Here is a 115,343-nt window from a genome sequence, read left to right as displayed (position 1 = left end):
ACTGTATTTTCATTTCACGCTGTAAAAAATATTACGACTGCCGAAGGTGGTGCAATTTGCTTAAACCTTCCAAAACCCTTCGACAATCAAAAGGAATATAATTATTTAAGATGCTTTTCTTTAAATGGGCAAACTAAAGACGCTTTTACCAAGTCTAAAGCTGGCGGTTGGAAATACGATATTATATACCCCGGTATGAAAATTAACATGCCAGATGTCCTAGCTGCAATTGGCGTGGCGCAGTTACCAGAATACTTTTCAAATATATTGGAAAAGCGTGAACACATTTACAGCTATTATCAAGACTATTTTAAAACAAAATCATGGGCCATTTTACCAAATTATAAAAGCAACGATAAAGTCTCATCCTGCCACCTTTATACCTTACGAATTAAAGATATTACTGAAGAGCAACGCGATGCAATTATTGATTTTATTTCAAAGGAAGGCGTTAGTGTTAATGTGCATTTTCAACCGCTTCCAATGTTAACATTATTTAAAGAAATGGGATATAATATTGCGGATTTCCCGATTGCTTACGCTAATTTCAGGTCAGAAATATCATTACCAATTTATCCACAACTAACTGAACAAGAACTCAAATACATTGTAGATACCGTTAATAACGCAGTAGAATCCTGTTTATGCTAAAAAGACTCTTTGATATTATTTTTTCTTTATTGGGCTTAATATTATTGCTACCTTTACTATCACTAATAGCACTTATTGTAAAGCTAGAATCCAAAGGACCTGTGTTTTACAGACAAGTTCGGGTAGGTAAAGATAATTCAGATTTTAAAATTTTTAAATTCAGAACCATGTTTACTGGTTCAGACAAAAAAGGCCTATTAACAGTCGGCAACAACGATCCACGTGTAACAAAAACAGGTCTCTTTTTAAGAAAGCATAAACTTGACGAATTGCCACAACTAATAAATGTTTTTATTGGGAACATGAGTTTTGTTGGTCCACGACCTGAAGTACGGCGTTATGTTAATCATTATTCAACTAATGATATGCAAATACTATCTGTAAAACCAGGAATTACAGACTACGCTTCTATTGTTTTTCGCGATGAAGCAGAATTATTGAAAGCTGCAGAAAATCCGGAAGATTTTTATATTAATACTATATTACCTCAAAAAATAGCATTGAATAGAAAGTATATCATTAGCGCAAGCTTGTTGGTGGACTTTAAAATTATTATTAAAACCATTCAAACTATTTTAAGCTAATGCAAACACAAAACGGCTATTTAGTTATTTCATTGGATTTTGAGCTCTTTTGGGGCTTATTTGACGTAAAAGAATCATCAGATTACGAGACTAATTTACGGAATGTACATCAAGTAATTCCAAAACTTTTAGCTTTGGCAGATGTTTACAATATTACTTTAACCTTTGCAACCGTTGGTTTTTTGTTTACACAAAATAAACAAGAATTATTAATGGCGCTTCCAACAGAAAAACCAACCTATTTTAAAAATCGTTTTAACCCATACTGTTTAATAGATGACATTGGAGAGTGTGAAACTGATGATCCGTTGCATTACGCTCACTCCTTAATTGAATTAATTCGTGACAATGGTAATCATGAAATTGCAAGTCACACTTTTAGTCATTTTTACACGAATGAAAAGGGCCAAACACCACAACAATTTGAAGCCGATATCGTTGCTGCTATTACTATTGCTAAACAAAAAAATACTAAAATCAATAGCATTGTGTTCCCTAGAAATCAAATTAACGCTACATATTTAAAAATTTGTGCAAAACATGGCTTTATAAGCTATCGCGGTATAGAAAAACACTGGATGTTTAATACCCATGACACCGAAAAACTGGACCAACCTTTTCGTAAGGCGTTTCGATTGCTAGACGCTTATTTGAACATATCTGGGTACAACACAAATTCTTTGAGTTCTTTACGTAATTGCCATGGCATCGTCAATATTCCCTCTAGTAAATTTTTTAGACCTTATAACAAAACGCTTGAAATATTGGAGCCTTTTCGTATTTCTAGAATAAAAAAAGGACTTTCACAAGCTGCAAAAAAAAATGAAATATATCATCTATGGTGGCATCCGCATAATTTCGGAGTTTATATGGATGAAAATTTCAATAATCTTGAAACCATTTTTAAACATTTCAAAACCTTACAAGAAACATATAACTTTCAAAGTGTTTCCATGTCAGAATTAGCAGACCTATATTTTGCTACAGAATCGCAATAAAATATTTATGTTTATTTCCATAAACTAAAAATCGCATCTTGTTATCAGTCTTATCAATGGATTTATACAATTCAACCCCTATTAATTCTTCAGGTTTTTGATATAAACCATCAAACACAATACGCTTTAGAAATGGGTAACTTCCCTCCTCCTTATCCAATGACGTGATTTCAAATTCATTCATATTAAAATCGTCTTTCAACTCTAGAATTTTGTATGATAGTTGTTGACTATTTTTTGAACCCAATTTCTTAATAGCGAATCGCAATTTAGCTACAAATAAATTAAAATTCTTATCTCTTAAATATTGTTTTAACTCAAAGTATTTAATCAATAAGCACCCGTTTAGTCTTGAAGAAATACTTGAAGCATCATATAATATATGACAATTATACAAATAGTTAGTGTTCGTCCATTTTGTTTTATATTCATACTCTCCTTTCGAAAAATCTAAAGTTTGAATATTATTTTTTATACTCCATTCAATAAATTTACTAATTTCAATATGTCCAACATTAAATTTATAAAAATCCGCGTTAAATGCTTTTACAGCCCCTACCAAAGTGTTTTCACCTACAAAAGCCAACGACATAGAAATAGGCTTTCCTGAAACCTCTATACTGATAATCATTGCTTTTTTCTCTCGAAGCATATTGTAAACCAATTCTTGATAAAATGGCCATTCATGACTTAAATTCGTTTCAATTTTTAAATCTCCATACCGAATTTCTAAAAGTTTTTTAAAACCAACCATCATGATTTCATAAGCACCCAAATCTGTCTTTCCATAATAAAACTTATAATCCACGTCAAAACAGCTTTCAAATTTTTTCAGAGTGCTTCGGAATTTATTTCTAGATTTGGAGTTTAAAGTGTTTTGTATATAATCATTAAAACTGGACACGCCTTTCAAATCAGCTAAAAACCCTTTATACTGTCGGACTTTGCGAACTTTTAAGCTAGATTTTTTTGGTGATTTACTATCATCGCAATAATCGGGAACATCATAAATAACAATAGTTTTGTTTTTAAAATCCTGTTGCAAATAATCAATCTCGTAAGTAATGCCATTAGTCATGTTTCTGCCTGCATTAATATAATACGGCAAAAATGGATGTTTAATAAATGACAAGTTTTTTATAAACTCAAATTTTTTTACGATTTGCTTTTTTGCAAAATATTTCAGCCAGGTTTTCTGATATGTTTTTGATGTAAACGGACTAGCTTTCATCTTTTACAATTTTTAAAATTGAATTTTCTCCAATTGCCAAAAGCGAATCATTTTTATATAAACAAACTTTAAAATTTCTTGCTGGCTCTGGATTTAAATATAAATAATCATATAAAGCCTTACGTTGAGAAGTGTATTTATAAAGATCAATATCAATAAGTTGAGAGTAATTATCTAATAATTTTTTGTCTGAAACTATTTCAACTTTATGGGTATTAATTAAAACAGCTTTATTCGTATTGCCATCAAGCAACCAATGATTAAAGCTATGAACTTTAGAACTATAATTACGTTCTCTGCACTCGCGTTTGAACCTGAAATATTTTTCTAATAATCCAGCAGTTAATCGGCATTTTAAAGATTTAGAATCATAAAGAATATGATAATAAGTTTGATAACGATCATCGCTCCATCGCTTTTTATAGTCGAAATCACCTTGCGTATAATCGAAGATTGCAATTTCATTTTTAAAACTCCATTCTAGCATTTTCAAAATGGTGGTATGTCCAATATTGTATTTATAAAAATCAATATCAAAAACGGTTAATGCTTCAACCAAAATCGCATCAAAATGATAACTAAAAGTTATTCCTATCGGTTTGCCGTCCGTGTAAATAACAAACAAAGATGCTGTACCTTCATTAATCATCTTAAAGGCTAATTCTGTGTAAAAGGCCCATATAACTGGGTTTAATTCACCACATGGCTCACCTTTATTAGCGTAGCGTTTTTCAAAAAGCTTATAAAAATTCTCAAATACAAAATCAAAATCTGCTCTGGAAATCGCACCATGATGCATGGAATATTCAACTTTGAAATTAGATTCTAAGCGCTTTATATTTCGTCTTAACTTAGAACGTGTATTAGATTTGTAAATGGTATTTAAATATACATCTATAGACTCATAATTACTAACACGGGTTATATAACCCTCATACTGAAAGACTTTTTTGAGTTTTAAATGGGAGGTTTTCGCTGGTTCTTGAAGCTCTTGATACGAAGGAATATCTCGAATTAAAAACACCTTGTTTTTATAATCTAAATTAGCATTATCAATGCGGTAGGTTAATCCGTTGGTCAGTTTATTTCCGAGATTAACAAAACAAGGCACTAACTGATGTTTATAAAACGAAATTGGTTTTACAAAACTAAAGGTGATTTCGTTTTTACTAGTATTAAAATGCTTCCGCCAGACATCTTTAAATGTTTCTGAAGAAAAAGGATTTTTAGTCATATTAAAAGGTTCAATATCATGTATAAAATTAGATTTTTAAATGAATAAACATCTGAATGACAGGATATTTTAGATGAATTTGAAAAAAAACTATATAAACGGTATGTTTTTTAAGATGATTCCCGTAATTATTGCAATATTTACCATAGAAAAACGCGGTTGGTATAAACTTTAAGAAGAAAATCAAGAACATTATTAATGATAAGGCAACACAACTTAACTATAATCTAGCTGTTTTATTATAGATTATGAAATAAAACGTGGGATTAAAACAAAACGTTAAATTTAAACGTAGATATCAGCTATTTAACGTATTTATTTGACGGAAACTATTTAAAAATAGATATTTACGATGAGAGAAAATACATCTGAAGTAAAACATAAAATCTGGCTTTCATCTCCACACATGAGTGGTTTTGAAGAAAAATATATAAATGATGCTTTTGCTTCTAATTGGGTTGCACCTTTGGGACCAAATGTTGATGGCTTTGAGAAAGATTTAGAATGCTATCTTAAAAACCAATCGTTTGTAGCAACTTTAAGTTCAGGAACCGCGGCGATACATTTAGCCTTAAAATTGTTAAATGTTACGCATGGTGATGAAGTGCTTTGTCAAACCAAAACATTTGTAGCGTCTGTAAATCCGGTTATTTACGTGGGCGCAACACCCGTTTTTATTGATAGTGAAACTGAAACTTGGAACATGTGTCCAGTTTTATTAGAAAAAGCGATTTTAGACCGCATTAAACAAGGAAAAAAACCAAAGGCAATTATTGCCATTAATTTATACGGAATGCCATATAACGTTTCAAAAATACATGCCATTGCCAATAAGCATGATATTGCCATTATTGAGGATAGCGCTGAAGCCCTGGGTAGTCATTATAAAAATCGCGCCTGTGGAACATTTGGTGATTTTTCAATTTTATCCTTTAACGGAAATAAAATAATTACCACCTCTACTGGAGGCGCTTTAGTTTGCCGCGATAACAATACGAAAAAGCGTGCTATTTTTTTAGCCACACAAGCTAAAGATCCCGGAATTGACTATAATCACTCGGAAGTAGGATACAATTATAGAATGTCTAATATTTTGGCGGGTATTGGTCGTGGGCAAATGCAAGTTTTAGAGGATCGTGTGCAATCCAGAAGGAAAAATTATGATTATTATAAACATGCTTTAAAAAATATTGATGATATAGAATTTTTAAACGAGCCAGAACATTTTTTTTCAAATAGATGGCTAACTACCGTCTTATTTAAAACTAAAACGATGCGCGATTTTATTTTAAACGCCTTGTTAGAAGAAAATATTGAAGCCAGACCATCTTGGAAGCCGATGCACCAGCAAGCGCTTTATAAAAATTACCCGAACTACTTAAATGGCGTATCAGACAGCTTATTTGATCGTGGATTATGCTTACCTAGTGGTTCAAATTTATCAACCCTGGAATTAGACCGTATTATAGATATTATAAATAAATATTTTGGATAAAATATATAGCTTATTGCAAAAATTATCGAACCGCTATGCCTCTAAGTGGCTGGTGCTACTATTCGATTCATGCATTATTGCTTTTACATTTTTTGTAGCGTATTTAATTCGATATAATTTTGTCTTGGATTTTGATTTTTCTATGTTTTTAAAGCAAATTCCGTTTGTGGTTCTTGCTGGTATTATAAGTTTTATATTAGTAAACTCCCATAAAGGCGTTGTTAGATTTACAGGCTTTAAAGACGTTGTTAACATTATAATTGGAATCAATATTTTAGCAACTATTCTTATTGTTACTACCTATATAAGTCGGAAATATAATTATAATAATGTTTTTGATATCGCAGGCTCCATTATCTACATCCACCTATTATTAAACATGTTTTTTCTAATTGGGGCCAAATTCTCGATAAAAGCGATATACCGCACTTTAATTACTGAAAATGAATCCGAAAATGATAATAAAAGTATTGTATTAATTTACGGGGCTGGCGATTCAGGAATAATAACCTACAACGCGATAAGTAATGATGCCAAAAACGATATAGATGTATTTGGTTTTGTAGATGATAATGAGCGTAAATCTGGGAAAAAGATAAATCTTCTAAACGTATATCACCCCTCGAATATCACTAAAGAATTTATAGATAAACACCATATCGATTCAGTTATTATATCGATTCAAAATATTGAAGCGACTAGATTACTCCAAATTACTAGTAAGTTATTCGCCTTAAATTTAAAGGTCAAAATAGTTCCTGCTGTTAAAACATGGATTGATGGCGATTTAAGCATCGGGCAAATTAAAGATATTAATATTGAAGATTTACTAGGTCGTGAACCCATAAATATTAATAACCCCATTTTAATTGACGAGTATAGCAATCGTGTTATTTTAATTACCGGTGCGGCAGGCTCTATAGGAAGTGAACTTGTACGAAAACTATGCGTTTTCAATTTTAGTAAATTGATACTTATAGATAGTGCCGAATCACCATTATATGATTTACAACAGGAGTTATCACGAAAAGGCATTCAAAACGTCGTACCAATTATTGCAGATATAAGAAATAATGTGCGTTTAGATTCTATATTTAATTGCCACAAACCTGAAATAATATTTCATGCCGCCGCTTATAAACACGTACCTTTAATGGAACAAAATCCTTACGAAGCGGTCAGCGTAAATGTTCGAGGTACCAAAAACGTCCTGTATTTATCAAAAAAACATAGTGTCGATAAATTTATACTTATTTCAACTGATAAAGCCGTAAACCCCACCAATGTTATGGGTGCAACAAAACGTATTGCGGAAATGCTAATTTGCTGTCAGCAAAACTCAACAGCTAAAACCAAGTTCATTATCACGCGTTTCGGCAATGTATTAGGATCTAATGGCTCCGTAATCCCTTTGTTTAAAAAGCAAATTGAAGCTGGCGGACCGTTGACGGTAACACATAAAGACATTATTCGTTATTTTATGACTATTCCAGAAGCTAGTCTTCTAGTTTTAGAAGCCGCCGCCATGGGGTTAGGCCATGAAATTTTTGTTTTCGACATGGGAAAACCTATTAAAATTCATGATTTGGCTATGAATATGATTACCCTCTCAGGATTAAAGTTTCCTTCGGAAATAGATATAAAATTTATCGGATTAAGACCTGGTGAAAAAATATTTGAAGAACTTCTCATTGAAGGTGAACATACCAAACCCACCTACAACGATAAAATAATGATTGCGAAATGCAAACCCGTTAGTGTAGAAGTCACAAAAACACTTATAGAAGAACTTTGCTTATTAAGTTCTACATCTCAAAACATTGAAATTGTTTCAAAAATAAAAGATATTGTAGCTGAATATAGTCCGAATAATTCAACTTATGATGTTTTAAACTAAACCAATCACCTATGATTAACTTTAAAAACACCCTTCAAAAAATAAGTTTGCTTATTGCTTCTGTTTTAGCGTCATCATGTGCAACAAGCAAAGAGATTATCTATTTTCAAGATGAGCCAATTAGCGCAGAACAGAATGCCGTTATGAACGCGGAAATCACTTACAAGCCCAACGATTTAATATTTATTAGTATTGGTGGCGATGCCGATGCGGTGGCGCCTTTTAACTTACCTGCAGTTTCCTATAGTACATCATCACTTTCTGCCAATGCAGATTTGAAAATGCCAACCTATTTAATAGATAAAAACGGCAATATTGAGTACCCTGTTTTAGGAAGCGTTAAACTGGGTGGTTTAACAAGAGAACAAGCAACTATGTTCTTGAAAAATCAAATCGGCGCTTATGTAAAGGATCCCGTTATAAATATTCGGTTACTAAATTTTACCATAACCGTTTTAGGTGAAGTTAAAAACCCAGGTACGTTTACAATTGAAAATGAACGTGTTTCATTAACCCAAGCTTTAGGTATGGCGGGCGATTTAACTATATATGGAAAACGTGATAATGTATTTTTAATTAGAGAGCAAGGGAATAAAAAGGTTTATACCAAATTTGATTTAACAAAAATAAGTACCATTACATCACCCAATTACTATTTAGAACAAAATGACGTATTGGTTATCGAGCCTAATCCCGCCAAAATTAGATCGGCTTCTTACAACCAAAATAATGGCGTAATTATTTCCGCAGTGGGAACATTAGCAACCATTATAGCCATATTTCTAGTAAAATAAATCTTTTATAAGTATTACTACATGAAACAACAGACGTATTTTAAAGATTTAATTGAGCCTTACCTTCACAGGTGGAAATTTATACTTTTATGTGTGATAGCTGCCTTAACATTGGCATTTGTATACTTACGCTATGCCAGTAATGAATACCAAGCCAAGGCAACCATTAAAATTAAGGACGATAAATCTCAGGGGAAATTACCGGAAATATCGAATCTTCAAAATTACGGACTCTTCAGCAATGATCAGAACAATGTATTGGATGAAATTGAAATTATTAAATCCAGAAACCTCATTGCTAGCGTTGTAAAAGATTTAAAGTTTAATATCCAGTTTTTTGTGGAGGGTCGTATAAAAGCGCACGAAGTTTATACCAATCCACCCTTAAACATCAACTTTAGCGCACCTGACTCTCTTCTATATACTATTGATACCACTTTTAATATTCGAATTAACTCTACAAAAGATTTTATTTTCAAAGGGGCTTCAGGTTACAATAAAGCTTTGAAAAATAACACACAAAAACACAGCGATGTTGAAGGTGTACTTTACGATTTTGGAAAAAGCATAGCAACAAGTTTTGGCGAAATCATTATTACGCCCAATATGGGCCAATACGCCACGAAAATTGGTTCCAATATCACTATTAGAATCCAGCCAATAAATGCCGTTACTAGTAATTATAAAACCAAACTTCAAATTCAAACTACCGAATTATCGAGCGTTATAAAATTGACAATAAATGATAATGTTGGTGAAAAAGCAGAACTATTTTTAGATAAGCTGATAGATAAATATAACGAGGATGTTATAAATGATAAGAATATGGTTGTTGAAGCCACTTCCAGCTTTATAAACGATCGCTTAACTGGTGTGTCTCGCGAACTAGGTATTGTTGATTTAACGGCGGAAGACATTCAACAGACAAATAAATTAACCAATCTCTCCACCCAGTCCACAATTTTCCTTCAAACTGAAAAAGAAAATGAAGCGAAAATAACAGAAACTGGTATGCAACTTCAACTCATTGATTACATGAGATCTCATTTATCAGACAATCAAAACGTTAGTGATTTATTGCCTCTAAACATGGGCATTCAAGATGGTGCTATTGAACAAGTAGCAAGTAGACATAACAGTTTGGTTCAGGAACGAGATCGCATTCTAAAGAATTCTAGTGAAATTAACCCAACGGTGGTTAATTTAACGACTCAAATTAATCAACTAAAAACAGATTTAGCTCAGAGTTTAAATAGTAAAAAAACTACAAGTCAAATAACTTACAATAGTTTAGTAGCGGAAAACTCCCGAATTAACTCACAAATCTATTCGGCACCTCAAAAAGAACGTCAATTTAAAGATATAAAACGCCAACAAGACATTAAGGAATCTTTATATCTATACCTTTTACAAAAACGAGAGGAATCTGCTATAACCCACGGTGTTTCATCTCCGAACGCTAAAATTGTCGACAAAGCATATGCTTCTGGAAAACCAGTAGCACCGAAGTGGGTTATTACTATTTTGGCGGCTTTAATTTTAGGCTTGAGTTTGCCAATAGGAATGATTTACCTACTCACACTGATTGACACCAAGGTCCACACCGCGCAAGATATTAAGAAAACTATAAACGTACCTTTTATTGGAGCTATTCCAAAAGCTAAAAAACGTACACGACTCATAAATAAATTTGATTACTCGCCAAAAGCAGAAGCTTTCAGAATGGTACGTACCAATATTGAATTCATGCTTAAGAGTGTTGAAAAACAATCCAAAGTTATTTTTGTTACATCAACTACCAGCAAAGAAGGGAAATCTCATACAGCCATTAATTTAGCGTTATCATTATCTTATACAGAGAAGAAAGTTTTGCTTATAGAAACGGACATTCGGGTACCTAAAGCCACTAATTATTTGAATATAAAAAACGACAATGGCCTAACCAATTATATTAGCGATCCTAGTTTACAACTTCAAGATGTTATTGTAAACTTAAAAGACAACGATTATTTAGAGGTTATTCCTTCTGGTGTTATTCCTCCAAATCCCGCAGAGCTTCTTATGAGCAAGCGTATGCAAGAACTATTTGATACAGTGAATGATAAGTACGATTATATAATTGTAGATACGGCTGCCGTTGGCCTAGTTACTGACACACTTTTAATTAGTCAACATGCCGATTTATTTATTTACGTAGTACGCGCCAATTATCTTGATAAGAGACGTTTGCAAATTGCTGAAACTATGTATCAAGAAAAACGTTTACCTAATATGACAATCCTGTTAAATAGCGTTGATTACAAAAAAGGAAATGATTATGGCTATGGATACGGTAAAAACCCTAATAAAAAGAAATGGTGGCAGCGCAATTAGTAGAATTATTTAACGCCTTTTCTTCTAAATTTCTCTTTATTTATAAGCATTAATTCGCGTCCTGTTTGCCCAGCAACCGAGGTGTTTTCTTCTGCTCGTCTAATTAGGTATGGCATCACATCTTTAACAGGTCCAAATGGCACGTATTTAGCCACATTGTAACCTTTATCCGCTAGGTTGAAACTTATATTATCACTCATGCCGTATAATTGCCCAAACCACACGCGATTATCGGTGATTTTAATTTCTTTCTCGCGCATTAAATCCATAACCATATAACTACTTAATTCGTTATGAGTTCCAACAAAAATGGATATGTCAGATAAGTTATCCAGAATATATTTTGCAGATGCATTGAAGTTTTCATCTGTTGCTAACTTACTTTCACAAATCGGCGTTGGATAATCTTTTTCCAAAGCGCGCTCATGTTCAATTTCCATATAAGCACCACGAACAATTTTATAACCTAAATAAAAACCTTCCTTTTTACCCAGTTCGTGCTGACTTTTTAAGAAATCCATTCTATCATGACGATACATTTGCAAGGTATTATATACAATTGTTGTACTCTTATTGTACTTCCGCATCATTTCGGTCACCAAATTATCAACTGCATCCTGAATCCAACTATGTTCGGCGTCAATTAATATTTCAACATCTTTTTCCAATCCTAACTTACAAACGGCATCATATCTTGCTACCACTCGACTCCATTCCTCCTGCTCCGTTTCAGTTAACGTTTTACCTTCATTTATTTTATGATATAAACCAAAACGACCAAAACCTGTAGGTTTAAAAACAGCAATGGGCATGGCATTTCTATCATCCGAAAAACGAATAATCTTTAGAGTTTTTTCCATAGCACCATCAAAATGTGCTTCTGTTTCTTTCCCTTCTACCGAATAATCTAAAACAGAACTAACACCTTTTGTATACATGGCATCAATAACTTCCAAACAATCATCCTCGTTTACACCACCACAAAAATGATCGAAAACAGTTGCACGAATGATACCTTCTACAGGTAAATGGGCTTTTATGGCAAAAGTAGTAAGTGCGGTTCCTATCTTAACCAACGTCGCATTTGATATCATATTGAATAAAAAGCGTGCGCGATTTAACTCTCTATTACTTTTTAGCTGAAAAGCAATTTTTGTATTATCAAATATTCTTGAGTCCTCCATATCTGTTGAAAAATTATACAAATATAATTATCATTCATTGACTTTTTTGTAAAAAAACACCTTATTTTAGCTTTTATTTCTTGCACTAATTCCTATGAAATCTATTCAAACCGAAAACTACTCAATTCACTTTAATTCAAACTGTTATAGCGCGTTAAATACGCATTTAAAAGCGATAAATTATTCTATCCTATTTATATTGGTTGATGAAAACACGCATAATTTCTGCTTGCCACAGTTTATAGAGCAGATAGAAACGTCTTGCACCATTGAAATTATAGAAATTGAGGCGGGCGAAGAACACAAAACTATAGAAACTTGTGTTGGCGTTTGGAATGCGCTTTCTGAATTAGGAGCAGATAGAAAAAGTTTAATAATTAATTTAGGCGGCGGCGTTGTTACGGATTTAGGCGGCTTTGTAGCTTCTACATTTAAACGCGGCTTAAATTATATTAATGTACCAACCTCCTTATTAGCTATGGTTGATGCTTCTGTAGGCGGTAAAACCGGTGTAGACTTAGGACACTTAAAAAATCAAATTGGGGTTATTAATCCAGGTGAAATGGTATTGATAGACACCAACTTTCTTGAAACCTTACCAGAAAATCAATTACGTTCTGGCTTAGCTGAAATGCTTAAGCACGGCTTGATATATAGTCGGGATTATTGGAATAAATTTTCAACGGATGCCATTTCAGATTATGATAATTTAATATATGAATCAGTAATCATAAAAAACAGCATCGTAACGAAAGATCCTTTAGAACAAAATTTACGTAAAACACTAAATTACGGACATACTTTAGGCCATGCTATAGAATCATATTTTTTAAGCCACCCTGAAAAGGAAGCCTTGCTTCATGGCGAAGCTATTGCCGTTGGAATGATTTTAGCAACTTATATTTCAACAGAATTATCTGATTTTCCGAAATCTGAAAACGAAGCCATAAAAAAAGTAATAAAACGCGTTTTTGGAGAAGTTACTTTTAGTCCAACTGACTATGACGCTATTATTGAGCTTCTAAAATACGATAAGAAAAATGAGCATGGTAATATTAATTTCGTTCTCCTAGAAAACATGGGGAAACCAATAATTGATTGTCAAGTAAGCAACGAACTTATTATAAAAGCATTCGAATACTACAGAGCCTAAAAAACTATAAATAGCGCTCTTTAATAATGTCTATATGATGTTTTTCATGGCCAACTAATATAAAGCCAATAGCCCTAACGGACATATCCGCACCACTAGCCTCACCTATTTGTTCCAGCATTTTTTTTGAAAAACTACTAAATAAAGCAATTGTCGATTCCCGCAAATCCATATAATCATTAATTAATTGGTCACGCGTTCGTCTATTAGCAACACTTGACAATACGTAGTCATCTTGCTCAAATCCCGGTAGAGGCGTTTTATCTTGTCTTGCAAAACGCAAAGCTCGGTATATAAAAATATGTTCTGTATCAATAAGATGCTGAATAATCTCCTTAATAGTCCATTTTCCGTCAGAATAGCGATATTCTAACTTGTTTTCAGGAATAGATCGAAAGAAAGCTGCTGTATTTTCCATGCCCTGACCCAATCCACTTAATAAACTAGACGTACCAGCCTTTTTAATGTAATTAGCATAAAAAGGACTAAACTCTGAAGAAGGAACCTCACTAACAAACATAATTCTATATTTTAAAGTATTAAAAAAAGCGCTTTCCAAAGAAAGCGCTCATCTCTTTTAAGCTTGAAAAAAGCTTACATGTTTTTAAAAATTGAATGCATTAAACGTTTCTTATCGTTTAAGCTTTCTTCCAATGAAATCATAGTTTCTGTACGATACACACCTTCAATATCATCAATCATAAAAATAACATCCTTCGCGTGTTCTGTGTTTTTAGCACGAATTTTACAAAAAACGTTAAACTTACCGGTCGTTATATGTGCAACGGTTACATAAGGAATTTCATTTATACGTTCTAGTACAAACTTTGTTTGAGATGTTTTTTGAAGAAACACACCTACATATGCAATAAACGCATATCCTAATTTCTTATAGTCTAGAGTTAATGAAGATCCTTTAATAATTCCAGCCTCTTCCATTTTCTTTACACGTACATGAACTGTTCCAGCCGAAATAACTAATTGTTTTGCTATATCCGTGAAAGGAACACGGGTATTATCGATCAACATTTCTAGTATTTGATGATCGACATCATCTAATTTAAATTTTGCCATTATATTAATTTCTTTAAATAAAAGACAAAAATAAGACAATAAATTTAAATTATATATATCAAAAACTCTATTTAGGCCAGTATTAATGAATATTTAGCATTATTTAACATAACTGAATATGTTTGATTACCAACGCTCAACATCGAACCATTCATATTTAACACATTAGCCCCACAACCATCATATTCCTTATGTCCGAAAAAACCATCTAGTTTCTCTAATTTTACAATTTCAGGTATAAACTGTATGCTATTACCTACTAATTCCTCTTTATATTGTACGCCTACGTCTATCAAATGTCCGTCATGTTCAACATTCCTAATAATTACATCCAAAAAACATTTGCCATTTTGTGGAATCATCAAGTATTCCTCATAGCCTTTCCCTTCCAATTCGGTTTCAGATATCGTATATAAAGCTATCATAAGTGCATAACCAATAAGTTCGCGAGTTACCTCTCTCTTGTAGTCGCCAGGATAATGACCAGCTTCAAACAAAACCGTAGGCACACCTAAACTTTGAAAAGCATCTCCCACACAATTATGATTAAAACCGTCATTATATAAAGCAACTTGATTGGGTATTACTTTTTGTAATTTCAAATTCATTGCAACTATAAGTTCCATAGCTATTTTACGGGTTTTAGTGAAGCTTCGCGACTCATCTTCCGCAGGTGACAAGAATGATAAAATAGCCGACTTGGAGGTTTCTCCAACACTAAAAATAGTACGCTGCCCATGCAGGTTAAAACAAAAATCTGGTTTGAATTTTAAGAAACAGTCCTTTAATAAACGACTTTCAGGTTGCGACAATGCTTGAGCATCACGATTTAAATCGATTTGATTCGCATTTAAGCGTGTATAAACCTGTGCACCATCTGGATTTAAAATAGGAATAATACATAATGTACAGGCTTCTAAGATGGATGGATTACGCTGTAAATAGTTTATAAGATCGAAAAGCGCTTTAGTAGTTGTAGATTCATTTCCGTGCATTTGCGACCACATCAATACACGTTTTTTTCCGCTACCTAGAGTTATACAGTAAATAGATTGATGTTTAACTGAAGTACCTTCTATAGTAACCTGAACATTTTTCGGCAGCTTTTCTAGCAAGGGCTCTATCATAGAGTTTGTAATATAACGGCCTTCTAAATGTAATTCTTTATAGGTATTGAAAGGTGTTTCTAAAGTACTACTATACATATGTAAATTTGTTACGTTACAAAGGTAAACAAATACTAATTTACATTTGTAAACAGAATTTCAAGTTGTTTTGTATAGTATTGTATACAGTACAATATGTCATTTAATAAGCTTAATAAGCTAAAAAACTTCAACATTATAAAATGTATGTATTTAACATTATATCAAAGAGTTACACAGGTCTACTTAAAGCTAAAATACACATATAAATATGTTTTTTAGACTTTTTTGATGGGTTTAATGTAAATAATCTTTACATTTGTAACATTAATTTACATAAGTAACAGTTTACAATGATAAACAGCAATGAGTTTTCCAAACGACTAGAAAAAGTCATTAAATTTTTCGATGAAAGTGCCTCTTCTTTCGCGGAAAAAATTGGTGTACAGCGCTCAAGTATTTCTCATATATTATCGGGTAGAAATAAGCCAAGCTTAGATTTTGTTTTAAAAATTATTGATGCCTTTCCTGAAGTCGAATTGTATTGGCTGCTAAATGGTAAAGGAGTATTTCCAAAATTAGAAGATGCTCCTATTCAAAACTTAAAGTCAGAAGCAAAATTTCAAACACCGCTAAAAGATTCTTCAGAAAAAGTATCTGTTGAGAATACATCATCTCAAATTCCTGAAAGTTTAAGTCAGCTTTCTACAGATAATAATAAAGACATTGAGCGTATTGTTATTTTCTTTAAAGACGGCACCTTTAAAAATTTCAATAATTAAAAATTGTTAATTTTATTTTTTTAATAATTCATTCTTAAGTTCGATGGCAATACCGTAATGTTTCTTAATTTTGTTTAAAACACCAACTATTCAAATCATCCATTATGAAACTCTTACTTTGCCTCTTGTTTGTACTTTTTGTAAGCTGCTACCAAATAGAGCGCCAATGCACCGATTACCAAACAGGAACTTTTAGTAGTGAAATTACTATTAACGACTCCACCTATAATTCCGTATTTACCAGAACGAAGGACATACAGATAGAAACCTATCAAGGACATGTTGATTCGACGACAGTACGTTGGATAAATGATTGTGAAGTGGTTTTTAGAACCATTAACCCTAAAAACATGCAGGAGCAGAAGGATATTCATTTGAAGATTTTAACAACCACCGATTCCACTTACACCTTTGAATATTCCTATGTTGGAGAAAAAACAAAACAAAAAGGATCGGCCAAACGCATAAACTAATATGTTAGATTTCTTATTGACCAGCGATGCCATCATGGCACTTTTAACGTTAACATTCCTTGAAATAATTCTAGGTATTGATAATATTGTTTTTATATCTATCGCTGCTAATAAGTTACCTGAAAGCCAACGGAATAAGGCTACTAATATAGGTTTGATAGCTGCCATGTTACAAAGAATTGTTCTCTTATTTTTTGTGAGTTTTCTAGTAGGTTTATCAGAACCCTTTTACACTTTTGATAGCAGCTGGCTTCAGATAGGAATAAGCTGGCAAGCGATAATTTTATTTGGTGGCGGCTTATTTTTAATATATAAAAGTACATCGGAAATTCGCGAAAAAGTAGAAGACCCCTCTCATGATGAGAATGAAGTAAAAGGCAGGAAAATTAAATCGTTAAAGCAAGCAATTGTTCAAATTATGATTATCGATTTTATTTTTTCCATAGACTCTATTCTTACAGCCGTGGGAATGACAAATGGTTTGCATGAAAATCATAATTACAATTTAGTACTAATGATTATTGCTGTGGTTATATCTATTGGAATTATGATAGGTTTTGCTAATCCCATTAGAAAATTTATTGACTCGCATCCCAGTGTTCAATTATTAGGTTTAGCCTTTTTAATATTAATTGGCTTCATGCTTATTACAGAAGCCGCACATTTATCGGGAGCTAAATTTTTCGGAAATGCAGTTGGTGCTATTCCAAAAGGTTATTTGTATTTTGCCATTACCTTTTCTTTATTTGTAGAGTTTTTAAACTTCCGAATAGCCAAAAAGAAAAAAAATAAATAACAGTATAAACGAAGATTTACAAGCGCCTTATTTTATCGTTGTAAATCGTCGTTTTTAGTTTAAAATTGAAATCTATGAAAAAAATAAATCCAAAAGCTTTATACCTTATTTCTACAGGATTAATATTAGCCTCTATTTTCTTTAAAGATAAAACACCTACCATTTATTACGCATGTATAATTGGCGGTGTTTTAGCTTTTTTATTAGGAGCATCGTCCCATTTTAGAAAGTAATATATATTTTTAGAAAAGTGTAGACTGACTATTATCCTCTTTTCCTGAATCTTCACTTGTCTCATCGGAGCTTTCAGAATTCACTTCAGTTTCATCAACCACATCTAATTCTTCGGCAGGAATTTCTTCTGGCGCTTCATAAGGCAATGATTCCAACAAGTCAATTTGCTTCACCTTATCTTTGGTAAGTTGATTTCCTAAAGCTGTAATTCCTTTCACGGAAATGAATTCTTCTAAATTCACTTCTAAATTATCTTTTCGGTCCTTTCCGCGCTCTTTTACAAATTCAACATCGGCCATAGGCTTCCAATCGGTGGAAACGATTTCTAATTGTGAGTTTTCATGATCAGAAATAAACAATTCCTCACGACTTTCATTTTCAACTAAGAAGCGCTTGACATAATACCGTTCTTTTTCGCCATCAAAATAAATAGCTGATATTGGTTTTTTAGGAATCCACTTCTCCATAACAATCATATCATTATCGAAATGTGTGGTGACTTCTGGTACAATAGTTTTTATAAAACCGGTTTGCGTTATTATTAAAATCCTGTCTTCACCTCTAAATTCTCCAACTAATTCACCCCGCCCATCAACGTTTAAACGTTTTACGTTATTATCAAACCAAATTTTGCGTGGTTTTAATGTCGAGACCCCTCTTTCTTTCAGCTCTACTTTTTTAATGGCATGTTTAGTAACGACGTTTCCTTTAGAACCGCGCCCTTTTATAATAATATCAGCAAAATCAATATCCCATTTTAGTTTTTTAACGCTGCCAACCTGACGCAAATAAACCGTTACAACTTCGGCCTCGCCATTCGGATTGGCTGAAAAATACCAAAGTTTGGAGCTTTTGGAACCATTGGTCATATCATACTCCTTATCGCGCGTCATGGAAGTAACCGCAAAACGTTTTATATAAGACGGTCCATTTTTACCATCGCGATACATCATATTATAAATGGTGCGTTTATCTTTCTTTTTGAATACATCCACGTGAATAATATCCTTACCAATAAAGATTTTTGAATCCACTTTAGTGACCATCATTTTACCATCGTTGGTAAAAACAATAATATCATCAATATCAGAACAGTCACAAACATATTCATCCTTTTTAAGAGATGTTCCAATAAAGCCCTCTTCTCTATTTACGTATAATTTTGTATTTCTAATAACAACTTTTGTAGCATCTACATCCTCAAAAGCACGAATTTCTGTTTTGCGTTCTTTTCCTGCACCATATTCCTTTTTAAGACGTTCAAAATATGCAATAGCGTAGGCAATTAAATTCGCTAAATGATGTTTAACTTCTGCTATCTGATCTTCTAAAGCATCAATTTTTTGTTGCGCTTTATCAATATCGAATTTAGAAATACGTTTAATACGAATTTCTGTTAATCTTACAATATCATCTTCAGTAATGGGACGTTTTAAATGTTTTATATGTGGTTGCAACCCTTTATCGATCGCTTTTATAACACCTTCCCAAGTTTCTTCCTCTTCAATATCACGATAGATACGGTTTTCAATAAAAATCCGCTCTAAAGATGCAAAATGCCATTGTTCCTCAAATTCACCCAAACGGATTTCTAATTCTCTTTTTAGAAGCTGAACAGTATTATCGGTTGAACGGCGCAACATTTCGGAAACACCTACAAATAGCGGCTTATTATCTTCAATGACGCATCCTAAAGGGGAAATTGACGATTCACAACTCGTAAAAGCATATAAGGCATCAATGGTTTTATCTGGCGAAATACCGCCTGGTAAATGAACCAATATCTCCACATTAGCAGCGGTGTTGTCTTCAATTTTCTTAATTTTAATTTTGCCTTTGTCATTGGCTTTTAAAATCGAATCAATTAGCGAAGATGTATTCGTTCCAAATGGAATTTCATTTATAACGAGCGTATTTTTATCGAATTGGGAAATTTTAGCACGAACACGAACACGACCACCACGAAGACCATCTTTATAATCAGAAACATCAGCAATTCCAGCCGTTGGAAAATCTGGATATATGGTAAAACTTTTACCATTTAAATGTTTAATGGAAGCTTCAATCAACTCTATAAAGTTATGAGGTAAAATTTTTGTAGATAAACCTACGGCAATACCTTCACCTCCTTGTGCTAACAAAAGCGGAAACATAACAGGTAAATTTACCGGTTCTTTCCGACGCCCATCATAACTTGCTTGCCATTCTGTAATTTTTGGATTAAAAACAACCTCTAAACCAAATTTGGAAATACGCGCTTCAATATAACGAGCAGCTGCGGCGCTATCGCCTGTAAGAATATTACCCCAGTTTCCTTGCGTATCAATTAACAAATCCTTTTGTCCAATTTGTACCATAGCATCCGCAATACTGGCATCACCGTGTGGGTGATATTGCATGGTATGTCCAACAATATTGGCTACTTTATTGTAACGGCCGTCATCCAAATCCTTCATGGAATGCATGATTCGTCTTTGAACTGGTTTAAAACCATCTTCAATAGCAGGAACCGCTCGCTCTAAAATTACATAGGATGCATAATCTAAAAACCAATCTTTATACATACCAGTAATTCTGGTAATGGTTTCTTTAGTTTCCTCTGGTTCTGGTAGGTTTTCGTTGATTTCGTCGCTCATTAACTCTATTCTTTACTATTGTTTTTTATCATTTTAATTAAAGAATGACGTATAAATTTACGTTTCTTTTGTGTTACTAAAGTGATATTAAAACGTTCTTTATTGATATGATGGTCCTTTTTATTCCCTATAAAAAGCACCAATTCTTTATAAATGATATAATTATTCATTTTAAAATCAACTAATCTTGATTTTTTAAATGTTACCGTATGTTCTCTATAATTAAAATATTCAGAGATTAACAGTCCTTTGTTTTTAACTGTTACTTTTAGACCATCACTATCATATTCAAAATATTTTGAAATAAAATGAACTAGAAAAAATAAGGCAATAAAAATAAACCAAATAATGAAAGTTGAAGTAAATGAATTATTTTCAATATCTCCAAAAGTATTAAATAGTATTAGTAAAAAGACTGCAAACATTATTAGTACAAAATATACTGATATAATAATGTTTTTTACTTTATAATTACTCGTTCTCATTTCACTTCTTCAACAATATCCAATTCAACTTTTAAATTGTTAATAATGAATTCTTGTCTATCCGGCGTATTTTTCCCCATATAGAAACTTAATAAATCTTCGATGGACATATTATCGTCAAGCATAACAGGGTCTAAACGAATATTATCACCAATAAAATGCTGAAATTCATCTGGAGAAATTTCACCAAGTCCTTTAAATCGGGTAATTTCAGGTTTCGGCTTAAGTTCTTCTAGTGCATTTCTTCTTTCTTCTTCAGAATAACAATAAATAGTTTTTTTCTTATTTCGAACACGAAACAAAGGTGTTTGCAAAATATACAAATGACCTTCTTTTATCAATTCCGGAAAAAATTGTAAGAAAAACGTAATTAATAACAAGCGAATATGCATTCCATCCACATCGGCATCCGTTGCAATTACGACGTTGTTGTAACGTAAATCCTCTATGGATTCTTCTATATTTAAAGCAGCTTGGAGTAAATTGAATTCTTCGTTTTCATAAACAATTTTCTTACTTAATCCGTAACTGTTTAATGGTTTCCCTTTTAAACTAAAAACAGCTTGTGTATTTACATCTCTTGATTTAGTAATACTTCCAGAAGCTGAATCACCCTCGGTAATAAATAAGGTGGATTCTAAATTTCTAGCATGTTTAATATCGCCAAAGTGAACACGGCAATCGCGTAATTTTTTGTTATGAAGACTCGCTTTTTTAGCACGATCTTTCGCTAACTTTCTAATTCCTGACAATTCCTTACGCTCGCGTTCCGCTTGTAAAATTTTACGCTGAATCTTATCGGCCGTTTCAGGATTCTTGTGAAGAAAATTATCTAAATTATTTTTTAAGAAATCGTTTATATAGGTTCTCACGGTAGGCAATTCACCTCCCATGTCTGTGGACCCTAACTTGGTTTTCGTCTGACTTTCAAAAATAGGTTCCATAACCTTAATTGAAACAGCGGAAACAACAGACTTCCGAATATCGGATGCGTCAAAATTCTTATTGTAAAATTCACGAATAGTTTTTACCAACGCTTCTCGGAAAGCTAATAAATGCGTTCCTCCCTGTGTGGTGTTTTGTCCGTTAACAAACGAATGATATTCTTCGCTATATTGGGTTTTACTATGTGTTAATGCAACTTCAATATCTTCGCCTTTTAAGTGAATAATTGGATACAAGATATCGTTAGCATTGGAGTTATCTGCTAATAAATCCTTCAATCCGTTTTCACTAAAGTATTTCTCGCCATTAAAAACGATAGTTAAACCTGTGTTTAGGTATACATAGTTTTTAAGCATTTTAATGATATACTCATTGCGATATTTGTACTTCTTAAAAATTGCCTCATCTGGAACAAATGAAACTTTAGTCCCTTTGCGGCGCGACGTATCGTCTAGTAAATCCTGGTCGGTAAGATTTCCTTGTGAAAACTCTGCCGAAGCTGATTTATTATCTCGAGTAGATTCAACCCTAAAAAAGCTAGATAGTGCATTTACCGCTTTGGTACCAACCCCGTTTAATCCAACCGACTTTTTAAAAGCTTTACTATCGTATTTTCCACCAGTATTCATTTTAGAAACTACATCAACTACTTTCCCTAATGGAATTCCACGACCATAATCGCGAACAGTAACTTTGTTTCCTTGAATAGAAATCTCAATAGTTTTTCCAGCTCCCATGACGTACTCATCAATGGAGTTATCCAGTACTTCTTTAATTAGAATGTAAATTCCATCATCTGCCGAAGAGCCATCCCCCAATTTTCCAATATACATACCAGGACGCATACGAATATGCTCTTTCCAGTCCAGCGAACGGATGTTATCTTCGGTATATTTGGTTTCTTGGGACATAAAATGGTGGTTTAGGATATGTGGCTAATATAAGGTTTCGATTGAAAAAATGAAACCCCAAACATGTAAAGTAATTAACAATAAAAATGACATGTTGTTGAGAACGTTAACTTATTTGTAAATATCAGATAATTTTAAAAAAATAATAATTTACAGTTATTAATTAACTAGCCATTAAAGATTTCAATAATAATATTTTATCGAATTTGTCCAAAATTCCACAAGGCGATTGAATTAAGATTTATTCCTCATTCTTGATTTCCTTCTTCGAAAATAAAATGTTCTTGAATATGGATTTAAAATTCCTAAAACGCTTTCAACTATAAGTGATTATAATGAATCAAATAGGATTATTTTTAAAGTTCACTATAATATATTGTGAATTACGCATATAATCAAATCATTCATCTTCAAGGTTTTTTTAAAAATACATTTTACATGAAAATGCTTTTTGTACCAACATTTTAAGAATGTAACATAAAAATTAACATGTCATGATGTCTCAAAACAGTCTAGATCTATTTAGATGATGTGAAAATGGATTAAGCGTATTGCAATTAAATCAGTTTAATTTCTATATCTCAATATTATAGGAAAACCGGATTTTAATTTCCGTAATCCTCTAAATGGCATTAGATAAGTTTACGCCTAATAAAGAAACTTATATCTTTGATTTTAAAACTAAAAATTATTCTAATGCTTTTAAATCAATACTATTTCACTGATTTTTAATGGCCATTTAATCTTGAGATTTTCCTGCGAGAAACGCAAAATACAGCAATGGAGCAATAATGATGACTGCAGAAATAATTAAGGCCGTTATGAGTACAATTTTAAACACATATACCAATAAAACAAATGCTACAATAGCAATCAATATAAAAATTAGAAGTTTTTTACCCATGACTATTTTTGAATTTTGTAGTTAAATATAATTCTTTTTTATGAAGCTTCTATAAAATATATAAACTTAATCTTGAAATTAAATTAAATAAGAAATGAAAATCAAGCATGTATTTTATACGCTCTTGCCACTTCCCATTGCAATGTTTAAAGTTTATGGATTTCAGAAGGCTCCCAACATAATAATTGCTTAAAATTATTTATAGTCTAAAAAGGTTTCATTCACTTTTCAACTAGCTTCAAATCATACAACTTTACTCCTAAACAATAAATTACACATTAAATAAGAAGTGCATCACATCGCCATCTTTAACGATATAATTCTTCCCTTCCACGCGCATTTTTCCTGCTTCTTTTACTTTAGCTTCGCTACCAAAGTGTACAAAATCATCGTACGCAATGACCTCGGCACGAATAAAGCCTTTTTCAAAATCAGTATGGATTACACCGGCTGCTTGCGGAGCGGTTGCACCAACATCAACTGTCCATGCGCGAACTTCTTTAACACCTGCGGTAAAATAGGTTTGTAGATTCAATAATTTATAAGCTGAACGAATTAATTTTGCTGCACCCGGCTCTTCTAAACCTATATCAGATAAAAACATTTGGCGCTCTTCGTAGTCGTCTAACTCATTAATATCTGCTTCTGTTCCAACTGCTAATACTAAAACTTCAGCATTTTCGTCTTTTACAGCTTCGCGAACGAGATCCACATAGGCGTTTCCTGAAGTTGCTGAAGCCTCGTCCACATTACAAACATACATAACTGGTTTGTCTGTAATAAATTGACTTGGTTTTACAAAATCTATATCTTCATCTTCCGAAAACTCCAAAGCACGAACCGAAATACCAGATTCTAAACCTGATTTAATTTTTAATAAAACAGCTTCTTCTTTTTGAGCTTCTTTATTTCCTGTTTTCGCAGCACGTTTAACTTTTTCTAGTTTTTTATCAACGGTTTCCAGGTCTTTTAGCTGCAATTCTATATCAATAGTTTCTTTATCGCGGATAGGATTTATGTTTCCATCAACATGAATAATATTATCGTCATCAAAGCAACGCAAAACGTGCAAAATAGCATCCGTTTCACGTATATTAGCTAGGAATTGATTTCCAAGACCTTCTCCTTTACTCGCTCCTTTTACTAAACCAGCAATATCAACAATCTCAACAGTAGCAGGCAAAACACGTTCAGGATTCACCAAGGTCTCCAACTTTTCAAGTCTTGGATCTGGCACGTTTACCACACCAATATTTGGTTCTATGGTACAAAACGGAAAGTTAGCACTTTGCGCTTTAGCATTTGATAAACAATTGAATAGAGTCGACTTCCCGACGTTTGGTAATCCTACGATGCCTGCTTTCATATAAATTCCCCACGAAAGTGGGCTCTCTTTTAATTAATATTCTTTGCCGTTTTTGAAATTCTTCTTTATAAAAAAAATTAAGGTAGGCTGTTTTTTCCAGCGGCAAAGGTAACGAAATACTTGTTTAATTTGAATAGGGTTTTGAAATTTGTTTAAAGCAAAGATTTGTAGTACTAATTATTGATTTTGTTCGCGCTATCCATATGGACGTTTAATTTTTTAGCAACAAAAAACCCCAAGCTTTCACTTGAGGTTCCTTATACTATAGTGCTAGCCACTAGTTTCTTTATTATTCATTATGCATCTGGATGCATAAAACGTTGTTTCCCGAGTAATTCCTCATCAGTTTCTACATGCGCATCATCAGGCACACAACAGTCTACCGGACAAACTGCCGCACATTGTGGTTCTTCATGGAAACCTTGACATTCTGTACATTTATCTGGAACAATGTAGTAAACTTCATCACTAATAGCTTCTTGAGATTCATCAGCATCCACTTCTTTACCGTCTGGTAACACAACCTTTCCGTTTAAACTGGTACCATCTTTATAGCGCCAATCATCAGCACCTTCATAAATTGCATTATTTGGACATTCTGGTTCACAGGCACCACAATTAATACATTCGTCTGTTATTATAATTGCCATGGTTATATATGTTTTTTAATCTTCCGATTTTATTCTTATTAAAGGCTTTCTTTATAACTCCTATAATTTATCGGAATTAAAACCTTTTGTTGCTCGTTTGCTTTGCGTAAATTTGCAATTGCAAAAATAAAGCCAAAACCATTCATAACCAAATCATACATGGATTTACAGAAAAGAATTAATGCCTTTGTTGAATTAGGAAAGTTTCTCGGACAATTTTCAACAGATCCCTTTGAAAAAAATGATTCTGTTTTGCATAACGATATGTTTTTTGAAGGCTTTAAACATCAAATCAAATTAGCGCAAGAACATAACGCTTGGTTTAATAAAGAGAATCTTATTTTTGCTTTTAATGGTTGGTCTAAATCATTGACTGAAAGCAATATTAATAATTGGTTAGAAAACTATAGCTTTAATGAATTTACTCCCAAAAAAGTAGCCATTATTATGGCAGGCAATATTCCTTTAGTAGGTTTCCATGATTTTTTATCAGTTTTAATATCTGGTCATGATGTTGTGGTTAAACAATCCAGCAATGATAAACAGCTTTTGCCGTTTTTAGCAAAATATGTGGAGAGCGTAGAGCCAGAATTCAAAGGAAAAATAACGTTTACAATCGAAAAACTCGATAAATTTGATGCCGTTATCGCCACAGGAAGCGATAATACAGGACGATATTTTGAATATTATTTTAGAAACAAACCGTCTATTATTAGAAAAAACAGAAACTCGCTTGCTGTGCTTTCTGGAGAAGAGACCCTAGAAGAATTGGAAGCGCTTTCTGAAGATATTTTTAGATATTATGGTTTAGGCTGTAGAAACGTTTCCAAGTTACTAGTTCCAAAAGGTTATGATTTTCAGAACTTTTTTAAAGCTATGTATAAATGGCATCCAATAATTCACCAAAATAAATACGCAAATAATTACGACTATAATAAAGCTGTTTATTTAATGAGCGAATTTGAAATGCTGGAAAATGGTTTTCTAATGATAAAAGAAGACAGTAGTTACTCCTCGCCTATTGCAACCATGTTTTATGAATATTATGAAAACTCAAATGCATTAAAAGAAAAACTTAAGGCAGATTCAGACAAGATTCAATGTGTGGTTTCCAAAGGATTATTAGCGGATGAAATTCCTTTCGGACAAACCCAAAACCCACAACTTTGGGATTATGCTGATAACGTAGATACTATTGCGTTTTTGTTAAAAATTAGTTGATAAGTTCTTGAGTTATCAACTCGTATTTTATTAGAATTTAGCACCTTTGCAAGTAATTAAAGATAAAAAAATATTTCCAATTTTAGCTTGAATGATTTTAAGACGAAAGAAGGAAGTAACAAACTATATTTTCCATGAAAAGACATAATTTTAGTGCAGGTCCTTGCATTTTACCAAAAGAAGTGATGCTAAAAGCATCGGAAGCCGTATTAGATTTTGATAACGGTTTATCCATACTCGAAATTTCACATAGAAGTAAATCTTTTGTAGATATTATGGAGAAATCTCGTTCTTTGGCTCTAGAGTTATTAGGTCTAGAAGGCAAAGGCTATAAAGCATTATTTCTTCAAGGTGGTGCTAGCACCCAATTTTTAATGGTCGCATTAAATCTTCTCGAAAAGCGTGCTGCTTATTTAAATACAGGAACTTGGAGCGATAAAGCTATTCAAGAAGCACGAATTTATGGTGAAGTTCTCGAAGTGGCCTCTTCTAAAGATGCTAACTTTAACACTATACCAAAAGGCTATACTGTTCCTTCGGACTACGATTATTTTCACTGTACTTCCAACAATACTATTTTTGGAACGCAAATGAAATCGTTTCCAAAATGTAATATTCCAATGGTTTGCGATATGAGTAGCGATATTTTTTCACGTAAATTAGATTATAGTCAGTTCGATTTAATCTATGCAGGTGCTCAAAAAAACATAGGCCCAGCTGGAGCAACATTAGTAGTTGTTCGCGAGGATATTTTAGGAAAAGTATCTCGTAAAATCCCTTCAATTATGGATTATAAAATGCAAATAAGCAAAGACAGCATGTTTAATACGCCGCCAGTGTTTTCAATTTATACATCTATGTTGAATATGGAATGGCTAAAAGATTTGGGTGGTATTTCAGCTATTGAAAAAGAAAACAACAAAAAAGCACAACTTATATATAGTGAAATCGATTTAAATCCACTTTTCAACGGTTATGCTAAAAATGAAGATCGTTCTAAAATGAATGCAACTTTTACGCTAACGAATCAAAAACTAAAAGAAACTTTTGAAACCATGTTAGACGAGGAAGGAATAAATGGCTTGAATGGCCATAGATCTGTTGGTGGTTATCGCGCGTCTATGTACAACGCCATGCCTTTAGAGAGTGTTGGGGTTTTAGTGGATATAATGAGTGATTTGGAACGTAAAGCTTAAATCCAGACAGAAAATTTTAAATAAACATAAGTAGATAAAGATTCCCATTTAATGGGAATGAAAAAACACATTTCTTTGATGAAAATATTAGCAAACGATGGAATTTCAAAAAGTGGTATAGAAGTATTAGCACAAGCTGGTTTTGAAGTTTTAACAACAACAGTAGCACAAGAGCAATTAGCAAATTATATTAACAAGCATAATATTGATGTCTTGTTGGTGCGTAGTGCAACATCGGTTCGTAAAGAATTAATAGATAGCTGCCCAAGTTTAAAAATAATTGGTCGAGGTGGTGTTGGCATGGATAATATTGATGTGGAATATGCTAGAAGTAAGGATATTCATGTTATAAACACACCGGAGGCCTCTTCACAATCCGTAGCTGAGCTCGTTTTTGCTCATCTTTTTGGTGGTGTACGTTTTTTATATGACTCTAATCGAAATATGCCATTGGATGGCGATTCGCAATTCAAATCTTTAAAGAAAAACTACGCTAAAGGTGTAGAACTTCGTGGTAAAACTCTTGGTATTATTGGCTTTGGTCGTATTGGCCGTGACGTTGCTAAAATAGCTTTAGGTATTGGCATGAAAGTTATTGCTAGTGATAAGTTTGTTGGAAAAGCAGATATAAAAGTGGAGTTTTATAATGGCCAGTTTATAAATGTAGAAATCCTAACGGAGCCGACAGATGAGATTTTAAAGAAGGCAGATTTTATAACGTTACATGTGCCTTTGCAGAGTGAATATGTTATTTCTGAAAAAGAATTTAGCCTTATGAAAGATGGTGTGGGTATAATAAATGCGGCTCGTGGTGGTGTAATTGATGAAGTTGCTTTGGTAAATGCCATGGAATCTGGCAAAGTAGCATTTGCCGGTTTAGATACTTTTGAACAAGAACCAACCCCTGCTATTCAAGTTTTAATGAATGGACAAATGTCATTAACGCCTCATATTGGTGCTGCCACAAATGAAGCGCAAGATAGAATTGGAACAGAACTGGCTGTACAAATTATCAGTATTCTTAAAGTAGAAAAATCGTAAATTTTCATTAACTTGAATACTGAATAATTAAAAAACACAAAATCATGACAGGAATATTAGATTTATTAAATGGTGACATGGGCAAAACCATCATTAATGGTGTTGCAGGGACCTCTAAACAATCGGAAGGTAAAACACAAGAGGTTTTAACCATGGCTTTACCGGTATTGATGCAAGCTATGAAACGCAATGCAGATTCACCTCAAGGTGCTGAAGGTTTAATGGGCGCGCTAAAAAACAGCAAACACGATGGTAGTATATTAGATAATCTTGGTGGTTTGTTTTCTGGTGGTGTAGATGATTCCGTAACAAACGAAGGTGATAAAATATTAAATCATGTTTTAGGAAATAAAAAAGGAAATGTAGAAAAAGCTATTGGCCTAAAGGCTGGTATCGATGCTGGATCTGTTGCTCAAATTCTTAAAGTAGCAGCACCAATTTTAATGGGTGTTTTAGGAAAACAAACACGCGAAAAAGGTGTCGATAGCTCTTCTGGTATGGGAGACCTACTAGGTGGCTTATTGGGCGGTAACTCTAGCGGCCAGGAACAGAGCTTTTTAGAGTCTATTTTAGATGCCGATGGTGATGGCAGCATTATGGACGATGTTGCAAATATGGTTTTAAATAGCGGTAAAAAGAAAGGCGGCATTGGCGGTATGCTAGGCGGACTTTTTGGAAAATAAACACATAAAATTCATTTATAATAAAAGTCAGGCGTTTACGTCTGGCTTTTTTTGGTTAAATATATTATTCAAAGTAAAGGAACTCCTAAAGATTTTCGTATTTTTAAGAAAACTTGCATCATGAAAACACTATATAGCCTGCTCATTGTCATCGGTTTATTTGTTAGCTGCAAATCATCGAAAACCGTTATTAATAATTCTGAAACAGATACTGCCCAGAAACAAGACACGATTAAAATATCAAATGATGATCTGGAATATGAAGTCATTATTATTGAAAGCGGATTTGACTTTTGGATGGCCAGTCGTGCAAAACCAAGAAGTTACTATTCTCAATCTTATTTGGAAACTAAAAATAGCTTTTATGTAAGCGAATGGAATAATCGCGTGCGCTCTTCACGTTTTTCTCCAAACCTATATGAAACGACTATAGATTATAGTCAAGGTATCGATTATGGCCTTGAAGTCAACTATTTATTATACCATTATTTTGTGTTTTTTCAGGAAAAGTATAAACAACAATTATCCTCGCATATTCCTCGATTTTAAAGTATCTTTGCAGACAAATTTGCGGAATGAAAAAATTTAAAGAAAATTGGGAGATTCAACATAACTGGCAGCTACTTTTTCCGGCTCTTGGAATTATTGGATTAATATACTCCTGCTTTAGATTAGCCAGTCTCCTACCGTTTTCTGAAAACATACTTATTCAAACACTTTTGACCATTATTCTATTCTTTCTACTTTTAAAAATTACTTTGTGGTTTTTTAAAAAGCTGGAAAATCGTTGGGTTGTGACTTATAAATGGGAAATGATACGCATATTTATAGTGTTTGCTATTACAGGAAGCTCGTCCATATTTATAGGTAGACCACTTATAAAATTAATCGGAATTACTAAAGAAAACTTAAATCCATTACTATATTGGATTTTATTCGCTATAATTGGGCTCGTTTTCTATCAAATTCTTTTAGTAACTTATGGTTGGCTATTTGGCCAGTTTAAGTTTTTCTGGGAATTTGAAAAGAAAATGCTCCGACGATTCGGATTAAGCAGATTTTTAGATTAGTGCAAAAAATTAAACAACATATTATTTTTAAAGGGTTTACGATGATTTTAATCGTCGCAATCCTATTACCTGCAGCCGTAAAAGTAGCACATCTTTTTGAAGATCACGTTCATGAAGTTTGTCTTAATAAAAGCACTACCCACTTTCACACATTAGATATAGATTGTGAATTCTATAAATTTAAATTGGCGAATCACTTTTTTCAAATTCCTGAAAACTTTCAAGTTTTAGAATTAGTAGAAAACCATGATGATATTGTCTCACAATACTTCTTTTTAAGTACTTTTCAAAGACTTCATTTCTCTCTTCGCGGTCCCCCTGTATTTAGTTAATATATCCGTTTTATTTAAAAACATTAACTATTTACACATTATACATGAAAACAATAATAAATTTGTTGTTTTTGTCCATGGTATCATTTGCTTTAGGACAAAACAACATTCAAGGTGTCGTTACAGATACTAATATGGGCGACAGCCTACCATACGTAAACCTTTATTTCCCACAATTAGAAAAAGGAACAACAACGGATGAGAATGGAAAATTCTCTTTCCATAATCTACCTTCAGGGACCTATACTTTAGTGTATTCCTTTATTGGTTATGAAACCAAATCTTTTAATTTGGTTATTCCAACCACTGAAGCTTTAGTACTTGAATTAGCAAGTTCAGCTATTGAAATGGAAGCCGTCATAATCTCCACCCCTTTCCATAAGCTTCAAAGCGACAACGTAATGAAGATAGAGCGTAAATCCATAAAGGAATTAAAAGCTTCTGGTGCGGTTACTTTAGGCGAAGGTATTTCTAATATAGCTGGTGTTGAAGGCGTAAGTACTGGTATAGGTATAACCAAACCTGTAATACGCGGATTAAGTTCTAATCGTGTTCTAGTTTATACCCAAGGTGTCCGATTAGAAAATCAGCAGTTTGGTGACGAACATGGTCTTGGATTGAGTGATGCTGGCGTAGAAAGTGTAGAAGTTATCAAAGGTCCAGCCTCTTTACTATATGGTAGTGATGCTTTAGGTGGCGTTTTGTATATTAATCCAGAACGTTTTGCCAGTTCAAATTCAGTTAATGCCGATTTAGGAGGAACTTATTATTCCAATACTGAAGGTTACAGTACAAGTGCTGGATATAAGGCATCTGGCGATGATTTTAAAATGTTATTTAGAGGAAGTGTTAGCGAGCATGCTGATTATAAAACATCGGATTACCGTGTAACCAATACCCGATTTAAAGAACAAGATTTCAAAGCTGGTTTAGGCTATCAAACCACGAATTTTAAAACGGATTTCCGATATAATGTCAATCAGTCAAAATTAGGTATTCCCGGTGAAATTGGTGAGCAATCTACCAATAAGACTCCATTATTACCATATCAAGAGCTTTCTAATCATATTTTTAGTTCGCGATCGACTCTATTTTTTAATAACTCGAAATTAGAATTTAATTTAGGTTACATATATAATAGCCGCAAAGAATTTGAAGACGAACACGATCATGATCATGGAGGCCACGACCACGATGATCATGATGAGGACGATGAACATGGCGAGCTGCACCCTGCGCTTCAAATGAAACTAAAAACGGCTAATTACGATATTAAATATCATTTACCAGTTATGGGTAAGTTTGAGACTATTGTTGGTGTTCAAGGTATGAATCAAGCAAACACAAATTATGGTGAAGAAATATTAATTCCCGACGCTATTACTAACGATTTTGGTGTTTTAGCTATGTCACATATTCACTTTGAAACATTTGATATCCAGTTAGGTGCACGTTACGACAACCGTTGGATAGAAATTGATGATAATTTAAGCAAATCCTTCAATAGTTTTAATGGTGCATTTGGAGTAAAAACAGATCTAGCTAAAAATATTACAGCACGATTAAATTTAGCAACAGGCTTTAGAGCTCCAAATTTAGCCGAATTAACTTCAGACGGTGTGCACCACGGTACAAATAGATATGAAATTGGAAATATCGAGTTAAATAATGAACAGAATTTCCAAGCAGATTTAGCGTTAGAATATAAAAACGAACATATTGAGTTTTTTGTGAATGGATTTTATAATCATATCAATGATTACATCTTTTTATCGCCAGATGGTAGTGATATAAATGACCAACCAGTTTATAATTATATTCAAGATGATGCAGCGCTTTATGGCGGTGAAGTTGGCTTACACTTTCACCCACACCCTTTAGATTGGTTGCATTATGAAAGTAGCTTTGAAACTGTAACAGGTAAACAAAGTTCAGGAAGCTATTTACCGCTTATTCCTGCAAACAGCTTGAGTAATACAATTCGCATGGAGTTTGATACTAAAGGAACCATAGAAACCTACGCTTTTATTAAACTAAAGACTGTTTTTAAGCAGGGAAAAATTAGTGCTTTCGAAACATCAACAAATGGCTATAATTTATTGAGTGCTGGTTTTGGTGGTAATGTACAAGTGTTTAATAACGATTTAGCTATCACTATTTCTGGAACCAATTTAACTAATAAAACATATGTAAATCATCTATCGCGTTTAAAACCGGATGGGATTTATAATATGGGACGAAATTTTAGTGTAGGGCTCACCTATTCATTATAATTTCCACTTCTAAGCAATCGCTACGGATACTAAAAAAATAAACCTGAACAATATTCTAATTGTTCAGGTTTATTAATTTAATAATTCTATTTTTCTTCTCTAACAAATTGCAATGGTTTGGTTTCTTTCGAAAAATAAAAGGTGTAAAACCACATTATTGAAAATGATGGTATAATATCCACAAACGGTAAGGCTTCTTCAACAAAACTAAAAACTGCCGCTATTTTCCCTTTTCTACCCGCATACATTCTCGTCATTAAATAAGCTGATAATGGCGCCCATACAAAATCGAATGGTGGGAATATAAAGGACACATAGCCCAAAGCATCAAATAACAAACCCAGTCCTAATTTTTTAGACTTATTTAAGTTTTTTAATTTCATATATTACTGTTTATTTTATCAATAGAAAGCAAATTTTATTCCAAAACGTTATTATCTGTAAAATTTATTCTTTTAAAGAATTTGCTATTTCTTCTGTTAGCGCGATTTAGATTATAAAAAGTAAATAGATTTTAACGTTTAATTATGATTATTTTTTCAATTAGGAATTTAGATTTGTAAAAAATGTAACATTCGCTATATAGTTCTGTCTATTAAGAGACTTTTAATTAAAAAATGATGAAAAACAAGTTATTTCTTCTCACTTTCTCACTGTGGTGCTTTTACACTCTAGCGCAAGAGAAGAAAGCTTTAAATATTACGAGAACCGCAACACCACCAAAAATTGATGGGATATTAAATGATGAAGCTTGGATAAATGCGGAAGAAGCTAAAGATTTTATTCAATTCAGGCCAGAAATGGGCATTACAGAAACACCTGAAACCCGTACGGTTGTAAAAATAACCTATGACGATTACGCTATATATGTAGCTGCTTATTTATACGATAATCCTAAAAAAATTATGCGGCAATTAACAAGCCGTGATAATTTTGGAGAATCAGATTTTTTCGGGTTTATCTTAAATCCCAATAATGATGGACAAAATAACACCGAATTTTTTGTATTTAGTTCTGGAACGCAAGCAGATGCTATTGAATCGCCAGGAATTGGTGAAGATTTTAGCTGGAATGCTGTTTGGGATAGTGCTGTAAAAATTGTAGATGATGGCTGGATAGTTGAAATGAAAATCCCATATCGTACACTTCGCTTTTCAAATCAGGTAGCACCTACTTGGGGATTACAAATGCATAGACATATTCATAGAGATCGATCGCAATACACTTGGAACCCTATTGATGTTACAAAAGGAAGTTTCGGTATTTATAATGGAGAACTCAAAGGACTTACAAACTTAAATCCACCTACGCGACTCACTTTGTACCCTTTTATTTCTGGTGTAGTGAATTCTTTTGAAGGAGAAACGGAAACACAGTTTAATGCCGGAATGGATTTAAAGTATGGTATTACTGAAAACTTTACATTGGACGCTACGCTTATTCCAGATTTTAGTCAAGCTGGTTTTGATAGCGTAGAACTCAATTTAGGGCCTTTTGAACAAACATTTTCTGAACAACGTCAATTTTTCACGGAAGGCGTCGATCTTTTCACCAAAGGTGATCTGTTCTTCTCACGTCGCGTAGGAAGCAGACCTTCTAGTTCTATAACTTTAAATACAAATGAAGAGATTCACCATTTTCCAGAACAAGTTAAAGTAATAAATGCTATCAAAGTTTCTGGTAGAACGAAAAATGGTTTAGGTATTGGTGTTTTTAATGCTATTACGGGAAAAACAAAAGCGAAAATCAGGAATACAGAAACGAATACGACACGAAATGAATTGGTGGAACCTTTGGCTAATTATAATATTTTAGTTGTCGATCAGCAGTTTAATCAAAATTCATCTGTGAGTTTAATTAATACCAACGTAACTAGAAGTGGTCATTTTCGCGATGCCAATGTTACTGGAGTTTTAGCCGATTTAACGACTAAGAAAAACACCTATAATCTAGAAGCGGAAATAAAAATGAGTAACGTTAACCTAAAATCTGGTACTGAAACAGGATATAGTTATGAGTTAGGGTTCTCCAAAGTTTTTGGGAATTGGCAATACTGGATTGGTCATGAATATGCTGATGATAAGTATGACATTAACGATTTAGGTCAACAAGACCGGAATAATTTTAGCAATTTTGGAGTAGAAGGCTCTTACAGAATTTTTGAGCCAACAGGAATTTTTAATACTTATAATTTTAATGGTTGGATTGACTATAACCGATTATCAAATCCTAATACATATACAGGAAACAGATTAGGCCTTGCCTTTTCGGGTCAACTAAAAAGTCTTCACGGTTTTGGTGGCGATATTAGTATTAAACCAGGCAAACAATACGATTATTTTGAACCACGCGAAGCGGGTCGCTATTTTATTTCTGAAAATCAATTAGAAGGAAATATATGGTTTTCTTCCAGTTATAATAAAAAATTCGCCATTGACGTCAACATTGGCGGTAAGACGTATTTTGAAGACGATAGAGAAACCAACAATATTAAATTTAATATTAGTCCACGTGTACGTTTAAACGATAAAATGATGCTTATATATTCGTTTGATTACGATAAAATAAATGGCAATCGCGGATATGCAGGTACTTTAACAAACGAAATTGTTTTTGGTAATCGCGACCGTAAAACAATAATTAATAGTATAACTGCATCCCAAAATTTTAATCCATTTCATTCGCTAAATCTCACATTTAGAAACTATTGGAGTACAGTTTTATATGATGATAACATCTATTTACTACAAGAAAATGGTCGATTACTTGAAACCGATACTACCTTCGGAAATGCCGGATTAGATGATCCAAACATTAATTTTAGTACTTGGAATCTAGATTTGAGTTATTCTTGGCAATTTGCGCCTGGAAGTTTTATAACCGCTTTATACAGAAACAACTTGTTTAATTACGATTCTGAAGCCGAGCTAAATTTCACTAATAACTTTGACCGGCTATTCACTCAACCTATTCAAAATTCCTTTTCATTAAAGATTCAATATTTTATTGATTACAATAATCTGAAAAAAATATTCCATAAGAAATCAAACGCATCATTGTAGGACGTTATAGAAAGTATTACATTGCTTGTTCATTTTACGACAATGATTTCAGCAAAAAACATACATAAATATTACGACGATCTCCACGTATTAAATGGAGTAGATTTAAACATCAAAGCGGGTGAAATCGTTTCTATTGTTGGTGCCTCAGGTGCTGGTAAAACAACGCTTTTACAAATTTTAGGAACTTTAGATAAACCGTCTAAAAAAGAAGCTTTTACCTTTACCATAAATGGAACGGATATTAATAGTTTGTCTGAAAGAGGTTTGGCTAAATTCCGAAATGAAGAAATTGGATTTATTTTTCAGTTTCACCAATTATTACCGGAGTTTTCAGCCATAGAAAACGTTTGTATTCCTGCATTTATAAAGAAAACTAGTAAAGCTGTTGCCGAAAAACGTGCAAAAGAATTATTAGATTTTTTAGGTTTAAAAGATCGATATCACCATAAACCTAATGAGCTTTCTGGAGGTGAACAACAACGTGTTGCTGTAGCCAGAGCTTTAATAAACAATCCGAAGATACTTTTTGCAGATGAACCGTCTGGAAACCTGGATAGCGAATCGGCTGAAAATCTTCATAATCTATTCTTCCAACTTCGAGATGAGTTTGGACAAACCTTTGTTATTGTAACTCATAATGAAGAATTAGCCAATATGGCCGATCGAAAATTAACTATGGTAGATGGCCGTATTGTGAGTGGTGAATAATGTTTATATCTTGACATTTTGCATCTCTCATAGCTTGGTTACAGGCTCTAATTTGCCTATCCAACCGAAATCTGCTTATGGTGAAGTGGAATAACTAACGGTTTTTTACTGTGATGTAAAACGTGATTATTTGATTTGTATATTTAAAACAGAATTTTTCAATCTAAAGTTTTCAGCTTTTATTAATTCAACTCCTACTATACTTTCAGACGAAATATTCTGATTCTTATTTTCAATTAAATATCCATTAACATAAACATCATTTTTCTCATTTAGTCCAAAAAAGAGATTTAACTCTTTTTGCGATTTGAGTTTAATTTGGTGCTTGATTTTTGCTATGATAATTCCTGCGCTTTTTTTGTTTTCGATAAACAGGAAAGTAGAACTTAATTTTCTTTCTTTAAAAATACTAAGTTCTAAAATATTGTCAGAAGCCACTTTATTCAATAAATCAATACTTCCAATTATAGTATCATTTATTATTAAAATTGGCTTTTCAGCTTTCATTATGCTTATTTTAGAATTTTGATTTTGAGCATAAGTTGAAAATCCTATAATTAGGAGTAAAAACAACATTAATATTGATTTCATTCGGTTTTTCTTTAATGTTTTAGAACGGTTACGTATATGGAAATTTGCGTGCTTGTGTGCGATGATTTTCCGAAGGTAAATCAGAAGCTAGCAAGCACAGCAATTAACATTGGTTAAGCTAAAAATAACAATTTTTTATATACAATACTGGCAATAGTTATTTTAGCTTTATAATTTTCAAAGTTCTTTCAAGGCTTTGGTCAGAATAATTTGATATTAATTTTGTTCTTACAGAATCCTTTGTCATTTTTAGAATCTCAACTGTATAAATACTATTCAATTCCTCTTTTTCAGGTTCTCCTTTGTGATTTCGATGATTTTTTAATTCGTATTTATAATCAGTTATCCATTCGACGTCAGAGTAATAATTAAATCCGTTAGATTTTTCAATTTGAGTATTTCCTTTTCTTTCGATTATTGTTGTTCCTGTTTCAGATTTTAACTCAAACGTTCCATTTTTAAATAAGAACATTCTAATTGTGCGCTACAATTTTGGAAAATCAGTAATGTTAAAATCAGATAGATTGGGTTTTTCATAATTATTGCCAACATATTATCTCGCGAAAAAAAGAGGGCTTATTTCTCCAAACACTTCTTGAAAGTGCACTAATAAACAAGGTATTAAATCCCTTAAATCTGTAGTTTTATAAAACACAATTTTCAAAAAAGACTGTTTCAAGCACACAAATTACTTTAAACTATAAGGGTATAGCATATTGTGAATTTATTTCTTCTTATAAACATAATCATCATCCCAATTTTTAACTTTAGGTTCTCCCAGCTTTCCAACGGATTTAGCAACAATCATGGAAACAGCTGCATCTCCCGTAATATTTACTGTCGTTCGACACATATCTAGCGGTCTATCTACTGCGAAAATTAAAGCCAATCCAGCTTCTGGAATACCTGCTTGAGCTAAAACTATAACAAGCATAACCATACCGGCTCCAGGAACTGCGGCACTGCCTATAGAGGCCAATGTGGCTGTTGCAATAATTCCTAATTGCACGCCAAAGCTTAAGTCCATACCAAATGCTTGCGCAATAAAAACGGCGGCAACAGCTTGATATAAACTAGTACCATCCATATTTATCGTTGCTCCAATAGGTAAAACAAAACTTGTTACTTCTTCTTCAACTCCTAAATGTTCTTCAACACGCTCCATAGTTACCGGTAAAGTGGCGGCACTACTACTGGTTGAAAAACCTAATAATTGGGCAGGTGCAATACCATTAAAGAAAAATTTCGGCGTTTTTTTAGTGACGACATAAACCAGTAATGCATAAAACAACATCATAAGTCCTAAACCTAATAGCACACAGAATGCATACCATCCTAAAGCCTTAAATAAATCCGCGCTCGGTGCTTCTACTACCAAAGCTGCTAGTAAAGCAAACACACCGTAAGGTGCCGCTAACATAATAAGGTCTATTAACTTAAGAATTACTTCATTAAAACTATCAAAAAACTCTTTGACGGGAGCCGATTTTTTTTCAGGAATTAATATGAGTCCTATTCCAAATAATATAGCGAAGAAAATTACCTGTAACATATTACCGTTATCACTAGCTGCTTGAAAAATGTTACTCGGAACTAAATCTTCTAAAGCTTGCAGCGGTCCAGCATTTTTTTGCTTTTCAGCATCTGCAATTTTTCCATCCGCATCGCCTTTATAGCTCTCCACAAGCTCATTACGGGTTTCTTCGGAAATAGATTTACCTGGCTTAATGACATTTACAACCGTTAAGCCAATGGAAACAGCTATTAAAGTGGTTAGGATATAAAGACCAATTGTACGCCCTCCCATTTGGGATAATTTAGAGATATCCTTTAAATCGGAAACACCTTTAATTAACGACCCTAATATTAATGGTACCGCAATAAGTTTTAGCATATTTATGAAAATAGTACCAAATGGTTTCACCCAATCCGTTACTATTTGACTTCCTGATTCGAAATTAGCCATAATTAAGGCGAATCCAACACCTAAAATCATTCCTAACATAATCTGCCAATGTAATGCGAGTTTTCTCATATATATTTTTCTATATCGTTATGTAATGATCTATTTATTAGTATTATTTAAAAGGTAATAATCCGCTAGAACTAGTGCAGCCATTGCTTCTACAATAGGCACAGCTCTAGGAACAACACACGGGTCGTGGCGTCCTTTTCCTTGCATATCTACTAGTTCGCCTCTAGAATTTAATGCCTCCTGCTTTTGTATAACCGTTGCAACAGGCTTAAAAGCGACACGGAAATAAATATCCATACCATTACTAATTCCACCTTGAATACCGCCTGATAAATTCGTTTTTGTTGAACCATCGGCATTGAATAAATCGTTATGCTCTGTTCCTGTCATTTTTGCTCCACAGAAACCGCTGCCATATTCAAAACCTTTTACGGCATTTATGGACAACATCGCTTTTCCTAATTCGGCATGAAGTTTATCAAAAACAGGTTCCCCTAAACCAGCGGGTACGTTTTGCAACACACAGGTTATGGTTCCCCCAATAGTATTTCCTTGCTTTTTAATGGCTTTAATCCGATCGATCATGCGTTCGGCAGTTTCGGGATCGGGACATCGGATAACATTTGATTCTATTTGACTAAAGTCTAAATCTTGATAGGGTTTCTCCAGAAAAATATCGCCTACAGATGATGTATAGGCATGAATTTTAACCGATTTTAAAAACTGTTTTGCCAACGCTCCAGCAACAACGCGAGAAGCTGTTTCTCTGGCTGAACTGCGCCCACCACCACGATAGTCGCGAATACCATATTTTTTTTCGTAGGTATAATCAGCGTGGCTTGGTCTGTAAACGTCTTTTATATGGGAATAATCTTTAGATTTCTGATTCGCATTTTGAATGGAAAACCCAATAGGTGTTCCCGTTGTTTTACCTTCAAATATTCCTGATAAAAACTCTACTGTATCCGGCTCCTTCCGCTGCGTTACAATTTCGGATTGTCCTGGTTTACGTCTGTTTAATTCCGCTTGTATAGCATCAAAATCGACTTCTAATCCTGAAGGACAACCATCAATAATGCCGCCAATGGCAACTCCATGCGATTCGCCAAAAGTGGTGAGTTTAAATAAATTTCCGAAGGAATTTCCTGCCATAGAATCAATTTTATCGCTAATGTAAATGTATTATCACAGAAACAAAAATGGATTTATAATTAACATTCATGTTTCTTAAGTTTTTTTTCGCCCTTAATTTAATAATACATTAAGCATAAGGTGTTTACAGTAAAGCATTTTTTAATATACTAATAGGGTGAAAAGCATCTCTATTCGTACCATCCTTAATTTGATGTCGGCAACTGGTACCGTTAGCCGCAATAAAGGTTTCCTCTGAAGCTTTTCTCACGGCCGGAAAAAGTGTCTGCTCTCCTATTTGCATACTAATATCGTAATGTTCTTTTTCATAACCAAAACTCCCTGCCATTCCACAACAACCACTTGGAATTATGGTAACGCGATAGTTTTCAGGAAGATTTAATATATCAAAACTGTTTTTTTGATTGCTCAATGCCTTTTGATGACAATGTCCATGAAATTTAATAGTTTTAGCTTCCGTAGTAAATTGCTCTGCCTTAATATGTCCTAAAACGATTTCTTGCTGAAGAAATTCCTCTATTAAAAAACAGTTTTTAGAGAGTGTTTTAGCTGCTTCCTTATCATCAGCTAATTTAATGTATTCATCCCGAAAAGTTAAAATGGCTGATGGCTCGATTCCGATTAAAGGCGTTTTATCTGAAATTACTTCAGAAAATATTGATACGTTCTTATTGGCCACTTTTTTTGCTTCTTCTAAAAAACCTTTAGACAAAAATGCACGTCCCGATTCTTCATGGTTTACAAACTTTATTCGATAATTTAAAGCTTGTAATAGCATTAAAGCATCCTGACCTATTTCTGAATCCAAGTGATTGGTGAATTCATCAACAAATAAGTAAATAGTTTTAATATATTTATTTCCACTATTTCCATTTACAGAATCTGAAATATGCGTAATCAAACTTTTACTGGATATTAAAGGTAAAGTTCTTTTAGACGCAATACCCAATGATTTTTTAATTATTGAGCTCGTAAATCCATTAGAAAACATAAAGTTAGTTAGACTAGGAAATTGACTACTAAAGCCATTCAGCTTGTTATTGTAAGCGAATAATTTAGTTCGCAAACTGCTGCCATTTTCTTTTTGGTATTGGTATTCAAATTCTGCTTTTAAACTCGCTACATCTACACTACTTGGACATTCGCTTGCACAAGCTTTACAGCTAACACATAAATCGAAAACATCCTTTAATTCTTTATGATTAAACTTATTTGCTTTTTCAGAGGTTGTTAGAAACTCACGTAAGGCATTTGCTCGAGCTCGTGTTGTGTCTTTTTCATCTCTGGTGGCTCTGTAGCTCGGACACATAGTTCCGCCAAATTCTGGTAATTTCCTACAGTCGCCTGAACCGTTGCACTTTTCAGCCTCACGTAAAATCCCCAACGATGCAGAGAAATCTAAAATTGTTTCAATTTCCGGTTCTTCCCGTCCTGGTTGGTAACGCAGATTTTCATCCATTGGAAAAGCATCCACTATTTTTCCTGGATTGAATATATTATGAGGATCAAAAGCTTTCTTTACCTGTTTTATAATGGCATAATTAGCGTCTCCTATCATGAGTGGAATAAATTCAGCTCTTACTATACCATCGCCATGCTCTCCGCTCATAGAACCTCTATACTTCTTGACTAAATGGGCAACATCCGTCGTGATTTTTCTAAATAAAATAATATCTTCTTTTTGCTTTAAATTTAAAATTGGTCGTAAATGCAATTCGCCAGCACCAGCATGGGCATAATAAACAGCCTTTTGGTTATAGCTTGTCATCAATTTAGTGAAATCGGTAATATAGTTTGACAAATCAGATAAAGCTACCGCTGTGTCTTCAATACATGCAGCAGATTTTTTATCGCCTATTAAGTTCCCTAACAATCCCAATCCAGCTTTCCGCAATTCCATAGCTTTATTTATAGCTTCACCTTTAAGTATAACCTGCGCATAGCTTAATTGTAAACTTGAAACCGCCACTTCTAATTTTTCTATTTGAGAAATCAAATCAAGCTTCGTATTAGAACGCACTTCGCACATAAGAATCGCTTCGGGATCACCTTCAACAAACTGCCTGTTTTCTTGTTGTGTTTTATTATGCTTGGTTAAATCTAATATAGTCTTATCCATCATTTCACAGGTATGCAAATCATGTTGCATAACTGTTTCAACGGACTTTAAACAAGATTCAATAGAATTAAAATGTAAACAAATAAGCGCGGATTCAGTTGGCGGTAAATCATCCAATTGAAGTGTTATTTCTGTTGTAAAAGCTAATGTGCCTTCGCTACCTGATAATAGCTGACACATATTGAATGGTTTCTCCGAGTTCTTAAACACATCAGAATCTATTAATTTATCAATGGCATAACCTGTATTTCGCCGGTGTATTTCTGGCTTTGGAAATTCTTCTAAAATATGCGCTTGTACGGTTTTTGATTTCAACTCATTATAAACCGAATTATATATACGCCCTTCAAAATTTGGTTCTTCAGTCTTTTTATAAAACTCTTTGGAAGATATTTCTGTAAAATAGGCTTCGCTCCCATCACTTAATATAGTTCGAAGTGCTTTAACTTTATCACGAGTTACACCATATTGAATAGATGTTGTTCCCGAAGAATTATTCCCAACCATACCACCAATCATACAACGGTTTGACGTGGACGTATTGGGTCCAAAAAATAAGCCAAACGGCTTTAAATAATTATTTAAAACATCCCGAACAACACCAGGTTGGACCACAATCGTTTTTTTTGACTGATTAAAGCTCAAAATCTGATTAAAATGTTTAGAAACATCAACTACAATTCCACCACCCACACATTGTCCAGCTAACGAAGTCCCAGCTGCTCTAAAAATTAAGGACGTTTGGTGTTTATTTGAGAATTGAATGAGTTTCTGAATATCGTAAATATCTATGGGATAAACCACTGCAAGCGGTATCATACGATACACAGATGCATCTGTGGCATAGATTGATTTCATTAAGTCATCAAAGAACATCTCACCTTTTAAAGTTTGCTTTAAAGATTGTAAATATGAATCCAAATTAATATTTATTTAGTTGCCTTAAAACTAACAAGAATTTCATTATAATAGATGTTTTAACGTTATTTTTGCATTTGTAAAGATCTATTTTTTTATATTAAACGTAGATTGAATAACTTAAAACTATAAATAATTATGAAAAAGACATTTTTGGCTATTATAGCCTGTTTGGGATTTGTTGCTATGGGTTTTGCACAAGAAATATCAAAAAACGCCATTGGTTTACGTTTAGGTGATAGCGATGGTTTTGGAGCTGAAGTTTCTTACCAGCGGGCTATTGGAGACAACAACCGTTTGGAGTTTGACTTGGGATGGAGAGATGGTAAATATTACGATGGTTTTAAATTAGCTGGACTATACCAATGGGTTTGGAATATTGAAGGTGGTTTTAACTGGTATGCTGGTCCAGGTGTAGGTTTTGGAGCTTATAAAGTTGACGATTACTATTATAGAGATCAAGACTTTTATAAAAAAAATGATTCAGATGCCTTTTTATTTTTGGCAGGAGTTATTGGTATTGAATATAGTTTTGATTTTCCATTATTATTATCTTTAGATTTTAGACCAGAATTAGGCTTTGGAAACAGCGATTACGATAATAACGATTTAGATTTTGATATAGGATTAGGTGTTAGATACCAATTCTAATCACTTATAAAAAACAATTTTTAAAAAGTACATCACATAATGATGTGCTTTTTTTTTTACATTTGTTTTATGGTAAAGAGAACCTTGGCAATAATGGCTGCAGGGATGGGATCCCGTTTTGGAAGTTTAAAGCAATTACACCCTGTTTACGATACTTATGCAATCATGGATTACAGCATACATGATGCTATTCAAGTCGGTTACAATCATATTGTTTTTATTGTTAGAGATGAAATTTTAGAGTCTTTTAAAAAGCGCTATATTCACTCTTTTCCGGAAGACATTTATGTAGAGTTTCTAATTCAAAGCAATATATTACCAGATTCTCAAACTCGAAAAAAACCTTGGGGAACGGGTCATGCATTACTAGCTTTAAAAGAAACAATTACCAACGATTTCACCTTAATAAATGCTGACGATTTTTATGGGAGGCACGCATTTCAGCTCATGTACAACGCCATATTTAATGAAACCAGTTCAAATCATTTTCTAGTTGGATACGCTTTAAAAAACACTTTGTCTGAAAACGGTTCGGTATCTCGAGGTATTTGTAGGATAGATGCCAATGATAATTTAAGAGGTATTGAAGAACAAACGGCCATTGGTAAAAATGAAGTTGGTGCTATTATAATTTTGAATGATGAAAACCCAAAACCTCTCAAACCAGATACGCTGGTTTCTATGAACTTTTGGGGCTTTAAACAATATGTTTTTAATGTTGTAGAAGATTTATTTTCGGCGTTTATTAACGATATTTCCGATTTCGAGAAAGATGAATTCTATATCACTTATATTATTAATCATCTTGTTGAAAACAGCTCAACTAATATAAAAGTGCTAGCTACAAATGATGCTTGGTTTGGTATTACTTATTTAGCCGATGAATTTTTGGCACGAAAGCAGATTAAATCCTTTATTGAAGTAAACAAATACCCTAAAAAACTTTGGTAGAATGAAAACTGAATTAGATTTTATTTGCGGTGTTTTCAATATCAAATTACCATTAAAGTCGTTGGAAACCTTAAAATCGGGACATATAAATGACACGTATTTGGTAACTTCAGAAAACGACGATAAGTTTGTTATTCAGAAGTTAAACAGTCAAGTTTTTAATAATGCCAAAGCAGTTATTGCTAATAAAATTTTGGTTTGCGAGCATTTACGGGCCAATTATAAAAAAACAAATTCGCCTTATATAGCAGTAAGCTATTTAAAAACATTTGAAAATAATTACATCTTTCACCACGAAGATGGTTTCTGGAATGTCATGCGCTTTATTCCAAAGGCTCTCACCATCGAAATTGCTGAAACTGCCGATTTAGCTTATGAAGCTGGAAAGTTATATGGTGATTTTATTGGTAATACCCAGACGATTCTACCAATGTCTATATCCGAAACACTTAAAGACTTTCATTCCGTACCTTGGCGTTTTTCACAATTTGAAACGGCATTAAAACAAGCTGAATCACAACGTATCGAAAAAGCTACTAAATTGATTGCTTTTGCCAAACAGCATCAAACAGAAATGTGCAAATTGGCCACTTTACAAGCAGATGGCTATTTTCCAATTCGTATTACACACAATGACGCCAAATTATCTAATATTCTATTTGATCAAAACCATAAAGGACTTGCCGTTATTGATTTAGATACTGTTATGCCTGGATTGATACATTATGATTTTGGCGACTCTGTACGTTCTATTTGTGCCGCAGCAGCCGAAGATGAAACAGATTTAAACAAAATAAAAATAGATTTAAAGCTTTACGAAGCTTATTGCAAAGGGTTTGCATTAAAAACAAAATCTATTCTAACCACAGAAGAAATTGCTTTCCTTCCATTAAGCGTGCAAACTATTATATATATAATGGGATTACGTTTTTTAACGGATTTCTTGAATAACGATAGCTATTATAAAACGGCTTACGACACGCATAATTTTGATCGTGCCGTGAATCAATTCACCTTGTTGCAGTCTGTTTTTAATAATTTAGATTGCATCCATTATATTACCAAAACGCAGTTTACATAATATCGCGTAATGTTTTATTTTTACGCGGCTTATCACTAGTTCCACCTCTAAAATAGGGTGTTTTGGTACTTGCACAATTATTAATACCGAATACAGGTGGTGTTATTCCTAAAAACAGACTTATAAAAAGGAAGTGGGCTTACTTGGAAACTTCACTTTTTCTTAAAGTTTTTTGATATATAGCCTCATATAGTGGAACTATTTTAGCAATATCGAATCTAGCGGCTTGTTTTGCTGCTTGAAGTTTAAATTTATTGAGTGTTTCGTCATCTTTCAAAATACTGATGGCATTTTTACTCATTTCAGCTATATTACCAACATCACTTAAGTAACCTGAAACTCCGTGAACATTCACTTCTGGAATACCTCCCGAATTACTTGAAATAACTGGAACGCCAGACGCCATAGCTTCTAAAGCTGCTAATCCAAAACTTTCTGTTTGGGAAGGCAGAACGAATAAATCGGAAAAACATAAAATCCGATCAATTTCGTTACTATTTCCTAAAAACATCACTTTGTTTTCTATACCTAATTCTTGAGCTAAAAGCTCTGCTTCCTCTTTTTCAGGACCTTCGCCTACCATCATTAATTTGGCTGGTATTTCTTTCTGAATGTTATAAAATATCTTGATAACATCGTTTATTCGTTTAACAGGTCGGAAATTACTAATATGAGTTATAATACGCTCTTCATCGGTTGCCATCATAGCTCGTTGACAATCGGTGAAATTATTATTATATTTTGCGATATCAATAAAGTTGGTAATTACTTCAATGTTCTTTTTAATATCGAATAAACGCAAAGTATCTTTTTTTAAACTTTCAGAAACGGAAGTAACAGCGTCCGAGTTATTTATACTAAAAGTAACCGCGCTTTTATAAAAAGGATGACTTCCTACTAACGTAATATCTGTTCCATGTAAAGTGGTTACAAACGGTAGATTAATACCTTCTTCTTCCAACATTTTTTTCGCCATATACGCCGCATAAGCATGTGGAATAGCGTAATGAACATGTAAAACCTCTATTCCGTGGAGTTTTACCATATCTACTAATTTACTAGAAAGTGCCAACTCGTAAGGCTGATAATGAAATAACGGGTACTCTGGAACGGTTACCTCATGAAAATGCACATTACTACCTAACAAATCCAATCTTACTGGTTGTTTATAGGTTATAAAATGAACTTCGTGACCACGTTTTGAAAGCTCAATTCCTAACTCTGTAGCTACTACACCACTTCCTCCAAACGTTGGGTAACAAACGATTCCTATTTTCATGATTTTATTATCTATTAAAGTTTCTTTTTGAAGTGAACTTTACTTATTTATAATTTCAGAGTTGGTCGTAATAAAATGAGATTCTATACAAGCAATCGAAAAACTAATCGATTATAGCCTCATAAATTAACTTCTGAATATCTGTTCTAATATTTTCTCTTAACAAAGTATTTGAACCCGCTTTAGGAAATGTTCTATTAGCCAGAAATACATAAACGATTTCTTCTTCTGGATCTGCCCATGCATAGGTTCCAGTAAATCCAGAATGTCCAAAACTAGACATAGAAACACAACCACAAGTTGGACCTGTGTCTGATAGTTGCGGTTTGTCGAAACCTACACCACGACGGTTATTTTCATCACAATAGAAACAGGTATTAAATTTATCCAATGTTTCTGGTTTAAAATAGCGTTTACCGCCATAAAATCCTTTTTGTAAAAAAGTTTGCATAATTTTGGCTACATCGTTTGCATTACTAAATATTCCTGCGTGACCGCCTACTCCACCTTGCATGGCAGCACCCATGTCATGGACAAAACCTTGAATTTTTTGATGACGGTAATAATCGTCTATTTCTGTAGGAACAATATTAATATCACTAAAAATGTTATTCGGATTATAAGTTGTGTGATTAGCGCCTAAAGATTGATAAAAACGATCCTGAACTAATTCATCCATTCCTTTATCATAGTGCTTTTCCAAATACTTCTTTAAAATAAAATACGGTAAATCGCTGTATCGGTAATGCAGACTTTTTAATAGATCGCTATCCTTAATACGTTTCTGTATAGTATCTTGATAATCTGAACGCATGTATAAATCATTTGCCACTTTTACGGTAAATTTTCCACCTGATTCCTTTCTGTAATATTTAGGGTCTGGACGCTTATTAATATCCAATGTGGCAAAATAAAATGGAATCCATGGATTTAAACGTGCATAATGGGATAGCATTTGCTTTAAAGTGATGTCCTTTTTATTTGAGTTAACATAATCTGGAAGGATTCTAGATAATTTAGTGTCCAAAGAAACTATACCTTTTTCCTCCAGCTCCATAATTAACGGTAAGGTTGCTAATATTTTGGTTAATGAAGCAACATCATACATATCATTAAATTTAACCGGTTCGGCATTTTTATCATAGGTATGTTTACCAAAGTTTTTACTGTAAATAACCTTCCCTTTTCTGGCAACTAGCAACTGAATACCAGGCGTCATTTTTTCATCTACGGCACGTTGTGCAATGGCATCAATTTTATTAAGTTTTTCGGTACTCATGCCAACACGTTCTGGAATGGCATAACCCAATCGTGACAAACTAGATAGGGTTAATCCATTACCGGCTACAAATCCATTTCCAATGGAAACAGGCAATGAACCTTGGGCTTGAATAGCGCCAAAAATTACTTGTGCCGAAGCGTCTTGAGCAAAAGGACTATTTTGATAACTAACAACTAATCCTTCTACATTCTCCAATGTTTTAAGGTCTAATAAGGCGTAAGGTCTTACAAAAACGTCTAAAATAACCGTATTTGTTCTGGCTATTTCATAAAGCCAAACCATCTCTTTATTTGTAAAAGCAAAGCTTTTCCAAGGATTATCGTTAGAGCGATGAAATCCGATAATAACAGTATTATAAGCCTTTAAATTTTCAATAACTTCGTCTAAATTATTACCGACTACTTCATGAACTTTACCATATTTCTGAAGACCTTTTAGAAAATCTGAACCATCATCATCACCTAATTTCAGGTAGGCAATTTTTTTAGTTTCCAAATTGCGAATTGGCAAAATATCTCCTTTATTTTTTACAACTGTAATCGCATTTTCCATCAATTTTTGATAGAGCGCATCATCTTCCGTCCTATTCAAATCAGCCAATAGATTATCTAGTTTAACAGGTTTAAGATTATTTAAACCAACTTTATATTTCGCCTTCAGTATTTTTTTAACCGAATAAGCTAATCGTTCTTCTGAAATAATCCCAGAATCATAAGCTTCTTTTAGTTTTTGAGCCGCTCTTGGTACATCTTCAGATATTAGTAAAATATCGTTACCAGCTAAAAATGCGGCTAAATCTATGTCCCCTGGACTACTAAAATTTGCGACACCTTTCATATTTAGTGCATCGGTAAAAATAAGGCCTTTAAAGCCCATTTTTTCTTTAAGGATATCGGTGATGATATGTTTTGATAAAGAAGAAGGTAAACCATTTTGAGGTTCTAGTGCAGGAACATTTAAATGTGCCACCATAACACTAGAAACACCTTCTTTTATTAAACGCCTATAAGGATATATCTCTATGGAGTCGATTCGTTTTAAGTCAAAATCAATAGTCGGTAAAGCTAAATGTGAATCTGTATCTGTATCACCATGCCCAGGAAAATGTTTAGCGCTAGATAATACGCCAGCCTGATGCATTCCGTGCATAAACGCAGATGCTTTTTCAGTTACATTATCACGATCTTCGCCAAAAGAGCGATTTCCGATTATCGGGTTTTTGGGATTTGTATTTATATCAATATCAGGAGCAAAATTAAAGTGTACACCTAAACGTCTACAATGTTCGCCAATATGATATCCCGCCTTTTCAACCAGCTTATTGTTTTTTATGGCTCCTAACGTCATGTTCCAAGGAAATGCATAAGTAGAATCTAAACGCATACTTAAACCCCATTCTGCATCCATACCAATTAACAAAGGCACTTTTGCAGCGCTTTGTAAAGTATTATTGAATTTTGCCTGACTGACTGGATCGCCTTTTGAGAAAATTATACCACCAATATGATTATTGGTTACCATTTGACTGATAATATTTTCATGTCGCAAGCCCATATTAGAAAAAGCTTGCACCATAAATAATTGTCCTATTTTTTGATCTAGCGTAAAACCATCGTAAATGCTATCAACCCATTTTTTTTGATTTTCTACATCGGGTGTTAACAATGGATCTGTAGTTTGGGCGTACACAAACGACTTTGAAGCAATAAAAAGAACTAATATAAATAGTAATCGCATATGGTGAGGAATTATTTAATATAAATTCAATAAAAACTATGCCAAATTACCATTTTTAGCATAATTAATACAGACTTTAAGATAGATTTATAAGGTAGAGGAAGACCAATTGGTTGATGTCTTCTTAAATTCATAGAGAAAATCAAAATATAGATTTACTTCAACTTAATTTAATAAATTCTGTGAGAAAAAATATTAACTAAAAATAAATCAACTATGCCCTTTGCTCTATATTATTTTATGAAACGTCCATGCCAGCTTTCGCTTGCAGGCACTTCCCAATACTCCTTAAATTCTGCTATATTATTCACCAAATTATTAAAAACGATGGTGTTTTTAGAAACGGAGCGGTCTTTTGCCATTTTTCTGAAGTCGGTTAAGGTTTTATAGGCAATAAAATCACCTTGCTTGTAAGACACGTTCATTTTATCCATTAAATCCACATTGTAATCCTTCTCCAATTCTTGGATAAAATTAACAGATGCATCAATGGAACAGCCCGTTGCTTTATTTATAGACTGGTTTAGAGCCAATACAATAAATCGTTTGTATTCAATAGTGTATCCAGCTTGCAAATCGCTACCGTGTGCAGCCCAGTTAGTTACAAATATATCGAGTTTAGCTTTAATTTCTTCAATTTCAGCATCCGTAAACGTGCGGTTTGCTTGATAAATCCAAACACGTGATTCTTCGGGTAATGTATTAAAATCTACTAACATTATTTTTTTATTTATTATTAATCATACTTATTGTCATTCCCAAAATAAGGTCATACGACAAAAAATATAGCAAAAATTGTTTCAATTGAAAGGTTGAATTATTGGTGAAATTAGAGGCAGCCTTTGATACTACGAATACTATTCTTTGAACGCATCCAACAATAAACACTTTTTTATTACTTTTGTAAGTAATCATTTCTTGATTATTCTAAATCGTAATACTTAAAACATAACAATAAGCCATAATGCTTAAAGTAAGCATTATACCATTCGAAATTCACACAAGTAATACTTGCAATCGGTGTTAATACCAATTGCAATTTCTAATTATTTATTGCGTTTTTCTTCTTCCTTTTTCACCTTTCGACGCGCCATAAAGGCATTAAAAAATCCAAATAACACAAAGTGCAATCCAAATTTCCATAATAAAAAGGGTCTATCCATATAATAATCGAATACCACCATAACGAGGGCAAACATAATTCCAGATATAACTCCTAATTTGATATACGTTTTATTTTTTTCAAAAAAGCTCATAAGTTTTATAAATCGTCAGCATTAGCAATCAGTTCAGCAATATCCATAACCTCTATTTTACTTTCTTGGTCTTTTGCTTTTACACCATCGGTCATCATGGTGTTACAAAAAGGACAACCAGCGGCAATAATTTCTGGTTTAATTTCCATGGCTTCCTCGGTACGTTCAACGTTAATTTCTTTATCACCTTTTTCAGCATCTTTAAACATTTGTGCACCACCTGCGCCACAGCATAAACCACGACTTTTACAGCTTTTCATCTCTACTAATTCGGCATCCAATTTACGAATTAAATCGCGTGGTGCTTCATAAACACCATTACCACGACCCAGAAAACACGGATCATGAAATGTTATTCGTTTACCTTTAAATTGACCTCCTTCGATAGTTAAACGACCATCGTTTAAAAGAGATTTTAAAAATTGAGTGTGGTGCATTACTTCATATTTCCCACCGAGTTCTGGATACTCATTTTTCATGGTATTAAAGCAATGCGGACAAGTGGTAACGATTTTGGTAATCTCGTAAGCATTCAAGACTTCTATATTGGTCATGGCTTGCATTTGAAACAAAAATTCATTTCCGCTTCGCTTTGCAGGATCGCCAGTACAACCTTCTTCCGTACCTAGAACAGCAAAATCAACATTTGATTTATTTAATATTTTTACAAATGCTTTTGTTATTTTTTTGGCTCTATCATCAAAACTACCAGCACAACCAACCCAGAATAATACTTCTGGTTGCTTGCCTTCTGCCATATATTCTGCCATGGTTGGCACTTTAAGTTGTTCGCTCATTATAAATTATTATTCGTTTGGACCATCATCAAAAACTTGGATGGTGATTTTTTTATCGACTAAATCTGTAAATTTTCCTTTGTATTGTGTGGCTTTCACCAAATGGTTATCTATCCAATGGTAATTGCCACCTCGTGGTTTTCCCATTAATAAACTATGGAATCTAAATCCATGTTTATTAAGCCATTTTTCGGTAACCTCACGATGATCCTCTATTCTGGATGTGAAAAAACATATTAAATGCCCTTCATCGTGCCATTTATTGCAGGTAATTAGAGCGTCCGGATAAGGCTTGCAGGTTTCCATGCGTTCAGGCTCTTCATTAGGAACATCTTCCGTAATAGTTCCATCAATATCTATTAAATAATTCTTTACGCCTTCTGGCAGAATAGGGCTGATTTTTTCACCTGCTTCTACTTTATCATGTAACAATTTATCGGCGTCCTCTCTTTTCATTTTAAAACTTATTTAATAGTACTTTTCTATGGCGATTTTTCGTTTATAGTTTCCGTATCAATACCTAAAAAATCATCTTTAGCTATCCTAATTATGATTGCTAACTTTTTTTTTCCATTAACTAATATGTTTTCAGGATAATAACGCTCATCATATGAACGACGTAAAGCGGCGTTTCCCATACTAGTGGTTTGAGCGTCTGAACAATAATCGCAAAAAACTTTTAGCAATTTAATATCTTTAGCTTCCTTATTTTTATAAGTTATTTGTGTATAAACTTTTATTTGTAAAGAATCTTTAGCATAACCTTGTCCTTGCATGTTTCCAATTCCTAAAAATAGAAATGCAATAATTAATAAACTATATGTTGAAACAGAATTCTTAACGGTTTTTCAGTTTATAGTACCTAATTACTTATTCGTTTTTCCAGTTTAATCGATCCATTTGGTTGTAAGGCCAAGGTGCCGCATTATTTTCAATATTGGTCATCATGTTATTTAATTCCATTGGAGCAGCACTTTGTTCCATCACTAAATAACGACGCATATCCATAATTATAGAAAGCGGATCAATACTAACAGGACAAGCTTCGACACATGCATTACATGATGTACAAGCCCATAATTCTTCACGCGTAATATAATCGTCTAATAATTGCTTACCATCATCTACAAAAACTCCTTTATTGGCGTCAATATTTTTTCCTACTTCTTCTAATCTATCGCGCGTATCCATCATGATTTTTCGCGGTGATAATTTTTTACCTGTTATATTAGCTGGGCATTCATTAGTGCAACGTCCGCATTCTGTACAGGTATAAGCGTTTAGTAATTGTACCCAATTTAAATCTTGAACGTCACTAGCACCAAATTTAGCTGGTATTTCATCAGCATCCTCTTCAGGTGCTGCTGCATAAGGATCGGCATCTGGATCCATCATCATTTTAACCTCTTTTGTTACTGCTACCAAATTATCAAGCTGTCCTTTTGGTTTTACTTTACCATAATAGGTGTTTGGAAATGCCAATAGAATATGTAAATGCTTTGAAAAATATAGATAGTTTAGAAATCCTAAAATTCCTAAAATATGTAACCACCAAGCCGAACGTTCTATAACTGCAATTGTTACTTCAGGTAATCCACTAAAAAGTGGTGCTATAAATTGACTGATTACATTACCAGAATTCATACTTTGAAACGCTGTATCTGTCGCATTCATGACTAAGAATAAGGCCATTAAAATCATTTCAATATAAAGAATGATATTTCCATCACTTTTTGGCCAACCTTTCATTTCTGCTTTCCAAAAACGTTGAATCTTAATTACATTTCTACGTATCCAAAAAATAACAACTGAAACAAAAACTAAAGCAGCTAATATTTCAAACGAGGCTATTAAAAACCCGTAAACTGATGTTGGTAATAATTCGGAAAAAATTCTGTGAGAGCCAAATAAACCATCGATAATTATTTCAAGAACCTCAATGTTTATAATAATAAAGCCCACATAAACAATAACATGTAAAAATCCAGAAACTGGACGTTTTACCATTTTACTTTGACCTAAAGCAATGTTTATCATGTTTTTCCAACGTTGCGATGTATTATCACTTACGTCTACATCTTGGCCCAACTTTATATTACGAAATAGCTTTCGAATATTGTTAGCAAAATAGCCAATACCAATTATTAATGCAATGGCAAAAAGTATGTTGGGAATATAATTCATGGTTAGTTTGGTTTATTCTCTTTCGTCTTCCGGCTTTTCGAAATCTTTTTTATTCTTTCCTCCAAAAACAGATACGTTTACGTAACGCTTTGGATTAAGTTTTACATCTTGTAACAATTCTCTTAATTGCATGGATGCAATTTCCAGATTCGTATATAGCTTATCGTCTTTTAGTAATTTACCCATGGTACCTTGACCGTTTTCTAAATCGGCCAATAAACTATTCACGTTGGCTAATGTATTGTCTAAATTACCCAAAGTTTTCGAAAGATCTGCTTTTTTCAAATCATTTGTTACAACGGCTAGATTACCACTTATAGAATCGAAATTACGAATAACATTTGATAACCCAGCTTCATTGCTACGAACCAAGGTGTTAAAGGAGTCTGATAAACCTCTAAACGATTTAATTGTTGCATTTAATTCAGCGATGGCACTTTTTAAACCTTGATCTGATTCGTCTCTAAGAATTGAATTCAGACCAATAAGCGTTGTATCTGCCGATTTTAATGTAGATCCTAAATCTGTGCTAATTTCCGAAAAATTCCCTGTAAGCTTTTCAACCAGTCCCATTTCAACTTCTGAAACTAACTTATCGCCATCTACAGCCATTGCACCATCATTAGCTGGTATAATTGCAAGCGCATTATCGCCTAACAAACCTGAAGAATACAAACGAACTTTACTGTTTTTAGAAAACTCTAATTCATTTTTAACAGTAAAAGCAACCAATGTTTTACTGGTTTCTGGTATGTATTTTATAGACTTTATTTGACCTATATTATTACCCTTAATAGTTACTGCAGAGGACGCCACCAAAGCATTGTAATCAAATTCAGTATAATAAGTATTTGCGCCATCAAAAAGACTGACTCCTTTTAAATAGTTGATTCCAAAAACTAGAAATACTATTCCAGCTAGCACCAAAATGGCCGTTTTTACTTCTTTTGATATTTTCAAAGTGATATTATTTAATTATTAAACAAAATTAGAAATAAATTTATAAAGAAACGCTTTAATTTGAAGATGATTTTAAGACCTCATTTAAGGGTACTTGCAAGTCATTTTTAAAAGCCACAATAAAGCAACCTTCATAACCACCGGTGTCTGCTTCATTTTTAAAACGTACTGCTTCACTATAATCAGAAGTGGCACCATAATAATACTTATAAAGATTCTCTGCTTGCAACCTAGAAATAGGATCTAGACTTTTAAAATTATAAGATTTTGGCAGAATTTTTCTTGAACTAGCGGCAATTTGAACTTTAAAAGTTATGCCTTCATAAACTTCAGGAGACCTCTGTGTATTATCAGTAGCAATAGCTTCATTGAGAACATCCGGATGAAAGAAATCGCCAACATTTTGATCTAAATTATCTTTATAATTCAATATGGCATCTTTAATAGCTGAAGCCATTTCAGCTTGACCCTTATTAGAATTCAAATAAAGTCCTTCCGGTTTATATGTTAAAAAGCCCGTTTCAATTAAAACACTCGGCATATAAGTATTATGAAGCACCCAAAATCCTGCTTGTTTAACACCCCGACTTTTACGCTTAAGTTTTCCTGTGAAATTATTTTCTATAAAACTTGCTAATTGAATACTTTGATCTAAGTACTCTTCCTGCATTAAGGTTAAACCAATTAGCGATTCTGGCGAATTTGGATCAAAACCTTCATAATGTTTTTCGTAATCATCCTCTAGGAAAATAACCTCGTTTTCCTTTTTTGCAACATTAAAATTCTGCTCATTGGCATGTAAACCAAGAACATAAGTCTCTGTTCCATAAGCTGAGTTAGTAAAAGCATTGCAATGTACAGACACAAACAAATCGGCATCTGCCCTATTGGCAATAGCAGCCCGTTCTCGAAGCTTTATGAATACATCCGTTTTTCGCGTGTAAATAACTTTAATGTTTTTGTTTTTCTCGAGCTCCTTACCCACTTCTAAAACAATATTTAATGCAATTGTTTTTTCTTTGTAACCACTTCCTAAATTACCAGGATCATGTCCACCATGACCGGCATCTAGCACCACTACAAACTTATCTGATTTACCTTGAGCAAAGGCAGACCCCATAGAAGATACTGTTAAAATTAAGGTGAAAAGTAAGAAACTTATATAGACATTCGTTTTCATAAAGAATATAACAACTTTTTAGTTCGTTTATTTTAATTTTGGATATTTCTCAAATTTTAATTTAATCACAAAAAATATATGTAGTTTTGGGAATTCAAAAACCGAGCCATACTTTTACAAAAATACATTTAAAAGCGTTGCGTACAAACAACTTTCACATACTTTTTGCCTTAAGTTTCACAGTGTTTATAAACACTTTTGGCTTCAGCCAAGACTTGCCTAAAACTGGAATTAATCTCGAGTCTACTAAAGACGGAGATAGCTTAAATGTAAGCATTGGCGACAAAATAAAGCCTATAACTTCAGAAAAAGGCCAAGACAGTACACTTACCGATACTGTAAAACCGAAAAAAGAGACCCTTACTGGACCGCTTAAATACAAGGCTACCGATTACCAAACCTTTAATAATAAGGAACAAAAAACGTACCTATATAATGAAGCCGAAGTCTATTATGAGGATATAGAGTTAAAGGCCGGAATTATTATCATAGATTATAATACCAATACTGTCTTTGCCAAAGGTATTATGGATTCTACGGGAGTTTACACCCAAGCGCCTATTTTTAAACAAGCAGATAATGAAATTAAACCCGATTCTATAAAGTTTAATACCAAAAGCGAAAAGGCCTTAATTTACAATTCAAATACGGAGCAAGGAGATATTAAAATTTATGCACCTATTACAAAAAAGGTAAATGATTCGGTTATATTCCTATATAAAGGACGTTTTACTACTGCAAAAGATATTGAAAATCCAGAATACTACTTTCAATCCAGTAAAATAAAAGTTGTTCCTGGTGAAAAAATTGTTGTTGGCTTAACGAATATGGTTATTGCCGATGTTCCAACACCCTTGGGTTTACCTTTCGGTTTCTTTCCATTAACAAGTAAACAAACTTCTGGGGTTATTTTTCCAACTTTTGGTGAGGAAAGTAATCGTGGGTACTTTATTCAAAATGGTGGATATTATTTTGCCTTAAGCGACTATATGGATTTAGCGGTTTTAGGCGATTATTATACCAATGGTAGTTATGGTTTACGCATGGAAAGTGCTTATGCCAAAAGATATCGCTTTAATGGAAATTTAGGATTTCGCTATGAAAACTTAATTAATAGTGAACGCGGTTTTCCTGATTACGGTAAATCAAATATTTATAACATCCGTTGGTCGCATAGTCAAGATGCAAAAGCAAACCCATCTTCTCGATTTTCCGCATCTGTTAACTTAGGAAGTAGTAAATACTATCAAACCTCATTAAACCAAGTAAACGCGCCCAGCTTTTTAAATAATACACTGGCATCTTCCGTTTCTTATGCCAAAACGTTTCAAGGGGAGCCACAAGTAAATTTTAGCGCTACGGCAACACATTCGCAAAATACGAATACCGAAATGATAAACATGACATTGCCAACGGTGCAAGCCAGTGTAAGTCGTATTTATCCGTTTGCTCCTAAAGAGGGTATTAAAAAAGGTATTATTCAAAACATCAATTTTCAGTATAATGTTAGAGGAGAAAATAGAATTCAAACAACGGATTCCTTATTCTTTAAAAAGGAAATGTGGAACGATGCGAAAAGTGGCGTTAAACACAGTATTCCTTTAACAACAAACTTTAAAGTGTTTAAGCATTTAAGTGTTAGTGCAAGCACATCATACGATGAAACTTGGGTTTTTGAAACAGTAAGAAAATATTATGATACCGATGAGAATAAAACTATATCAGAACCTGTAAATAAATTTGATGCTTTTAGAACCTATAATTTTAGCACAAGTGTAGGAACTACTTTGTACGGTATGTTCGATTTTAGAAAAGATGGAAAGGATCGGAAAATTCAGCAAATTCGTCATGTAATGAGGCCATCCGTAAGCTATAATATCAATCCATCTTTTAGTAAATATTATGACACTTATGAAGTTGTAAGTGCTGATGGTTTAACAACTTCAGATATGGAGTACACACGTTTTGAGGGCGGCTTATTTGGTGCGCCTAACAATAGATATTCGAGCTCTATCGGCTTGAGTTTATCAAATAATATTGAAGCCAAAGTACGTGATAAAGACTCCACAGCAACCGAAGCTAAAAAAATTAAACTTCTAGATAACTTAAACTTTTCAACTGCATATAATGTAGCTGGTGATTCATTAAATTGGAGTCCGTTACGTATGTCTGGAAACACGCAATTTTTTAATAATCAGATGTCCGTAAACTTTGGAGCCACAATGGATCCATACGCATTAGACAATAATAATAACAAAATAGATAAATTTAATGTTAATAATGGCGGTAGTTTATTGCGGTTAACAAGTGCGAATGTAACGATGAGTTATTCGCTTTCTAGTTCCATTTTTGATGGTGGCGGAAATGATAAAAGTACCGAAGAAAACTTAAGAAGTGGTGGTCGTGCCGATGATTTATTTGGTCGTGCTCAAGATTTTTCTGATCAGAGTTATTACGACAAGAAAGACGATAAAGAACGAGAGAAAAGTAAGCTATACTCTAACAAAATCCCTTGGAACATTAGATTTGCATACGCTGTAAATTATGGTAATTCCAGACGGGAAAATGAAATATCATCTCATTCTCTTATGTTTTCTGGTGATGTTGAAATAGCACCGCAATGGACCGTTGGTGCATCCTCTGGTTACGATTTTAAAAATAATGGCTTTACGTATACACAACTACGGTTTGAACGCGACTTATTAAGTTGGCGGATGAACTTGAGCTGGGTACCATTTAGCTCACGAAGTTCGTGGTATTTCTTTATTGGAATCAAATCTAATATTTTGAAAGATATTAAATACGAAAAACGTAAACGACCTGATCAAAGGTTATAATTATAATATTAAATTCTGTTTTTATTATGAAGAAAATAATTAATACTGAACACGCTCCTGCTCCAATTGGACCTTATAACCAAGCTGTTTTAGTTGGCAATATGCTTTATACATCTGGACAAATTGCTATAAATCCGAAAACAAACGAATTGGTTTTAGAAACCATAGAATTGGAAACCGAGCAAGTTATGCAAAACATGAAAGCTGTTTTAGCAGCTGCTGATATGACTTTTGAAAACGTTATTAAATCGTCTATATTTATAAGTGACATGGAGAACTTTAGTAAAATAAATAGCGTTTATGCAACTTATTTTAATTCGGATACCGCTCCTGCTCGTGAAACCGTAGAGGTTGCAAATTTACCGAAATATGTGAATGTTGAGATCAGTATGATAGCTGTTAAGTAATTAGAAATTACGGCTAAACTATTAATAAGTACTTCAAATTCATAAACTTTACAAAATTTGATTTAAACGCTTTATTTTAAATATGATAATCCATTTATTAACAGTAAAGCAGTCGCGGGATTTGTAGCCAAAGGAACATCATGAACATCACACAAACGCATAAGCATAAGTACATCTGGCTCATGTGGATGTTTTGCTAAAGGATCTCGGAAAAACAACACCATTTCACATAACTCTTCAGCAACACGACCAGCAATTTGGGCATCGCCTCCTAATGGACCTGACAATAATTTCTTAACTTTAAAACCAGCGGCTTCCACTTTATTACCTGTCGTTCCCGTAGATACTAGTGTGATATGATCTTGATGAAAAAATGCTTTATGTTCATTTAAAAATTGAACCATTTCTGCTTTTTTTCCGTCATGTGCTATTATGGCTATTTCCATTATTCTTTTCTGTTTGTATGATAACTAACCAAGCCATCGATTGGACGTCTAATAATATTCCCTACTGAATACCCAAATTCTTGGGCAACTTCTATAATTTCTTCTTTTGAAAAATGCGCTATGGAACCGGAAAAATGTACAGGAACCGTTTTAATTTCGTCCTGAAATTGTAAAATCATAGTTTCAGAAAATAAGCGTAATCCCTTTTTAATTAATTCTTTTATATAGTCTGATGAATCCTTTTTTGCAAACATAAATTCCGCAAAACCTGCTAAATACGCATTGGGATTTGATTGTTTGTATAAATTATATTTAATAATATCGGTATCTAAATTGTATGTATCAGCAAAAGCTGATCGCAGTGTTTGTGGCATGCGTTTAAAATAGTAATCACGAATTAATTGTCTGCCATAGTAATTCCCTGAGGCGTCATCCATAATAGTATATCCTAAAGAATTTACCCGTTGATGAAGTACTTTGCCATCATAATAACTACAATTAGATCCTGTGCCCAAAATACAAACCACAGCAGCTTCCTTGGCTGTGCTTAATGTTGCACGAACGGCAGCAAAAGTATCCTCTTTAACTTCTATTTCAGCATTAATAAATATGGACTCTAGAACCTGCGTTAAAAGTAAGCGCGGTTCTTCTGTTCCACAGCCTGCTCCATAAAAATGAATCTGCTTAACGTCTAGTTTATGCTTATTTAAATCTACATGACTAATAATAATTTCAGATAATTCAGTTTTACTTAAAATTGCTGGATTTAAGCCTTTGGTTCTCATTTTACCCAAAAGATACTCTCCTTTTTTATTTACTGAAATCCAGTCGCATTTAGTAGAACCACTATCAACAATTAATATCATAAGGTATAAGAATAAAACAAATCCGAAGCTTATAATTATAAACTATAAGCCTGCGGATTTAAATGTAGATTGTAATTATAAGCTATTTATATGTTCTGCCAACTCTACTAATTTATAAGAATAGGCATATTCATTATCATACCAACCTACCAATTTGAAAAAATTAGAATTCAATTCAATAGACGCATCTGCATCAAAAACACAAATATTTGTTTCACCAACAAAATCTTGGGAAACAACAGCATCTTCAGTATATCCAACAATACCTTTATAATCACCCTCAGATGCCAATTTAAAAACTTTTTTAATTTCTTCTAAAGACGTTTCTTTTTTAGTTCGCACAGTTAAGTCAACCACAGAAACATCTGCTGTTGGCACTCTAAACGCCATACCTGTTAACTTACCATCTAATTCAGGAATCACTATTCCAACTGCTTTTGCTGCACCTGTAGTTGTTGGAATAATATTATTCATGGCAGAACGTCCTATGCGATAGTTTTTAGCACTTGGTGCATCTACCGTACTTTGAGATGATGTTGCCGCATGAACCGTTGTCATTAATCCTTCTTCAAAACCAAAATTATCATTTATAATTTTAGCCATTGGTGCTAAACAATTTGTAGTACATGATGCATTAGAGACAATAGTGTCAGAAGCTTTAGCATCTTTATGATTTACGCCCATTACAAACATAGGTGCATCTTTACTTGGTGCGGAAATAATCACTTTTTTGGCGCCAGCTTCAATATGTCCTTTCGCTGAATCAATAGTTTTAAAAATCCCGGTACAATCTGCAATTACAGTTGCTCCAACTTCATCCCATTTTAAGTTTTTAGGATCACGTTCGGCTGTTACACGAACTGTTTTTCCATTAACCACCAAGTGGCCATTTTCAACTTCAACCGTACCATCAAAACGTCCGTGAACAGAATCGTATTTTAACAAATATGCTAAATGCTCTACATCTAATAAATCATTAATTGCAACAACTTCAACATTTGGTCTGCTTATAGTCGCCCTAAAAACAATACGTCCTACTCTTCCAAACCCGTTTATTCCTAATTTCATTTTCGACATTTTTATTTTTTATTAATACTTATTATTTAGGTGGTCATTATATCAGACACACGCAATAATTCTTTATTTATTTCTGATTTGCCTTTTACGGCTTTTTCTAATGGTGTTAAAGTAATTTTATTATCTAAAATCCCCACCATATAATTACTTTTTCCTTCTAGAAGTGTTTCCACAGCTTTTACACCCATTCTACTAGCCAAAACACGATCGAAACAAGAGGGAGATCCACCGCGTTGCATATGCCCTAAAACCGACACACGTACTTCATATTCTTCCATATTAGCTTCCACATAATCTTTTAGTTCGAAAACATTTTTGCCAATTTTATCGCCTTCAGCTACAACCACAATACTGGATGATTTTCCTGATTTCTTACTACGTCTTAAAGATTCCAAAAGGCGTTCTAAACCTAAATCCTCTTCTGGAATTAATATTTCTTCTGCCCCTGCTCCAACACCAGCATTTAATGCAATATGGCCCACATCGCGACCCATAACTTCAACAAAAAACAAGCGTTTATGTGAACTAGCCGTGTCTCTAATTTTATCAATTACTTCTACAACAGTATTAATAGCTGTGTCAAAGCCCAATGTAAAATTGGTTCCAAAAATATCATTATCAATAGTTCCTGGGATACCGATTACTGGGAAATTAAAGGCTTTATTAAATACTAAACCACCATTAAAACTACCATCACCACCAATAATTACCAAAGCTTCTATGCCTTCCTTTTTTAAATTATTATATGCTTTCTGTTGACCTTCTTCTGTTCTAAAATCTTGGCATCTAGCCGATTTAAGCATCGTGCCTCCTGTATGAATAATGTTGTTTACAGCACGGGCAGAAAGGGATTTAAAATCAGCTTCTATTAAACCTTCAAAACCTCTATAAATACCTACACATTCTACCTCATGATATGCACACGTTCTGACTACAGAGCGAATAGCGGCATTCATTCCTGGCGCATCGCCTCCCGATGTTAAAACACCTATTTTACTGATTTTTTTCAACATATTTATCACTTAATATAAGTAAATCTAATAAACAATTCCCACATAATATAAGCAATTGCAATAAAATATGGCCAGGCGTAAAACCTAGATATTTTGCTAACAATGGTTTTAAAATTAGGTATATAATCTACTCACTACGAGTCAAATTTAAGATACGATTTAATCTTCTTCTTCTTTCTTGAAACCTAAATAACTTGGTAGATTTTTAGCATTTTCTTCAGCTTCTTTTGCTTCTTCAACTTCTTTAGCTTTTTCTTCTTCGTACTCTTGTTTGCCTTTGAAAATAATCTGAATCAACTCACTAAATGTATCAAAATCCACATTCCATGCAATACCAACACCTTGAGTATAGCCAATTTCTTCACCAAAGTTTCGGATATTATTTTCTCTATTAAATACTTTAGCTGTAAGTGTGCCTTCATCATTTAATAGAAAATCTATTTGAACATCGCCAGCAATTACGGTTTCGCTAACACCACCAACTGGCACACCCACTTTTCCATTAATTAAAATACGATCGCTTATATTGGTTTGCAACGTAACACCCAGTCTATCATCGGTTTGATAATCTGGTGTGTTTTCGCCAGCCTCAAAATTCACGCCAATATTAACTTTATTATCCGTGGTGGAAAAGAAACCATTAATTATACCATTTAAACGTTCCGTTACAGTTCCTGTAATATTTATATCATTTAATCGGTTAGAAAATGCACCTGTTGCCAATAAATATAACGCTTGGTTATCTTTGTCTTCCTTGGAATCTAAACGGTAATTTAACTCGGATCGCACTGTTGAATTTACCGTGGGAAACTCAAACTCAAATTCAATATTTGGCTTTTCCAATGGGCCATTTAAATTGGTCATGACATGAACAGGAATACTCCTATTAATTGGATTATCTAATAGTGGTGAAGGATTTGCTTGTGTTTTATAAATAGCATTAATATTTACTTGAGCCGTAAACGGATCGCCTTCCCAAGCTAACGTTCCACCTGGTTCTACTATAAATTTCTTTTGAACAATACCGCCAAACATAAAATTATAAACTCCTTGAAACACCGCGAAATCCCCATAAATATTGAATTTCCCATTGGTATTAATATCAATTAGTAAACCACCTACACCACTACCCTTAATAGTACTTCCAGAAATTTCATCTATCACAATTTCTATTTCGGCATCTTGGGTAATATCTAGTTCAAAATCCAGTTTTAACCCTGATATATTTTGAGTACGAACTTCTTCTCCTTTAGATTTCGCTAACTTTTCTTCCGGAGTTAAAAAATGAATAAAGGAGTTGTCACCAAAGGTTGCAGAGTCTGTTAACGGAATAACAAAGCTTGTTCCGGCTTTAGTTTCGCCAACAACACTTATTACCAAGTCGTCTGTAGGTCCTTTTAAACTGGCAATACCGCCAATAAATCCAGTACCATAATAAGGTGCGTTTTCGGTTTCTTCCTGTGTATCTAAAACTAATAGTCGCTGTGTATTAATATCAATATCCAACCCCCAATCCGAGAAGTTAACATGATTAATAGCGCCATTTAAAATTCCCTTGGAATTATATTTCGTATCCGTTATGCGGATATTATTAAAAATGAAACTCTGATTATCAAGCGTGACGGATGATTTATTAGCAAAATCGAAATCTACATTTAAATATGGCACAGTTAGTCCGCCATTATTTAATACTAAATCGCCATTAAGTTCAGGTTTTCTTAAGCTACCTTCTACTTTGGCAATACCATTAATATCTCCACGAATATTAGATAAAACGCCATCCAAAAATGGATTTAAAGGTGAAAGATTAAAATTATTTAAATTTAGATTTAAATTAATAGTCGAGACATCTGCGGCGACATCAATAATACCGATTGCTGAAAAAGATTCGCTAGAATCATCTTTAATTTTAGCATAAACCGAGTAATTGGTTAATGATTCATTGCCTCGAATTTGCGCATCAAATGATCCTAGAACGAGATTATTTATAGCCAAATCGTCTATAGATATATTAGAATCCGGCAAGTATTGTCCATTTTGCTGGAATAGATCCAATTTGCCATTAACATTTCCGCGTAAATCTAAATTAGCAATATCGGGTGTGATTTTAGCTAAATCGACATCCTTGAAGTTCAACTTAATATCTTTATATGTGGAGTCTCGTAATTCTCCAACCAATCTAATTTGTTCGTCGTTATGACTCACCAAAAAGGAGTCTATTTTAACATTTCTGAATTTATTGTCAAAAACCAGTCTGTTGTTACTATTTCTATTCTCATTAACAATCCACTTATTTCCCTTAAAAGTAGCATCTGAGCGACTAAAACCAACTACCGATTTATTATCCTTATTAATAGTATGGTAAAAGCTTAAATTATAAACATCGCTATTATTTTTTCCCCCATTGAATTCCGATCTTATAAATAAGGTATCCTTTAAGGTAACATTAATAAGGTTAAATTTAGAAATATTATAGAAGTTGGTATTAATACTATCAACTTCTACATAAGTATTAAAAAGTGGATTTTTATTATCGACTTGCACCGAAATTTGATCAGCAAAATAATCGAACAACTTAATTTTAGGCGATTTAAAGGTGACTTTAAATTCGTCCTCTTGGCTTTCCACATGCCCACGAATATATGTGTTGGTCCCTAACTCAATATCGGGAACAAAAACTTCAACTATTTTATTATAAATATTAAAATTAAAATCGATGTATTGACTCTCCATCACCTTATAAGGTATGTAATTTGCATAAATACTACCCAAAGCATTTTCGAATAACTTGCTAATATCCTCAAATAAAAACACACCGCTTAATTGTCCCGTGATGATGTCTGGAGAATTGACATTAATAAAGCGAACGTCATCTTGAAATGTTGATGTTATCTCAAAATCGTCAAAAAAGTACGTGTCATGTTCATTTTTATAGGAAGTATCGAGAAACTGTAAATTACCGATGGCGTTGTTTAGCGATGTTCCAGAAACCTTCATGATAACCGAGCCTTTAAAAATAGATAAGGTATCATTTTTAACAAAATTCATGGCTTTTAAATTAGCATAGCTAACATCGGCAACAAAATCGAATTCATTAATATCACTTGAAAAATCTGCTAATCCGTTAAAGTCTAGTTTTAAGTTATCATCATTGGATATAATTTTTCCATCGTAAATATTATTTCCTACTTTTCCTGAAACCTCAATATTATTATATTCATAGCCGTTGTAATTCACAGAATACACGTCACCTAAAAGCTTGGTATCTAAACTTTTTAATGTAAAACCTTTTCCATTAACATTAAAGTTTAAAGAGGTTTTTCCCCAATTTGGATTTTCTATAAACGCACCAATATTAAACTCTTTAAAAACAACTTTCCCTTTATAAGTGGCATTATCCACATCGCTAAAGGTTTTCATTTCTAAATTGGAGTCTATATAACCTAATTCCGTTTGTATCTGTAGATTTGCTTTAATATTAGTGGTTGTAATTTCCGATTTTCCAACAATGGTAAAACGACCCAACCTATCAAAAGCTGATGGAATGGCGTTTCCTAAAACGTTTGGAAGCAAGGCTTTTAAATCTTTATAATTAGAAGACAGGTTGGTAAAATCTCCATTCATATAAAAATTACCGTCTTCTTTATTAAACAAGTTTTTAAAATGTAAATCACCATAAATACGACTACCGCTTGTATTTAACTTCAAATTATTAAGGTACATATCGTTCAAAGTACCTGTAATTCTAGTACTAAAAGTAGCATGTTGATTTATACCAAACTCATCATAAAAAGTGTTTAATTCATTTAAAGCAATATCTGCTTCGGTAAAGTGCGCATCTACTTGAACTTTATCCGTAAAAAACTGTAAATCTTCCCGATTGTATTTAAATTTTACATCGCCCTTTAAAACGGAGCTTTCCGTTTTAATATCTAAATTTTCAAGTGAAATTTGCTCTTTAGTATAGGAGAAGTTGGTGACTAAATTCTTCATTTTAAGGCCACGACTATCATCAAATGCCAAAGTATTTATACGCGCACTAACATTTGGACCGTTAATAACAAGATTTGTTGCATTGGTATAAATATTAGTGAATTCGAGAATTTTTGGCGTTTCATTATTTTCATTTATCATTTTGAAAATCCCTTGCCTAATTGTCACATCACTGGAGGACATAAAAAACGTACTCTCCTTATCATCCTTAAGATCAGAATCAAAACGCGCCACAAACACATCTAAATTCGTATCGGTTTCACCTTTATAGGTGACGAGATTAAAAATAACAGTTTCCAAATCAATATCACCAAAAACTAATTTGCCGTTATAAAGGTTTTTAAAACTTAGAATAGATGTATTTAACTCTTGAGCACTTATTAATGTATCTTTTTTAAAATCGCGGATAAGCACACCTTTAAGTTCCACATCTCCATTAATTTGCAATCCAATTCTTTCAATATTAATATTGGTTTTAAATTCCGAATTAAGACGATTGGTTACATGTTTTGCAATACCTGTCTGAACAATGGGAATAGACAATAATAACATCAAAATAATGAGCAGCAGCAAGATGGTTGCAACTAATCGAGCGAGTATTTTGAAAAATTTTTTGATACGTTTTTAAAGTTATAACTTTGGTGTCAAAATTAACAATTATTATGCCCAAATATTAGAAATGACTACAGAAAAAATTTACATATTAGGAATTGAGTCTTCTTGCGATGATACGGCGGCTTCCGTGATGTTAAACGGTCGTATTTTAAGCAATATTGTGGCGAGTCAGAAAATACATGAAGAATATGGTGGCGTAGTTCCCGAATTGGCGTCTAGAGCGCACCAGCAAAACATTGTTCCTGTTGTAGATCAAGCTTTAAAAAAAGCAGGTATTAGCAAAAATCAATTGCATGCGGTAGCCTTTACTAGAGGTCCAGGTTTAATGGGCTCACTTTTAGTGGGAACCTCCTTTGCCAAATCATTAGCTTATGGATTGGATATTCCTTTAATTGATGTAAATCACATGCAAGCGCATATTCTAGCTCATTTTATTGAAGAAGCTGATTTTGTGAAACCACCTTTCCCTTTTTTAGCGATGACAATTTCTGGTGGTCACACGCAAATTGTAAAGGTTTCTAGTTATTTCGATTTAGAAGTCATTGGGGAAACAATTGATGATGCTGTTGGTGAAGCTTTTGATAAAAGTGGAAAAATTTTAGGATTAGGGTATCCTGCGGGTCCTGAAATTGACAGGCGCGCTAAATTAGGAAATCCGAAAGCGTTTAAATTTACTAAACCGAAAGTAGGTGGACTTAATTTCAGTTTCTCTGGACTAAAAACTGGCATTTTATACTTTATTCAGCGTGAAACAAAGGTAAATCCTAATTTTATTGAAGAAAACATTAATGATATCTGTGCTTCTATTCAATATACGATTATCGGGATTTTAATTGATAAATTGAAATTAGCGACCAAAGAAACTGGTATTACTCATATTGCTATTGGCGGTGGCGTTTCGGCAAATACAGGAATTCGACAAGCATTAAAAGATGGTGAACAAAAATTTGGCTGGACCACCTACGTCCCTAAATTTGAATACACTACAGATAATGCCGCCATGATTGCTATTGTAGGCTATCTAAAATATTTAGAAGGACATTTTAGCGAACAAACTATTAGCGCTTCACCTCGATTAAAAATTTAATAAAGCTAGTTAATAATTTATTTCCTTTATTTTAATCTACACCAAATATATTTTTTGTTGTTTTGTCTTCTAAACTAACCCCCAAGTTATGCATAAACTACTTTTTGTTCTATTTTTTGTTACCAGCGCTCTAAACGCTCAAGAATCTGTAATACCTGATTTTGAAACTATTACCAATTTGGAAGAGGCTGAAATATATTTAACAGCCAATCCTAAAAAAGGCAATACGTTTATTACATTTAATGAAGATAATCACAAATCTGGATTAGCACGTGATTTATTTAGCAATGGTTATGCAACCGTTGATGGACAATTTGAAAAAACCCGATATAAAGTGGTCGATCGTTTTAAAACTATGCATTATCGTGCCAGTTATATTTTTATTGATGGAAATAAAATAGAAGCTAAAGCTGCCGAAGAATTAATTAAAGTCATTACCAAAAAATATAAAAACGGCATTCCGTTTAGTAAGTTAGCCAAGGAGTACTCCATGGATAATAATGCTAGTAGAAACGGTGATACTGGTTGGTTTTCCCAAGGAAGCATACATCCTGATTTGGAAAAAGTGATTATTAATGTACCTACTAGTCAACGCGATTTATTTGCTTTTGAACTTAAAGAAAAGTCCTGGTATTATTTAGTATTAAATTCACATGAACCAAAAGAAATTAAAGAAATTAAGGTCATTAAAATAGTCGAAAAAAAATAACTATGCAGCTGTTTTACAATCCGCATATTTCTGAAGCAACCGAAAGTTTCACTTTTGATAAAGAGGAAAGCCGACATATTATAAAAGTGCTTCGAAAGAGCGTGGGCGATTTACTCCAAATCACCAATGGAAAAGGCTGGCTTTTTACAGCTGAAATAACTATGGATGCGATTAAAAAATGCGAGGCGAAAATCGTTGAAAAAGAACAGCAAAAACCATTTGATTACAATTTACACATAGCGGTGGCGCCAACAAAAATGAACGATCGTTTTGAGTGGTTTTTAGAAAAAGCTACCGAAATTGGAATTACCACTATTACGCCCATTATTTGCGATCATAGTGAACGTAAAGTTATTAAGTTGGATCGTTTTGAAAAAATTGTCCAGTCGGCTATGAAACAATCTTTACAATCCTACTTACCAACACTGAATGATGCGATTCCTTTTTCTGAATTTATTAAACGCGATTTTGAAGGACAAACCTTAATTGCACACTGTGAAGAACAGGATAAAAAATCATTAAAAGACTGCATTAAATCTAAAACGTCTGTTACAATTTTAATAGGTCCAGAAGGCGATTTCAGTGTTAAAGAGATAGAAAGTGCCATTAAAAACAAGTTTATTCCTGTAACTTTGGGTGAAACCAGATTGCGAACTGAAACCGCAGCAATTGTTGCTTGCCACAGCGTCGCTTTTATTAATGAATAACCATGAAGTACATTTTTACGTTTCTTTCACTTCTAATTAGCTGTACTTTTTACGCACAAGAAATTGCCGTTTTAAAATACAAAGGGGGAGGTGATTGGTATAGCAACCCTACTTCTCTTCCCAATCTTATTCGTTTTTGTAATACAAATATCAATACTAAAATAAACGAAAAACCCGAAACAGTTGAAACTGGAAGTATTGATATTTTTCAATACCCATTTATTCATATGACGGGCCATGGGAATGTATATTTTGACGAAGAAGATTCTGAAAATTTAAGAAACTATCTTCTTTCAGGTGGCTTTTTACATATTGATGATAATTACGGAATGAAACCTTATCTTACGGAAGCTTTAAAAAGTGTGTTTCCAAATTCAGAAATGGTAGAATTACCTGCAACCCACCCTATTTTTAATAACGTTTATAAATTCCCAGAAGGCTTACCTAAAATTCATGAACACGACGGTTTGCGTCCGCAAGCCTTTGGTATTTTCCATAAGAGCAGACTGGTTTTATTATTTACATATGAAAGCGATTTGGGCAATGGATGGGAAGACGAAGTTGTACATAACGATCCACCAGAAGTGCGTGAAAAAGCTTTGAAAATGGGCGCTAATATTATAAAATACGTTTTTGAAAACTAGCCATAATTATGCAATTAACTCATTACACGACCAAATTTACACCCCACACCTTCCCTATTACTATAGTTTGCGATAATATTACGAATGCACCCAATATTGGTAGTATTTTTAGAACAGCGGATGCTTTTGGAATTGAAAAATTAATTTTCTGTGGAAGTGATATGGAGTTTGGCAGAAAATCGGCTAAAACATCACGCGCTACGGAAAAATATGTTTCTCATGAATTTAACGAGAACATATTAGAAACCGTTACCGCTATAAAAGCTTCGGGCTATTATATGGTTGCGCTAGAAATAACCGAAGAAAGTCAGTCAATTAATAAGATCGTTTTTCCAATAAATCAACCCATCGCTTTAATTGTGGGTGCCGAGAATTTCGGGATTTCAGAAACTATTTTAGAATTAGCAGATGCCGTTATTCATATTAATATGTATGGACAAAATAGCAGCATGAATGTCGTACAGGCTACCAATATTTGTCTTTATGAAATGACTAAACAACTTCTTCAGAAATAATTAGAAGCCATTTCTAATTCAATCAGTATATTTGCCGCATGAATTCTAAAGAACTTTCAAACGGTATTTTAAGAGCACTTGCTATTGCTTTAGGTATAGCAATTCTGCTATATTTTATATTCAAAATTCAATCTGTTATTGTTTATATCGCCATTTCGGTGGTAATTTCATTAACAGGCCGACCAATTGTAAGGTTTTTAAGAGATCGTTTAAAATTTAACAACCTCGTTGCTGTTGCTGTTACTATGGTAATATTGCTAGGCTTCATAGCTGGTTTGGTGGGACTATTTATTCCTCTTCTTGTAGAGCAAGGACAAAACTTATCACTTTTAAATATTGATTCGCTGCAAGGTTCTATCCAGAATTTATACAATCAGGCTGCTTCACATTTTAATATGAATGATCTTCATGTACAAGAAACTTTAAAAGAATCTGGTTTATTTTCAACTATTAATTTCGCACTTATTCCAGAGCTTTTAAACGCCATCTTTAGTGGTCTTGGGAGTTTTAGTATTGGTCTTTTTTCGGTGTTATTTATTTCATTTTTCTTTCTAAAAGACAGCAAACTTTTTGAAAACAGCTTATTGGCACTAATTCCTGATAATAAAATTAATCGCGTTAAAAAATCGATTGACAAAATTAAAAATTTACTTTCCCGCTATTTTGTTGGTCTAGTTTTTCAAATTACAGTACTTTTTGTTATTTACACCACGGGATTATTAATTGTTGGTGTTCAAAATGCCGTAGTTATTGCTTTTCTGTGCGCTTTAATTAACCTAATTCCTTATTTAGGACCTGTTATTGGCGGCTTAATTATGATATTATTAACCATGACTAGCAATTTAGACGCTAGTTTTAGCGACGTTATACTACCTGAAACCTTATATGTCCTTATCGTGATTTCTGTTGGACAGTTAATAGATAATTTTTTCAGTCAACCAATCATTTTCTCAAGAAGTGTTAAGTCACATCCACTGGAAATATTTTTAGTTATTATTATTGCGGGCCTATTATTTGGCATTGTGGGAATGGTTGTGGCCATTCCGGCTTACACAGCGATAAAGGTTATTCTGAAAGAATTTCTATCGGATAATAAAATCGTTCAGAGTTTAACGAAGAATATATAAGTATTGGTGAATTCAGCTATTCTACATACCGAAAATCAAGATTTTATTGATGCGCATTTAAATACTGATAGCACGCAGTTATTATTTGGTAAAAGCCCAGCAGAATCTGTAACCATAAAGGCGCTGGTGGAACAAATTGAAGCTAAAGAACGCTGCAGAAACAAACTACCAACTTGGTTTAAAACACCTTTAATATATTATCCCAACAAGCTAAATATTGAGCAAACTTCTTCAGAAATAACGGCGAAATATAAAGCTTCTATAGTCTTTGGTGCTACTATTTTAGATGTCACTGGTGGTTTTGGCGTCGATAGTTTTTATTTTTCTAAAAACTTTAAACAGGTTGTTCATTGTGAGATAAATTCAGATTTATCTGCAATCGTTTCACATAATTTTAAGCAATTAGAAGTCCATAATATCCAAACGGTTTTGGATGATGGCATTTCATATTTAATTAATGGGAAAACAAATTATGATTGGGTTTATATAGATCCGTCCCGACGTCATGACAGTAAAGGAAAAGTTTTTTTCTTATCAGACTGTTTGCCAAATGTTCCAAAGCATTTAAATAGCTTATTTAGGCATACTAATAATATACTGATTAAAACATCGCCATTGTTAGATATATCATCAGGTATTCAGGAGTTAGAAGCTGTAAAAGCAATTCACATAGTTGCGCTTAACAATGAGGTTAAAGAATTATTGTGGGTTTTAGAAAAAGATTATAATGGTTCCATTGCAATAAAAACCATTAATTTAGATAAGGACAACGACCAAGTTTTCAATTTTAATTTAAACGAAGAATCTTTAGCGCAAGCTACTTATAGTTTACCGCAAAAATTTTTGTACGAACCTAATGCGGCTATTTTAAAATCGGGAGCTTTTAATCTATTATCGAAAGAATTAAAAATTGATAAATTACATCAGCATACCCATCTTTATACAAGCATGGCGTTAATCGGTTTTCCAGGACGATCTTTTGAAATTATCGAAATTGCGGCATACAGTAAAAAAGTATTTAAGAAACTAGGAATACCTAAAGCTAATATTACCACGCGAAATTTCCCAGAGTCGGTAGCAAGCATTCGCAAGAAATTAAAAATAGCCGATGGTGGCGAGACTTATATATTTTTTGTGACTAATATTCAGAACGAACGGATAGCAATTATTTGTAAGAAAACATTTAAAAGTTTTACAAGCTAAATTATAAAATAAAAAACAATGTTAAAAGCAGTATTATTTGATATGGACGGTGTAATTGTAGATACCGAGCCATTACATTATAAAGCCTACTACGGCATGTTTAACGCGCTTAATTTAGATGTAAGCGAGCAGCATTATCAATCATTCACTGGTCAATCTACCATAAATGTTTGTAGACAGCTCTGTAGTCATTTTGAATTAAAAAATGCACCTGAAGAATTAGTACAGATTAAGCGTAATATATTTAAAGGCTTATTTGTTTCTGATGAAAGCTTAAAACTTATTGATGGTGTTTTAGAGCTTATCCAAGATTATCATAAGAATAATGTGACACTTATTTTGGCTTCTTCGGCATCCATGCAAACTATTGAAAGTGTTTTTAATCGTTTTGAATTAGACCAATATTTTAAAGCGAAATTAAGTGGTGCAGATTTAAAAGCATCCAAACCACATCCTGAAATATTTTTGAAGGCAGCTGAAACATCCGGTTATAAAAAAGAGCATTGTTTGGTGATTGAAGATTCCACAAACGGAATAAAAGCCGCCCATGCTGCAGGTATATTTTGTGTCGGTTATAAGAGTTTTCATTCCAAAAACCAGAATTATGAGTTGGCGAATTTGGTTATTGATGATTTTAATAGTATTTCCTATCAGCATGCTAAAAACCTCTTATCAACTCACTAATAAGCTGTTATTGATATAAAAATTTGGCAAGAAATAAAAACAATGATTTTCACATAAAATAGTTTCAGAAATAGTTGCGTTCTTTATAAATGATACTTACATTTGCAACCGCATTTCAAGGAATGTTCTTATAAATATTGGAGAGGTGCCTGAGTGGCCGAAAGGAGCGGTTTGCTAAATCGTCGTACCCCAAAAGGGTACCCAGGGTTCGAATCCCTGTCTCTCCGCAATTTTTTAGATAACCGTTTTTCGGAGTGTATCTTCTCGACTTGTACGAGATTAATTTCACAAAGAAAAAAAAGTATCGGGGTGTAGCGTAGCCCGGTTATCGCGCCGCGTTTGGGACGCGGAGGTCGCAGGTTCGAATCCTGCCACCCCGACAAATTACATAGAGTTACGGGCTCGTAGCTCAGCTGGATAGAGCACCTCCCTTCTAAGGAGGCGGTCACAGGTTCGAATCCTGTCGGGCTCACACAAGACTTCACTAGTAATAGTGGGGTTTTTTTGTTTTTGGGCATTAAATAAATTTTATAGATAATCAATACTTAAGAAGCTAGAGCTTTATATAAATTCATCATGAAACACCCTTTATTAATTGTTCTTTTACTAGTAACTTACCTTTCTTGTTCAAACCTTCACGCTCAAACCCAGACTCAAGAGGAGGTTAAAAAAGGCATTCAAGATATACCTTCCTTTTCCATACATAAGGACAACTATTTTATTACAGGAATACCTACCAATAAAGATATTAAATCGGAAACGGCAGACGTTAAATATCAAGTTAGCTTTAAGCAGATGGTTACTCGTGATGCACTACCATGGGAAACCTATCTTTTTATTACGTACACACAAAAGGCATTCTGGAACATTTATGAATTTTCCAGTCCATTTCAAGAAATAAATTACAACCCTACTATAGGATTGGCAAAGTTTATTTATAATAAAAATAACCATGTAAAAGGTTTAGCAACACTGATGTTTAATCATAACTCTAATGGTAGAGATAGCATTTTTTCTAGAAGTGTGAATAGTATAAATTTAAAATATTCTACAGCCATAAACCCAAAAACACTTATAACTGCAGAGCTATGGGCACCTTTTGGCTATAAAGAAGATAATCCTGACTTAATAGAATATATAGGCATTGCAGAAGTCACGGTTTCTCATGATTTTATACCTAATAAACTTATATTTGAAGCAAGTGTAAAAAGAGGAATGAAATGGGATTTACAAGGTTCAATAAGATCTCGATTATATTACAATCCGTTCAATTCAAAAAATCAATATTTCATGTTAGAGTGGTATGCAGGTCATGGTGAAAGTCTAATTGATTATGATCAATTTTCAAGTATGGTACGCCTGGGATATGTTATTAAAACTAATGAATTAGATTTCCTAAAGCCAAAGTTGAAATAAGCCTTTTAGAGAGAATTCAGGAGCTATAATAGAAATTAGAAGCTAGATACTGAATTTGTCAATAATTCGGAGCAAATCGCTTAAAAAGGGCTTAAACCGAGCCTCATCTGTTATAATATAGATTAATTATAGACTTCTAAATCAATTCTAATTGCTCTACTCCTATTTAAAATTTTTTAATTTTCTGACTTTTAAATTATAGATTATCTGCTAGTCATTATGATGAAATTTGTTGATTTTAGTAAATGAAATACATAAATTTAGGAGTGAATGCCTTATTGTAGATTAATTTATTCAATTTATAAGATTCCTGCTTAATTAATACGTTTGCCAGTTGTGGTAAATGACAACCCCTGCTGACCTAAAGTAGAATTCATAATTCCTTCAAATAACGGTTCTGATGCATCTTTATGTTTTTTCCATTCGAAAATAAAGTTAGATCCTGTTCCACCTTCTATATCCAATTCTCCAATAATAATTTCGGTAGTTTCCATTGGTGCTAAATAAATGGATTTATCAAAATACGTTCGGATTAGCTTGCCGTGTGCATCATAATATTTAGCACTTAATACGTATATAGTATCAGTGTCACTCGTGTTCCGTAAACTAGCCATGGCTGTTAAATTATGGGTTTTGTGTTGGGACATGCTATAGATTTGCGAATAAATAGACAAATATGTCTTCCCCGACTCTAGAGAATCCTTAAGATTTATGTCGATGCTTCTCTTATTCCAATTTTCGGCATGATATTTAACGTGGTCTGTCGATTCTTTACAAGACACCAAACAAACAAAACTTAAAAGTGCATAATTAAAAAATCGCAACATAGTGAAAAGTATAAATGATTAAGCAATATACAAATAGCATTTTTATTCTTTCCTTAAAACTGCTTACCATTTCTGATAAGGCATTTGTGAAATATTGGTTATTATTTTTAAACATTCACGATAACAATTTGTCGTAGTGTGATTTGCTTTAAAACTCAATATGGATTATTAAAATCGATACATTTAAAATAGGTTTGGATTGAAAACTCTCAAATTGTGCTAATAAACTAAATTCCTTAGTTTATTTTAACTACTCATCCTTCTGAATATAAGTATGAATAATTTCTTCCGTAATTTGATTTTCAGCTAACTCCAATAAAGTTCTATTAACATCTAAAATAAGCTGCGAGTTAAAGTTAAATGCAAATCCATAACCCTGCTTGTAATATTCCGCTTTACTAATATACAAGTTGTCTTTGTCGTTTTCTTTTAAAAAGTACAATAACTGTGGACGATCGTAAACGACGGCGTCTACATCTCCATTTTCCAGCTTTTCAATAGCCTCTTCTAAATTATTAACACTAACAACTTTTGCTTTGGCTTTTCGCAAAAAATTCTCTGCTGGAGAACCTAAAATCGTGGCAGCTTTTCTATTAGATAATTGCTCGAAATTGGAAATAGTTGTCGATCCAATATTCGATAAGGTTAAAGTACTAGCAATTCCTGCAACCATAGATGTGGCGAAAATAATGGAAATAATCATCCATGATCCTGCTATAATTCTACCCGCTAAAGTTATAGGAGCTTTATCGCCATAACCCGTTGTACTCATAGTTACGATGGCTAACCACATCCCTGTTCCAATACCATGAAGTGGATCATGTGGAAACTGGTCTGGTGATTTTTTGCGTTCCGCTAACCAAAGAAAGGTTCCAACAATTGCCAAAATGACTAAAAAGACGAAGACTGCTAATAATAATTTGATACTAAAAAGTGGTTTAATTTTCGACCACAGACTATTATCACCTTGTTTGGAGATAATAGAGATACTCGAATTATAAAAAGGTTGCGAAAACCGCATGGTTTCCAAACGTTTGGCTGTAATGCTAACGGGGCCAACTACTAAATCGACATCACCTCTATTTAAAGCGCGCGTTGCTTCATCTACAGTTTCAAAGGCTATGTATTCGTAGCTCCAGGATTTCTTCTTTGCAATTTTATCCCAAATTTCGACAGATATTCCGGAATCAGATTCTCCAAAAACGAACGGTTCACTACCAGCAACCCCGACTCGTAAGGTTCCTGTTGGCTGTTCAACTGATTCAGTTTGCGCCAAAACAGAATTATTAAAGAGTATAAAGGTTAAAAATAAAAAGAGAGATTTAGATAAAAACTTAAGTATCATATTGTATTACAGGTGATTATAAAGTTGTATTTAATTACGTTTGGATAAAAAATTAGGTTCAAATTACTTCAAACGCACCACATTAGTTGATAAGATAAAAATTTTTAAGGATATAGAAATAATTATTTACAGTAAATCTTGAAAATAAAGTTAATCCTTCTGCTTATTCTCTATTTATATTTAGCAGCTATTTTTTTAGCGGTTTCATTCCCTGAAAACACAGCGCCATCCATATATCCAGGGAATTCTAAAGCGGATTCGGCACTAGAAATAAACATTTTATTGTCATAAAACGATTTACTGAAAATGGGATTTCCATTATTTTGATGCGGGAATATAAACTTGTCCGAAGCTTCGAATGTATTTTCTTCTTGGCCCCAAACGCAATCTTCATAATCTAAAAAGTTGCCAGCTTTTTCGCCATAAGCATTTATTAACTGATTAATGACACGGCTGCGTCTCTCTTCGAAAGACAGATCCTTTAATGAAGCGCTTATAAAGCCACAGAGCGCGAATTTAGAGTTTTCGTGATTGCAATGATCATACAACTCTGTTATAGGTCCTGCATTGCTAAATAAGGCGCCAGATAAATTTTCGTGTTTCCAAAAAGGTATATTAAAAGTCATAGCTACTTTTATGGAATCTTCCATCCATGTATGTGTTTGTTGCGCTGTCTCCATTAAATTAAGTGGTAACTCCGGCATAAACAAGATTTTTTTACTCCATAATTTTGGTGGAATTGCTAGGACTACAGAATCACAATCAAATATCTTTTCCGCAACTAATTGAACACCATTTTTGCGGAATTTTATTTCTTTGACCCTCTGATTAAGCAAAACATCGGTTTCATCTAATTGCTTATACAACGTACTGATAAGATTGGATGTTCCACCCGAAATTCTATAACTCGGAGATTGACTAGGGATTTGCACCAATTGTACTGGCGCACTTGCAGTAGGTTGATAAAATACAGAACCATCCATGTATTGCGTAAAGTATTCAATACTTAATTCGTCTAAAAGTGCTAAAAGATTTTTATGAGGACTTTGAAACCAAGTAGCCCCCATTTCAACCGGTGTATTATTTGTTCCATATACTGTATTTATTCTTCCACCTACTCTATTTCTTGCTTCTAGAATTTTAAAAGGTATTCCTTCTTTTTTTAACCGATAAGCCGTTAAGAGTCCTGATAAGCCAGCGCCAATTATTATAACCATCTTGCAAAATTACTAAAGTGAGGAGCAAATTAGCCCAGTTTCGTTTTATAAAGTTTAATAATCACGTTCTTGCTAGATTTAAACTGTAAGTAAAACTCTCGTTTATACATTAATATAACCAACATTATATATAGGTCTAATAAGCATTTATCATTTATTTCCTAAATTATTTTTACGTCAATTTTATTAAAACAAAAAACCACCTCAATCGGAAGTGGTTTAGTTTTGTTCACTCTATATATTTTAAAAAAAAGCTAAAATATCGTTTCAATTCTCTTTCAAAACTATCAATTATTGTTTTTTTGCTCAGCTATTGGCTTTAACAAAGCGCTTTACTGCAACCCATTGTTTTAGCATGTCTCTGGCATCTTGTGCTGGGTAACCTAATACAGTTTTCCCCGCTTCCACATCGCTCATAACTCCAGATCCCGCTCCAACTGTCGCACCAGAATGTATAGTGGTATGATCTTTAATTGATGCGCTTCCGCCAATTACAACGCCATCACCTAAAGTTACCGACCCTGCAAGCCCGCTATGTCCAGCCATAATACAAGAGCGCCCCATAACACTGTTATGAGCTATTTGAACCAGATTGTCAATTTTACAACCATCACCAATTATTGTAGAACTAAATTTTGCTCTATCAACACAGGAGTTGGCTCCTATTTCAACGTAGTCTCCAATAATAACATTACCTATTTGAGGTATTTTTACTAAACCTCGACCATCGGCACTTGGTCTATATCCAAATCCATCAGCCCCAATACTTACATTGGTATGAAAGATACAGTGACTCCCAATTATACATCGCTCACGAATAATAGTTCCCGACCAAACAATCGTGTTATTACCGATGATTGTCTCATCAAATACACAAACATTTGGATATAATATCACATCATTACCTAGTTCGACATCTTTCCCTACATAACAGTTTGGGCCAATTTTACAGCCATTTCCTATTTTAGCGGTTTCATGTATCACGGCCGTTGGATGAATATCTATATCGAAAACAGGTGTTGACAGTTTAAACAATTCCAATATTTCTGCCATAGCTAAATCGACATTTTTAACTTTAATAAAAGCGCGATTCTCGCCAGGCTCAATATTCAAATTATAATTTACAAGAGCAGTACTAGCTTTTGAATCTTGCCAATATTTTGCATACTTATTACTTCCAATGAATGTAATTTGATTGCTGTTTGCTTTCTGTAATTCCTCGGGACCTTCTATTTTTTGGTTGGTATCTCCTATTATTTCACCTTTTAAAAGGTTGTTGATTTCAGTTATTGAGTAGGATATCATATTTGTTGCTATTAATTAATGGTTTATTAGTTTATTGCCAGTTAAATGAATCGTCACTTTTTTGAAATAAACCTGATTATGGTGGCTTATTTTGTGTTCATGACGAAAACTAAAAAATTATTTTCTTTTTATTTAATTTTAGTGGAACGAAATTTAATATGTTTACAAGGAACTTCTGAATAAAAAAAAATTGGAAAATATTTCTCTAATTAAATCATAAATTTTGTCAATATTAACCAAATTTTCATGAGAATAAGAACAATTTGTTCAATATTTATTGGAGAAAGGCGAGATACTTTCAAAATTTGGTTGTTTGGCTAAAAAGCTATTTTCTATTACTTAATGCACAAACCTTATCTGATAAATGGTGTATTTTAATCAATCAAAACATCCAATTATACGATGGTATGGCTCATACCTATTGAATTGAGGTTAAAAGTTTCTAATGTTTTATAGATAAAAACATACGTCAATTGATTCCGTTTTGAGTAATTTCGATATCCATAAAATACTTTTGAAAATACATTAATTACCGATACTAAATAATTAAATGTAAATGAAGAATAAAGACAATGATCCTAAAAAGATAAAGAAACCTTGGCCAACAAAAGATGCTATGGAACAAGTTTATAAATTGAAACTTTGGGGTGATAATCAATCCGATTTTTATTCAGGTAATGGGTCACATAATTCGGGATTAGTAAAGCCATATATTGAAGCTGTATCAACATTTTTAATGTCTTTCAGGAACCCAATTACTCTTTGCGATTTAGGTTGTGGCGATTTTAATATAGGAAAAGAATTGGTACAACATACCAAACAATATATCGCCGTAGACATAGTTCCAGACCTTATAACGCGTAACAAAGAAAAATTTAAAGCAGGGAATTTAGAGTTCCAGTGTTTGAATATTGCCGCGGATAATTTGCCAAATGGCGACTGTGCTTTATTAAGACAAGTTTTACAGCATATATCGAACGCCGAAGTGCAAAGTGTACTTAATAAGCTAACGGTTTTTAAATATGTTATTTTAACTGAACATTTGCCTACAGGCGATTTCAAACCCAACATAGATATTATTTCAGGACAAGGCATTAGACTAAAAAAACAAAGTGGCTTAAATGTATTGGCCCCGCCTTTTATCTTTAAACCAGTTGCCGAAGAAGAATTATTATCGCTTGTTTTAAGTGATGAGAAAGGCGTAATTACAACGACACTTTACACCATGTTTTAAGCTAAAAATTTCTTTAGAGTTTTCAATATTTTCAAATCAAATAGCGCTATTGTGTATTAATCGTTGATCGTTCTTTTTGAACTTATTCAATATCCAATTGATACTTATGTAATAAACCTTCCAATTGTAATGCTGAAAATTTTGCTTTTTTGAGCATGTTAAGTTCAGGATCAATAGCAAAGTTTTTAGCGCTTCTAAAGTCTGTTTTTTCCAAATTTGTCTTTGAAAACCGAGCTCCCATCAAGTCTGTATTTTTAAAAACTGCGGCAGATAGGTTCGATTCAGAAAAATCCACTTCCTTTAGTGAACATTTTATAAAATGCGTCTTTTTAAACTTTGCACCAAAAAACGTTGAGTAATCCATTATACAATTATCGAATTTAAAAGAAAACATGAATTTATTACAGCTTGAAAAATCAATACCCAAAATTTTACTATCTATAAAAGTGGCGTTTCTAAAACTGGACTACCTAATATAAATTAGCCCCATTTTTTTTAGGTAGTCCAATATAAACATTTCTTGGGTTAGGTAGTTTTTAAGAACATAATTAATACCTGTATTTGCGGCATCACAAAAGCCTAAAGTTCTTTGATTTACAAGATAAGTTGATTTTATTGACTCGTTAAGTTCATTAACTATTCTTTCGTACTCTCTAATGTGATTTTTATCAGAATCATCAATAACAATTACTTCTTTTATAATTGAAGATTGATTTAATACCGATTTCAAAGATCTTGTTTCTAATAATTTGGAGCGATTTTTTGTTGCTATTAATACTACTATTTCATTCATTATTCTTCCCACCTAAGTGTCTTTATTTTTCATTTAATAGTGAATCTATCTAGGTTCTATATGTTGAAATATTTAAAGTGATTTATACTCTAATTCACCGCAACGGCAGTCTGTCTAATAACTAAATTTCAATCGCTGAAAATCGCTTATTCCCAAATTTTTATAGATACCTGCCGAATACCAATGTTCCAAAATAGGTTATATGCCAGTCTTACGTTGTTGTATATGGTTTGTTGCGTGTTTCAAGCAACTAATTTAGTAAATAATTACAGACCAAGAAAATCGTCTAGTCCCGACGCTTCGGGATTCATAAATAGTCGCCAAACAGGAAATTAATTATACAAGGCTTAAGTTAGCAAACGTTTATTTTTCTTTCTTTGTTTCAATACTGATAAATTTTCCTTGTCTGTTGTAATAGTATTCATTTTTTGACATAAACTCTTTTCGTGCTATTATCAATTTTTCATAATTAGTAATAAACTCAAAGTCAAACGGCACTATAATCTCACCTTTTGTATTTACGCAACCATACTTTTCACCCTTTCTAACTACAGCCACACCTTGAAAAAATTGATTAGCAGAGTCATATAAATATGGAACAACTAATTCTCCTTTATTATTTATGTAACCAATTTTACTTTCTTTTTCTACTTTAACATACCTTAATCCATCGGACTGAACGCTTCCAAAGTTTATAGTATAATCAAATTCAAAGTCTATAATTGTTTTATTATTAGAGTCTATAAAACCATATTTACCGTCTTTTTGTGCAAAAGCTAAATTGTCATAAAAATGACCTAGACTATCATATTCTAAAGGTATTAAAATTTCTTTTTTATAATTAATATATCCCCATTTACCATTTTTCACAACTAATATCCAGTTCTCAATTTCGGTATTTAAACTAATCAATTCATATCCTTCTTCAAACGGTATAATATAATTCCCTTTTAAATCAATTACAGCAAATTTTTCCGTGTTTCCGTTTTTGATTGAAACTGTTGCATATTCATTATTTTCGAAGTAGGTACCAGTAGAATATTGTGGTTTAATAACAATTTCTTTATTCTTATTCACATAACCTATCTTCCCATTTTCTCTAGACCTAAATGTGAAAATTTTATTTTTTTCAAACTCTTGAGAATATGAACCAAAAGAAATAATTAAAAATAATATGTATAATAGTACCTTCATCTAATGTTTGTTAAATTATTTGTATATGGCAAGTAGGGCAGAAAGATACAGATTAACTTCTAAGTACCCACGGAGCCAAAGCGTTGTGTTTGTTTTTATTTTATTCAATTAACCAAATCAACGATTTGGTGATGTTGGTTAAAGGTATTAAACTTTCTTACTCGTTCTAAATCCTCTTTTGTTAATCTAACGTCCAATAATTTCACAAAGACTTCTTCTGCATTTGATTTGTCTTCTATAGATGGTTCAGGTTCTGTTCTTAATAATGTTCCAAGCATTCCATCATATTCCAAATGCAGTGATGTTCCTTTAAATATAAACCTGTAATAGCCTGAATCATACCAACCAGGATAATAATCGATTGTTTCGATATTTTTTGTTTGATCTAATATTTTTGCTGAGTTATAGAAGAATTCTGATAAATCACCGTCAAACTCTAAATACTTGACATATTCATTTGTGTTCGTCCTGCTAAAAACTTGATTCCTCCGCTTCAATTCCTTTAATTCATTTTTCAGATTCTCTATAGCCTTTGTTTCGAACTGGTTTTTAAAAAAATAGGTTTTATAAATGCTTGTTTGACTTAAGAAATGTTCTAATACTTTGGATCTTCCTTTATTAAAAATAAAGCTAGGATATTCTAAATATTCAAGTCGGATATTTCGTGAGTACATTTCATAGAAATCTTTATCTGCTCCTAATATTGAAATATCAGCATCTAAAAAAAAGTTTATGTCTTGGTCATTATCGAAAACATGTGATTTAGTAGCTAAAATTGTCTTTTGTACTTTTTCAATTTGTTCAACACTTATGTTTAGATACCCTAATTGATGTTTAGCAAATTCAGCGCTTTTTTCTTCATTATCTGTTGTGGTTGAATCATAGATAATATCATGATAGAAAAGACTAAATAATATCAAATCCCAATCTTTAATTTCATTTTTAACCTTTTCTAACTCGAGCAACATTGATTCGAGATGGTTTAAATTATGATAGAACCGACTTGATGAATTGTATGCATTAGAAATAATCTCCCATTTTTTGGAAGCGATAATTTTAGAATTACCCAATCGTAAAATTAATTGCTCAAATGTTGATTTAATCCGTGTCATCTTTATTATCGCTAACGTTTATGTATATGAGCTGTGGCGTATTAAAGAACAAACCTCTCCAAATAAAAACTGGCTTTGGAAAATCCGCAGGATTTTCCAAGTGAGGACAGACCCAGACATAGCTTATATACTGTGTTGTGCTTTCGTACTTCTATTCTGTTTTTAATTCAATTGACAATCCGAGCGCATTTGCAATTAACGCAAAATTGGATAATCGAATATCTTCTCCGTTTTCAATTCGTGAGATATACGGTCGTTTTTTACCAACTTTGTCTGCTAAATTTTCTTGGCTCATATTTAATTCCTTTCTACGGTTTTTAATGATTTCTCCAAAATAATATGAAAAGGCGTCTTCTCGGAATTTCTCACGTTCTGCTGTTCCTTCTTTTCCATATCGTTCAGCAATCAGTTCCTTTGCATTCATTGATTTTTCCATAATTATTTTTCTTTTAAGTATTGCTCTAATATTTTCTCCGCTTGTTTAATAGCTTTTTTGTAATCTTTTGTTGACTTTTTCTGAAATCCATAAAGACAGACAGCTTTTGTGCATTCTGCAAAATTGAGATGGTCTATTGCAAAAATTAATATACGATATTCATTTCCTGCTTTTATCCGTAATTCAAAGAATTGCGTTGATTGCTAGTTTTTTTTAGGAAGTTTGTATTTACAATCTTTACTTCTCCGATAATCTCAATTAGTTGGAAGAATTTCAAGGAAACACGTTCGTCTTGATTGTCTATAAATTCAAGACATTCTTCTGTAATATCGATTTCTCTCATATTACAAATGTAACGAATTAGTTACAATTTCAATTAAGTTTTCTGTTTTTTTTAGAAGACGGAATTTTCTTCAGTATGAAGCACAACTCGTTATACTCCCACTAATATAATTAATTTAGGCAATTACAACTGGGATATCGTTAGTTTTAGTTAAATTTCATACATTCTTCAAAAAAAATATTTAATATTATCGGAGCGAAACCTTAAAAAATAGTACCGTGGTTCTGCATATCATTTTCTGGAATGCCGATTAAAGTTGCGCTGTTTGGGCAAAACTGCCAAAGAGAAAAAGTTTTCTGTAACGTATTACAAAGCAGAGTATGAACGTAATATAAAACGTCTAAATAGTCCGCAAGGCAACTACATAAAGGGCAAATGGCATAGTACTGTTAAGCCTGTTTTTGGTGCACTCACCCAGTTCATGGGCTTAAGAAAAATAAATACCATAGGAATAAAACAGGCAAATAAGGTCATGCATTTAGCAGCCATGGCGTACAATCTTAAAAAGTACTTGAAGTTTACACAGAAACTAGCAAAAACCAAGGCAAAAGCAATTGGTCTTATATTTTTTAAAATAAATGGACTTCAAAACGTAATAATCTTCAATTTAAGACAGCCAACATTTATGTAAATAAGCGCCCACAAAAAAATAGAAAGCCCTAAAAAGGGCTTAAATGGGGTCGTTTATTTTGTTTTTATGGCGTTGTGCAACGGTTACCGGTGTTAGCTTTAGTAATTTTTATTTTATTCTGTTTATATCTATAATCGTATTTTCAATTTTATTTGTTTCTTCAAAATCAATTTCAGCTACATTAATTAAATCACAAAACATTTTACCTAATGGACTCAATTTCATTGAAATAATCATCATTGAAATTCCTTCAGTACCAGTTTGCTGCAGTAATTGTTGATTATATAGTTCCATAAGTTCAGAATAAAAATCTTGATATTGTGCTAATTTGGGTTTATGTGCAAAAGAAACCATCCATTGATTTGTGTCAATATTTTCAATATTACTAAAGTATCCTAAAATTACTATTTGTCTATAACTCAATTGCTCCATTATTCTCAATAAGGTGTTACCTTTCTCAAAGCTAATTGATTCATCAAAGTTTAAGTTTGCCAAAAAGTTCGAGTAATATTTTATCTTTTTTTCTTCATATTCATTACGAGCTTTTAATAATGTTCCATCTAATAAAGTTTCGGCTTTTGACCTATCTCCATTTTTATTCTCATAAAAGTCATCACTTCTTAACGTTTTTCCTTTTTTGATTGAATCTTGAATTTGATCAAGAGCTAGAGAATAAGTTGCTCCAATTCTAATCTCTTCTCTAGGGCTTAATATTTTTTTAGACAATTCATTTCCAATTTTTTTAAATACTTTTCCAATAATAGGTCCAAAAATTGCACCTCCAATTGCTCCAACAGGACCTGCAATAGCCAATCCAATTACAGCACCAGAAACATTTCCACTGATTTCAGCACCATTTTCGATGATTACTTTTAATTTGTTGTTTTCTTCTTCCAATTTTCGTTTTTTATTAAAGCTAACGTTTAGTATATGAAAAGTAGGCGATTTCGAAGCACGCAACTTTCAGTTAAGCACAAAGTTTAATACGAGCCCAAAGCCTTGAATTTACTACTATTTCGCCTATTTTTTATATACATTGTTGGCGGTAGTTTTTTATTCATACTTTTCCAATTCGTCTTTGTATATATCTTCGGTTTGGTCTTTGAATCTATCTTTATTGGTCAAAAATATATTCAGCTTTTCATAGATACTTTTATAAATTATTTGATGTGCTTTATTTCCTAAAGTAGCTTCATCATATGTGTCCATTTCAAAATCGCCTTCTGTCGCAAAATCCAAAAGTTTCATTAAATCATCCTTCTCGATTTTTTCAATTTCAGTCCAATTATCTGGTTGTGCTTTGTCTTTTATGAAAAATGCTTTATTATCATTTATCTTTAAGTATTTCATAATTCATTGTTTTTCTTTGATTATATGCTTCTTCTCCCGCTTCAAGACAATTTAATAGAACATCCAAGTTTTTTATTGTTTCTCCATCAACGTTTTTCAATGTTTTGCTCGTTGGATGTCCGAAATATACTTGGTATTTTACATTACCAGAATCAACTAATTTTTGTGTAAAGACTAAATGATTAGGGCTAATTGATGCTCCAATTGTGCTATTATGTGTAACAACTATTACAGGGATTTCTTTTGAAATTTCTTTGATTAGTTCGTTTACTTCATTTTTTAGAAAAATATTATCAAAAGAAGACTCGGGTTCATCGATTAATAATAAATCGTGTTTTAAAGCATCACTAATTTCGTGTAACAAATTAAATTCTGAACGTTCGCCTCCTGAAACTTCATAACCGTGTTTATTTAGAGTTCTATAATCTATGTCAACAAAATACTTGTAGAATTCTGTTTCTTCAATACCCACGTTTTGTAAAGACATTAAAAATTTATAAGGATTTTCGTAGTTGTTATAAGCTTCAGTAAATCCTAATTTGGTTTTACTTTTGCTTTTTAGTTGACCTGCACCAGTATATTTCTTTGTTTTAGCTAAAACTTTGAACCCTCTAATTTCTTTACTGTCGATTATTTTTTCTGTTTGAATTTTCTTTACTAATTGTGTGAATTTTTGAACTTTAATTTTTTCTAACTGAATATTGGAAAAATCAACATCTTCAATTGCAGTTGTAGTAGACCTAAATCTTAAACTATCTTTAATTGTGTCAATAAGGTTATTTGTCCATTCTTTTTTAAGGTTCTTTTCGTGAAACTCATTATGTTTTTTGATCAAATCAACTATTAAGCTTTTTAGACTGTCGTCTGTAATGTGTTTATTTACAATTGATTTGTATTCGTTAGTTTCAATTAAAGTTTCTGTGGCAGAAATTAATTTTTTAATGTTTTCTAAATTATCAACCGTAAACTTCGTTTCATTGTATAATTTACACTTTGAGAAAGAGTCTAAATTATCACTTTCAGAAGCATATTTTTTTAATGATGATAAGTACTTTTCAATTGAAGTTTCGTTAGCTTTTAAGTCTATTTCATTCACATCGAAAACTACATCTTTAAATTCCTTAAAGTAGTTTTCTGTTATCAAGCTATGTCTTGTTGTAACTAACTTTTTGAAATTCTCTTTGTCATTTTGTAGTAACGAAAATTGTCTTATATACTTAACATTGTCAAAATTCTCGCAAATTTTATCGAGTGTATATGTCTTTCCAGAAGAACGTCCACCAACTATGACGTTCAATCCTGTTGATAGCATAATTCCGTCATCGGTTGCTTGAAAAAAATCATTCCCTTCATTTTTTGAAAGGAACACTTTTGTTTTGTCAAATAAGCATCCTTTTATAGCATTTAGAGTGCACTCTTCAACTTCGATGAAGGTTTGTTTCGTTGGATACGATGTCATATTCTCTACAAACCTGCAATCGCTAAATATTACAGGTGTGAGTTTATCTACTTCCTTTACACAAGCTTTGAACTTTCTTAAACTTGTTACTTCGCCAGCAAAGACGTTGTCTCCTAATTTCGTTAAAGTTTCTTGTTTAATATTAGGCTTTTTGTCATAATGAGGAATTAAGAGGTAATTATTTAATTCGGGAAAGATTTCGATTAATTGGTCATAATCGATTGAATCATCCTTTGTTAGGATTAAGTCTTGAACTTTTTTACATTTTATTGTAAAGTCGTCAATATTTTCATTTTCCGAAATTAATAGTAAGTGACCGCCTTCCAAATCTATTTCTATCCCTGGAAATACTTTGATTTCTAATTCTTCACAAATAATTTCAAATTGGTCTTTATCAAACAAATTATGATTTGTGATTGCAATACAATCAATTTCAAGCTTTTCTACATACTCTTTCAAAGACTCTAATTCGAAAGTAAAAGATCTATCACTAATAGATTGAACAGTATGTATATGTAAATCAATTTTCTTCAATTCTCGATGTTTCTTTAAATTACCGCCAACTCGTTATATGCGCACTAATATAATTGTTTTAGGCAATTATAACCGGGATATCGATAGTTTTAGTTAAATTTCATTCATTCTTCAAAAAAAAGTATTTAATATTATCGGAGCGAGACCTTAAAAAATAGTACCGTGGTTCTGCATATCATTGTCTGGAATGCCGAACTCAATTGAAGCTAATGGAGAAAAATCAAATTTTTCTTTTGAGTTATTCGCATTAAAAACACTTTCAAACTCTGGAAACGGCTAATATTATATTTCATTTTTTTGTGCTTGCTGGGAACAAAGTAATATAAACAATAGTGTTTATATCTGCATTATATATACATCAAATCTAGAAAATATAATTTGACTTTATAGTTTGGAATTTCACGTAATTTTGTCAAACAAAAAAAACCACTTCGATTAAGAAGTGGTTTTGATAATTTTATTGTTTTATTGATACTCCTATATTGGCAGAAATTTGTTAAACATGCAAAGCACGATCGCCAGTTGCAGCTAAAGCCGCTTCCTTAATAGCTTCCGCAAAGGTTGGATGTGCGTGAGACATTCTAGAAATATCTTCTGCTGATGCTCTATACTCCATAGCAACTACAGCTTCAGCAATTAAATCTGCCGCTCTAGCGCCTACCATATGAACACCTAAAACTTCATCCGTTGTTTTATCGGCTAATACTTTAACAAAACCGTCTAAATCCATACTTGCACGGCTACGACCTAATGCACGCATTGGAAATTGTCCTGTTTTATATGCAACACCAGCTTCTTTTAACTGCTCTTCCGTTTTACCTACACTAGCCACTTCTGGCCAGGTATAAACAACTCCAGGAATTAAGTTATAATCGATATGTGGTTTTTGGCCTGCCAATGTTTCGGCAACAAAAACCCCTTCTTCTTCCGCTTTATGCGCTAACATAGCACCTTTAATAACATCGCCAATAGCGTAAATGTTTTTAGCAGATGTTTGTAAATTTTCGTTTACGTCTATTTGTCCACGATCATTTAATGTAACGCCAGCTGCTTCGGCATTTAAACCGTCTGTATATGGACGACGACCAACGGATACTAAACAGTAATCACCTTTAAACTCTACTTCTTCGCCTTTTTTATTATCTGCTTTTACAATGACTTCGTCACCTACACGTTCTACAGATTTCACTTTATGTGATGCATTGATTTTAAATTTCTGTTTCTTCAATACTTTATTCAACTCTTTAGAAAGTCCTGAATCCATTGTTGGAATAATACGATCCATATATTCAATAACCGAAACATCAGCGCCTAAACGCTTGTAAACTTGGCCTAATTCTAAACCAATAACACCACCACCAATAACAATTAAATGCTTTGGAATTTCTTTAAGCTTTAACGCTTCGGTAGATGTAATGATACGTTCTTTATCGATAGTTATAAACGGTAAGTTTGAAGGCTTACTTCCGGTAGCAATAATGGTGTTTTTTGCTTCTATTTCCGTTTCTTCTTCGCCTTTAATTAAAATATGTGTCGCATCTTTAAAGCTTCCTAAACCTTGATAAACATCAATCTTATTCTTCTTCATTAAAAAGTCAATCCCACCTGTTGTAGTATCGACAACCGATTGCTTACGTGCAATCATTTGTTTTAAATTCACTTTAATATCGCCTGGAATATCAATACCGTGCTCTTCAAAATGCTTAACGGCATCTTCATAATGGTGGCTCGAATCTAAAAGCGCTTTACTTGGAATACAACCTACGTTTAAGCAAGTTCCTCCTAGTGTTGAATATTTTTCTATTAGTGCAGTTTTCAATCCTAGTTGTGCGCAACGAATAGCTGCTACATATCCACCAGGTCCAGAGCCAATAATGGCTACATCATATGAATTCATATACTTGTTTTCTTTAGGTTACAAAGATGTTTTAGACATGCGTTTCATGTCTTTATTTTTAATTCATACAAAAATACAAATGTTTTACGTGTGGGCAATAAAAAAATGATATCATAATGGGTTTAGCTCTAAAAGAAAAAAGTCTGTTTTCCTCTATTTACTTTAATAAAAACCAATTTAACTACTCTTGAATCAGATAAAGAAAACAAATTTATTTTTTAGTATCTTCTAAAATCCATTCCACCTCCGGATCGCGATCATTAAAAACATCATCCCAAGTGGGTATAATTGGCATATCGGGCTTAACGCCAAATCCATCAGGTTCTACTTTATGGGGTGCATCAATTTGCATTAAACCAATACGGGCTCTAACACGGCTGTTGGGAAGTTTATAATTTCTAAAAAGCCCTGCAACTGTTCCATTATAAGCGCCGCCCGTTTCTTCTCCTACAAAAGTGGCTAAATTATTGGCTTGAATATTAGTAGATAAAATGGAGGATGCTGAAAAAGAATTACCATTGATCAACACATATAATTTACCTTTAAAATTATTTTCGAAAGGCGATTTCGTTTTAGCATATCTAAACTTATAATAAAATTTGTCATTTAATTTTTTTGTCTTTATCAAGTTATGCGTTACAATAAACGGGGATAAAATTGCCGCTACAATTTTCATTCCTAACGGATTTCCATTACTCATAGCAAACACCATAAACGGCAAGCGACTATTAACTTCACTCCTATTTATAAACTGAAAATCCTCTTGCGCCAAATAGCGATATAAATAGAAAATTTCATCTAAACGTCCACCACCATTATCGCGTAAATCGATAATTAAATTAGGCGTTTTTAAGGAATCTAATTGCTCGAAACTTTGTCTATAGAATTTTTTAAATTGCCCATTGCCAAAACCACGAATTTTCATGATAGCAACAGTAGAGTCAATATCTACAAAGTTAAAATTCCGCGTATATTTTCCGCTAGAACCTTCAAAACCGAAAATCTTATTTTTTGCACGCAACGCTTTCGCTTTCTCTCTTTTAGCTAATCTTTCAGCTTTAGTGGGTTTGACAACTTTAATAGAATCGTTTTCTTGTTTTAATGCGTCTGCTTTCTTGGCTGTAGAATCTTTTTGAACACGTTTGAATATTTTTGTGTAAAGTGAATCTTTCTGTTTGAAGGTCACCGATAAACTATCTAAAAAACCTTTATCACGAGCGTATAATTTCTGAAACCCAAGATTCAAATACCGATCGTGAAGAGTGGTATTAAAACCATCAGAAGCATAAAGCGTTTGATATTTTTGAATTAAATCCGTTGCAGGCTCATCATTAAGCATGATTACTTGGCTACCCACCAACAAAGAGTCAGATTTTGATTCCGAAACCCTTAGTTTATTATCGAAATAATTAAAATTTAAATCATAAAACTCAAATTTCTCTTTTCGTAAAACCTTCCGTTCTTTTTTGGTGAATTCTATTTGAGGTGGCGACAATGAAATATGTCCTTGGCGAATTTCAGCGAGTACTGGCGCTAATTTCTCATAGAAATCATGACTGGTTAAAGGTTTGGTGATGCTATTTTTTAAACTATCAAATTTAAAATCTAAATCGTCTTTAGAGATATATTGATACAAGCGCGGATGATGCTTTTGGAATTGATTATAAACAGCATCAACATCTACGCGAAGCGCATCTACGCTATGCAAACTGGTAACGATTTCGTTATGCTTTTTTGTACTTCCACAAGATTGAAAAAGTACTATTAAAACTAAAAACCAGAAAAAATGTAATTTCATAAAATAAATATATAGGTTGGGTTTACGAAATACGTTGTTATTCCTAAATAATAAAAATAGAATCTCATAAAAATATGATAATTCTTACTAAATCATAATCGCTGTGGTATGTTTTACTTCGTTAATCACAAACATACTATGCGTGCTTCCTATATGACTAATAGAGGTGAGTTTTCTTACCATAAACTCCCTGAAATCTTCCATATCTTGAACGATTACTTTTAATAAATAATCGTAATCGCCACTAATATGATAGCATTCGGAAACTTCTTCTAAATTGGCCACTTCCTTTTCAAACTTAACAATATTATCCTGCGTATGTTGCACGAGTTTTATATGACAAAAAGCCACAAAACCGCGATCCACTTTATTCTTATCTACTAAAGCCACATATTGCGCAATAACACCTTCGCGTTCCAACTTCCGAATACGCTCATAAACCGCTGTAACAGATAAATTTAACTTATTGGATAATTCTTTATTCGTCTGCTTGGCATCTTCTTGTAAAAATTGTAAAAGCTTTAAATCGGTGACATCAAAATTCATAATTCTTGAAAGATTTTCGTTATACCAACAATAATAACCAAAACAGATGTTATATAAACTATAAAATAAACTATATATAGTTTTATAATCTAAAAAACAGAACATCTATTGATATATCGTCTATTATTTCCGATTTTTACAATATTAATAACTTATAAGATAAAATTTTATGGCATTTAAACCAGCAAATAATATACAAGATTTGCAATATTTTGGAGAATTCGGAGGCGTAAACCCATCTATTTCAGATTCATCCACTTACACCTTTTTATCGGCAAAAACCATGTTCGACACCTTTGAAGGTAATGCAGATGGTTGCTATTTATATTCGCGCCACTCAACGCCTTCGAATTTATATTTAGGTGAAGCTTTAGCAGCTATGGAAGGTACGGAAACAGCAACTGTAACCGCATCTGGAATGGGCGCAATAACACCTGTTATCATGCAACTTTGTGGTGCTGGCGATCATGTTGTATCAAGTCGGACTATTTATGGGGGAACGTATGCTTTTTTAAAGAATTTTGCACCGCGTTTAAATATTAAAACAAGTTTTGTAGATATCACGAAATTAGATGTTGTTGAAGCAGCTATAACACCAAGCACAAAAATTTTGTATTGCGAATCGGTAAGTAATCCGCTATTAGAAGTCGCAGATATTGCAGCATTAGCGAAATTGGCCAAAAAACATAATTTAAAATTAATTGTCGATAATACATTTTCACCATTATCAGTTTCGCCAATTCAATTAGGCGCAGATATCGTAATTCATAGTTTAACAAAATTCATTAACGGATCTAGTGATACTGTTGGTGGTGTTATTTGTGGAACTCAAGAATTTATTGACGATTTGCGTAATGTAAATAGCGGCGCTTGCATGCTTTTAGGATCTACTATGGATAGTTTAAGAGCAGCTTCCATATTAAAAAACTTACGCACATTACATTTAAGAATGCAGCAACACAGTTTAAACGCAGCTTATTTAGCAGAGAAATTTGAAGCTGATGGCTTAAAAACAGTGTATCCAGGTTTAACTTCTCATGCATCACACGATTTATTTAAAAGTATGATGAATGAAAAGTATGGCTTTGGTGGTATGTTAACTGTTGACGTAGGATCTTTAGAAAAAGCAAATGCGCTAATGGAATTAATGCAAGAAAAGAACCTTGGATATTTAGCGGTGAGTTTAGGCTTTTATAAAACCTTATTTTCGGCACCAGGAAGTTCAACTTCTTCAGAAATCCCTGAAGATGAGCAAAAAGAAATGGGCTTGAGTGATGGTTTAATTCGTTTTTCTATTGGACTAGATGCCGATATTGAACGCACCCATAAAACGATGCGTGAATGTATGGTATCGCTTGATATTCTTTAACCGATAACTAAGTTTACATAATAAAAAAGGAGTCCAATATCATGGGCTCCTTTTTTATTTGTTACCATAAAATATACGAAAACCCGACTTACTTTTATGATTTGCATACTATACGCGAAAATCGTAACATTACAAGCCTAAAAAAATTGACACCCATGAAGCAGGAAGACGACAACCTATCTAATATTGAAATTGAAGACCAAACGATCATTGAAAACAAAGAATTAAGTATCTGGGAAGCCCTAATACCTGTGGTTTTACTGATGTTAATGTTAGCTTATAATATCTTTTTTGCGGAAGGTGAAGCGCTTGGCGAATACTCAAATCAATATATTTTATTGTTAGGTGGTGCTTTTGCTGCAATTGTTGGTTTTTTTAATAAAGTGGGCTTAAAAACAATGCTCAACGAAATTTGGGACAATTTACGCAGTGTATTTGTTCCCATTATGATATTGTTTTTAGTGGGCGCCTTAGCTGGAACATGGTTAATTAGTGGGGTAATTCCTGCCATGGTTTATTACGGATTACAAGTATTAAGTCCAGCCATATTTTTACCAGCTTCTGTTGTTATTTGTGCGCTTATTTCTATTGCAACGGGTAGCTCATGGACAACATCGGCAACAGTAGGAATTGCTTTAATAGGTATTGGAAGTGCATTGGGAATTCCTGTTGGTATGATTGCTGGCGCTGTTATTTCTGGTGGTTATTTTGGTGATAAAATGTCGCCTTTAAGTGACACCACTAACTTGGCACCTGCAATGGCTGGAACGGATTTATTTACACACATCCGCTACATGGCGTTAACAACAGTTCCTACCATAATTATTACGCTAATAGCTTTTTCTATTATTAGCATGACTATTGATACTTCGGGAACAACAGATTTGAGTAGCTTATTAAGTAGTATTGAAAATACGTTTCAAATTACCCCCTTATTATTTATTGTGCCTCTTGTTGTGATTGCTTTAATTTTATTTAAAACGAAACCTCTTATAGCTTTAGGTGTTGGCGTATTATTAGCTGCAGTATTCGCTTTTATTTTCCAACCTACTATTTTAGATAGCCTAGGCGATTCAAAATTAGGTGCCACTGCAAATGCTATTTTATCAGATACACAGATTGTAACGGATAACGAAAAGCTTAACGACTTATTTGCAGCCGGTGGCATGAAAGGCATGATTTGGACTATTCTTTTAATATGCTGTGCCATGGTTTTTGGCGGTATAATGGATGCTATTGGTGCATTAGCACGAATTACAAAAGTACTCTTGTCTTTTGCTACAACGGTTTTTGGATTATTTGCGAGTACTGTTATTAGCTGCTTAGGTTTGAACACTATTGCAAGCGATCAGTATTTAGCGATTGTTATTCCAGGTAAAATGTTTAAAAAGGCCTATCAAGATAAAGGTTTAGCACCTGAAAACTTAAGTAGAACTTTAGAAGATTCCGGAACGGTAACATCGGTATTAATTCCTTGGAATACATGTGGAGCCTATCAAAGTGGTGTACTGGGTGTTTCGGTAGCTGACTATTTTGTCTACGCCATTTTTAACTGGTTAAGTCCGTTCATGACATTATTATATGCAGCTTTAAATATTAAAATTAAACAACTGACAGTTAAATAAGCATAAACTATAGTTATTAATCATACTCATAGACTAAAGCTATACTTCAATAAGGAATTAAGATTTCATTTCATTTTAAATACTACTTCTTCTGCCTATATTTGTACCATAGAAAATTACTAATAATTAAAACATAAAAATATGGCATTTGTAGGAAAAAAATTCCCAGATTTAAACGTAGACGCAATGAATGAAATGGGCGACACTTTTAAAGTGAACGTTCTAGAAGAAGCAATTAACAATAAGAAGAAAGTTATTTTGTTTTGGTATCCAAAAGATTTTACGTTTGTATGTCCTACGGAATTACACGCATTTCAATCAGCAATGAAAGAATTTGAAAAGCGTAATACAATCGTTATTGGAGCGTCGTGTGATACACCCGAAGTACATTTCGCTTGGTTAAACACACCAAAAGACAACGGCGGAATTGAAGGCGTTACTTACCCAATTTTAGCAGATACTAACAGAAATTTAGCTTCTACATTAGGGATTTTAGATATCACTAATGAGCAGTATAATGAAGACACTGGTGTTGTAACCGTAGATGGAGACAACGTAACATACAGAGCAACATACTTAATTGACGAAGAAGGAACAGTATTCCACGAAGGTATTAACCATATGCCATTAGGAAGAAATGTTAACGATTTCTTACGTTTAATTGATGCTTACACGCACGTTCAAACGAATGGTGAAGTTTGTCCAGCAAACTGGGAAGAAGGAAAAGAAGCTATGCAAGCTAACGCAAAAGGAACTGCTGCATATTTAGCATCTCACTAATTCTCTATTGTATTCTTTTTAATAAGAAAACAGTTTTCAATACACTATAATCATCTAAAAAAGTCCTTCCGCAATAGGAAGGACTTTGATTAGAACAAAACTTAAGAAAAAATGGTACAGGAACTAGAAAAAGATAATTTACAAGACCTTATTAATAATAATGATACTGTAGTTGTACAGTATTCAGCGACATGGTGTGGTAATTGCCGTATTATGAAGCCAAAATTTAAGAAATTAGCGACAGAACACGAAGGTGTGACATTTGTAATTGCTGATGCTGAAAAATTCCCGGAAAGTAGAAAATTAGCGACTGTGGATAATTTACCAACTTTTGCGACTTTTAAAAAGGGCGAATTTGTTGGCCAAGAGCAGACTAATAAGTTTGATGTTTTAAAAGAACTTGTTGATAACGTAATCTAAAATATCATGAAACTACCTGTAATTAAGCATTTGGCGCAATTTATTGAAGAAAATGACGAAGATTTTGTTCTTGAAACTATTGAAACTTTAGAATCCCTTACCGAAGTTTCTTCACTGAAAGATGAAGAACTGGACGTTATTGGAGAATTAATCTCTAATATGTATGGCGCTATTGAAGTAAATAAAATGATTAAAGATGGTACACCAAAAAAAGAAGCTGTTAACAGTTTCATGAAACGTGTGCTTGGATCTATTGATAAATAATTTGCACATTTTATATATGCAAAAAAGCCTCTAAAATTAATTTTAGAGGCTTTTTTTATTCACTTGAAGTGTAGGTTTACTTCTTTATTATGATTTTGGTAATAATACCGCATCAATTACATGAATGACGCCATTGGACTGGTTAACGTCTGCAATAGTTACTTGTGCAGAATTTCCGTTTTCATCAGTTACATAAACGGCACTTTCCTTCATCCAAGCTGTTAAAGTTCCACCACTTAAAGTTTCAATTTCAGCTTTACCATTTCCTTTTTTAATGGCTTTCATTATATCTGCTGCATTCCATTTTCCTGAAGCAACGTGATATTTAAGAATTGTTTGTAACGTCATTTTGTTTTCTGGCATCAGTAAATTATCTACTGTTCCTTTTGGCAATTTACTAAAAGCGTTATTGGTTGGGGCAAAAACGGTGAATGGTCCTTCGCTGGACAAGGCGTCTACTAAATCTGCAGCTTTAACCGCAGCTACTAATGTTGTATGATCTTTAGAGTTAACAGCATTTTCAATAATATTTTTGGTTGGATACATTTCAGCACCACCAACCGTTTTTGTGTCTTGTTTCATCATTTTGCTTTGCGCATTCACACTCATAGAGAATACTAAAGTGAATACAAATGTTGCTACAGTTACGAATTTCAAATTTTTCATCTTGTTAATTTTATAGTTATTAATTTGTTTATACCCTACTAACGTAAAATTAGCAAAGGCGGTTTTATATTTTAACAAAAAAAAATTAGCACAAAAAAAAAGTCACTCAATTAAGAGTGACTTTTTCTGCTATTAATTGAGGGACGTTATCCTACTTTGGTAATAAAACAGTATCAATAACATGAATTACACCATTAGATGTTTTCATGTCTGTTGCTTCAATTTTAGACCAATTATTGTTTTCATCAACTAAATAAACAGCACCGTCCTTCATTTGCGCCATTAATTTATTACCAATTATAGTTTCAATAGTTGCTTTACCATTTCCTTTTTTAATCATTGCTACAACATCACTTGCCATAACAGATCCTGAAACAACGTGATATTTTAAAACCGTTTGTAACATATCCTTACTTTCTGGCTTTAGTAAACCTTCAACTGTACCTTCTGGTAATTTAGAAAATGCCGCATTTGTTGGTGCAAAAACCGTAAAAGGTCCTTCACTAGATAATACATCTACCAAATCTGCAGCTTTAACAGCAGCAACTAACGTAGTAAAATCATCTGGGGCCATTGCTGCTTCAACTATATTTTTATCTTGTGCTTTAACATTGACCGCTAATAGCATCATTAAACTAACTAAACCTGACTTAATTAAATTTTTCTTTTTCATAACATTTATTAATTTAAATTCTGTTTAACAAATATATGATATTGTTAAACAGAATTAAGTGTTTTACGATAACTTTAACGTATTATAATCTAAAAACAGCTGCTTCTTAAATCTATAATTAGTATTTTTAAGTTCACAAAAAAACAATATTATGGCAACAGTAACTTTTCATGGCGACGCAATACAAACATCTGGAACACTTCCAAAAACGGGAACAAAAGCTCCAGATTTTAAATTAACAGATACTAAATTAGGTTCAAAATCTTTAAATGACTTTTCAGGAAAGAAATTAGTATTAAATATTTTTCCAAGTGTGGATACTGGCGTTTGTGCTACTTCCGTTAGAACATTTAATAAAGAAGCCAGCGAGCTTGAAAACACGAATGTATTATGTATTTCTCGCGATTTACCATTTGCATTAAGCCGTTTTTGCGCAGCTGAAGGATTAGATAATGTGGTTTCTCTTTCCGATTTTAAAAACAGAAGCTTCGGAAAAGATTATGGTGTAACATTTACAACTGGCCCTTTAGAGTCTTTACTTTCTAGAAGTGTAGTAGTTGTTAACCAGAAAGGCGAAGTCGTTTATACAGAGCAAGTTCAAGAAACTGGTGACGAACCTAATTACAAAGCAGCTTTGCAAGCTCTAAAAGATGCATAACAAAGAATCGTTTTTTATAAATCGATTAAAAAGTATTACATATGCTTTTAAAGGCGCTTTTATATTAGTCACAACCGAGGCTAGTATAAAAGTGCAATTTTTTATTGGCATTCTGATGACGTTTGCCGGTTTCTACTTTAAAATATCTACTACTGAATGGCTTATTCAAATAGCTACAATTGGATTAATAATGGCCCTGGAAGGTGTAAACACAGCTATTGAGGAAATAGCAGATTTTGTGCACCCAGACTTTCATAAAAAAATAGGCTTAATAAAAGACATGGCGGCAGGCGCCGTTTTTATCTTTGCAATAACAGCCATAATTATGGGTTGTATTATTTATATTCCGAAGCTTTTTTAAATCCACTTTGCTTTAGGATAAACGCTAACTATTTGTATTTTTGTCACAATCTGAATAGATAAACAATCACAAATTTAGTTTTAATAATTATTGACAAAATAACTCTTTTCTGCTTTTGCAGAAAGTAAATATGGCCAAGAAGAAAACACAAGCAAAAAAAGCCCCAAAAGCAAAGCGAACTAAGCTTAAGACACCTAATTTAAAACTCTCCAACCAACAAAAATTGGTGCTTGGTAGTTTTTTAATAATTACTGGTGTCCTTTTATTCACAGCATTTGTTTCCTACTTTTTTACAGGAGACAACGATCAAAGTACGCTTTCGCAATTTGCCAATAAAACAGTAGAGTCTGAAAATTGGTTAAATAAAACGGGCGCATGGGTCAGTGAGTTTCTTATTTATCGTGGTTTTGGTGTGGCTTCTTTTATTTTTGCAGGTCTTATTTTACTCTCTGGAGTTTATGTACTTATAAACGGTGATAAAAGCAGATTACGTAAAAATTGGTTTTGGGGAACTTTAATTGCTATTTGGACTTCTATTTTATTCGGATTCTTTTCTGAAAAATGGAATATTTTAGGCGGAACTATAGGTTTTGAAATGAATTCCTATTTACAAATTTATCTCGGTAAAATTGGAACGGCACTCCTACTCTTCTTCGGCTTAATATTTTATTTAGCCATTCGTTTTAGAATGACTTTTGACAGTTTTAAAAATATTTTCTCCTCCGTTAAAAAAGACATAAAGGATAACTTAAAAGATAGTCAAGTGCAACATGAAACGTCCGTACCACTAGATAATGATTTGGCTGCTGAAGCTGAAGATATTAAATCGGCTTTCAGTTTATCTGTTGAAAAAACAAAACCTGAAGAAACTGTTGAAAAGCCTTTAAATCACACACAAACAAAACCAACACCTCAAAAAGAAGAGGAAGAACCAGAAATGCAAATTGAGGTTGAAACGGTTGAAGAAGAATTATCTGAAACTGACAACCTGGCTAATAAACTAGTGGAAGATTACGGTCAGTTTGATCCAACTTTGGAGTTAAGCAACTATCAATTCCCGTCATTAGATTTACTGAAAAAATACGATTCTGAAGGTATAACTATAAATCAGGAAGAATTAGAAGAAAATAAAAACCGTATTGTAGACACCTTAAATAATTACAAAATTGGTATTTCAAATATAAAGGCCACAATTGGGCCTACGGTAACTTTGTATGAAATTATACCAGAAGCTGGCGTACGAATTTCAAAAATTAAAAACCTAGAAGATGATATTGCTTTATCGCTTTCTGCTTTAGGAATTCGAATTATAGCGCCTATTCCAGGCAAAGGAACTATTGGTATTGAAGTGCCAAATAAAAACTCCACAATCGTTTCTATGCGTTCTGTTATTGCATCGCAGAAATTCCAAAAATCGGAAATGTATCTACCAATTGCTCTTGGAAAAACCATTAGCAACGAAACTTTTGTTGTGGATTTAGCCAAAATGCCTCACCTTTTAATGGCTGGTGCTACAGGTCAAGGTAAATCGGTTGGATTAAATGCGGTGTTAACTTCTTTATTATACAAAAAACATCCTGCGGAAGTTAAGTTTGTATTAGTGGACCCGAAGAAAGTAGAATTGACACTTTTCAATAAAATAGAACGTCACTATTTAGCCAAATTACCAGATAGTGAAGAAGCCATTATAACCGACAATACCAAAGTAATTAATACACTTAACTCATTGTGTATTGAAATGGACAACCGTTACGAGTTATTAAAAAATGCTTTATGTAGAAACATTGCCGAATATAATGTAAAATTTAAGGCGCGTAAATTAAACCCAAATGACGGTCACCAGTTTTTACCATATATTGTTCTGGTTGTTGATGAATTTGCCGATTTAATCATGACAGCAGGTAAAGAAGTAGAAACCCCAATTGCCCGTTTAGCACAATTAGCACGAGCTATTGGTATTCATTTAATTGTTGCTACTCAAAGACCATCTGTAAACGTTATTACTGGTATTATTAAAGCCAACTTCCCTGCCCGAATTGCTTTTAGAGTAACGAGTAAAATTGATTCGCGTACTATTTTAGATGGTTCGGGAGCCGATCAATTAATTGGTCGTGGTGATATGCTTTTCACTCAAGGAAATGAAATGATTAGACTCCAATGTGCCTTTGTAGATACGCCTGAAATTGAAAAAATAACCGAATTTATTGGATCTCAAAAAGCGTATCCAGATGCTTATTTACTTCCCGAGTATGTTGGCGAGGAAAGTGGCACAAGTCTTGATGTAGATATAAGCGATCGTGATATCCTATTTAGAGATGCTGCAGATATAATTGTAATTGCCCAACAAGGTTCAGCTTCCTTATTACAGCGTAAATTGAAATTAGGTTACAACCGTGCTGGCCGTATTATTGATCAGCTAGAAGCAGCTGGAATTGTTGGCGGTTTTGAAGGTAGCAAAGCGAGACAAGTTTTAGTGCCAGATTTAACGGCATTAAGTCAGTTATTAGATAACGAAACCAAATAAAACAACCTCAATAAGAGGATTAAGATAAACTACAACGCAATGAAAAAATTATTAGTATTATTTTTAGCGCTAGCAACAACGGCTACGTTTGCACAAGATAATGAAGCGAAAAACCTATTAAATAAGGTTTCTAAAAAGGTGAAAAGTTACAACAACATTTCCATCGACTTTAAGTATGCCTTGAATAATGACGCTGAAAACATTAAACAAGAAACCCGTGGTAATGTGGTCATTGATGGTGATAAATATCGTTTAAACATTTTAGGCATGACCCGTATTTTTGATGGTAAAACGCTTTACAGCATTAGTCCTGATGATGAGGAAGTGACTATTTCTTCAAATAACACCGAGGATGAAAACAGCATTACTCCAAGTAAAATGTTATCATTTTATGAAAAAGGTTATTCGTATAAAATGGACATTCTTCAAAATGTTCAAGGCAGAAAAATACAGTATGTAAAATTAACGCCGAGCGATTCTAATTCGGAAATTAAAAATATACTATTAGGAATTGATGCGCAAACACATCACATTTACAATTTAATAGAAACAGGCAAAAATGGAACAAAAACCACTTTAACTGTAAATTCGTTTAAAACAAACGAGCCATTATCAAAAACCTTATTTACTTTTGATGCAGAAAAATATAAAGATCACTACATCAACAAATTAGATTAGAACTTTATACATGTTCAATCATTCAATTCATAAAAGTATTAGGTCCCTTTTTTTATATGAGAACGTCGAGGAAACAGACGTTCTAAATTTTAAAGTTACTTTGCTAACCAAATAATTAGGAAATTTTAAACGTGTGAAAATACTAGACCGTTACATACTTACCACCTATTTAAAAACTTTTTTCAGCGTATTTATTATTCTTATGCTGATTTTTGTATTGCAAACAGTTTGGCTTTATATTAAAGAATTAGCGGGTAAAGATTTAGACATGATTGTTGTCTTTAAATTTCTTTTTTACTTTATGCCGAAGCTAATTCCTTTGGTTTTACCCCTTACCATATTACTATCTTCTATCATGGTTTTTGGAAGTTTTTCCGAAAATTATGAATTCGCTGCCATGAAATCTACCGGCACCTCTTTGCAGCGTGCCATGGCAGGATTAAGTATTTTTATTGTTGGTTTAGCGGTTATCACGTTCTTTTTTGCAAATAATGTTATTCCCGCTGCGGAATACGAGTCACATAATCTCCGAAAAAACATTGCCACATTAAAACCTGCGATGGTTATTGCCGAAGGCCAATTTAACGATGTGATGGTCTACAATATTAAAGTAGCTAAAAAATCAGGTAAAAACGGCAGATACTTGACTGATGTTATCATGCATAAAAAGAACACAAGTAATAATGCAAATAACATTACTATTATTGCCAAAGAAGGAGAACTTATAGGCGAAGAAGATTCTGATGTATTACAATTTATTTTATATGATGGTTATTTTTACGATGATACTAGTGATCGTAAGAACATAGATCGCCATCCTATGGTAAAAACATACTTTGAAAAGTACACCATTAATCTCGATTTATCCCAGTTAAACAATAACGATTTGGACGAAAAAAATGTTACGGACAAATACAACATGTTAAACATTTCCGATTTAAATTACACGATTGATTCTTTAGGAACCGCCTTAACAAAAGATCGAGAAGACTTTGCTATTAGCCTATATAACCGATCTAATTTACCCGTCTTAAATTCTGGCATTACAGTTAAAAAAGACATTGATTCAACTTATAGCGGTAATATTCTAGACTTATTTACTGATAAGAAAAAAGTACAGATGCTCGATCAGTCGTTAAATTCTTTAAGAAGCACCAAACAAATTCTAAATGTAAAAAGCAAATACTTTAAGGAGCGTTACGTGTATCTAAACAAACACATTATTGCACTTCACGAAAAATTAGCTTTAGGGTTTGCATGTATTATACTCTTTTTTGTGGGAGCACCATTAGGCGCTTTAATTAGAAAAGGTGGGTTAGGATTACCAATGGTAATTGCTATTTTCCTATTTCTAACCTATCACTTTATTGGTATTTTCGCTAAAAACAGCGCTAAAGATGGCAGTTTAAACCCCATTTTGGCTGCATGGTTTTCCACTTTAATTATGTTACCGCTTGGTTATTATTTAACCAAACGCGCTACCGCCGATCGCGGATTATTTGAATTTGACCATATTATTGAACCAATAAAAAAACTATTAAAAATTGGAGGAAATTCTGAAGATAAAAAGGATGAAGAATCAACTTCAGTAAAATTAGTTCCAGAACAAGAATTGGAAGTAAAAACACTGCTAATCGATTATAAGATGCACGCCAAATTCAGTTTTATTTTCTACTGGATTTCCATCGTTTTATTTATACTATATTTTATTTTTAGAAATAATAAATTGGAACAACTTGCCAATATTTTAATCCAAGTTAGTGCTATTTCTGCCGCCATTTATGTCCTATACTTTATACTTGCCTTAATAAATAGTTTTAAGTTATCTGAAACATCAAATAAACTTCAAGTTTATAAAAATCCGATTATTATTATTTTTGGCTTTATTCTTTATCCAGTTTGGCACTTTTTACTAAAAGTTAAAATAAACAAAGTCTTTTCACTAAATACAAAATAAGCAATACCTTTGCACATTAATTAAAATACAGCTATGTCCACCACTCAAACTCAAAATAATAAAACCATTCAGTTAGATGCCATTGAAGATGCCATAAACGACATTAGGAAAGGTAAAGTTATTATTGTGGTTGATGATGAAAACCGTGAAAACGAGGGCGATTTTCTAGCTGCGGCTGAAATGGCAACCCCAGAAATGATTAATTTTATGGCCACTCATGGCCGTGGATTAATTTGTACGCCACTTACTGAAAAACGTTGCAAGGAGTTAGAATTAAATCCAATGGTTCAGAATAATACGGATCCATTAGAAACGGCTTTTACCATTTCTGTAGATTTAAGAGGAAATGGGGTAACAACAGGTATTTCAGCAGGCGATCGTGCTAAAACTGTTTTAGCATTGGTTGACGATAATATAAAACCCTTTGAACTAGCTCGTCCTGGACATATTTTCCCTTTAGTAGCCAAAGAAGGTGGTGTTTTAAGACGTACTGGACATACTGAAGCTGCTATAGATTTCGCGCGACTTGCCGGTTTAAAACCAGCGGGTGTGATTGTAGAGATCATGAATGAAGATGGTACTATGGCGCGTTTACCACAATTGATAAAAGTGGCTAAAAAATTCGATCTTAAAATTGTTTCTATCGAAGATTTAATCGCGTATCGCATGCAGCACGATTCGCTGATTGAAAAGGTTGAAGATTTTGAATTAGAAACGCGTTTTGGTAATTTCAGATTGCGCGCTTATAATCAAACAACCAATAATCAAATTCATATTGCCTTAACCAAAGGAACTTGGTCTTCTAGCGAACCTGTTTTAACACGTGTTAATGCAACGCTTGTAAATCACGATATTTTAGGAACTTTAACCAATAATGCGGATCAGAAGTTGGACGATATGTTTAAGGTAATTAATCAAGCCGAAAAAGGTGCTATTATCTTTATTAATCAGCAATCGGCGACGATGAATTTATTAAAGCGTTTAAACGTTTTAAAAACGGCGCAAATTCCAGGAGAAGTTGTAAAAGCACAGCGAATTGATATGGATGCTAAAGATTTTGGTATTGGCGCACAAATTCTACACGATTTAAATATTCATAAACTAAAATTAATTTCTAATAGCAAACAGACCAAACGTGTTGGTATGATTGGTTACGGATTGGAGATTGTGGAATATGTAAATTATTAATTCCAGCGTTATTTCTATTTAGAATATCTATGTGTCATTATCTTTTGTGATTCGTATTACCACAAAAACTCTTTGTTTATTTTGTTTTTTATGCCACCTTTCAATGCAGTAAATTATAAAATTTAGTTCGGCTATTCGCATTCAACTCAACCAAGCTAAAGGATTGACTTATTTTTAAAGATAAGTTTAAAAACAATTTTAGAAGCAAATTGTTTTTATAATTGAATGTTTAAAGCTTAAAATATTGGTTATATTTTAATTAGTCGCGAGCATTTTCATTTGAAATTACAAATTTGAAAGTTGTAAGACTTTCAAAATCTGCAGGTTAAAGCCTTACTTTAAATACTATGGTTCGCCATAGATTATTCTTTTTTCTTGTAACTAACCACTATATATTCAGCATCTGAATCACCAGTATTTTCTATAGAATGTTGACAAGCATTATGCCAATGAATGTCACCTATCTTCATTTTCTTTACGCCATCACTTTCACTTCCACCGTCAGAATTATACATGATTTGATAATCAGAAAGAGAATAAACAATACGATTAACTCCAGAATGCATAGGTAGTTTTTGACCTTTAGGTAAGATTACTTTTGTAACCTTAAAACTTTCATTATCCCAAAGATGCTTTGAGGAGTCTGGTGAAACGTCATTTACATCATGTTCTACTTTGTTTTCACCACAATCTGGCAAATCCCATCCTTTTCTTGTAAATACAATCCATTCCGCATTTGTAGTTCCGTTATTTTTGGCCGAGTGATCACCTGCTTTATGGAAGTGTACCTCACCTTTTTTACGAGATTTTGTTCCTAGACTTTTACCTTTTTCCTCCCAGTCTAATGAATAATCACTTAAAGAGTAAACCACGCGTTCTCCACCATCATGTTCGGTTAAAAACTCATTCGGTGCAAGAATTATTTTTGATACCTCTGCAAAATCATTTTCAAATAAAACCTCTGACATACCTTCTACCTGCTCTTTTCCTATATCAGAGATTTCCGCTTCTCTTTTCTTTTCATTTACACAAGAAGATATTACAAGCATAATAATGCTTAAAACTATAATGTTTAGACTTGATTTTTTCATGATTTTTGTTTTAGCGATGGAAATTAAATATATATATTTATAATGTAAAGCATAATTCCATTACGAAACTAACATTTTTAAATTAAAAATCAAATTTAAAAATCTGTTTTAAAGCGATTTAAGCAAATAATAGTCGTCAAATAAATATAGCAAGTGCGCCACGTTTTTTCAGAAATTTTTAACCGCACTGTTTAGCTTTAATACAACTCTGATAATTTAGGATTCACAAAAAACAACCAAAATAGTCTAATAGAAAAGGGAAATATCATTGGTTTTATCCAAAGTTATTTCCCTTTTCACTTCAATTAATAGCATCTTTAATACATGTTGTCCATCTGCTTTTTTCTGATAGACTGATATCTTTTATTTGCCTCTTTCTCTATTTGAACTTAATAGCTTTATCAAAAACCGATAAATTGTATTCAACTATTTGTATTCAACTATAAAATGAAAGCCTTTTTTATTTTATATACTTCAGCTTTATAAATTCTTAAACCATTCTTCGTATTTTTTACCCAGAATAGGAAGAGGCACTTGTTTTTCGTTAATAGCATTCATTAAACCCATAATCCACATATAAATGATTACAAAAAAACCGACAATACTAATTAACCATCCCAGAAGAGGTATCATTCCAATAACACCTAAAGCTAATCCGGTTAAAGCCAACCCAAGGGATTGTATAATATGATATTTGGCAAATTCATTTTTCTTTTCGTTATTCATTACAAACGCTATTATTAATCCAATTATAGTTAAATAAGCGATTGTTGCAATACTTTTCCCTTCTGCTATATTAGAGTTTGTATTTACTGGTGCCGTTGTTGGTTTTGTTTCTGTTGTCTCCATTTTTATCTGTGTTTATTATGATTGGTTACTATGCTTTATGTATTTACCTTTAAGAGGTTAACCTAATATTAAGGAAATTTTAGGGAAATACCAATTATTTTTTGTTTTAGAAAATGTAAAAATGATATTGATTAACAATCAACGAATAGAAAAAACGAGTTATCAAGAAATAAAAAAGCAACTTTAAAGACGTATTAAGTTCCCTAAAGTTGCTCGTATAATAGGTTTATTGAAGTTTATTTTAAAGCTTCAAGAATCGCAATTTTCATTTTGGAAGCGCGTTCTTTTACTTCGTCTTCCGTCCAAGATAATTTAATTAAACAAGAAATATTTCTAGCAATATAATGATCGGATTGATCAAAGGTTTTTGTTTGCAGATATTCTAATCCTTTTTTGACTTCTGCAGAAACAGGATATAATGTTTTTATTTCTTTTAAATGATCCCATTCTCGGATATAGTGCCAATTATTATCAAAATAATGAAAACAAGCATCTACTCCGGCGTCTTTAAGTCCTTTGGATGCTTTCCTGGCGATTTCTAAATCGGGTAAAAAGAAGTTTAGGAAACCATAACTCTCTACACCACCTTCCGGAACGGTTCTAAAAGTCAATTCTGGAATTGTTGCCAATGTTTCACGTAAAATGTCATAATGTGTTTTCTGAATAGCGACAAAATCATATAAACGCCTTGCTTGTGCTAAACCAACGGCCGCCTGCAATTCAGAAATTCTAAAATTATACCCTAAAAACGGATGTGTTTCAGCACCACGATCCATACCTTTATGATCGTGGCCATGATCTGTATACTGATCGGCATCTTTAAAATACGTAGGATTGTTGGTTATTACTGCACCGCCTTCGCCACAGGTAATAGTTTTTACAAAATCGAATGAAAAGCACCCAATATCTCCAATACTTCCAAGAGGTTTTCCTTTATAAGAGCCGCCAATTGCTTGACATGCATCTTCAATTAATAATAAATTATGCTTTTTACAAATGGCTTGCAATGCATCTAAATTTGCCATACTTCCACACATATGAACTGGCATAATAGCTTTCGTTCTGGAAGTAATAGCAGCTTCCACCGCTTTCGGATCCAACGTTAAAGTATCATCAATATCCACTAAAACAGGAATAGCACCTAACATCATTATAGCTTCAAAACTAGCAACAAACGTAAAGGTTGGCATAATAACTTCATCGCCAGCACCAACACCAGTAACTGCCATAGCAACAGACACAGCAGCTGTTCCGCTAGATACTAACTGCGCGTAATTTACTTGCAATTTATCTTGTAGCTCCGCCTCTAGCTCTTTAGCTTTCCAATGGCCATTTCGCATGCCATCAAAACCGTAACGCATTAAAACACCACTATCTAAAACATCTTGAACCTCTTTACGTTCAGCACTTCCAAATAATTCAAATCCTGGCATATTATCTTTCTTTTTTAATTTATAAATTTACATTTCTATAATACTATCTGTAATGGATTTCCTAACTTTTTTAAAGTCTGAAAACATATCATCTTCGGCACGATAACCAATTGGCAATAATAATACAGATTTTAAATTTTTCTCCCTTAAATCTAATAAATCATCACATACTTCTGGTTTAAACCCCTCCATAGGACAGGAATCAATTCCTTCTAAAGCGCAAACGGTTAATAAATTCCCTAGCGCTAAATAGGCTTGATTTGTAGCCCAAGCCTCTCTCCCCTCTTGTAGTTTATTCTCAAAATCGGAAATCAAGAAATCCTGAAATGGTTTTAAAATAGTTTTAGGCGTTTCTCGAATGTTGTGAACACGATTAAAATATTCCAATACAAATTCCTCATCAATGGACGTTTGAATACAAAGCACCAATACATGGGATGCCTGTTCTAATTGTTTTTGATTAAAAGCCACCGAAACCAACTCTTTTTTCAATAACGGATTACTAACAATTACCAATTTTATAGGCTGTAAGCCATAAGAAGTAGCGGTAAGATTAAAGGCTTGTTTAATAATCTCTAGCTTTTCTGACGATACTTTTTTACTTAAATCAAACGCTTTTGTGGCATAACGCCAATTCAATTTTTCTATTATTTCCAACTTAATTTATTTAATTACACAAATATATGGATTTGAATAACGTTTATTTGAAGGAATCTAGTAAATCTGATTGGGTTTCCTATATCCTGAAGGTCTTTTCCCTATAATTTTAGTAAAAGTATTACTGAAGGTAGGCAAGCTATTATAACCGACCATATTTGCTATTTCAGAAATATTGTAGTCTGAATTCATTAAATACTCTAAAGACTTCAATATTCGCAACTGTGTATAGTATTTACTAAAAGACATTCCTAAATCCTTTTTAAATAAGCGGTACAAAGACTTATCCGTCATACTAAATTTTGACGCTAATTGGGGCAAAAAATGTTCTTGCTGAATGTGGTTTGAAAGGTAATTTACAATATTTACTAACCTTGCATCTGTAGGATGTGGCAACTCTAACTGTAAAGAAGTTGCTGCGGATTGCTCCAAAACAGCCTTAAAAGCATAAACTATGGCATATTTGTTTTTTTGAGATTTTGTTAAATCCCCATTCCAGTTTTTGGTATGAAGTAGCAACGCCATTAATAAGTTAGTGGCTGGATAAATTCCTTCTTTTTTAAAAAATTGAGAAGCATTTAATTCCATAGGAAAATACAAATTCCTCATAATAACATTTGCCGAACTCGGATAAATAGCATGATTTACACCTGCAGGAATCCACATATAATGTCTAGCTGGCAAATAATACTCTCTGCTTTTAGTTTTAACATGAACAACCCCACCTTCGGTATATAGAAACTGTCCTTTTTCATGACTATGCCATTCAATAAATGTTTCACCCATTAAATTATGATAACAAAAAACACTTTGGGGATCCTTATCAACCTCGGTTAAATAGTATTTACTGTTCATAATATTTTTAAAATATAATAATTTGCACTAAATTAATAAATCATTGTCTTATTATAACAAATAGACAATGATAATCTTGCATAAATTGCCATACTGTATTACCACAGCCATAAATACATGTTTTTTTAGGTGAAAAATTCTCGATGTCAAACCCTCGGAATATCCATCACTTAAAAGTATCATTACAAACCATATAGAACGTTTTTAATTTCAATTTTAAAAAAGATAATACTATGCAAAGGAAAAGAATTAAATATCCTGCTTATTTAGAAAGAATTCAAACACCTGAAGCTGCAGCTTTATTAATAAAAAATCATGATATTTTAGGCGTTAGTGGATTTACAAAAGCTGGCGATAGTAAAGCAGTTTTACCTAAAGTTGCCCAAAGAGCAGGTCACGAAGAATTAAAATTAACTGTATTAAGTGGTGCCTCTTTAGGATATGATACCGATGCCGATTTGGCTAAAAACGGTGCTTTATATAAAAGAATGCCATTTCAGGCAGATCCTACTTTGAGAAAAAGCATTAATAATCATGAAGTACTTTATGTGGATCAACATTTGGGACAAACGGCAGAAATGCTTCAAAGTATTGACAGTTTCAAAATTGACATAGCTATTATTGAAGCCGTATCCATTACTAAAGATGGTTATATAATACCAACGTCATCCGTTGGAAACTCACCTATTTTTACCGAAAAAGCAGATAGAATAATAATTGAAATTAATACTAAATTTCCAGAAAGTATTGAAGGGATTCACGATATTAAGTTTTTAAAAAAACAACCGAATCGAGAAATTATTCCGGTTGTTCAATCTGATACAAGAATAGGCGTTCCGTACATTAAAATTGATCCAGAAAAAGTAATTGCGATTGTTTTTACTGAAGTTCCAGATAGTCCAGCCATTATTTCTGATCCTGATGAGAAAACGAAAGCAATTTCAAATCATATTCTTAAATTTTTAGAAAAGGAAGTGGATGAAGGACGATTAACAGAATCGCTTCTACCGTTGCAAGCAGGGATTGGTAAAACGGCAAATGCCATTTTATCTGGTTTTAAAAATAGTACATTTAAAAACCTTACTATGTATTCCGAAGTTCTTCAGGATAGTACTTTTGAACTTTTTGACTCCGGAAAGCTTCTATTTGCATCGGCGTCCTCTATAACTGTAACAGAATCATGTTCGAATAGAATTTTTCAGAATTTTGAGAAGTACAAAGATAAACTCCTCTTAAGACCCCAAAACATTAGTAACTCTGCCGAAGTTATTAGACGATTAGGCGTTATCGGTATAAACACAGCTATTGAATTTGATATTTATGGAAATGTGAATTCTACGCATATTGGCGGTACTAATATGATGAACGGTATAGGCGGTTCGGGCGACTTTGCCAGAAACGGTTATATCAGTATTTTTGCTTGTCCTTCCATTTCTAAAGAAGGCCGTATTTCTCATATTGTTCCTATGGTTTCCCATACGGATCATACGGAACACGATATAGATATTTTAGTAACGGACCAAGGTCTAGCAGATATTAGAGGTTTAGCACCTGTAGAAAGAGCCAGACTCATTATTGAAAATTGCGTGCATCCTTCCTATCAAGGTCAATTATCAGAATACTTTGAAAAAGCTTATAAATTAGGCGGACATACGCCTCATATTATGGACAAAGCTTTTAGTTGGCACACACACCTTAAAAATCATGGCACTATGAAAATGGCTGAATAAAATACAATCCTGATGATAGTAAAACTGAATAATTTTTATTATAATTAATCATATTCGGGGCAAAACCAATGAATAATTAATTTAATATATGGCTTTAAATCAACACCTTAAAAAGAACATTAAAATAATAACTAATTTGTTCAGAAAAACCTTTTAAAGTAGAAGAATAGTTTATATATTTGCAGCCGCATTCAGGGATAACCTGATACGGCGCTCAAGGAGAAATGGCAGAGCGGTCGAATGCGGCAGTCTTGAAAACTGTTGAGGGTCACACCTCCGGGGGTTCGAATCCCTCTTTCTCCGCTAGGAATAGCACAAATTCCACCAAAACCCTATAAACATTATGTTTATAGGGTTTTTACTTTTCTGCAAATATCAAAATAAAACCTCTGGAAGTAATAAATTGGCTATGGCTATTAGGGAGTTTGAGGACATTAAAGTTTTTGATTCAAAAATCTGATATTTTATAATGTTCCACAACTTTTTGTGTTGAGCAAAAAC

At 33.0% G+C, this 115,343-nt stretch carries 106 protein-coding genes and 4 tRNA genes (1 of these 110 running past the window's edge); 54 read left to right on the top strand and 56 right to left on the bottom strand.

From position 1 onward, the window contains the following. The 3 genes in view from BZARG_RS00645 to BZARG_RS00635 are tightly spaced (each overlapping or abutting the next) and all read left to right on the top strand, a layout consistent with a single transcriptional unit that may run on beyond the window. Positions 1-651: the 3' portion of a DegT/DnrJ/EryC1/StrS family aminotransferase gene (locus BZARG_RS00645; protein ID WP_008634370.1), read on the top strand. Its footprint begins 558 nt before the window's first position; 651 of the gene's 1,209 nt are visible here — the last part of the coding sequence; its start codon lies off the left edge, out of view; it ends in the stop codon at positions 649-651. Further along, positions 645-1,235, top strand: coding sequence for a sugar transferase (locus BZARG_RS00640; protein WP_008634470.1), 591 nt, complete (start codon positions 645-647; stop codon positions 1,233-1,235). Before BZARG_RS00645 ends, BZARG_RS00640 begins: the two co-directional genes overlap by 7 nt. Beyond that, positions 1,235-2,233 carry a polysaccharide deacetylase family protein gene (locus tag BZARG_RS00635; protein ID WP_008634503.1) on the top strand — a complete coding sequence of 333 codons (999 nt, stop codon included), beginning with the start codon at positions 1,235-1,237 and terminating at the stop codon, positions 2,231-2,233. The genes BZARG_RS00640 and BZARG_RS00635 overlap by 1 nt, the downstream gene beginning before the upstream one ends. Here BZARG_RS00635 and BZARG_RS00630 read toward each other — a convergent pair. Both BZARG_RS00630 and BZARG_RS00625 read right to left on the bottom strand, forming a co-directional pair. After that, positions 2,217-3,464 carry a GNAT family N-acetyltransferase gene (locus BZARG_RS00630; protein ID WP_008634672.1) on the bottom strand — a complete coding sequence of 416 codons (1,248 nt, stop codon included), beginning with the start codon at positions 3,462-3,464 and terminating at the stop codon, positions 2,217-2,219. The two genes, BZARG_RS00635 and BZARG_RS00630, sit on opposite strands and share 17 nt — an antisense overlap. Continuing rightward, positions 3,454-4,698, bottom strand: coding sequence for a GNAT family N-acetyltransferase (locus BZARG_RS00625; RefSeq protein WP_008634517.1), 1,245 nt, complete (start codon positions 4,696-4,698; stop codon positions 3,454-3,456). The genes BZARG_RS00630 and BZARG_RS00625 overlap by 11 nt, the downstream gene beginning before the upstream one ends. 352 nt (positions 4,699-5,050) lie before the next feature. Between BZARG_RS00625 and BZARG_RS00620 the strand changes: the two genes are divergently transcribed. The 4 genes from BZARG_RS00620 to BZARG_RS00605 are packed head-to-tail and all read left to right on the top strand — an operon-like array spanning position 5,051 to position 11,257. Next, the gene (locus tag BZARG_RS00620; protein WP_008634453.1) at positions 5,051-6,193 is read left to right on the top strand and encodes a DegT/DnrJ/EryC1/StrS family aminotransferase; all 1,143 of its coding nucleotides are present in this window, start codon (positions 5,051-5,053) and stop codon (positions 6,191-6,193) included. 13 nt (positions 6,194-6,206) lie between these two features. Beyond that, positions 6,207-8,090: a polysaccharide biosynthesis protein gene (locus BZARG_RS00615; protein ID WP_237702551.1), complete on the top strand. Its 1,884-nt coding sequence runs from the start codon at positions 6,207-6,209 to the stop codon at positions 8,088-8,090. An 11-nt stretch (positions 8,091-8,101) separates the two neighbouring features. Next, the gene (locus tag BZARG_RS00610; protein ID WP_008634464.1) at positions 8,102-8,884 is read left to right on the top strand and encodes a polysaccharide biosynthesis/export family protein; all 783 of its coding nucleotides are present in this window, start codon (positions 8,102-8,104) and stop codon (positions 8,882-8,884) included. Between the two features lie 21 nt (positions 8,885-8,905). Next, positions 8,906-11,257 (top strand): GumC family protein, encoded by a 2,352-nt coding sequence (locus tag BZARG_RS00605; protein ID WP_008634311.1) that lies wholly within the window; start codon positions 8,906-8,908, stop codon positions 11,255-11,257. Between the two features lie 5 nt (positions 11,258-11,262). On the opposite strand, the gene BZARG_RS00600 is transcribed toward BZARG_RS00605, so the two are convergent. After that, positions 11,263-12,441 carry a proline dehydrogenase family protein gene (locus BZARG_RS00600; protein WP_040287864.1) on the bottom strand — a complete coding sequence of 393 codons (1,179 nt, stop codon included), beginning with the start codon at positions 12,439-12,441 and terminating at the stop codon, positions 11,263-11,265. 94 nt (positions 12,442-12,535) lie between these two features. Here BZARG_RS00600 and aroB point away from each other — a divergent pair, with 94 nt between their 5' ends. Then, positions 12,536-13,594, top strand: coding sequence for a 3-dehydroquinate synthase (aroB, locus tag BZARG_RS00595; RefSeq protein ID WP_008634791.1), 1,059 nt, complete (start codon positions 12,536-12,538; stop codon positions 13,592-13,594). A gap of 4 nt (positions 13,595-13,598) precedes the next feature. Here aroB and BZARG_RS00590 read toward each other — a convergent pair whose 3' ends face one another. The 3 genes from BZARG_RS00590 to BZARG_RS00580 all read right to left on the bottom strand — a co-directional run bounded on the left by BZARG_RS00590 (position 13,599) and on the right by BZARG_RS00580 (position 15,873). Next, entirely contained in the window at positions 13,599-14,114 is a 516-nt protein-coding gene (locus tag BZARG_RS00590; protein ID WP_008634581.1) for a DinB family protein, read from the bottom strand. 74 nt (positions 14,115-14,188) lie between these two features. Then, positions 14,189-14,668 carry an Lrp/AsnC family transcriptional regulator gene (locus tag BZARG_RS00585; protein WP_008634491.1) on the bottom strand — a complete coding sequence of 160 codons (480 nt, stop codon included), beginning with the start codon at positions 14,666-14,668 and terminating at the stop codon, positions 14,189-14,191. 71 nt (positions 14,669-14,739) lie between these two features. Then, a complete protein-coding gene (locus BZARG_RS00580) occupies positions 14,740-15,873 on the bottom strand; it encodes a M14 family metallopeptidase (protein ID WP_008634730.1) in 1,134 nt (377 codons plus the stop codon). A 293-nt stretch (positions 15,874-16,166) separates the two neighbouring features. Between BZARG_RS00580 and BZARG_RS00575 the strand changes: the two genes are divergently transcribed. From BZARG_RS00575 to BZARG_RS15720, 4 genes are all read left to right on the top strand, one after another. Continuing rightward, complete coding sequence (locus BZARG_RS00575) at positions 16,167-16,595, top strand: helix-turn-helix domain-containing protein (RefSeq protein ID WP_008634436.1); 429 nt, start codon at positions 16,167-16,169, stop codon at positions 16,593-16,595. 104 nt (positions 16,596-16,699) lie between these two features. Next, positions 16,700-17,068: a hypothetical protein gene (locus tag BZARG_RS00570; protein ID WP_040287863.1), complete on the top strand. Its 369-nt coding sequence runs from the start codon at positions 16,700-16,702 to the stop codon at positions 17,066-17,068. A gap of 1 nt (position 17,069) precedes the next feature. Further along, positions 17,070-17,864: a TerC family protein gene (locus BZARG_RS00565; protein ID WP_008634238.1), complete on the top strand. Its 795-nt coding sequence runs from the start codon at positions 17,070-17,072 to the stop codon at positions 17,862-17,864. Positions 17,865-17,938: 74 nt separating this feature from the next. Next, on the top strand, positions 17,939-18,097 hold the full coding sequence (locus BZARG_RS15720; RefSeq protein WP_008634598.1) for a hypothetical protein: 159 nt from the start codon (positions 17,939-17,941) through the stop codon (positions 18,095-18,097). A 9-nt stretch (positions 18,098-18,106) separates the two neighbouring features. Here the strand turns inward: BZARG_RS15720 and BZARG_RS00560 are convergent, their stop codons facing one another. From BZARG_RS00560 to BZARG_RS00540, 6 genes are all read right to left on the bottom strand, one after another. Next, positions 18,107-20,734, bottom strand: coding sequence for a DNA gyrase/topoisomerase IV subunit A (locus tag BZARG_RS00560; protein WP_008634623.1), 2,628 nt, complete (start codon positions 20,732-20,734; stop codon positions 18,107-18,109). Positions 20,735-20,739: 5 nt separating this feature from the next. Next, positions 20,740-21,219, bottom strand: coding sequence for a hypothetical protein (locus BZARG_RS00555; RefSeq protein WP_040287862.1), 480 nt, complete (start codon positions 21,217-21,219; stop codon positions 20,740-20,742). Further along, the gene (locus tag BZARG_RS00550) at positions 21,216-23,075 is read right to left on the bottom strand and encodes a DNA topoisomerase IV subunit B (RefSeq protein ID WP_008634539.1); all 1,860 of its coding nucleotides are present in this window, start codon (positions 23,073-23,075) and stop codon (positions 21,216-21,218) included. Before BZARG_RS00550 ends, BZARG_RS00555 begins: the two co-directional genes overlap by 4 nt. 739 nt (positions 23,076-23,814) lie before the next feature. Next, positions 23,815-23,979 (bottom strand): hypothetical protein, encoded by a 165-nt coding sequence (locus tag BZARG_RS15715; protein WP_008634693.1) that lies wholly within the window; start codon positions 23,977-23,979, stop codon positions 23,815-23,817. Between the two features lie 271 nt (positions 23,980-24,250). Continuing rightward, positions 24,251-25,345, bottom strand: coding sequence for a redox-regulated ATPase YchF (gene ychF / locus BZARG_RS00545; RefSeq protein WP_008634514.1), 1,095 nt, complete (start codon positions 25,343-25,345; stop codon positions 24,251-24,253). Positions 25,346-25,641: 296 nt separating this feature from the next. Continuing rightward, positions 25,642-25,995, bottom strand: a complete 354-nt coding sequence (locus tag BZARG_RS00540) for a 4Fe-4S dicluster domain-containing protein (protein ID WP_008634742.1) — start codon at positions 25,993-25,995, stop codon at positions 25,642-25,644. Between the two features lie 159 nt (positions 25,996-26,154). Here BZARG_RS00540 and BZARG_RS00535 point away from each other — a divergent pair, with 159 nt between their 5' ends. The 8 genes from BZARG_RS00535 (at position 26,155) to BZARG_RS00500 (ending at position 33,811) form a co-directional block, all read left to right on the top strand. Continuing rightward, entirely contained in the window at positions 26,155-27,216 is a 1,062-nt protein-coding gene (locus BZARG_RS00535) for an acyl-CoA reductase (RefSeq protein ID WP_008634394.1), read from the top strand. Positions 27,217-27,350: 134 nt separating this feature from the next. Then, a complete protein-coding gene (serC, locus tag BZARG_RS00530; protein WP_008634206.1) occupies positions 27,351-28,412 on the top strand; it encodes a 3-phosphoserine/phosphohydroxythreonine transaminase in 1,062 nt (353 codons plus the stop codon). A gap of 78 nt (positions 28,413-28,490) precedes the next feature. Continuing rightward, the gene (locus BZARG_RS00525) at positions 28,491-29,453 is read left to right on the top strand and encodes a D-2-hydroxyacid dehydrogenase (protein WP_008634778.1); all 963 of its coding nucleotides are present in this window, start codon (positions 28,491-28,493) and stop codon (positions 29,451-29,453) included. A 44-nt stretch (positions 29,454-29,497) separates the two neighbouring features. Continuing rightward, on the top strand, positions 29,498-30,136 hold the full coding sequence (locus tag BZARG_RS00520) for a DUF937 domain-containing protein (RefSeq protein ID WP_008634677.1): 639 nt from the start codon (positions 29,498-29,500) through the stop codon (positions 30,134-30,136). A 120-nt stretch (positions 30,137-30,256) separates the two neighbouring features. Beyond that, on the top strand, positions 30,257-30,685 hold the full coding sequence (locus BZARG_RS00515) for a DUF6146 family protein (protein WP_008634294.1): 429 nt from the start codon (positions 30,257-30,259) through the stop codon (positions 30,683-30,685). A 26-nt stretch (positions 30,686-30,711) separates the two neighbouring features. After that, positions 30,712-31,206, top strand: coding sequence for a DUF6787 family protein (locus BZARG_RS00510; RefSeq protein ID WP_008634612.1), 495 nt, complete (start codon positions 30,712-30,714; stop codon positions 31,204-31,206). A gap of 41 nt (positions 31,207-31,247) precedes the next feature. Beyond that, positions 31,248-31,538, top strand: coding sequence for a hypothetical protein (locus tag BZARG_RS00505; RefSeq protein WP_008634402.1), 291 nt, complete (start codon positions 31,248-31,250; stop codon positions 31,536-31,538). A 44-nt stretch (positions 31,539-31,582) separates the two neighbouring features. Further along, positions 31,583-33,811 (top strand): TonB-dependent receptor, encoded by a 2,229-nt coding sequence (locus BZARG_RS00500; protein WP_040287860.1) that lies wholly within the window; start codon positions 31,583-31,585, stop codon positions 33,809-33,811. Between the two features lie 86 nt (positions 33,812-33,897). Here the strand turns inward: BZARG_RS00500 and BZARG_RS00495 are convergent, their stop codons facing one another. Further along, entirely contained in the window at positions 33,898-34,194 is a 297-nt protein-coding gene (locus tag BZARG_RS00495) for a hypothetical protein (RefSeq protein WP_008634519.1), read from the bottom strand. Between the two features lie 237 nt (positions 34,195-34,431). On the opposite strand from BZARG_RS00495, the gene BZARG_RS00490 reads away from it, so the two are divergent. After that, positions 34,432-36,873 carry a DUF5916 domain-containing protein gene (locus tag BZARG_RS00490; protein WP_008634613.1) on the top strand — a complete coding sequence of 814 codons (2,442 nt, stop codon included), beginning with the start codon at positions 34,432-34,434 and terminating at the stop codon, positions 36,871-36,873. Between the two features lie 42 nt (positions 36,874-36,915). Then, positions 36,916-37,584 (top strand): ABC transporter ATP-binding protein, encoded by a 669-nt coding sequence (locus BZARG_RS00485; protein ID WP_008634163.1) that lies wholly within the window; start codon positions 36,916-36,918, stop codon positions 37,582-37,584. A 126-nt stretch (positions 37,585-37,710) separates the two neighbouring features. On the opposite strand, the gene BZARG_RS00480 is transcribed toward BZARG_RS00485, so the two are convergent. The 5 genes from BZARG_RS00480 to BZARG_RS00460 all read right to left on the bottom strand — a co-directional run bounded on the left by BZARG_RS00480 (position 37,711) and on the right by BZARG_RS00460 (position 44,342). Then, on the bottom strand, positions 37,711-38,175 hold the full coding sequence (locus tag BZARG_RS00480) for a hypothetical protein (protein ID WP_008634547.1): 465 nt from the start codon (positions 38,173-38,175) through the stop codon (positions 37,711-37,713). A gap of 157 nt (positions 38,176-38,332) precedes the next feature. Further along, positions 38,333-38,647 carry a hypothetical protein gene (locus BZARG_RS00475; RefSeq protein ID WP_008634699.1) on the bottom strand — a complete coding sequence of 105 codons (315 nt, stop codon included), beginning with the start codon at positions 38,645-38,647 and terminating at the stop codon, positions 38,333-38,335. Positions 38,648-38,899: 252 nt separating this feature from the next. Next, entirely contained in the window at positions 38,900-40,210 is a 1,311-nt protein-coding gene (locus tag BZARG_RS00470; protein ID WP_008634746.1) for a dicarboxylate/amino acid:cation symporter, read from the bottom strand. A 30-nt stretch (positions 40,211-40,240) separates the two neighbouring features. Further along, positions 40,241-41,302, bottom strand: a complete 1,062-nt coding sequence (aroC, locus tag BZARG_RS00465; protein WP_008634495.1) for a chorismate synthase — start codon at positions 41,300-41,302, stop codon at positions 40,241-40,243. A 124-nt stretch (positions 41,303-41,426) separates the two neighbouring features. Beyond that, positions 41,427-44,342, bottom strand: coding sequence for an FAD-binding and (Fe-S)-binding domain-containing protein (locus BZARG_RS00460; RefSeq protein WP_008634766.1), 2,916 nt, complete (start codon positions 44,340-44,342; stop codon positions 41,427-41,429). A gap of 135 nt (positions 44,343-44,477) precedes the next feature. Here BZARG_RS00460 and BZARG_RS00455 point away from each other — a divergent pair, with 135 nt between their 5' ends. The 3 genes from BZARG_RS00455 (at position 44,478) to BZARG_RS00445 (ending at position 47,022) form a co-directional block, all read left to right on the top strand. After that, on the top strand, positions 44,478-44,990 hold the full coding sequence (locus tag BZARG_RS00455; protein ID WP_008634606.1) for a hypothetical protein: 513 nt from the start codon (positions 44,478-44,480) through the stop codon (positions 44,988-44,990). Positions 44,991-45,059: 69 nt separating this feature from the next. Continuing rightward, a complete protein-coding gene (locus BZARG_RS00450; RefSeq protein ID WP_040287859.1) occupies positions 45,060-45,941 on the top strand; it encodes a sugar phosphate nucleotidyltransferase in 882 nt (293 codons plus the stop codon). A gap of 1 nt (position 45,942) precedes the next feature. Continuing rightward, positions 45,943-47,022, top strand: a complete 1,080-nt coding sequence (locus BZARG_RS00445) for a phosphotransferase enzyme family protein (protein WP_008634271.1) — start codon at positions 45,943-45,945, stop codon at positions 47,020-47,022. A gap of 139 nt (positions 47,023-47,161) precedes the next feature. Here the strand turns inward: BZARG_RS00445 and bshA are convergent, their stop codons facing one another. From bshA to BZARG_RS00395, 10 genes are all read right to left on the bottom strand, one after another. Then, a complete protein-coding gene (bshA, locus tag BZARG_RS00440) occupies positions 47,162-48,301 on the bottom strand; it encodes an N-acetyl-alpha-D-glucosaminyl L-malate synthase BshA (RefSeq protein ID WP_008634538.1) in 1,140 nt (379 codons plus the stop codon). A gap of 103 nt (positions 48,302-48,404) precedes the next feature. Further along, positions 48,405-51,320, bottom strand: a complete 2,916-nt coding sequence (locus BZARG_RS00435) for a glycoside hydrolase family 3 N-terminal domain-containing protein (protein ID WP_008634768.1) — start codon at positions 51,318-51,320, stop codon at positions 48,405-48,407. A gap of 233 nt (positions 51,321-51,553) precedes the next feature. Further along, complete coding sequence (locus BZARG_RS00430) at positions 51,554-52,039, bottom strand: hypothetical protein (protein WP_008634659.1); 486 nt, start codon at positions 52,037-52,039, stop codon at positions 51,554-51,556. 327 nt (positions 52,040-52,366) lie between these two features. Beyond that, the gene (locus BZARG_RS00425) at positions 52,367-52,576 is read right to left on the bottom strand and encodes a hypothetical protein (RefSeq protein WP_008634371.1); all 210 of its coding nucleotides are present in this window, start codon (positions 52,574-52,576) and stop codon (positions 52,367-52,369) included. Positions 52,577-52,581: 5 nt separating this feature from the next. Further along, positions 52,582-53,373 carry a (Fe-S)-binding protein gene (locus BZARG_RS00420; RefSeq protein WP_008634400.1) on the bottom strand — a complete coding sequence of 264 codons (792 nt, stop codon included), beginning with the start codon at positions 53,371-53,373 and terminating at the stop codon, positions 52,582-52,584. Between the two features lie 9 nt (positions 53,374-53,382). Beyond that, positions 53,383-53,829: an LNS2 domain-containing protein gene (locus tag BZARG_RS00415; protein ID WP_008634516.1), complete on the bottom strand. Its 447-nt coding sequence runs from the start codon at positions 53,827-53,829 to the stop codon at positions 53,383-53,385. Positions 53,830-53,855: 26 nt separating this feature from the next. Further along, positions 53,856-54,149: a hypothetical protein gene (locus BZARG_RS00410; RefSeq protein ID WP_008634399.1), complete on the bottom strand. Its 294-nt coding sequence runs from the start codon at positions 54,147-54,149 to the stop codon at positions 53,856-53,858. A 94-nt stretch (positions 54,150-54,243) separates the two neighbouring features. After that, positions 54,244-55,557 carry a (Fe-S)-binding protein gene (locus tag BZARG_RS00405; protein WP_008634700.1) on the bottom strand — a complete coding sequence of 438 codons (1,314 nt, stop codon included), beginning with the start codon at positions 55,555-55,557 and terminating at the stop codon, positions 54,244-54,246. Between the two features lie 12 nt (positions 55,558-55,569). Next, complete coding sequence (locus BZARG_RS00400; protein WP_008634434.1) at positions 55,570-56,517, bottom strand: MlaD family protein; 948 nt, start codon at positions 56,515-56,517, stop codon at positions 55,570-55,572. A gap of 55 nt (positions 56,518-56,572) precedes the next feature. Next, positions 56,573-57,697, bottom strand: coding sequence for an N-acetylmuramoyl-L-alanine amidase family protein (locus BZARG_RS00395; RefSeq protein ID WP_040287858.1), 1,125 nt, complete (start codon positions 57,695-57,697; stop codon positions 56,573-56,575). An 86-nt stretch (positions 57,698-57,783) separates the two neighbouring features. On the opposite strand from BZARG_RS00395, the gene BZARG_RS00390 reads away from it, so the two are divergent. Together BZARG_RS00390 and BZARG_RS00385 are read left to right on the top strand one after the other, a co-directional pair. Further along, complete coding sequence (locus tag BZARG_RS00390) at positions 57,784-60,534, top strand: putative LPS assembly protein LptD (protein WP_008634485.1); 2,751 nt, start codon at positions 57,784-57,786, stop codon at positions 60,532-60,534. 26 nt (positions 60,535-60,560) lie between these two features. After that, complete coding sequence (locus BZARG_RS00385) at positions 60,561-60,941, top strand: Rid family detoxifying hydrolase (protein WP_008634268.1); 381 nt, start codon at positions 60,561-60,563, stop codon at positions 60,939-60,941. Between the two features lie 71 nt (positions 60,942-61,012). Here the strand turns inward: BZARG_RS00385 and BZARG_RS00380 are convergent, their stop codons facing one another. The 5 genes from BZARG_RS00380 to BZARG_RS00360 all read right to left on the bottom strand — a co-directional run bounded on the left by BZARG_RS00380 (position 61,013) and on the right by BZARG_RS00360 (position 68,888). Next, entirely contained in the window at positions 61,013-61,387 is a 375-nt protein-coding gene (locus BZARG_RS00380) for a methylglyoxal synthase (protein WP_008634221.1), read from the bottom strand. Beyond that, positions 61,387-62,253 carry an N-acetylglucosamine kinase-like protein gene (locus tag BZARG_RS00375; protein WP_008634477.1) on the bottom strand — a complete coding sequence of 289 codons (867 nt, stop codon included), beginning with the start codon at positions 62,251-62,253 and terminating at the stop codon, positions 61,387-61,389. The genes BZARG_RS00380 and BZARG_RS00375 overlap by 1 nt, the downstream gene beginning before the upstream one ends. Before the next feature lie 75 nt (positions 62,254-62,328). Continuing rightward, entirely contained in the window at positions 62,329-63,330 is a 1,002-nt protein-coding gene (gene gap, locus BZARG_RS00370) for a type I glyceraldehyde-3-phosphate dehydrogenase (protein WP_040287857.1), read from the bottom strand. A gap of 26 nt (positions 63,331-63,356) precedes the next feature. Next, positions 63,357-64,343, bottom strand: a complete 987-nt coding sequence (pfkA, locus tag BZARG_RS00365; protein WP_008634552.1) for a 6-phosphofructokinase — start codon at positions 64,341-64,343, stop codon at positions 63,357-63,359. Positions 64,344-64,502: 159 nt separating this feature from the next. Then, on the bottom strand, positions 64,503-68,888 hold the full coding sequence (locus BZARG_RS00360) for a translocation/assembly module TamB domain-containing protein (protein ID WP_008634233.1): 4,386 nt from the start codon (positions 68,886-68,888) through the stop codon (positions 64,503-64,505). A gap of 127 nt (positions 68,889-69,015) precedes the next feature. Here BZARG_RS00360 and tsaD point away from each other — a divergent pair, with 127 nt between their 5' ends. From tsaD to BZARG_RS00300, 12 genes are all read left to right on the top strand, one after another. Beyond that, entirely contained in the window at positions 69,016-70,038 is a 1,023-nt protein-coding gene (gene tsaD, locus BZARG_RS00355) for a tRNA (adenosine(37)-N6)-threonylcarbamoyltransferase complex transferase subunit TsaD (RefSeq protein WP_008634426.1), read from the top strand. Positions 70,039-70,126: 88 nt separating this feature from the next. Then, positions 70,127-70,747, top strand: coding sequence for a peptidylprolyl isomerase (locus BZARG_RS15130; RefSeq protein ID WP_008634236.1), 621 nt, complete (start codon positions 70,127-70,129; stop codon positions 70,745-70,747). A 2-nt stretch (positions 70,748-70,749) separates the two neighbouring features. Further along, on the top strand, positions 70,750-71,454 hold the full coding sequence (locus BZARG_RS00345) for a 16S rRNA (uracil(1498)-N(3))-methyltransferase (RefSeq protein ID WP_008634441.1): 705 nt from the start codon (positions 70,750-70,752) through the stop codon (positions 71,452-71,454). A gap of 2 nt (positions 71,455-71,456) precedes the next feature. Continuing rightward, a complete protein-coding gene (locus BZARG_RS00340) occupies positions 71,457-72,098 on the top strand; it encodes a DUF4159 domain-containing protein (protein WP_008634534.1) in 642 nt (213 codons plus the stop codon). Between the two features lie 8 nt (positions 72,099-72,106). Then, positions 72,107-72,613 carry a TrmH family RNA methyltransferase gene (locus BZARG_RS00335; RefSeq protein ID WP_008634633.1) on the top strand — a complete coding sequence of 169 codons (507 nt, stop codon included), beginning with the start codon at positions 72,107-72,109 and terminating at the stop codon, positions 72,611-72,613. Positions 72,614-72,651: 38 nt separating this feature from the next. Further along, a complete protein-coding gene (locus BZARG_RS00330) occupies positions 72,652-73,740 on the top strand; it encodes an AI-2E family transporter (RefSeq protein WP_008634192.1) in 1,089 nt (362 codons plus the stop codon). Between the two features lie 3 nt (positions 73,741-73,743). Further along, entirely contained in the window at positions 73,744-74,943 is a 1,200-nt protein-coding gene (locus tag BZARG_RS00325; protein ID WP_008634430.1) for a THUMP-like domain-containing protein, read from the top strand. Positions 74,944-74,961: 18 nt separating this feature from the next. Continuing rightward, complete coding sequence (locus BZARG_RS00320; protein WP_008634750.1) at positions 74,962-75,627, top strand: HAD family hydrolase; 666 nt, start codon at positions 74,962-74,964, stop codon at positions 75,625-75,627. 139 nt (positions 75,628-75,766) lie between these two features. Beyond that, positions 75,767-75,854, top strand: a tRNA-Ser gene (locus BZARG_RS00315). 78 nt (positions 75,855-75,932) lie between these two features. Beyond that, a tRNA-Pro gene (locus BZARG_RS00310) sits at positions 75,933-76,007 on the top strand. Between the two features lie 18 nt (positions 76,008-76,025). Then, positions 76,026-76,099 (top strand) — tRNA-Arg (locus tag BZARG_RS00305). Positions 76,100-76,203: 104 nt separating this feature from the next. Further along, positions 76,204-77,043 (top strand): phospholipase A, encoded by an 840-nt coding sequence (locus tag BZARG_RS00300; RefSeq protein WP_008634327.1) that lies wholly within the window; start codon positions 76,204-76,206, stop codon positions 77,041-77,043. Between the two features lie 314 nt (positions 77,044-77,357). Here the strand turns inward: BZARG_RS00300 and BZARG_RS00295 are convergent, their stop codons facing one another. The 4 genes from BZARG_RS00295 to lpxD all read right to left on the bottom strand — a co-directional run bounded on the left by BZARG_RS00295 (position 77,358) and on the right by lpxD (position 81,737). Beyond that, entirely contained in the window at positions 77,358-77,870 is a 513-nt protein-coding gene (locus BZARG_RS00295) for a DUF3124 domain-containing protein (RefSeq protein ID WP_040287855.1), read from the bottom strand. Positions 77,871-78,120: 250 nt separating this feature from the next. Next, positions 78,121-79,215: a transporter substrate-binding domain-containing protein gene (locus BZARG_RS00290; RefSeq protein ID WP_008634302.1), complete on the bottom strand. Its 1,095-nt coding sequence runs from the start codon at positions 79,213-79,215 to the stop codon at positions 78,121-78,123. Between the two features lie 170 nt (positions 79,216-79,385). Continuing rightward, on the bottom strand, positions 79,386-80,432 hold the full coding sequence (locus tag BZARG_RS00285) for a flavin monoamine oxidase family protein (RefSeq protein WP_008634653.1): 1,047 nt from the start codon (positions 80,430-80,432) through the stop codon (positions 79,386-79,388). Positions 80,433-80,738: 306 nt separating this feature from the next. Beyond that, entirely contained in the window at positions 80,739-81,737 is a 999-nt protein-coding gene (lpxD, locus tag BZARG_RS00280; RefSeq protein ID WP_008634481.1) for a UDP-3-O-(3-hydroxymyristoyl)glucosamine N-acyltransferase, read from the bottom strand. A gap of 556 nt (positions 81,738-82,293) precedes the next feature. Here lpxD and BZARG_RS00275 point away from each other — a divergent pair. Then, positions 82,294-82,971 (top strand): class I SAM-dependent methyltransferase, encoded by a 678-nt coding sequence (locus BZARG_RS00275; RefSeq protein WP_008634707.1) that lies wholly within the window; start codon positions 82,294-82,296, stop codon positions 82,969-82,971. An 82-nt stretch (positions 82,972-83,053) separates the two neighbouring features. Here BZARG_RS00275 and BZARG_RS00270 read toward each other — a convergent pair whose 3' ends face one another. The 6 genes from BZARG_RS00270 to BZARG_RS15935 form a co-directional block, all read right to left on the bottom strand. Further along, entirely contained in the window at positions 83,054-83,335 is a 282-nt protein-coding gene (locus tag BZARG_RS00270) for a pentapeptide repeat-containing protein (RefSeq protein ID WP_237702550.1), read from the bottom strand. 102 nt (positions 83,336-83,437) lie between these two features. Next, positions 83,438-83,764 carry a glycosyltransferase family 2 protein gene (locus BZARG_RS00265; protein ID WP_040287854.1) on the bottom strand — a complete coding sequence of 109 codons (327 nt, stop codon included), beginning with the start codon at positions 83,762-83,764 and terminating at the stop codon, positions 83,438-83,440. Positions 83,765-84,127: 363 nt separating this feature from the next. Continuing rightward, positions 84,128-84,958 carry a WG repeat-containing protein gene (locus BZARG_RS00260; RefSeq protein ID WP_008634308.1) on the bottom strand — a complete coding sequence of 277 codons (831 nt, stop codon included), beginning with the start codon at positions 84,956-84,958 and terminating at the stop codon, positions 84,128-84,130. Between the two features lie 104 nt (positions 84,959-85,062). Next, positions 85,063-86,070, bottom strand: a complete 1,008-nt coding sequence (locus BZARG_RS00255) for an HD domain-containing protein (RefSeq protein WP_008634732.1) — start codon at positions 86,068-86,070, stop codon at positions 85,063-85,065. 151 nt (positions 86,071-86,221) lie between these two features. After that, positions 86,222-86,506 carry a helix-turn-helix domain-containing protein gene (locus BZARG_RS00250; RefSeq protein WP_008634540.1) on the bottom strand — a complete coding sequence of 95 codons (285 nt, stop codon included), beginning with the start codon at positions 86,504-86,506 and terminating at the stop codon, positions 86,222-86,224. Between the two features lie 2 nt (positions 86,507-86,508). Further along, a complete protein-coding gene (locus BZARG_RS15935) occupies positions 86,509-86,643 on the bottom strand; it encodes a type II toxin-antitoxin system RelE/ParE family toxin (protein ID WP_237702557.1) in 135 nt (44 codons plus the stop codon). A 444-nt stretch (positions 86,644-87,087) separates the two neighbouring features. On the opposite strand from BZARG_RS15935, the gene BZARG_RS15570 reads away from it, so the two are divergent. Further along, positions 87,088-87,480, top strand: coding sequence for a transposase (locus BZARG_RS15570; RefSeq protein ID WP_262483623.1), 393 nt, complete (start codon positions 87,088-87,090; stop codon positions 87,478-87,480). Positions 87,481-87,588: 108 nt separating this feature from the next. Here BZARG_RS15570 and BZARG_RS00235 read toward each other — a convergent pair whose 3' ends face one another. The 6 genes from BZARG_RS00235 to BZARG_RS00210 all read right to left on the bottom strand — a co-directional run bounded on the left by BZARG_RS00235 (position 87,589) and on the right by BZARG_RS00210 (position 95,064). Continuing rightward, positions 87,589-88,377, bottom strand: coding sequence for a hypothetical protein (locus tag BZARG_RS00235; RefSeq protein WP_008634351.1), 789 nt, complete (start codon positions 88,375-88,377; stop codon positions 87,589-87,591). Positions 88,378-88,533: 156 nt separating this feature from the next. Then, entirely contained in the window at positions 88,534-88,830 is a 297-nt protein-coding gene (locus tag BZARG_RS00230) for a hypothetical protein (RefSeq protein WP_008634347.1), read from the bottom strand. Beyond that, positions 88,808-90,823 (bottom strand): PHP domain-containing protein, encoded by a 2,016-nt coding sequence (locus BZARG_RS00225; protein ID WP_008634594.1) that lies wholly within the window; start codon positions 90,821-90,823, stop codon positions 88,808-88,810. Before BZARG_RS00225 ends, BZARG_RS00230 begins: the two co-directional genes overlap by 23 nt. A 496-nt stretch (positions 90,824-91,319) precedes the next feature. Continuing rightward, positions 91,320-92,720, bottom strand: coding sequence for a dihydrolipoyl dehydrogenase (lpdA, locus tag BZARG_RS00220; protein ID WP_008634795.1), 1,401 nt, complete (start codon positions 92,718-92,720; stop codon positions 91,320-91,322). 211 nt (positions 92,721-92,931) lie between these two features. Next, a complete protein-coding gene (locus BZARG_RS00215) occupies positions 92,932-94,518 on the bottom strand; it encodes a S41 family peptidase (RefSeq protein ID WP_008634670.1) in 1,587 nt (528 codons plus the stop codon). Positions 94,519-94,605: 87 nt separating this feature from the next. Continuing rightward, a complete protein-coding gene (locus BZARG_RS00210) occupies positions 94,606-95,064 on the bottom strand; it encodes an Lrp/AsnC family transcriptional regulator (RefSeq protein WP_008634188.1) in 459 nt (152 codons plus the stop codon). Positions 95,065-95,233: 169 nt separating this feature from the next. On the opposite strand from BZARG_RS00210, the gene BZARG_RS00205 reads away from it, so the two are divergent. From BZARG_RS00205 to BZARG_RS00185, 5 genes are all read left to right on the top strand, one after another. Continuing rightward, the gene (locus BZARG_RS00205; protein ID WP_008634437.1) at positions 95,234-96,433 is read left to right on the top strand and encodes an aminotransferase class I/II-fold pyridoxal phosphate-dependent enzyme; all 1,200 of its coding nucleotides are present in this window, start codon (positions 95,234-95,236) and stop codon (positions 96,431-96,433) included. Between the two features lie 155 nt (positions 96,434-96,588). Next, the gene (gene nhaC, locus BZARG_RS00200; RefSeq protein WP_008634807.1) at positions 96,589-98,058 is read left to right on the top strand and encodes a Na+/H+ antiporter NhaC; all 1,470 of its coding nucleotides are present in this window, start codon (positions 96,589-96,591) and stop codon (positions 98,056-98,058) included. 141 nt (positions 98,059-98,199) lie between these two features. Beyond that, positions 98,200-98,838, top strand: a complete 639-nt coding sequence (locus BZARG_RS00195) for a peroxiredoxin (RefSeq protein WP_008634734.1) — start codon at positions 98,200-98,202, stop codon at positions 98,836-98,838. 111 nt (positions 98,839-98,949) lie between these two features. Then, positions 98,950-99,258, top strand: a complete 309-nt coding sequence (locus tag BZARG_RS00190) for a thioredoxin family protein (protein WP_008634579.1) — start codon at positions 98,950-98,952, stop codon at positions 99,256-99,258. Positions 99,259-99,264: 6 nt separating this feature from the next. After that, positions 99,265-99,522, top strand: a complete 258-nt coding sequence (locus BZARG_RS00185; RefSeq protein ID WP_008634404.1) for a DUF6952 family protein — start codon at positions 99,265-99,267, stop codon at positions 99,520-99,522. Positions 99,523-99,609: 87 nt separating this feature from the next. Here BZARG_RS00185 and BZARG_RS00180 read toward each other — a convergent pair whose 3' ends face one another. Both BZARG_RS00180 and BZARG_RS00175 read right to left on the bottom strand, forming a co-directional pair. Next, the gene (locus BZARG_RS00180) at positions 99,610-100,188 is read right to left on the bottom strand and encodes a fasciclin domain-containing protein (protein ID WP_008634501.1); all 579 of its coding nucleotides are present in this window, start codon (positions 100,186-100,188) and stop codon (positions 99,610-99,612) included. A 151-nt stretch (positions 100,189-100,339) separates the two neighbouring features. After that, complete coding sequence (locus BZARG_RS00175; protein WP_008634265.1) at positions 100,340-100,861, bottom strand: fasciclin domain-containing protein; 522 nt, start codon at positions 100,859-100,861, stop codon at positions 100,340-100,342. Between the two features lie 151 nt (positions 100,862-101,012). On the opposite strand from BZARG_RS00175, the gene tpx reads away from it, so the two are divergent. From tpx to ribB, 6 genes are all read left to right on the top strand, one after another. Next, positions 101,013-101,519 (top strand): thiol peroxidase, encoded by a 507-nt coding sequence (gene tpx, locus BZARG_RS00170; protein ID WP_008634686.1) that lies wholly within the window; start codon positions 101,013-101,015, stop codon positions 101,517-101,519. Continuing rightward, positions 101,512-101,880, top strand: coding sequence for a diacylglycerol kinase (locus BZARG_RS00165; RefSeq protein ID WP_008634533.1), 369 nt, complete (start codon positions 101,512-101,514; stop codon positions 101,878-101,880). The genes tpx and BZARG_RS00165 overlap by 8 nt, the downstream gene beginning before the upstream one ends. 130 nt (positions 101,881-102,010) lie before the next feature. Then, on the top strand, positions 102,011-104,404 hold the full coding sequence (locus BZARG_RS00160; protein ID WP_008634458.1) for a DNA translocase FtsK: 2,394 nt from the start codon (positions 102,011-102,013) through the stop codon (positions 104,402-104,404). Positions 104,405-104,443: 39 nt separating this feature from the next. Beyond that, positions 104,444-105,082, top strand: a complete 639-nt coding sequence (locus tag BZARG_RS00155; protein ID WP_008634275.1) for a LolA family protein — start codon at positions 104,444-104,446, stop codon at positions 105,080-105,082. A 133-nt stretch (positions 105,083-105,215) separates the two neighbouring features. Continuing rightward, positions 105,216-107,039 (top strand): LptF/LptG family permease, encoded by a 1,824-nt coding sequence (locus tag BZARG_RS00150; RefSeq protein ID WP_083823815.1) that lies wholly within the window; start codon positions 105,216-105,218, stop codon positions 107,037-107,039. Positions 107,040-107,072: 33 nt separating this feature from the next. Next, on the top strand, positions 107,073-108,227 hold the full coding sequence (gene ribB / locus BZARG_RS00145; RefSeq protein WP_008634237.1) for a 3,4-dihydroxy-2-butanone-4-phosphate synthase: 1,155 nt from the start codon (positions 107,073-107,075) through the stop codon (positions 108,225-108,227). Between the two features lie 362 nt (positions 108,228-108,589). Here ribB and BZARG_RS00140 read toward each other — a convergent pair whose 3' ends face one another. The 5 genes from BZARG_RS00140 to BZARG_RS00120 form a co-directional block, all read right to left on the bottom strand. Beyond that, entirely contained in the window at positions 108,590-109,318 is a 729-nt protein-coding gene (locus BZARG_RS00140; RefSeq protein ID WP_008634687.1) for a cupin domain-containing protein, read from the bottom strand. 480 nt (positions 109,319-109,798) lie between these two features. Continuing rightward, positions 109,799-110,167 carry a DUF4870 domain-containing protein gene (locus tag BZARG_RS00135; RefSeq protein WP_008634560.1) on the bottom strand — a complete coding sequence of 123 codons (369 nt, stop codon included), beginning with the start codon at positions 110,165-110,167 and terminating at the stop codon, positions 109,799-109,801. Positions 110,168-110,403: 236 nt separating this feature from the next. Then, positions 110,404-111,600: a DegT/DnrJ/EryC1/StrS family aminotransferase gene (locus BZARG_RS00130; RefSeq protein ID WP_008634366.1), complete on the bottom strand. Its 1,197-nt coding sequence runs from the start codon at positions 111,598-111,600 to the stop codon at positions 110,404-110,406. A gap of 27 nt (positions 111,601-111,627) precedes the next feature. Beyond that, positions 111,628-112,257: an NAD(P)H-dependent oxidoreductase gene (locus tag BZARG_RS00125; RefSeq protein WP_008634661.1), complete on the bottom strand. Its 630-nt coding sequence runs from the start codon at positions 112,255-112,257 to the stop codon at positions 111,628-111,630. A gap of 57 nt (positions 112,258-112,314) precedes the next feature. Then, the gene (locus tag BZARG_RS00120) at positions 112,315-113,112 is read right to left on the bottom strand and encodes a helix-turn-helix domain-containing protein (RefSeq protein ID WP_008634493.1); all 798 of its coding nucleotides are present in this window, start codon (positions 113,110-113,112) and stop codon (positions 112,315-112,317) included. 233 nt (positions 113,113-113,345) lie between these two features. On the opposite strand from BZARG_RS00120, the gene BZARG_RS00115 reads away from it, so the two are divergent. Together BZARG_RS00115 and BZARG_RS00110 are read left to right on the top strand one after the other, a co-directional pair. After that, positions 113,346-114,842 (top strand): succinate CoA transferase, encoded by a 1,497-nt coding sequence (locus BZARG_RS00115; protein WP_008634269.1) that lies wholly within the window; start codon positions 113,346-113,348, stop codon positions 114,840-114,842. Positions 114,843-115,060: 218 nt separating this feature from the next. Then, a tRNA-Ser gene (locus BZARG_RS00110) sits at positions 115,061-115,145 on the top strand. Positions 115,146-115,343: the final 198 nt, after the last annotated feature.

Origin of the sequence: Bizionia argentinensis JUB59, from assembly GCF_000224335.1 — a bacterium.
Taxonomy (GTDB): domain Bacteria; phylum Bacteroidota; class Bacteroidia; order Flavobacteriales; family Flavobacteriaceae; genus Algorimicrobium; species Algorimicrobium argentinense.
The sequence above is the reverse complement of the archived record's forward strand: the minus strand, read 5'-3'. Positions and strand labels throughout refer to the sequence as shown.

Excerpts from the sequence above, each read along its gene's own strand:
- BZARG_RS00520 (WP_008634677.1), top strand. The coding sequence starts at position 29,498 with ATGACAGGAATATTAGATTTATTAAATGGTGACATGGGCAAAACCATC.
- BZARG_RS00395 (WP_040287858.1), bottom strand. The coding sequence starts at position 57,697 with ATGAAAACGAATGTCTATATAAGTTTCTTACTTTTCACCTTAATTTTA.
- BZARG_RS00495 (WP_008634519.1), bottom strand. The coding sequence starts at position 34,194 with ATGAAATTAAAAAACTTAAATAAGTCTAAAAAATTAGGACTGGGTTTG.
- tpx (WP_008634686.1), top strand. The coding sequence starts at position 101,013 with ATGGCAACAGTAACTTTTCATGGCGACGCAATACAAACATCTGGAACA.
- BZARG_RS00445 (WP_008634271.1), top strand. The coding sequence starts at position 45,943 with ATGAAAACTGAATTAGATTTTATTTGCGGTGTTTTCAATATCAAATTA.
- BZARG_RS00600 (WP_040287864.1), bottom strand. The coding sequence starts at position 12,441 with ATGGAGGACTCAAGAATATTTGATAATACAAAAATTGCTTTTCAGCTA.
- aroB (WP_008634791.1), top strand. The coding sequence starts at position 12,536 with ATGAAATCTATTCAAACCGAAAACTACTCAATTCACTTTAATTCAAAC.
- BZARG_RS00135 (WP_008634560.1), bottom strand. The coding sequence starts at position 110,167 with ATGGAGACAACAGAAACAAAACCAACAACGGCACCAGTAAATACAAAC.
- BZARG_RS00290 (WP_008634302.1), bottom strand. The coding sequence starts at position 79,215 with ATGATACTTAAGTTTTTATCTAAATCTCTCTTTTTATTTTTAACCTTT.
- BZARG_RS00635 (WP_008634503.1), top strand. The coding sequence starts at position 1,235 with ATGCAAACACAAAACGGCTATTTAGTTATTTCATTGGATTTTGAGCTC.
- BZARG_RS00185 (WP_008634404.1), top strand. The coding sequence starts at position 99,265 with ATGAAACTACCTGTAATTAAGCATTTGGCGCAATTTATTGAAGAAAAT.
- BZARG_RS00380 (WP_008634221.1), bottom strand. The coding sequence starts at position 61,387 with ATGGAAATAGCCATAATAGCACATGACGGAAAAAAAGCAGAAATGGTT.
- BZARG_RS00625 (WP_008634517.1), bottom strand. The coding sequence starts at position 4,698 with ATGACTAAAAATCCTTTTTCTTCAGAAACATTTAAAGATGTCTGGCGG.
- BZARG_RS00605 (WP_008634311.1), top strand. The coding sequence starts at position 8,906 with ATGAAACAACAGACGTATTTTAAAGATTTAATTGAGCCTTACCTTCAC.
- BZARG_RS00320 (WP_008634750.1), top strand. The coding sequence starts at position 74,962 with ATGTTAAAAGCAGTATTATTTGATATGGACGGTGTAATTGTAGATACC.
- BZARG_RS15715 (WP_008634693.1), bottom strand. The coding sequence starts at position 23,979 with ATGGGTAAAAAACTTCTAATTTTTATATTGATTGCTATTGTAGCATTT.
- BZARG_RS00345 (WP_008634441.1), top strand. The coding sequence starts at position 70,750 with ATGCAGCTGTTTTACAATCCGCATATTTCTGAAGCAACCGAAAGTTTC.
- BZARG_RS00410 (WP_008634399.1), bottom strand. The coding sequence starts at position 54,149 with ATGCAAGGACAAGGTTATGCTAAAGATTCTTTACAAATAAAAGTTTAT.
- BZARG_RS00620 (WP_008634453.1), top strand. The coding sequence starts at position 5,051 with ATGAGAGAAAATACATCTGAAGTAAAACATAAAATCTGGCTTTCATCT.
- BZARG_RS00130 (WP_008634366.1), bottom strand. The coding sequence starts at position 111,600 with ATGCCAGGATTTGAATTATTTGGAAGTGCTGAACGTAAAGAGGTTCAA.
- pfkA (WP_008634552.1), bottom strand. The coding sequence starts at position 64,343 with ATGTTGAAAAAAATCAGTAAAATAGGTGTTTTAACATCGGGAGGCGAT.
- BZARG_RS00435 (WP_008634768.1), bottom strand. The coding sequence starts at position 51,320 with ATGCGATTACTATTTATATTAGTTCTTTTTATTGCTTCAAAGTCGTTT.
- BZARG_RS00415 (WP_008634516.1), bottom strand. The coding sequence starts at position 53,829 with ATGAAAAGAGAGGACGCCGATAAATTGTTACATGATAAAGTAGAAGCA.
- BZARG_RS00215 (WP_008634670.1), bottom strand. The coding sequence starts at position 94,518 with ATGAAATTACATTTTTTCTGGTTTTTAGTTTTAATAGTACTTTTTCAA.
- BZARG_RS00475 (WP_008634699.1), bottom strand. The coding sequence starts at position 38,647 with ATGTTCTTATTTAAAAATGGAACGTTTGAGTTAAAATCTGAAACAGGA.
- BZARG_RS00210 (WP_008634188.1), bottom strand. The coding sequence starts at position 95,064 with ATGAATTTTGATGTCACCGATTTAAAGCTTTTACAATTTTTACAAGAA.
- BZARG_RS00640 (WP_008634470.1), top strand. The coding sequence starts at position 645 with ATGCTAAAAAGACTCTTTGATATTATTTTTTCTTTATTGGGCTTAATA.
- BZARG_RS00585 (WP_008634491.1), bottom strand. The coding sequence starts at position 14,668 with ATGGCAAAATTTAAATTAGATGATGTCGATCATCAAATACTAGAAATG.
- BZARG_RS00430 (WP_008634659.1), bottom strand. The coding sequence starts at position 52,039 with ATGTTAGTAGATTTTAATACATTACCCGAAGAATCACGTGTTTGGATT.
- BZARG_RS00300 (WP_008634327.1), top strand. The coding sequence starts at position 76,204 with ATGAAACACCCTTTATTAATTGTTCTTTTACTAGTAACTTACCTTTCT.
- BZARG_RS00230 (WP_008634347.1), bottom strand. The coding sequence starts at position 88,830 with ATGAAATACTTAAAGATAAATGATAATAAAGCATTTTTCATAAAAGAC.
- BZARG_RS00555 (WP_040287862.1), bottom strand. The coding sequence starts at position 21,219 with ATGAGAACGAGTAATTATAAAGTAAAAAACATTATTATATCAGTATAT.
- BZARG_RS00275 (WP_008634707.1), top strand. The coding sequence starts at position 82,294 with ATGAAGAATAAAGACAATGATCCTAAAAAGATAAAGAAACCTTGGCCA.
- BZARG_RS00175 (WP_008634265.1), bottom strand. The coding sequence starts at position 100,861 with ATGAAAAAGAAAAATTTAATTAAGTCAGGTTTAGTTAGTTTAATGATG.
- BZARG_RS00260 (WP_008634308.1), bottom strand. The coding sequence starts at position 84,958 with ATGAAGGTACTATTATACATATTATTTTTAATTATTTCTTTTGGTTCA.
- aroC (WP_008634495.1), bottom strand. The coding sequence starts at position 41,302 with ATGGCAGGAAATTCCTTCGGAAATTTATTTAAACTCACCACTTTTGGC.
- BZARG_RS00115 (WP_008634269.1), top strand. The coding sequence starts at position 113,346 with ATGCAAAGGAAAAGAATTAAATATCCTGCTTATTTAGAAAGAATTCAA.
- BZARG_RS00265 (WP_040287854.1), bottom strand. The coding sequence starts at position 83,764 with ATGAATGAAATAGTAGTATTAATAGCAACAAAAAATCGCTCCAAATTA.
- BZARG_RS00120 (WP_008634493.1), bottom strand. The coding sequence starts at position 113,112 with ATGAACAGTAAATACTATTTAACCGAGGTTGATAAGGATCCCCAAAGT.
- BZARG_RS00505 (WP_008634402.1), top strand. The coding sequence starts at position 31,248 with ATGATTTTAATCGTCGCAATCCTATTACCTGCAGCCGTAAAAGTAGCA.
- BZARG_RS00375 (WP_008634477.1), bottom strand. The coding sequence starts at position 62,253 with ATGATATTAATTGTTGATAGTGGTTCTACTAAATGCGACTGGATTTCA.
- BZARG_RS00190 (WP_008634579.1), top strand. The coding sequence starts at position 98,950 with ATGGTACAGGAACTAGAAAAAGATAATTTACAAGACCTTATTAATAAT.
- BZARG_RS00385 (WP_008634268.1), top strand. The coding sequence starts at position 60,561 with ATGAAGAAAATAATTAATACTGAACACGCTCCTGCTCCAATTGGACCT.
- BZARG_RS00295 (WP_040287855.1), bottom strand. The coding sequence starts at position 77,870 with ATGTTGCGATTTTTTAATTATGCACTTTTAAGTTTTGTTTGTTTGGTG.
- BZARG_RS00180 (WP_008634501.1), bottom strand. The coding sequence starts at position 100,188 with ATGAAAAATTTGAAATTCGTAACTGTAGCAACATTTGTATTCACTTTA.
- ribB (WP_008634237.1), top strand. The coding sequence starts at position 107,073 with ATGTCCACCACTCAAACTCAAAATAATAAAACCATTCAGTTAGATGCC.
- lpdA (WP_008634795.1), bottom strand. The coding sequence starts at position 92,720 with ATGAATTCATATGATGTAGCCATTATTGGCTCTGGACCTGGTGGATAT.
- BZARG_RS00330 (WP_008634192.1), top strand. The coding sequence starts at position 72,652 with ATGAATTCTAAAGAACTTTCAAACGGTATTTTAAGAGCACTTGCTATT.
- BZARG_RS00155 (WP_008634275.1), top strand. The coding sequence starts at position 104,444 with ATGAAAAAATTATTAGTATTATTTTTAGCGCTAGCAACAACGGCTACG.
- nhaC (WP_008634807.1), top strand. The coding sequence starts at position 96,589 with ATGAAGCAGGAAGACGACAACCTATCTAATATTGAAATTGAAGACCAA.
- BZARG_RS00285 (WP_008634653.1), bottom strand. The coding sequence starts at position 80,432 with ATGGTTATAATAATTGGCGCTGGCTTATCAGGACTCTTAACGGCTTAT.
- BZARG_RS00270 (WP_237702550.1), bottom strand. The coding sequence starts at position 83,335 with ATGGATTACTCAACGTTTTTTGGTGCAAAGTTTAAAAAGACGCATTTT.
- gap (WP_040287857.1), bottom strand. The coding sequence starts at position 63,330 with ATGTCGAAAATGAAATTAGGAATAAACGGGTTTGGAAGAGTAGGACGT.
- BZARG_RS00480 (WP_008634547.1), bottom strand. The coding sequence starts at position 38,175 with ATGAAATCAATATTAATGTTGTTTTTACTCCTAATTATAGGATTTTCA.
- BZARG_RS15720 (WP_008634598.1), top strand. The coding sequence starts at position 17,939 with ATGAAAAAAATAAATCCAAAAGCTTTATACCTTATTTCTACAGGATTA.
- lpxD (WP_008634481.1), bottom strand. The coding sequence starts at position 81,737 with ATGATATCCTACTCAATAACTGAAATCAACAACCTTTTAAAAGGTGAA.
- BZARG_RS00455 (WP_008634606.1), top strand. The coding sequence starts at position 44,478 with ATGAAAAAGACATTTTTGGCTATTATAGCCTGTTTGGGATTTGTTGCT.
- BZARG_RS00560 (WP_008634623.1), bottom strand. The coding sequence starts at position 20,734 with ATGAGCGACGAAATCAACGAAAACCTACCAGAACCAGAGGAAACTAAA.
- BZARG_RS00420 (WP_008634400.1), bottom strand. The coding sequence starts at position 53,373 with ATGAGCGAACAACTTAAAGTGCCAACCATGGCAGAATATATGGCAGAA.
- BZARG_RS00425 (WP_008634371.1), bottom strand. The coding sequence starts at position 52,576 with ATGAGCTTTTTTGAAAAAAATAAAACGTATATCAAATTAGGAGTTATA.
- BZARG_RS00335 (WP_008634633.1), top strand. The coding sequence starts at position 72,107 with ATGCAATTAACTCATTACACGACCAAATTTACACCCCACACCTTCCCT.
- BZARG_RS00340 (WP_008634534.1), top strand. The coding sequence starts at position 71,457 with ATGAAGTACATTTTTACGTTTCTTTCACTTCTAATTAGCTGTACTTTT.
- BZARG_RS15130 (WP_008634236.1), top strand. The coding sequence starts at position 70,127 with ATGCATAAACTACTTTTTGTTCTATTTTTTGTTACCAGCGCTCTAAAC.
- BZARG_RS00470 (WP_008634746.1), bottom strand. The coding sequence starts at position 40,210 with ATGAGAAAACTCGCATTACATTGGCAGATTATGTTAGGAATGATTTTA.
- BZARG_RS00525 (WP_008634778.1), top strand. The coding sequence starts at position 28,491 with ATGAAAATATTAGCAAACGATGGAATTTCAAAAAGTGGTATAGAAGTA.
- BZARG_RS00205 (WP_008634437.1), top strand. The coding sequence starts at position 95,234 with ATGGCATTTAAACCAGCAAATAATATACAAGATTTGCAATATTTTGGA.
- ychF (WP_008634514.1), bottom strand. The coding sequence starts at position 25,345 with ATGAAAGCAGGCATCGTAGGATTACCAAACGTCGGGAAGTCGACTCTA.
- BZARG_RS00570 (WP_040287863.1), top strand. The coding sequence starts at position 16,700 with ATGAAACTCTTACTTTGCCTCTTGTTTGTACTTTTTGTAAGCTGCTAC.
- BZARG_RS00405 (WP_008634700.1), bottom strand. The coding sequence starts at position 55,557 with ATGAATTATATTCCCAACATACTTTTTGCCATTGCATTAATAATTGGT.
- BZARG_RS00160 (WP_008634458.1), top strand. The coding sequence starts at position 102,011 with ATGGCCAAGAAGAAAACACAAGCAAAAAAAGCCCCAAAAGCAAAGCGA.
- BZARG_RS00540 (WP_008634742.1), bottom strand. The coding sequence starts at position 25,995 with ATGGCAATTATAATAACAGACGAATGTATTAATTGTGGTGCCTGTGAA.
- BZARG_RS00515 (WP_008634294.1), top strand. The coding sequence starts at position 30,257 with ATGAAAACACTATATAGCCTGCTCATTGTCATCGGTTTATTTGTTAGC.
- BZARG_RS00250 (WP_008634540.1), bottom strand. The coding sequence starts at position 86,506 with ATGGAAAAATCAATGAATGCAAAGGAACTGATTGCTGAACGATATGGA.
- BZARG_RS00610 (WP_008634464.1), top strand. The coding sequence starts at position 8,102 with ATGATTAACTTTAAAAACACCCTTCAAAAAATAAGTTTGCTTATTGCT.
- BZARG_RS00450 (WP_040287859.1), top strand. The coding sequence starts at position 45,060 with ATGGTAAAGAGAACCTTGGCAATAATGGCTGCAGGGATGGGATCCCGT.
- BZARG_RS00630 (WP_008634672.1), bottom strand. The coding sequence starts at position 3,464 with ATGAAAGCTAGTCCGTTTACATCAAAAACATATCAGAAAACCTGGCTG.
- BZARG_RS00255 (WP_008634732.1), bottom strand. The coding sequence starts at position 86,070 with ATGACACGGATTAAATCAACATTTGAGCAATTAATTTTACGATTGGGT.
- tsaD (WP_008634426.1), top strand. The coding sequence starts at position 69,016 with ATGACTACAGAAAAAATTTACATATTAGGAATTGAGTCTTCTTGCGAT.
- BZARG_RS00500 (WP_040287860.1), top strand. The coding sequence starts at position 31,583 with ATGAAAACAATAATAAATTTGTTGTTTTTGTCCATGGTATCATTTGCT.
- bshA (WP_008634538.1), bottom strand. The coding sequence starts at position 48,301 with ATGAAAATAGGAATCGTTTGTTACCCAACGTTTGGAGGAAGTGGTGTA.
- BZARG_RS00485 (WP_008634163.1), top strand. The coding sequence starts at position 36,916 with ATGATTTCAGCAAAAAACATACATAAATATTACGACGATCTCCACGTA.
- serC (WP_008634206.1), top strand. The coding sequence starts at position 27,351 with ATGAAAAGACATAATTTTAGTGCAGGTCCTTGCATTTTACCAAAAGAA.
- BZARG_RS00535 (WP_008634394.1), top strand. The coding sequence starts at position 26,155 with ATGGATTTACAGAAAAGAATTAATGCCTTTGTTGAATTAGGAAAGTTT.
- BZARG_RS00575 (WP_008634436.1), top strand. The coding sequence starts at position 16,167 with ATGATAAACAGCAATGAGTTTTCCAAACGACTAGAAAAAGTCATTAAA.
- BZARG_RS00580 (WP_008634730.1), bottom strand. The coding sequence starts at position 15,873 with ATGTATAGTAGTACTTTAGAAACACCTTTCAATACCTATAAAGAATTA.
- BZARG_RS00590 (WP_008634581.1), bottom strand. The coding sequence starts at position 14,114 with ATGTTTGTTAGTGAGGTTCCTTCTTCAGAGTTTAGTCCTTTTTATGCT.
- BZARG_RS00360 (WP_008634233.1), bottom strand. The coding sequence starts at position 68,888 with ATGTTATTATTGTCTATTCCCATTGTTCAGACAGGTATTGCAAAACAT.
- BZARG_RS00165 (WP_008634533.1), top strand. The coding sequence starts at position 101,512 with ATGCATAACAAAGAATCGTTTTTTATAAATCGATTAAAAAGTATTACA.
- BZARG_RS00565 (WP_008634238.1), top strand. The coding sequence starts at position 17,070 with ATGTTAGATTTCTTATTGACCAGCGATGCCATCATGGCACTTTTAACG.
- BZARG_RS00550 (WP_008634539.1), bottom strand. The coding sequence starts at position 23,075 with ATGTCCCAAGAAACCAAATATACCGAAGATAACATCCGTTCGCTGGAC.
- BZARG_RS00490 (WP_008634613.1), top strand. The coding sequence starts at position 34,432 with ATGAAAAACAAGTTATTTCTTCTCACTTTCTCACTGTGGTGCTTTTAC.
- BZARG_RS00195 (WP_008634734.1), top strand. The coding sequence starts at position 98,200 with ATGGCATTTGTAGGAAAAAAATTCCCAGATTTAAACGTAGACGCAATG.
- BZARG_RS00510 (WP_008634612.1), top strand. The coding sequence starts at position 30,712 with ATGAAAAAATTTAAAGAAAATTGGGAGATTCAACATAACTGGCAGCTA.
- BZARG_RS00140 (WP_008634687.1), bottom strand. The coding sequence starts at position 109,318 with ATGAAAAAATCAAGTCTAAACATTATAGTTTTAAGCATTATTATGCTT.